The organism is Pandoraea sp. NPDC087047 (assembly GCF_044745225.1).
Lineage (GTDB): Bacteria > Pseudomonadota > Gammaproteobacteria > Burkholderiales > Burkholderiaceae > Pandoraea.
Genome location: NZ_JBIUZU010000001.1, coordinates 57,672 through 173,014 on the forward strand (window position 1 = coordinate 57,672; position 115,343 = coordinate 173,014).

Annotated in this window: 90 protein-coding genes (2 of these 90 cut by a window edge); 47 read left to right on the forward strand and 43 right to left on the reverse strand. The window is 64.1% G+C overall.

Going from position 1 to position 115,343, the window contains the following annotated elements; translation table 11 throughout:
* The 7 genes from fdhF to ACIPHM_RS00270 form a co-directional block, all read left to right on the forward strand.
* Nucleotides 1-1,160: the end of a formate dehydrogenase subunit alpha gene (gene fdhF, locus ACIPHM_RS00240; RefSeq protein ID WP_400324274.1), read on the forward strand. Its footprint begins 1,681 nt before the window's first position; only the last 1,160 of its 2,841 coding nucleotides appear in the window; its start codon lies off the left edge, out of view; its stop codon occupies nucleotides 1,158-1,160.
* Nucleotides 1,161-1,200: 40 nt separating this feature from the next.
* The gene (gene fdhD / locus ACIPHM_RS00245) at nucleotides 1,201-2,169 is read left to right on the forward strand and encodes a formate dehydrogenase accessory sulfurtransferase FdhD (protein WP_400323083.1); all 969 of its coding nucleotides are present in this window, start codon (nucleotides 1,201-1,203) and stop codon (nucleotides 2,167-2,169) included.
* A gap of 49 nt (nucleotides 2,170-2,218) precedes the next feature.
* On the forward strand, nucleotides 2,219-2,449 hold the full coding sequence (locus ACIPHM_RS00250) for a formate dehydrogenase subunit delta (protein WP_400323086.1): 231 nt from the start codon (nucleotides 2,219-2,221) through the stop codon (nucleotides 2,447-2,449).
* A 97-nt stretch (nucleotides 2,450-2,546) separates the two neighbouring features.
* Nucleotides 2,547-2,798 (forward strand): hypothetical protein, encoded by a 252-nt coding sequence (locus tag ACIPHM_RS00255; protein WP_400323089.1) that lies wholly within the window; start codon nucleotides 2,547-2,549, stop codon nucleotides 2,796-2,798.
* Nucleotides 2,799-2,981: 183 nt separating this feature from the next.
* A complete protein-coding gene (locus tag ACIPHM_RS00260; RefSeq protein ID WP_400323092.1) occupies nucleotides 2,982-3,350 on the forward strand; it encodes a hypothetical protein in 369 nt (122 codons plus the stop codon).
* 132 nt (nucleotides 3,351-3,482) lie between these two features.
* The gene (locus tag ACIPHM_RS00265) at nucleotides 3,483-4,244 is read left to right on the forward strand and encodes a phytanoyl-CoA dioxygenase family protein (RefSeq protein WP_400323095.1); all 762 of its coding nucleotides are present in this window, start codon (nucleotides 3,483-3,485) and stop codon (nucleotides 4,242-4,244) included.
* Between the two features lie 311 nt (nucleotides 4,245-4,555).
* On the forward strand, nucleotides 4,556-5,941 hold the full coding sequence (locus tag ACIPHM_RS00270) for a sodium-dependent transporter (RefSeq protein WP_400323098.1): 1,386 nt from the start codon (nucleotides 4,556-4,558) through the stop codon (nucleotides 5,939-5,941).
* 64 nt (nucleotides 5,942-6,005) lie between these two features.
* On the opposite strand, the gene gor is transcribed toward ACIPHM_RS00270, so the two are convergent.
* Together gor and ACIPHM_RS00280 are read right to left on the reverse strand one after the other, a co-directional pair.
* Nucleotides 6,006-7,367: a glutathione-disulfide reductase gene (gene gor / locus ACIPHM_RS00275; protein ID WP_400323101.1), complete on the reverse strand. Its 1,362-nt coding sequence runs from the start codon at nucleotides 7,365-7,367 to the stop codon at nucleotides 6,006-6,008.
* A 620-nt stretch (nucleotides 7,368-7,987) separates the two neighbouring features.
* On the reverse strand, nucleotides 7,988-8,263 hold the full coding sequence (locus ACIPHM_RS00280) for a CxxxxCH/CxxCH domain-containing protein (protein WP_400323104.1): 276 nt from the start codon (nucleotides 8,261-8,263) through the stop codon (nucleotides 7,988-7,990).
* Between ACIPHM_RS00280 and ACIPHM_RS00285 the strand changes: the two genes are divergently transcribed.
* The 11 genes from ACIPHM_RS00285 (at nucleotide 8,262) to ACIPHM_RS00335 (ending at nucleotide 21,450) form a co-directional block, all read left to right on the forward strand.
* Nucleotides 8,262-8,390: a hypothetical protein gene (locus tag ACIPHM_RS00285; RefSeq protein WP_400323107.1), complete on the forward strand. Its 129-nt coding sequence runs from the start codon at nucleotides 8,262-8,264 to the stop codon at nucleotides 8,388-8,390. The two genes, ACIPHM_RS00280 and ACIPHM_RS00285, sit on opposite strands and share 2 nt — an antisense overlap.
* Nucleotides 8,391-8,826: 436 nt before the next feature.
* Nucleotides 8,827-10,317, forward strand: coding sequence for a DASS family sodium-coupled anion symporter (locus ACIPHM_RS00290; RefSeq protein ID WP_400323110.1), 1,491 nt, complete (start codon nucleotides 8,827-8,829; stop codon nucleotides 10,315-10,317).
* A 27-nt stretch (nucleotides 10,318-10,344) separates the two neighbouring features.
* Nucleotides 10,345-11,397, forward strand: coding sequence for an Ldh family oxidoreductase (locus ACIPHM_RS00295; protein ID WP_400323113.1), 1,053 nt, complete (start codon nucleotides 10,345-10,347; stop codon nucleotides 11,395-11,397).
* A gap of 131 nt (nucleotides 11,398-11,528) precedes the next feature.
* Nucleotides 11,529-11,954: a F0F1 ATP synthase subunit epsilon gene (locus tag ACIPHM_RS00300; protein WP_400323116.1), complete on the forward strand. Its 426-nt coding sequence runs from the start codon at nucleotides 11,529-11,531 to the stop codon at nucleotides 11,952-11,954.
* 363 nt (nucleotides 11,955-12,317) lie between these two features.
* Nucleotides 12,318-13,118, forward strand: coding sequence for an enoyl-CoA hydratase/isomerase family protein (locus ACIPHM_RS00305; RefSeq protein ID WP_400323119.1), 801 nt, complete (start codon nucleotides 12,318-12,320; stop codon nucleotides 13,116-13,118).
* Between the two features lie 132 nt (nucleotides 13,119-13,250).
* Nucleotides 13,251-14,333 carry an ABC transporter substrate-binding protein gene (locus ACIPHM_RS00310; protein WP_400323122.1) on the forward strand — a complete coding sequence of 361 codons (1,083 nt, stop codon included), beginning with the start codon at nucleotides 13,251-13,253 and terminating at the stop codon, nucleotides 14,331-14,333.
* Nucleotides 14,334-14,384: 51 nt separating this feature from the next.
* The gene (locus ACIPHM_RS00315; RefSeq protein WP_400323125.1) at nucleotides 14,385-15,476 is read left to right on the forward strand and encodes an ABC transporter ATP-binding protein; all 1,092 of its coding nucleotides are present in this window, start codon (nucleotides 14,385-14,387) and stop codon (nucleotides 15,474-15,476) included.
* Nucleotides 15,477-15,547: 71 nt separating this feature from the next.
* Complete coding sequence (locus ACIPHM_RS00320) at nucleotides 15,548-17,299, forward strand: ABC transporter permease subunit (RefSeq protein ID WP_400323128.1); 1,752 nt, start codon at nucleotides 15,548-15,550, stop codon at nucleotides 17,297-17,299.
* A 17-nt stretch (nucleotides 17,300-17,316) separates the two neighbouring features.
* Nucleotides 17,317-18,972 carry an AMP-binding protein gene (locus ACIPHM_RS00325; protein WP_400323130.1) on the forward strand — a complete coding sequence of 552 codons (1,656 nt, stop codon included), beginning with the start codon at nucleotides 17,317-17,319 and terminating at the stop codon, nucleotides 18,970-18,972.
* Between the two features lie 102 nt (nucleotides 18,973-19,074).
* On the forward strand, nucleotides 19,075-19,923 hold the full coding sequence (locus ACIPHM_RS00330; protein WP_400323132.1) for an IclR family transcriptional regulator: 849 nt from the start codon (nucleotides 19,075-19,077) through the stop codon (nucleotides 19,921-19,923).
* Nucleotides 19,924-20,208: 285 nt separating this feature from the next.
* On the forward strand, nucleotides 20,209-21,450 hold the full coding sequence (locus ACIPHM_RS00335) for a GGDEF domain-containing protein (protein ID WP_400323135.1): 1,242 nt from the start codon (nucleotides 20,209-20,211) through the stop codon (nucleotides 21,448-21,450).
* 37 nt (nucleotides 21,451-21,487) lie between these two features.
* On the opposite strand, the gene ACIPHM_RS00340 is transcribed toward ACIPHM_RS00335, so the two are convergent.
* Both ACIPHM_RS00340 and ACIPHM_RS00345 read right to left on the reverse strand, forming a co-directional pair.
* On the reverse strand, nucleotides 21,488-22,273 hold the full coding sequence (locus ACIPHM_RS00340; RefSeq protein WP_400323137.1) for a hypothetical protein: 786 nt from the start codon (nucleotides 22,271-22,273) through the stop codon (nucleotides 21,488-21,490).
* A 357-nt stretch (nucleotides 22,274-22,630) separates the two neighbouring features.
* Nucleotides 22,631-25,258: an autotransporter outer membrane beta-barrel domain-containing protein gene (locus tag ACIPHM_RS00345; protein WP_400323138.1), complete on the reverse strand. Its 2,628-nt coding sequence runs from the start codon at nucleotides 25,256-25,258 to the stop codon at nucleotides 22,631-22,633.
* Between ACIPHM_RS00345 and ACIPHM_RS00350 the strand changes: the two genes are divergently transcribed.
* On the forward strand, nucleotides 25,257-25,463 hold the full coding sequence (locus tag ACIPHM_RS00350; RefSeq protein ID WP_400323141.1) for a hypothetical protein: 207 nt from the start codon (nucleotides 25,257-25,259) through the stop codon (nucleotides 25,461-25,463). The two genes, ACIPHM_RS00345 and ACIPHM_RS00350, sit on opposite strands and share 2 nt — an antisense overlap.
* A gap of 151 nt (nucleotides 25,464-25,614) precedes the next feature.
* The gene (locus ACIPHM_RS00355) at nucleotides 25,615-26,010 is read left to right on the forward strand and encodes a hypothetical protein (protein WP_400323143.1); all 396 of its coding nucleotides are present in this window, start codon (nucleotides 25,615-25,617) and stop codon (nucleotides 26,008-26,010) included.
* Nucleotides 26,011-26,068: 58 nt separating this feature from the next.
* On the opposite strand, the gene ACIPHM_RS00360 is transcribed toward ACIPHM_RS00355, so the two are convergent.
* Nucleotides 26,069-27,616 carry an MDR family MFS transporter gene (locus ACIPHM_RS00360; protein WP_400323145.1) on the reverse strand — a complete coding sequence of 516 codons (1,548 nt, stop codon included), beginning with the start codon at nucleotides 27,614-27,616 and terminating at the stop codon, nucleotides 26,069-26,071.
* 171 nt (nucleotides 27,617-27,787) lie between these two features.
* Nucleotides 27,788-28,279 carry a MarR family winged helix-turn-helix transcriptional regulator gene (locus tag ACIPHM_RS00365; protein WP_400323147.1) on the reverse strand — a complete coding sequence of 164 codons (492 nt, stop codon included), beginning with the start codon at nucleotides 28,277-28,279 and terminating at the stop codon, nucleotides 27,788-27,790.
* 401 nt (nucleotides 28,280-28,680) lie between these two features.
* Between ACIPHM_RS00365 and ACIPHM_RS00370 the strand changes: the two genes are divergently transcribed.
* The 8 genes from ACIPHM_RS00370 to ACIPHM_RS00405 all read left to right on the forward strand — a co-directional run bounded on the left by ACIPHM_RS00370 (nucleotide 28,681) and on the right by ACIPHM_RS00405 (nucleotide 43,943).
* Nucleotides 28,681-29,589, forward strand: a complete 909-nt coding sequence (locus tag ACIPHM_RS00370) for an N-acyl amino acid synthase FeeM domain-containing protein (protein WP_400323150.1) — start codon at nucleotides 28,681-28,683, stop codon at nucleotides 29,587-29,589.
* A 217-nt stretch (nucleotides 29,590-29,806) separates the two neighbouring features.
* The gene (locus tag ACIPHM_RS00375; protein WP_400323153.1) at nucleotides 29,807-32,824 is read left to right on the forward strand and encodes a putative bifunctional diguanylate cyclase/phosphodiesterase; all 3,018 of its coding nucleotides are present in this window, start codon (nucleotides 29,807-29,809) and stop codon (nucleotides 32,822-32,824) included.
* A gap of 486 nt (nucleotides 32,825-33,310) precedes the next feature.
* The gene (locus ACIPHM_RS00380; RefSeq protein WP_400323155.1) at nucleotides 33,311-34,333 is read left to right on the forward strand and encodes a hypothetical protein; all 1,023 of its coding nucleotides are present in this window, start codon (nucleotides 33,311-33,313) and stop codon (nucleotides 34,331-34,333) included.
* A 236-nt stretch (nucleotides 34,334-34,569) separates the two neighbouring features.
* Nucleotides 34,570-38,499 carry a DNA translocase FtsK gene (locus ACIPHM_RS00385; RefSeq protein WP_400323158.1) on the forward strand — a complete coding sequence of 1,310 codons (3,930 nt, stop codon included), beginning with the start codon at nucleotides 34,570-34,572 and terminating at the stop codon, nucleotides 38,497-38,499.
* A gap of 390 nt (nucleotides 38,500-38,889) precedes the next feature.
* Complete coding sequence (locus ACIPHM_RS00390) at nucleotides 38,890-40,104, forward strand: ABC transporter substrate-binding protein (protein ID WP_400323161.1); 1,215 nt, start codon at nucleotides 38,890-38,892, stop codon at nucleotides 40,102-40,104.
* A 219-nt stretch (nucleotides 40,105-40,323) separates the two neighbouring features.
* Entirely contained in the window at nucleotides 40,324-41,202 is an 879-nt protein-coding gene (locus ACIPHM_RS00395) for a branched-chain amino acid ABC transporter permease (protein ID WP_400323164.1), read from the forward strand.
* A gap of 2 nt (nucleotides 41,203-41,204) precedes the next feature.
* Complete coding sequence (locus ACIPHM_RS00400) at nucleotides 41,205-43,193, forward strand: ATP-binding cassette domain-containing protein (protein ID WP_400323167.1); 1,989 nt, start codon at nucleotides 41,205-41,207, stop codon at nucleotides 43,191-43,193.
* Between the two features lie 27 nt (nucleotides 43,194-43,220).
* A complete protein-coding gene (locus tag ACIPHM_RS00405; protein WP_400323170.1) occupies nucleotides 43,221-43,943 on the forward strand; it encodes an ABC transporter ATP-binding protein in 723 nt (240 codons plus the stop codon).
* 83 nt (nucleotides 43,944-44,026) lie between these two features.
* Here ACIPHM_RS00405 and ACIPHM_RS00410 read toward each other — a convergent pair whose 3' ends face one another.
* The 5 genes from ACIPHM_RS00410 to ACIPHM_RS00430 all read right to left on the reverse strand — a co-directional run bounded on the left by ACIPHM_RS00410 (nucleotide 44,027) and on the right by ACIPHM_RS00430 (nucleotide 53,808).
* Entirely contained in the window at nucleotides 44,027-48,892 is a 4,866-nt protein-coding gene (locus ACIPHM_RS00410; protein WP_400323173.1) for a hypothetical protein, read from the reverse strand.
* Between the two features lie 185 nt (nucleotides 48,893-49,077).
* Nucleotides 49,078-50,064: an MDR family oxidoreductase gene (locus ACIPHM_RS00415; RefSeq protein ID WP_400323175.1), complete on the reverse strand. Its 987-nt coding sequence runs from the start codon at nucleotides 50,062-50,064 to the stop codon at nucleotides 49,078-49,080.
* A gap of 72 nt (nucleotides 50,065-50,136) precedes the next feature.
* Complete coding sequence (locus tag ACIPHM_RS00420) at nucleotides 50,137-51,255, reverse strand: NAD(P)H-dependent flavin oxidoreductase (protein WP_400323178.1); 1,119 nt, start codon at nucleotides 51,253-51,255, stop codon at nucleotides 50,137-50,139.
* A 13-nt stretch (nucleotides 51,256-51,268) separates the two neighbouring features.
* A complete protein-coding gene (locus tag ACIPHM_RS00425) occupies nucleotides 51,269-52,402 on the reverse strand; it encodes an NAD(P)H-dependent flavin oxidoreductase (RefSeq protein WP_400323181.1) in 1,134 nt (377 codons plus the stop codon).
* A 188-nt stretch (nucleotides 52,403-52,590) separates the two neighbouring features.
* Nucleotides 52,591-53,808: a site-specific integrase gene (locus tag ACIPHM_RS00430; RefSeq protein WP_400323184.1), complete on the reverse strand. Its 1,218-nt coding sequence runs from the start codon at nucleotides 53,806-53,808 to the stop codon at nucleotides 52,591-52,593.
* A gap of 114 nt (nucleotides 53,809-53,922) precedes the next feature.
* Between ACIPHM_RS00430 and ACIPHM_RS00435 the strand changes: the two genes are divergently transcribed.
* The gene (locus ACIPHM_RS00435; protein ID WP_400323187.1) at nucleotides 53,923-54,972 is read left to right on the forward strand and encodes a DNA-binding protein; all 1,050 of its coding nucleotides are present in this window, start codon (nucleotides 53,923-53,925) and stop codon (nucleotides 54,970-54,972) included.
* Between the two features lie 46 nt (nucleotides 54,973-55,018).
* On the opposite strand, the gene ACIPHM_RS00440 is transcribed toward ACIPHM_RS00435, so the two are convergent.
* Nucleotides 55,019-56,611: an efflux transporter outer membrane subunit gene (locus tag ACIPHM_RS00440; protein ID WP_400323190.1), complete on the reverse strand. Its 1,593-nt coding sequence runs from the start codon at nucleotides 56,609-56,611 to the stop codon at nucleotides 55,019-55,021.
* A gap of 114 nt (nucleotides 56,612-56,725) precedes the next feature.
* Here ACIPHM_RS00440 and ACIPHM_RS00445 point away from each other — a divergent pair, with 114 nt between their 5' ends.
* From ACIPHM_RS00445 to ACIPHM_RS00455, 3 genes are all read left to right on the forward strand, one after another.
* Entirely contained in the window at nucleotides 56,726-57,877 is a 1,152-nt protein-coding gene (locus ACIPHM_RS00445; RefSeq protein ID WP_400323193.1) for an HlyD family secretion protein, read from the forward strand.
* 158 nt (nucleotides 57,878-58,035) lie between these two features.
* Entirely contained in the window at nucleotides 58,036-59,580 is a 1,545-nt protein-coding gene (locus tag ACIPHM_RS00450) for a DHA2 family efflux MFS transporter permease subunit (RefSeq protein ID WP_400324276.1), read from the forward strand.
* A 222-nt stretch (nucleotides 59,581-59,802) separates the two neighbouring features.
* The gene (locus tag ACIPHM_RS00455; protein ID WP_400323196.1) at nucleotides 59,803-60,336 is read left to right on the forward strand and encodes a winged helix-turn-helix transcriptional regulator; all 534 of its coding nucleotides are present in this window, start codon (nucleotides 59,803-59,805) and stop codon (nucleotides 60,334-60,336) included.
* A 36-nt stretch (nucleotides 60,337-60,372) separates the two neighbouring features.
* On the opposite strand, the gene ACIPHM_RS00460 is transcribed toward ACIPHM_RS00455, so the two are convergent.
* Entirely contained in the window at nucleotides 60,373-62,493 is a 2,121-nt protein-coding gene (locus tag ACIPHM_RS00460) for a putative bifunctional diguanylate cyclase/phosphodiesterase (protein WP_400323199.1), read from the reverse strand.
* A 29-nt stretch (nucleotides 62,494-62,522) separates the two neighbouring features.
* Nucleotides 62,523-62,648 carry a hypothetical protein gene (locus tag ACIPHM_RS00465; protein ID WP_400323202.1) on the reverse strand — a complete coding sequence of 42 codons (126 nt, stop codon included), beginning with the start codon at nucleotides 62,646-62,648 and terminating at the stop codon, nucleotides 62,523-62,525.
* A gap of 219 nt (nucleotides 62,649-62,867) precedes the next feature.
* On the opposite strand from ACIPHM_RS00465, the gene ACIPHM_RS00470 reads away from it, so the two are divergent.
* The 3 genes from ACIPHM_RS00470 to ACIPHM_RS00480 all read left to right on the forward strand — a co-directional run bounded on the left by ACIPHM_RS00470 (nucleotide 62,868) and on the right by ACIPHM_RS00480 (nucleotide 67,820).
* Complete coding sequence (locus ACIPHM_RS00470) at nucleotides 62,868-64,652, forward strand: mechanosensitive ion channel family protein (protein WP_400323205.1); 1,785 nt, start codon at nucleotides 62,868-62,870, stop codon at nucleotides 64,650-64,652.
* Nucleotides 64,642-66,168 (forward strand): DUF2252 domain-containing protein, encoded by a 1,527-nt coding sequence (locus ACIPHM_RS00475; RefSeq protein ID WP_400323208.1) that lies wholly within the window; start codon nucleotides 64,642-64,644, stop codon nucleotides 66,166-66,168. Before ACIPHM_RS00470 ends, ACIPHM_RS00475 begins: the two co-directional genes overlap by 11 nt.
* Nucleotides 66,169-66,257: 89 nt before the next feature.
* Entirely contained in the window at nucleotides 66,258-67,820 is a 1,563-nt protein-coding gene (locus tag ACIPHM_RS00480) for a diguanylate cyclase (protein WP_400323211.1), read from the forward strand.
* Nucleotides 67,821-67,954: 134 nt separating this feature from the next.
* Here ACIPHM_RS00480 and ACIPHM_RS00485 read toward each other — a convergent pair whose 3' ends face one another.
* Nucleotides 67,955-68,161, reverse strand: a complete 207-nt coding sequence (locus ACIPHM_RS00485; protein ID WP_400323213.1) for a hypothetical protein — start codon at nucleotides 68,159-68,161, stop codon at nucleotides 67,955-67,957.
* On the opposite strand from ACIPHM_RS00485, the gene ACIPHM_RS00490 reads away from it, so the two are divergent.
* The 6 genes from ACIPHM_RS00490 (at nucleotide 68,160) to ACIPHM_RS00515 (ending at nucleotide 72,710) form a co-directional block, all read left to right on the forward strand.
* Entirely contained in the window at nucleotides 68,160-69,152 is a 993-nt protein-coding gene (locus tag ACIPHM_RS00490; protein ID WP_400323216.1) for a BON domain-containing protein, read from the forward strand. The two genes, ACIPHM_RS00485 and ACIPHM_RS00490, sit on opposite strands and share 2 nt — an antisense overlap.
* A gap of 179 nt (nucleotides 69,153-69,331) precedes the next feature.
* Complete coding sequence (locus tag ACIPHM_RS00495; protein WP_400323219.1) at nucleotides 69,332-69,688, forward strand: BON domain-containing protein; 357 nt, start codon at nucleotides 69,332-69,334, stop codon at nucleotides 69,686-69,688.
* Nucleotides 69,689-69,842: 154 nt separating this feature from the next.
* A complete protein-coding gene (locus tag ACIPHM_RS00500; protein WP_400323222.1) occupies nucleotides 69,843-70,283 on the forward strand; it encodes a PRC-barrel domain-containing protein in 441 nt (146 codons plus the stop codon).
* Between the two features lie 327 nt (nucleotides 70,284-70,610).
* Nucleotides 70,611-70,766 carry a DUF3309 family protein gene (locus ACIPHM_RS00505; RefSeq protein WP_400323225.1) on the forward strand — a complete coding sequence of 52 codons (156 nt, stop codon included), beginning with the start codon at nucleotides 70,611-70,613 and terminating at the stop codon, nucleotides 70,764-70,766.
* A gap of 22 nt (nucleotides 70,767-70,788) precedes the next feature.
* Entirely contained in the window at nucleotides 70,789-71,028 is a 240-nt protein-coding gene (locus ACIPHM_RS00510; protein WP_400323228.1) for a ChaB family protein, read from the forward strand.
* A 467-nt stretch (nucleotides 71,029-71,495) separates the two neighbouring features.
* Nucleotides 71,496-72,710: an MFS transporter gene (locus ACIPHM_RS00515; RefSeq protein ID WP_400323231.1), complete on the forward strand. Its 1,215-nt coding sequence runs from the start codon at nucleotides 71,496-71,498 to the stop codon at nucleotides 72,708-72,710.
* Here ACIPHM_RS00515 and ACIPHM_RS00520 read toward each other — a convergent pair.
* The 7 genes from ACIPHM_RS00520 to ACIPHM_RS00550 all read right to left on the reverse strand — a co-directional run bounded on the left by ACIPHM_RS00520 (nucleotide 72,608) and on the right by ACIPHM_RS00550 (nucleotide 78,827).
* Nucleotides 72,608-74,038, reverse strand: a complete 1,431-nt coding sequence (locus tag ACIPHM_RS00520; RefSeq protein ID WP_400323234.1) for an MATE family efflux transporter — start codon at nucleotides 74,036-74,038, stop codon at nucleotides 72,608-72,610. The genes ACIPHM_RS00515 and ACIPHM_RS00520 overlap by 103 nt on opposite strands.
* A 252-nt stretch (nucleotides 74,039-74,290) precedes the next feature.
* Entirely contained in the window at nucleotides 74,291-74,908 is a 618-nt protein-coding gene (locus ACIPHM_RS00525) for a DUF2239 family protein (protein WP_400323237.1), read from the reverse strand.
* 114 nt (nucleotides 74,909-75,022) lie between these two features.
* Entirely contained in the window at nucleotides 75,023-76,318 is a 1,296-nt protein-coding gene (locus tag ACIPHM_RS00530) for a type II toxin-antitoxin system HipA family toxin (protein ID WP_400323240.1), read from the reverse strand.
* 49 nt (nucleotides 76,319-76,367) lie between these two features.
* Nucleotides 76,368-76,664 carry a helix-turn-helix transcriptional regulator gene (locus ACIPHM_RS00535; protein ID WP_400323243.1) on the reverse strand — a complete coding sequence of 99 codons (297 nt, stop codon included), beginning with the start codon at nucleotides 76,662-76,664 and terminating at the stop codon, nucleotides 76,368-76,370.
* A gap of 114 nt (nucleotides 76,665-76,778) precedes the next feature.
* The gene (gene arfB / locus ACIPHM_RS00540; RefSeq protein WP_400323246.1) at nucleotides 76,779-77,195 is read right to left on the reverse strand and encodes an alternative ribosome rescue aminoacyl-tRNA hydrolase ArfB; all 417 of its coding nucleotides are present in this window, start codon (nucleotides 77,193-77,195) and stop codon (nucleotides 76,779-76,781) included.
* Nucleotides 77,196-77,304: 109 nt separating this feature from the next.
* Nucleotides 77,305-77,490: a hypothetical protein gene (locus tag ACIPHM_RS00545; protein WP_400323249.1), complete on the reverse strand. Its 186-nt coding sequence runs from the start codon at nucleotides 77,488-77,490 to the stop codon at nucleotides 77,305-77,307.
* A gap of 533 nt (nucleotides 77,491-78,023) precedes the next feature.
* Nucleotides 78,024-78,827 (reverse strand): DUF2092 domain-containing protein, encoded by an 804-nt coding sequence (locus tag ACIPHM_RS00550; protein ID WP_400323252.1) that lies wholly within the window; start codon nucleotides 78,825-78,827, stop codon nucleotides 78,024-78,026.
* A 681-nt stretch (nucleotides 78,828-79,508) separates the two neighbouring features.
* Between ACIPHM_RS00550 and ACIPHM_RS00555 the strand changes: the two genes are divergently transcribed.
* Together ACIPHM_RS00555 and ACIPHM_RS00560 are read left to right on the forward strand one after the other, a co-directional pair.
* On the forward strand, nucleotides 79,509-80,129 hold the full coding sequence (locus ACIPHM_RS00555; protein WP_400323255.1) for a hypothetical protein: 621 nt from the start codon (nucleotides 79,509-79,511) through the stop codon (nucleotides 80,127-80,129).
* Nucleotides 80,130-80,257: 128 nt separating this feature from the next.
* Nucleotides 80,258-80,839 (forward strand): hypothetical protein, encoded by a 582-nt coding sequence (locus tag ACIPHM_RS00560; protein WP_400323258.1) that lies wholly within the window; start codon nucleotides 80,258-80,260, stop codon nucleotides 80,837-80,839.
* Here ACIPHM_RS00560 and ACIPHM_RS00565 read toward each other — a convergent pair.
* The 5 genes from ACIPHM_RS00565 to ACIPHM_RS00585 form a co-directional block, all read right to left on the reverse strand.
* Complete coding sequence (locus ACIPHM_RS00565; protein ID WP_400323261.1) at nucleotides 80,827-82,368, reverse strand: heavy metal sensor histidine kinase; 1,542 nt, start codon at nucleotides 82,366-82,368, stop codon at nucleotides 80,827-80,829. The two genes, ACIPHM_RS00560 and ACIPHM_RS00565, sit on opposite strands and share 13 nt — an antisense overlap.
* Before the next feature lie 46 nt (nucleotides 82,369-82,414).
* The gene (locus tag ACIPHM_RS00570) at nucleotides 82,415-83,089 is read right to left on the reverse strand and encodes a heavy metal response regulator transcription factor (RefSeq protein ID WP_039398512.1); all 675 of its coding nucleotides are present in this window, start codon (nucleotides 83,087-83,089) and stop codon (nucleotides 82,415-82,417) included.
* A gap of 9 nt (nucleotides 83,090-83,098) precedes the next feature.
* Nucleotides 83,099-84,574: an efflux transporter outer membrane subunit gene (locus ACIPHM_RS00575; RefSeq protein ID WP_400323266.1), complete on the reverse strand. Its 1,476-nt coding sequence runs from the start codon at nucleotides 84,572-84,574 to the stop codon at nucleotides 83,099-83,101.
* Nucleotides 84,571-85,851, reverse strand: coding sequence for an efflux RND transporter periplasmic adaptor subunit (locus ACIPHM_RS00580; RefSeq protein WP_400323269.1), 1,281 nt, complete (start codon nucleotides 85,849-85,851; stop codon nucleotides 84,571-84,573). Before ACIPHM_RS00580 ends, ACIPHM_RS00575 begins: the two co-directional genes overlap by 4 nt.
* Before the next feature lie 65 nt (nucleotides 85,852-85,916).
* Complete coding sequence (locus tag ACIPHM_RS00585) at nucleotides 85,917-89,126, reverse strand: efflux RND transporter permease subunit (protein ID WP_400323272.1); 3,210 nt, start codon at nucleotides 89,124-89,126, stop codon at nucleotides 85,917-85,919.
* A 355-nt stretch (nucleotides 89,127-89,481) separates the two neighbouring features.
* Here ACIPHM_RS00585 and ACIPHM_RS00590 point away from each other — a divergent pair, with 355 nt between their 5' ends.
* The 3 genes from ACIPHM_RS00590 (at nucleotide 89,482) to ACIPHM_RS00600 (ending at nucleotide 92,286) form a co-directional block, all read left to right on the forward strand.
* Nucleotides 89,482-90,600 (forward strand): Dyp-type peroxidase, encoded by a 1,119-nt coding sequence (locus ACIPHM_RS00590; protein WP_400323275.1) that lies wholly within the window; start codon nucleotides 89,482-89,484, stop codon nucleotides 90,598-90,600.
* On the forward strand, nucleotides 90,597-91,427 hold the full coding sequence (locus ACIPHM_RS00595) for a family 1 encapsulin nanocompartment shell protein (RefSeq protein WP_400323277.1): 831 nt from the start codon (nucleotides 90,597-90,599) through the stop codon (nucleotides 91,425-91,427). Before ACIPHM_RS00590 ends, ACIPHM_RS00595 begins: the two co-directional genes overlap by 4 nt.
* A gap of 259 nt (nucleotides 91,428-91,686) precedes the next feature.
* Nucleotides 91,687-92,286, forward strand: coding sequence for a hypothetical protein (locus ACIPHM_RS00600; protein ID WP_400323279.1), 600 nt, complete (start codon nucleotides 91,687-91,689; stop codon nucleotides 92,284-92,286).
* Between the two features lie 107 nt (nucleotides 92,287-92,393).
* Here ACIPHM_RS00600 and ACIPHM_RS00605 read toward each other — a convergent pair whose 3' ends face one another.
* The 7 genes from ACIPHM_RS00605 to pseC form a co-directional block, all read right to left on the reverse strand.
* Nucleotides 92,394-94,133, reverse strand: a complete 1,740-nt coding sequence (locus tag ACIPHM_RS00605) for a glycosyltransferase family 39 protein (RefSeq protein ID WP_400323281.1) — start codon at nucleotides 94,131-94,133, stop codon at nucleotides 92,394-92,396.
* Nucleotides 94,134-94,172: 39 nt separating this feature from the next.
* Nucleotides 94,173-95,546: a sensor histidine kinase gene (locus ACIPHM_RS00610; RefSeq protein ID WP_400323284.1), complete on the reverse strand. Its 1,374-nt coding sequence runs from the start codon at nucleotides 95,544-95,546 to the stop codon at nucleotides 94,173-94,175.
* Complete coding sequence (locus tag ACIPHM_RS00615; protein ID WP_400323286.1) at nucleotides 95,543-96,202, reverse strand: response regulator transcription factor; 660 nt, start codon at nucleotides 96,200-96,202, stop codon at nucleotides 95,543-95,545. The genes ACIPHM_RS00610 and ACIPHM_RS00615 overlap by 4 nt, the downstream gene beginning before the upstream one ends.
* 310 nt (nucleotides 96,203-96,512) lie before the next feature.
* On the reverse strand, nucleotides 96,513-98,801 hold the full coding sequence (gene metE, locus ACIPHM_RS00620) for a 5-methyltetrahydropteroyltriglutamate--homocysteine S-methyltransferase (protein WP_400323289.1): 2,289 nt from the start codon (nucleotides 98,799-98,801) through the stop codon (nucleotides 96,513-96,515).
* A 216-nt stretch (nucleotides 98,802-99,017) separates the two neighbouring features.
* Nucleotides 99,018-100,067, reverse strand: a complete 1,050-nt coding sequence (pseI, locus tag ACIPHM_RS00625; RefSeq protein WP_400323292.1) for a pseudaminic acid synthase — start codon at nucleotides 100,065-100,067, stop codon at nucleotides 99,018-99,020.
* A gap of 123 nt (nucleotides 100,068-100,190) precedes the next feature.
* Nucleotides 100,191-100,877 carry a pseudaminic acid cytidylyltransferase gene (gene pseF / locus ACIPHM_RS00630; RefSeq protein WP_400323294.1) on the reverse strand — a complete coding sequence of 229 codons (687 nt, stop codon included), beginning with the start codon at nucleotides 100,875-100,877 and terminating at the stop codon, nucleotides 100,191-100,193.
* Nucleotides 100,874-102,034 carry a UDP-4-amino-4,6-dideoxy-N-acetyl-beta-L-altrosamine transaminase gene (gene pseC / locus ACIPHM_RS00635; RefSeq protein ID WP_400323297.1) on the reverse strand — a complete coding sequence of 387 codons (1,161 nt, stop codon included), beginning with the start codon at nucleotides 102,032-102,034 and terminating at the stop codon, nucleotides 100,874-100,876. The genes pseF and pseC overlap by 4 nt, the downstream gene beginning before the upstream one ends.
* Before the next feature lie 404 nt (nucleotides 102,035-102,438).
* Here pseC and ACIPHM_RS00640 point away from each other — a divergent pair, with 404 nt between their 5' ends.
* Complete coding sequence (locus ACIPHM_RS00640; protein WP_400323299.1) at nucleotides 102,439-103,047, forward strand: molybdopterin-dependent oxidoreductase; 609 nt, start codon at nucleotides 102,439-102,441, stop codon at nucleotides 103,045-103,047.
* A gap of 18 nt (nucleotides 103,048-103,065) precedes the next feature.
* On the opposite strand, the gene ACIPHM_RS00645 is transcribed toward ACIPHM_RS00640, so the two are convergent.
* The 9 genes from ACIPHM_RS00645 to ACIPHM_RS00685 all read right to left on the reverse strand — a co-directional run.
* Entirely contained in the window at nucleotides 103,066-105,252 is a 2,187-nt protein-coding gene (locus ACIPHM_RS00645; RefSeq protein WP_400323301.1) for an esterase/lipase family protein, read from the reverse strand.
* Entirely contained in the window at nucleotides 105,249-106,202 is a 954-nt protein-coding gene (locus tag ACIPHM_RS00650) for a DUF4105 domain-containing protein (protein ID WP_400324278.1), read from the reverse strand. Before ACIPHM_RS00650 ends, ACIPHM_RS00645 begins: the two co-directional genes overlap by 4 nt.
* 209 nt (nucleotides 106,203-106,411) lie before the next feature.
* Complete coding sequence (locus ACIPHM_RS00655) at nucleotides 106,412-106,558, reverse strand: hypothetical protein (RefSeq protein WP_400323304.1); 147 nt, start codon at nucleotides 106,556-106,558, stop codon at nucleotides 106,412-106,414.
* 215 nt (nucleotides 106,559-106,773) lie between these two features.
* Entirely contained in the window at nucleotides 106,774-106,920 is a 147-nt protein-coding gene (locus ACIPHM_RS00660; protein ID WP_400323306.1) for an SDR family oxidoreductase, read from the reverse strand.
* A complete protein-coding gene (locus ACIPHM_RS00665; RefSeq protein ID WP_400323309.1) occupies nucleotides 106,908-107,150 on the reverse strand; it encodes an SDR family NAD(P)-dependent oxidoreductase in 243 nt (80 codons plus the stop codon). Before ACIPHM_RS00665 ends, ACIPHM_RS00660 begins: the two co-directional genes overlap by 13 nt.
* Nucleotides 107,147-108,046, reverse strand: a complete 900-nt coding sequence (locus ACIPHM_RS00670) for a GNAT family N-acetyltransferase (protein ID WP_400324280.1) — start codon at nucleotides 108,044-108,046, stop codon at nucleotides 107,147-107,149. The genes ACIPHM_RS00665 and ACIPHM_RS00670 overlap by 4 nt, the downstream gene beginning before the upstream one ends.
* 152 nt (nucleotides 108,047-108,198) lie before the next feature.
* Nucleotides 108,199-109,815, reverse strand: a complete 1,617-nt coding sequence (locus tag ACIPHM_RS00675; RefSeq protein ID WP_400323311.1) for an efflux transporter outer membrane subunit — start codon at nucleotides 109,813-109,815, stop codon at nucleotides 108,199-108,201.
* A gap of 2 nt (nucleotides 109,816-109,817) precedes the next feature.
* Complete coding sequence (locus ACIPHM_RS00680) at nucleotides 109,818-113,105, reverse strand: efflux RND transporter permease subunit (protein ID WP_400323314.1); 3,288 nt, start codon at nucleotides 113,103-113,105, stop codon at nucleotides 109,818-109,820.
* Nucleotides 113,102-115,343, reverse strand: the 3' portion of a protein-coding gene (locus tag ACIPHM_RS00685; protein ID WP_400323317.1) for an efflux RND transporter permease subunit. The gene runs 899 nt beyond the window's last position; only the last 2,242 of its 3,141 coding nucleotides appear in the window; the start codon falls outside the window, past its right edge; its stop codon occupies nucleotides 113,102-113,104. Before ACIPHM_RS00685 ends, ACIPHM_RS00680 begins: the two co-directional genes overlap by 4 nt.

A 115,343-nucleotide genomic window follows, 5' to 3' on the forward strand; every position in this document is an offset into this window, starting at 1 on the left:
TGAACCCGCTGCGCGGGCAGAACAACGTGCAGGGCTCGTGCGACATGGGGTCGTTCCCGCACGAATTGCCGGGCTACCGGCACGTTGCCGACACGCCGGTGCGCGAGGCGTTCGAAGCCGCTTGGGGCGTGACGTTGCAGGCGGAGCCGGGGCTGCGAATCCCGAACATGTTCGATGCCGCGATTCACGGCAGCTTCAAGGGGCTGTACTGTCAGGGCGAGGATATCGTGCAGTCCGACCCGAACACGCAGCATGTCGCCGCCGCAATGGAGGCGATGGAGTGCATCGTGGTGCAAGACATCTTCCTGAACGAGACCGCCAAATACGCCCATGTGCTGCTGCCGGGCACGACTTTTCTCGAAAAGGACGGCACGTTCACGAACGCAGAGCGGCGTATCTCGCGTGTGCGCCGTGTCATGGCGCCGCTGCCGGGCATGGCCGACTGGGAGGTGACGATTGCGCTCGCCAAACGGCTTGGCTACGACATGCCGTACACCCATCCGTCACAAATCATGGACGAGATCGCCCGGCTCACGCCGACGTTCAGCGGGGTCAGCTATGCGCGGCTGGACGAGGCGGGCAGCCTGCAATGGCCGTGCAACGACGACGCGCCGGATGGCACGCCGATCATGCACGTGGACGGGTTCGTGCGCGGCAAGGGGCGTTTCATCATCACGCGCTACGTACCGACCGACGAGAAAGTGACGCCGCGCTATCCGTTGCTGCTCACCACGGGCCGCATCCTCTCGCAATACAATGTCGGAGCGCAGACGCGCCGTACGCACAACGTCCACTGGCACGATGAAGACCGGCTTGAGATCCACCCGCACGATGCGCAGGAGCGGGGCATCAAGGATAACGACTGGGTCGGGATTCGCAGCCGGGCGGGCGAGACGGTGTTGCGCGCGGTGCTCAGCGAGCGCATGCAGCCGGGTGTGGTTTATACGACGTTCCATTTCCCGGAATCGGGGGCGAACGTCATCACGACCGACAACTCGGATTGGGCGACCAATTGCCCCGAGTACAAGGTGACGGCCGTGCAGGTGCTCCCGGTGGTGCAGCCCTCGGCATGGCAGTCCAGATATTCGACATTCAACCGCAGGCAGCTCGCGTTGCTCGATGCGGCCCGCAATCCTGCCGAGCCGGTCCCGGTGAAGTAGGGGCGCGAACCCTGGAATGAAGTGGAGTCAACGTTTGACAATGTCCAACCCTTTACGTGAGCGTGATTTGACGGAGGTTAGCGATCCGGGTAAGGCCGATGCCGTGGCGGGTGCCGGGAATGCCATGGCCGAGAGCGAGGCGGGCGAGCGTGACGTCATCGCCGGGCCCGTGTGCGACGTGGCGCCTGCCGCGCTCGATCCCGACAGCCTCTCGCCGCACGCGACGTTCGCCGTGCGGCGCTTCCGTCACGGCGCGTGGCGGCAGGCGGGCGACGAACTGGCCGAAGAAGTCCCCGTCGCGCTGGAGTTCAACGGCATCTCCCATGTGGTGATGCTGGCGACACCGGCCGATATCGAAGATTTTGCGCTGGGATTCGCGCTATCCGAAGGGATCCTGAACGACCGGCGCGAATGTTATGGCGTCGACGTCTCGGCCACGGCGCTGGGCGTTACCGCGCATCTGGAAGTGTCGTCGCGGGCGTTTGCCGGGCTCAAGGAGCGTCGCCGCAATCTCACGGGGCGCACCGGTTGCGGGCTGTGCGGTACGGAAAGTCTCGATCAGGTCTTGCGCCCGTTGCCTTCGGCGGGCGAGCCGTTGCGTGTAACGCACGCTGCGCTGGCGGCCGCCCACGCCGGGCTGGCGGCGCATCAACCGTTAAACGGCGTGACGGGCGCGGTGCATGGCGCCGCCTGGTGCTCACCGCAGGGCGAGATCCTCTGCTTGCGTGAGGACGTCGGCCGTCACAATGCGCTTGACAAGCTCATCGGCGCCCTGGCGCGCGACGCACAGCCGTTCGACCGTGGCTTCGTGCTCATGACGAGCCGCGCGAGCGTTGAAATCGTGCAAAAGGCTGCGCAGGTCGGCATTCCGATGGTCGCGGCCGTCTCGGCGGCGACGGCCCTGGCAGTGCGCACGGCCGCGGCGGCCGGCGTGGCGCTGGTCGGCTTCGTACGCGGCGAGCAATGCGTCATTTATACCGGCGGTGCGGCGCTAGACAATGGCGTCTGACCGCCTGTCATCAGGCCGGCGATCGTCAAGCAGGATCGGGAGACTTGGAATGGACGGCAACAACCTCGTGCGCATGGCCAATCGCATTGCGGATTTCTTCGAATCGTTGCCCGATCGCGAAGAAGCGTTGAATGAAGTCGCCACGCATTTGCACAAGTTCTGGGATCCGCGCATGCGCGCCCAGATTCTGGCACTTGCCGATACACCGGCCGCCGACGAGATGCACCCGCTGGTGTGCGAAGCGCTGGCACGGCACCGTGACCGTCTTATGCCCGCCTGAGGGCGGTCGCGCATCCATCCGACGCGAGGCTACGCAGCTCGCGGTATAGTAGGGGCACGGTCGCGCACCGGCGCGGCCTCCACTTGCGGAGGACTTGATGAGCGATACCCCCACGCGCAAGCCCGGCCCACGACGTCCTCAGAAGGAGGATGCAGAGGAACGCGACCTCGACGAAGCGCTTGAGGAGACGTTTCCGGCGAGCGATCCCGTGTCTATCGGCGTCGACAAGCCGAAACGTGTGCCTGCGTCGCGATCCGCCGAGGCGAAACGTCTCGACAAAGGGTTGGAGGAAACCTTCCCTGCTAGCGATCCGGTGTCCATCGATACCGGTAAGACGCCGAAGCCGTAGCGTTTGCAGCGCGATGCCTGAAGATTGCGCTCCGATGCTCTCATATTTCGTGCTGAGCCCCGTGCGGCGGGGCCGGTCGCTGAAAATAAATCCGCGGCCCGGCCTGGGTTTGCCGCCCGGCCGGGCCGAATTCATGGCAAAATGCCGCGCCTGACTCTCTCGGGCTGGGACTGTAGGAAATAAATGGCGGCAGGTACGGTAAAAAAAGTTCGACGCTACGCGCTGGAGACCATCGATGTGATGGGACAGAGCGGGCTTGGCGTCGTCGAGCGCCCTGATGGGCGTTTCGTCATGTATCCGGAATATTGGACGCAGACGCAGGCGCTCAGCCAGAAAATGCGCACCTTGTACCGTCGTAACTGTCAGCTCGAATACCAATTGGCGAAGCTCACGCGTGAGCTCGACCGTCTGCGCAGTGTGGTCGACACGCCGCGTCCTGCCGGGAATCCCCAAGCCTCGCTGCCGGGCACCGACGTACCGCAGCCCGAGACGAAGCGCGAGCGCCAGTCCGCCCCGGACCTGCCGCCGCGACGACGCAAACGCGCCGCCTGAGCGCCATCGCCGTGACGGCATCGTCTTCACCGTTCCGGCCTTGTCGTACCCATCCCCGATTCATCCGGTTGCCGCATTTACTTTAGTTAATTTCCCTCAACAGTCAGCTTTCTGCCAGCTTCGCCGACCATCATGGCGCTTACCGCATCGCAACTCGAAGCCTTCCGTAACGACGGTTATCTGATCCTTCCGCGCTATGTCGCGCAGGCCGACTGCGAGGCGATTTTGGCCGATGCGCAGCAGCAGCTGACCGCGGCGACGCAACCGCTCGAGTTCGAAGCCGATGTCGGCTACGAGGGGGCGCCGCAATCGCGTGACGCCGTGGGCGGTCAGACGGTTCGCCGTCTGCTCAAGGCTTACGACCGGGGCGAAGCGCTGCGACGTTGGGCCACGCGCCCGGATCTGGTCGAATCGCTCGCACAGATCTTCGGCGAGGATGTCGTGCTCACGCTGGCGCATCACAATTGCGTGATGACCAAGCATCCGCACTTCGGTACTGCCACCGGTTGGCACCGTGACATCCGTTACTGGTCGTTCCCGGAAAACTCACTGATTTCCGTCTGGCTGGCGCTGGGGCCCGAGACGCGCGAGAACGGCGCGCTTCGCTTTATTCCCGGCTCCCATCGCGAGCAACTCAAGCCGAATCAACTCGACTCGCTCGACTTCCTGCGCCCTGACGAGCCGGACAATCAACCGCTCGTCGCGCGAGGCAAGCAGGTGGAGCTGGCACCGGGCGATGTCGTGCTGTTCCACAGCGGGTTGTTCCACGCGGCGGGCCGAAACGAGGGCGAGACGACGAAGTTCTCCGTCGTGTTCGCCTATCGCGGCGAGAGCAATCCGCCCACACCGGGCTCGCGCTCTGCGTCGGCAGGCGAGGTCGCGCTCGGCCACTGAGCCGACATCGCCTACCCGTCACACACCGACATTCAGGTCACGCCGAATGCGGAAATCCCCGGCGTGCTCTACGAAAAGCCGCCGGTGCTTTTCATTTTGGGCCCTTTCCTAAAGCGGTACGCACCTCTTCCCGCGTAGACTCCTCTGCCACCCTTATGGTGTCGTGCGCTGGCACACACGAGCTGCATTGTCGCGACGGCGATCACGTGCTGCGCCAGTAATCTGCCTGACGCCATTCCATGAACAAGTGTCGTGTCGCTCGTGTGGATGTCATTCCGCGCTGGGCGCACGGCTGTTTCCGGAGGAGACACGTGTCCCATTTACCCATCAGTCCTGCTGCACCCGCTGCGCCTGCCGCACAGAGCACTTCCGAAGAGGCGAGTCGCGCGACCTGGGGCTCGCGGCTGGGTTTCGTTCTAGCCGCAGCAGGTTCTGCCGTTGGCCTGGGTGCGGTCTGGAAATTCCCGTACGTGGTAGGCCAGCATGGCGGCGGCGCTTTCCTCGCCGTGTATCTGGCCTGTGTCCTGACGCTGGGCGTCGCCCTGTTGCTTGCCGAGATGACCATCGGCCGATTGACAGGCCAATCGATCACCACGGCGTTGCGCATGCTGAGCGGACGTGGCTGGGCCTGGGTGGGGCGCGTCGCGACTTTTAACGCTTTCGCGATCCTGTCGTTCTATGTCGTTGTCGGAGGCTGGACGGTCGCGTATCTCCTGCGTGCGCTCACGGGCACGGTCCTGACCCACGACACGGCCACGCTGGTCAGCGAGTTCTCGGCGTTCACTGCGAATCCGGTGGCGTCACTCACGAGCATGGGCGCATTCCTCGGCCTCACGGCGCTCATCGTGGCCGCCGGGGTGCAGAAGGGGATCGAACGTGCCGGCAAGTGGCTCATGCCCGCCCTGTTTCTGCTGATGTTGATGCTGATTGCCCGGGCGCTCACGCTGCCTGGGGCGATGGCCGGTGTCGCCTGGTTCCTCACGCCGGACTTCTCGGTCATTTCCGGCGGCACGCTGCTCGAAGCGCTGGGACTGGCGTTCTTCTCGTTGTCGCTGGGCGCGGGCATGATCGTGGTCTACGGCTCCTATCTGCCCAAGGACGCGCGACTCGCAGGCTCCGCGGTCTGGGTCGCGACGCTCGCCACACTTGCGTGCTTCCTCGCGGGGCTGATGATTCTTCCCGCCGTCTTCGCCTTCGGCGTCGCACCCAACGCCGGTCCCGGTCTAACGTTCATCACCATGCCCGCGATCTTCGCGCAGATGCCGTTCGGTCACATCGTCGCCGTCGCGTTCTTCCTGCTGCTGCTTTTCGCCGCACTCACGTCGTCCGTCTCCCTGTTCGAGCCGGTCACGGCATTTCTCATCGACGAATACCAATGGCGTCGCAGCACGGCCGTGATCGCGGTACTCGTCGGCACGTTCCTCTTTGGCGCACCGGCTGCGCTGTCCTTCGGTGTCTGGTCCGATGTGCGGCTTTTCGACCGCACGATTTTCGACCTGATGGACTACGTGACTATCAACTTGCTGATGCCTGCGGGTGGGTTGTGCGTAGCCTTCTTCGTCGGCGCGCGCATCTGGCCCAAGGCGCGAGCCGTGCTGGAAGGTTCGCGCGCGCAATGGTTCGTGCCGTTGTGGCGAGTGCTGTTGCTGGTACTGACGCCGGTGGCCATCTTCGGCGTCTGGTACCACAGCCTCTGATGCATTGAACCCGCGCGCGGCAGACGAGGAACATTCCTGTCCGCGTGCGCGGGACGTAGTCACATCACGCGACCGGCGTTCGCATCGTCACCCATTCCTCGGCGGCCGTCGGATGCACGGCCAACGTACGATCGAAGTCGGCCTTCGTGGCCCCCATCGACAACGCCACGCCAAGCAGCTGCACCTGCTCCCCCGCGTGATCGCCCACCATATGCGCGCCGACGATCTTCTCGGTCGCACCGTCCACGAGCAGCTTCATCAATACCTTTTCCTGGCGGCCCGACAGCGTTGCCTTGAGCGGACGGAATGACGCCTTGAAAACCTTGAGCTGCGAATACTGAGCGCGTGCCTCGCTTTCGGTCAGTCCCACGACACCGATCTCCGGTGTGCTGAACACGGCCGTCGGAATCAGCTTGTGATCCACGCGCGTGGTGCGCTCACCGAACACGGTATCGGCGAAGGCCTGACCCTCTCGAATCGCCATCGGCGTGAGATTGACGCGGTCGGTGACGTCGCCGACCGCGAAGATCGACGGTACGTTGGTGCGGGAAAACTCGTCGACAATCACCGCGCCCTTGTCATTAAGGGTCACGCCGCTTGCCGCCAGCCCGAGGCCTTGCGTGTACGGCACGCGTCCCGCAGCGCTTAGCAGGACGTCGGCATCGTGCGCACTGCCGTCGGATAGCGTGATACGCAAGCGATCCTGCAACTTCTCCGCTCGCTCGACTGTGCGCTCAAGCGCAATCTCGATACCGCGCTCGCGATAGGCGGCTTCGAGCGACGTGCGGACTTCCTCGTCGAAGCCACGCAGCAGATGCGGGCCACGATGCACGAGCGTGACCTTCGAGCCCAGTCCCGCAAAGACACCCGCAAACTCCAGCGCGATGTAGCCTCCCCCGATAACCGTGATGCGCTCCGGCAGCGATTCCAGATGAAACACTTCGTTGGATGAAATGGCGTGCTCGCGGCCAACGAAATGCGGCTGATCTGCGGGACGCCCCCCCGTGGCGATCAGGATGTGGCGCGCAGTGATGCGCTCACCCGTGGCGGGCAGCACAACCGTATGAGGGCCTTCGACCACGGCGCGCGCGGAGATGAGTTCAGCCCCCGCGCGTTCGAGATTGGTGCGGTAGATGCCTTCGAGCCGGGCAATCTCGGCGTCCTTGCGGGCAATCAGCGTTTTCCAGTCGAACTTGGGGGAGGGCACTTGCCAGCCGAAGCCCGCGGCATCTTCGAACTCGTCGGCGAAGCGGCTGGCATAGACGAGCAGCTTTTTCGGCACACAACCGCGAATGACGCACGTGCCGCCGACCCGAAACTCTTCCGCGACTTTCACGCGGGCGCCATATTGGGCCGCCACGCGCGCAGCGCGCACACCGCCGGAACCGGCACCGATCACGAACAGATCCACATCGAACTGGGGCATTGCTGACTCCTTTATGTCATGCGGCGACGGCCATCGCTTCAGGCGTTGGGCGATTGTGCCAGAGACCCGGGCCGGATGTCGGCGTGCCCCCCGCGTTTTCGGAGATGTCCGAGCCCCGATTCGGACTGCTGCGCATGACGGCGGCGCCATCGGCGTCCATAAGGGGCATCGCCCGTCAATCCGGGTTTTCGCACGGTCGTGCGCTTTCATTGATCCATGTCAATGCGCCAGACGAAACGCAGAACGACAATCGGAGGCGTCGAAAGTCGATCACTGCTTCATCGGGGCGCGCGGACACTGGCCCGACACGGCCATGAGACGCGTATCGCCGATGATCGATCGCGGCGGCCGAATGTTTCTGAAATGAAACAATTTTCGGAAATTCTTCGTGCTTCTTGCGAATGATGGAATTGGAATTGCATAGGAATCAACAAGTTGTCTCGCGTGGCCCGAAAGTTGCTCTGCTTCATTCAAGACAGGCGGGATTGACCGCCGGCACGCGAGGATGTCATGACGAAGTCGCTTACCCGCCTTATGGGCGCCATGTCGGCGTTGGCGTTGTTGTGTTGCTTCTGGATGGCGGCATCGGCACATGCCGCTACGCCACCGGACGCCGCGAGTCATTCGGCGTCCCCGGTCATCACGAAGTCCACAACGGCCAACGCCAGACATGGCACTCGTGCGTCGCGGGCCGCACGCACCAAGCGTGCGGCCCAAGCGCCGGCCTTCGCGCCTCCGGGATCGCCGCCGCCGGCGCTCGTGGGTGCGGCTCCCTTGCCGTGGCACGACGTGTTCGAGCAGGCGGGCGCGTGGGCGTCGGACCCCATCATCGTCAGCGGCCGGACACTGAGCGACGCGCTCGGCAATGCCGGGTTGACGAGCGGGGCGGATGGCATGATCACCGGACCGCGCGCAGGACTGACGGGGCTGTATCAGACCGTCTGGCATCGTGCCCTGACCAATCCCGTACTGAGCACTCAACTCTTCGCGGGCTCCCCGGAATACTTCGGACTACATTTCTAAATCGTCCCGCATCGCTGTTCGGCAGACTTGCTTGCCGTTTTCGAGACCTCTGGAGTTCTCGAAGCGTCAGAAGCGTTCGCGTCACGCGAAACGTTCAAAGCAGCGCATGCCGAATTCACCGCAGCGTTGATCGCCTTCCGCTTCGGCATCCGGTCCGGCTGGCAATCTGGCATTCGGTTCGGTTTCCGATCTATTGCGTGTCCCCCGCAGGCGTGCGCCGTGCATCATGCATCGCATGCGGTCGTCGCTCGCGCCTCACCCTGCCCGCACACACCGCGTGCCCCTTGTCTTTCGGGCGCGCGGCGAGTGGTGCATGCCTTTGCCTCAAGCTTGCCTCGCCAAGATCAATGCGGTTAGGATTAACCCGCAGTTCAAGCGTGGCATTTCCTCAAGACATGCCGGCTGCCGGCATGCCATTCCGTTCTGGAGCCCCCTTATGAGCACGCCTGACGTCTCAGTGCAAAGTCCTCCCCAGAAGAAAGCGGTTCCCATCGGATTGATCGCCGGTGTGATCGTGATGATTGCCGTGCTCCTGATTCCCATGCCCGACGATCTGCCGGTTGCCGGACACCGCATGCTGGCGATTCTTGCCTTCGCCGTGGTCGTGTGGATTACCGAAGCCGTATCGTATGAAGCCAGCGCCATCATCATTACGTCGTTGATGGCGTTCCTCGTGGGCACGGCGCCCACGGTGCAAGATCCCAGTGTCGAGTACGGCACATCGCGCGCCATCAGCATGGCGCTCGCCGGTTTCTCGAACTCGGCGCTAGCGCTCGTGGCCGGCGCGTTGTTCATCGCCGCGGCCATGACCCTGACCGGGCTTGACCGGCGCATCGCGCTCGTAACGCTTTCGAAGATCGGCACCAGCACGCGTCGCGTGATGATCGGCGCCGTCGCCGTGACCATTCTTCTCTCGCTTGTCGTGCCCAGCGCCACGGCTCGCAGCGCGTGTGTGGTGCCCATCATGATGGGCGTGATTGCAGCGTTCCGTGTCGACAAGCGTTCGAATATTGCCGCCGGGGTCATGATCATCGTGGCGCAGGCGACCAGCATCTGGAACGTTGGTATTCAGACGGCCGCCGCGCAGAACCTGCTTACGGTGGGCTTCATGGACAAGATGCTCGGCGACCGCATTACGTGGGCCGAGTGGCTGATGGCCGGCGCCCCGTGGGCCATCATCATGTCGGTGATTCTCGTCGTGCTTGTGCTCAAGATGATGCCGCCCGAAGCCGACGCCATCGCCGGTGGCAAGGAAGCCGTGGAAGCGCAACTGCGCGAGATGGGCCCGATGACGAGTGCGCAGAAACGTCTGCTCGCCGTGTCGATCGGTCTGCTGCTGTTCTGGGCGACGGAAGGCAAGCTGCATCGTTTCGATACCACGTCGGTCACCTACGTCGGCCTCGTTGTGCTGATGCTGCCGCGCTTTGGCGTGATGACGTGGAAGGACGTGCAGTCGCGCATTCCCTGGGGCACGGTGATCGTATTCGGTGTGGGTATCAGTCTGGGCACCGCCTTGCTTACCACGCAGGCGGGGCAGTGGCTCGGCAATCACGTGGTCGCGGCGACCGGCCTCGATTCGCTGCCGACGTTGTGGGTCTTCGCGATTCTGGCGGCGTTCCTCATCCTCATTCACCTCGGTTTTGCCAGCGCCACCGCGCTCACCTCGGCCATGCTGCCGATTCTGATCGCGGTGCTGCAAACGCTGCCGGGCGACTTCAACCGGCTCGGCATGACCATGCTGCTCGGCTTTACCGTGAGCTTCGGTTTCATCCTGCCGATCAACGCGCCGCAGAACATGGTGTGTCTGGGCACCGATACCTTCACCGCGAAGCAGTTTGCGCGGGTGGGTATCGTCGTTACCCTCATCGGTTACGCCTTGCTGCTGCTCTTCGCCGCGACCTACTGGCGCTGGCTGGGCTGGCTGTAACCTGTGCCCGTCGAACAAGGAGTCTCAATGCGAATTCCCCTGAATGACGCCGTCGAGTTCGGCAAGCGCCTGTTGCTCGCGCAAGGTGTGCCGGACGATATCGCGTTCGACGTCGCCCAGCATCTGGTCGAGTCCGACCGCGTGGGCTATGCGAGCCACGGGCTCTCGATTCTGCCGACCTACCGCAAGGTGCTCGACGACGGGCAGGTCAATCCGAGCGGACGCCCGAGCGTGCTCACCGACCACGGCAATCTGCTGCTGTACGAAGGCAATCGCGGCTTCGGTCAGCACGTCGGTAAGTACGTGGTCGAGCATGCCATCGCCCGCGCGTTCGACAAGGGGGTGGCGATCCTCACGCTGCGCAACAGCCATCACCTGGGCCGTATGGGCCAGTACGGGGAGATGGCGGCGCATCAGGGGCTGGTGTTCATGGCGTTCACGAACGTGACGAACCGGCAGCCGATGGTCGCCCCGTTCGGGGGCAGCGAGCCGCGCCTGACGACCAACCCGCTATGCTTTGCCGGCCCGCTGCCGAACAATCGTCCGCCGCTGGTGGTCGACATGGCGACCAGCGCCATCGCGATCAACAAGGCGCGTGTGCTGGCGGCCGAAGGCAAGCAGGCGCCGCCGGGCTCGCTGATCGACGGCTACGGCAATCCGTCGACGGACCCGAACGCGCTTTTCGCCGAACCGTTCGGCGCGTTGCTACCATTTGGCGGTCACAAGGGCTACGCGTTGGGGATCGTGACGGAGCTGCTCGCCGGTGTGCTCTCGGGCGGCGGCACGATCCAGCCGGAGCACCCGCGCGCGGGCGTGGCGACGAACAATATGTTCGCCATCGTGCTCAATCCGCAGGTCGACTTTGCGGCGACGTGGCGCTCTCACGAGGTCGAAGCGTTCATCGACTATCTGACCTCATGCCCGCCGCAACCGGGCTTCGACCGGGTGCAGTACCCTGGCGAGTACGAGGCGGAGAACCGCAAGAAGCATCACGATCACGTCGATTTGACGGCGCCGATCTGGGAGTCGCTGCTGAAGATGGCGACCGAGCTTGGCGTGGCAACGCCGCGCACGTTGTGATCGATCAGTGGCCGACCGGGCGCGGCGGCGGCCGTGTCCGGGAATGAAGACCGCAAAACGAACATGGCGCGACGACAGCGCTGGGGCAGAATCAGGCGATGCACGTCGTGTCGTAGGGAGAAGTGAAACACATGGCATTACTCAAGGTGGACGTGGTCAGCACCGAGCGTTCGATTTATTCGGGCGAGGCGCGCTTCGTGGAAGTGCCCGGTTCCGCGGGCGAACTGGGGGTGTTGCCCGGCCATACGCCGTTGCTCACCGGCATGCGCCCGGGCACGGTGCGTATCGAAGCGGCGGACGGCGCCGAGACGTTCCTGTATATCGCCGGTGGCTTTGTGGAAATCCAGCCCGATCGCGTGACGGTCCTGGCCGACACCGCCATGCGTGCCGATAGCCTCGATCAGGCGCGCGCCGAGCGTGCGCGCGAGGCGGCTCAGGCACTGCTGGAGCAGCAAACCGGCGACATCGATTACGCCAAGGCGCAGGCGGAACTGGCCGAAGCCGTCGCGCAATTGCAAGCGATCCGGCGCATGCGCAAGCAGAAGGAAGCGCGCTGAGGCCATGACGTTATGACGTTATGGCGTGGTGACGCGGTAACACCATGAGGTCGTGACAACACCGATCGCGGTTCGTCAGCCTCCGTAGACGGGCAGTCCAATGGACTGCCCGTTTTTTTGCGCCTCGCTCCCCGTGCCGGTCACGAACCCTCGCGCATGACCGCGCCCATCCGGTGCAACCGCTTGAGGTAAACCCTGAAGCGATTCGACTTGCGCCATTTTTTTGAAATAACTATATTGCTTTCAAATAACAGTTATTGCACTGAGATAACTGTTTAGCGGGAAATGCGTTCGTCGCATTGCCGCCATCTCAACCCTCTCAATGCACGCGTGAGATCACGCGTCGGTGCCACTGGAGTTCACATGAGCGAGACAGCAAAGCAAGCGGAGCAGGAAGTTCTCTTCACGCAGGTCGGCAAGGTTGCCGTGATCACGTTGAATCGCCCGCAGGCGCTCAACGCCTGGACCATCGCCATGCGCGAGTCGATCATCGACGCGCTGCAGCGTTTCAACGCCGACGACAACGTGGCTGCCGTGATCATGACCGGTGCCGGGCGTGCTTTCTCGGCCGGGCAGGATCTGGCCGAAGCGAAGCATTTCGACGGCGACACCGCCATCGAATGGATCAAGGGCTGGGAGCATTACTACGACGTGATTCGCAGCCTGAAGAAGCCGCTCGTCATGGCGCTGAACGGCACGGCCGCCGGTTCGGCGTTTCAGGTGTCGTTGCTGGGCGATATTCGCGTCGGCCATCCGGGCGTGCGCATGGGGCAGCCGGAGATCAACGCCGGTATCGCGAGCACGACCGGCCCGTGGATCATGAATCACATGCTGGGCCTGTCGCGCACCATCGAGCTCACGCTCACCGGTCGTCTGATGGACGCCGACGAGAGCCATCGTCTGGGGCTGATCCATCACCTCGTGCCGGAAGAGAAGGTGTTCGACAAGGCACTGGAAATTGCCACGGAACTGGCCGAGAAGCCGCCGGTGGCGATGCGTCTGGACAAGCAGCGCTTCCGTGAAATGACTGAAGGCACGTTCCAGGACGCCATTGAGGCAGGCATGCGCATCCAGCGCGAGTCGTACGAATCGGGCGAGCCGGCCCGCATGATGGCAGCGTTCTTCGCCAAGCGCGCTGCGAAGGGCGAAGCGGCAAAGGCCTGAGCCGATCGATAAGGGTCGCCATCGAACGAAGTCCGGCCATGCGTCGCGGCATCTTCCATGAACTGCCGTGACGGATGGCCACCCACACAGGACATGCGCGCCGCGTCTGTCCATTGCACAGCGGAGTTTCCCATGTCTCACCCGCACGACCCGCAAAACCCGTCCCGACGCCGTCTCCTTCAAGTCGCCGGCGCCACCGCGCTAGCCGGCACCTTGCCGCTGGCCGCCTCGCGTACGGCGTATGGACAGGCAAAACAGTTGATCGTCTCCGATCCGGGCGGCCCGTACACCGCGGCTTATCGCCGTGCGTTCTACGACCCGTTCGAGAAGGCCACCGGCATCAAGGTGGTAAGCGTGGCGCGAGACTCGCAGCCGGTGGCGCAATTCGCCGCAATGGTGCAGACGAAGAACTTCGTGTGGGATGTGACGACGCTCACGCTCTCGGCCGACATTCCGTATCTGGAGTCGAAGGGGTTCCTTGAACCCGTGGGCATGAAGGTGAGCGACTTCCCCGGCATCATGCCCGAGGCCGTCACCGCCGACTGGCTGGGTGTCGACGTGTATTCGACCGTGCTTGCCTATCGCACCGACAAGTTTCAGAAAGAGGCGCCGCAGACATGGGCCGACTTCTGGGACGTGAAGCGCTTCCCGGGCCGTCGTTCGCTGCGCCGCAGTCCGCTCGACACGCTGGAGCAGGCGCTCATGGCCGACGGGGTTCCCATCGACAAGCTGTATCCGCTCGATCTCGATCGCGCCTTCAAGTCGCTCGACAAGATCAAGCCATACATCAACGTGTGGTGGACGTCCGGTGCGCAGGCCATGCAGGCGATCCAGAGTGGCGATGTCGACATGATGTCCACCTGGAACGGTCGCGCGCAGGCCGCCATCGACAACAAGGCGCCGGTGAAGATCGTCTGGAACCAGGGGCTGTATTCCATCGAAGGGTGGGGCATTCCGAAGGGCACGCCACGCGCCGAGTTTGCTCGGCAGTTCGTGCGCTTTTGCGGCGATCCGGGACGTCAGGCGCTCATCACGCAGGATCTGGCGTACGGCCCGACCAACCTCAAGGCGTTCGATGGCATTCCGAAAGCGCGCGCGCCGCTGTTGCCGACGGCGCCGGCCAACCTGAATGGCATGCGTCTGCCGAGCCCGCAGTGGTGGGCCGAGAACCGTACCAAGGCCACCGAGCGTTTCAACGCGTGGTTGTTGTCCTGACGTCGTAGGGCATCGCAGACATTTGAGCAGCGGAGCAGGATGAGCACGAATATGAGTACCAAACTGGAAACCATCGGTCTTGCCAAGACCTATCGCGAGACCCCCGCGCTTCTGCCGACCGATCTGCGCGTCGCGGCAGGGGAATTTCTCACGTTGCTCGGGCCGTCCGGTTCTGGCAAGACAACGCTGTTGCAGATGATCTCCGGGCTGGTCGAGCCCAGCGCTGGTCAACTGCTCATCGATGGGCGCGACGCCACGCACGACGCACCGGGCAAGCGCGGCATCGGGATGGTGTTCCAGAGCTATGCGCTGTTTCCGCACATGAGTGTCTGGGAAAACGTGGCGTATGGGCTGCGCATGCGCAAGCTGCCGCGTGCCGAACTGGCCCCGGCGGTCGACGCCGCGCTCGCGATGGTCAAGATGCAGGCGTTTGCGCAGCGTCTGCCCTCGGAGCTGTCGGGCGGTCAGCAGCAGCGCATTGCGCTTGCGCGCTGCTTCGCGTTCCGTCCCTCGATCATCCTGCTTGACGAGCCGCTCGGCGCGCTCGACAAGAAGCTGCGCGAGCATATGCAATTGGAAATCCGGCGCCTGCATCAGGAGTTGGGGGCAACGTTTATCTACGTGACGCACGATCAGGACGAGGCGCTCACGCTGTCCGACCGGATTTGTCTGATGAATCAGGCGCGCATCGAGCAGATCGGTACGCCCGCGCAGTTGTACGACCGTCCGGCCACGCGTTTCGCGGCGGACTTCCTCGGGCATTCCAATTTGCTCGACGGCGTGGTCGAGCGTCTGGCAGATGGCCGCGTCGCGTTGCGCGTGGGGGCGCGTCTGGTGCCCATCGGCCCGAGTGCCGACCTGCCTGCGGCGGGTGCGGCCAGCCTGCTCGTGCGCCCGGAGGCGGCGCGCCTGACCGCGCCGGAAGACGGTGCGCTGGCGGGCACCATTCGCGAAGTCGTCTTTCTGGGTTCCGACACCCGCGCCATCGTCTCGCTCGGGCAGCACGCCGAGCAAGCCGGGGAGGGCACCGGTGCCGGCAACGCGGACTTCACCGTGCGCTGTCCGCGTGAGCTGACGCCGCGCGTGGGCGAGCGCGTCGGGCTCGCGTGGGACCACGGTCGCGCGACGTTGCTCACGCGTTAAGCCCGCTTCCTTCGTCCGCTTCCTTCGCCCGCTTCCCCACGCCCGAGTCATCCGCTTCAGGAGTATTTGCCATGTGGCTTGTTCAACGCCTGCCCCAGGCGGGGCCCCGTATTGCCTGGCCGCGGCACGCAGCCCGGTGGTTACCGGCCTTGCCTGCGTTGCTGTTCCTCGCTGTGTTCTTCATCGTGCCGGTCGTCGAGATTCTGCAAGGCGGCCTTTACGACGCCGACGGCGTGCTGTCGGTCGCGCAGTTCGCGCGCATGACGCACTCGGCCGTCTATATCAAAGTCCTCGGCTCGACGTTCTGGATCGCCTTCCTGACAGCTGCGCTGTCTGTGTTGCTCGGCTATCCGGTGGCCTACCTGCTTGCCAGACTCCCGGCACGCTCGCGCGAACGCTGGTTGCTGTGGATCGTGCTGCCGTTCTGGACCAGCTACCTCGTCAAGACCTATGCGTGGATGCTGCTGCTCTCCAAGACCGGTTTGCTCACGACCGTCGCCACGCACCTCGGGCTGCTCGACAGCGCGGGCACGCTGGCGCCGTCGCTCACCGGCGTGCTGATCGGCATGGTGCACGCCATGCTGCCGCTGGCCGTCATGACCATGCTGCCGATCATGCGCGGCATCAACATGCAACTCGTGCAGGCGGCCCAGACGCTTGGCGCCGACCGCTCGACCGGGTTCTTCACGGTCTTTCTGCCGCTGTCCGGCCCCGGTGCGGCTGCGGCAGGGCTGCTGGTCTTCATCACGAGTCTGGGCTTCTTTATCGTGCCTGCGCTGCTCGGTTCGCCGCGTGAATCGATGGTCGCGCAGCTTGTCATCTCCTCGGTGCTGGAGCTCTTCGACCTGCGTTTCGCCGGTGCGCTCTCGACCGTGCTGCTGCTGTGCTCGATCGTTGTGTTCTTCGTGTACGACCGTGTCGTCGGCTTGTCCTCGCTGGCGGGCGAAGCGCCCGAGCGGCGTGCCGGGTCAGGCGGGCACATGCTGCCAGCCCTGATCGCCGTCGGACGCCTCGCCGGCACGTTCTCGCTGTCGCGAGGCCGTGAGCGGGCCGGGGGAAGTCTGGGGCTGAAGGCTTATACGTGGGCGGTCGTGCTGGCGCTGGTGCTGCCGATTGCGTTCGTCGTGCCGCTGGCCTTCACCAAGCAGTCGTTCGTATCGTTTCCGCCGGCGTTGTTCACAACGAAGTGGTTCGTCGCGTTCCTCGAATCCAGCGTGTGGCAGGCGGCGTTGTGGCGCTCGCTCGGCGTGGGCTTCGCTACCGCGATGCTCGCCCTGGTGCTCGGCTTCGGGGCGAGTCTGGCCCTCGTGCGACTGCCGTCGCGGTGGCGCAAGCCGCTGTTCGCCGTGTTCATCGCGCCGCTGATCGTGCCGCGCATCGTCGTCGCCGTCGGCTTGCTGTACCTGTTTGCGCGCTGGGAGTTGGCGGGCACCAATGCGGGCCTCGTCATCGGCCATACCGTGCTGGCGATTCCGTACGTCGTCGTCACCTTGTCTGCGAGCTTCAAGCGCTTCGACTGGCGGCTCGACGACGCGGCCAAGATGCTCGGTGCGTCCGCCTTCACGCGTATTCGCACCGTGCTGTTGCCGCTGCTCGCGGCAAGCCTCGGCTCGGCATTCCTGTTTGCCTTCATTGTGTCGTTCGATGACCTGACCATTGCCATCTTCGTGTCCGGTGGGATCAACACCACGCTGCCCAAGCAGATGTGGGACGACATCCAACTGGCCGTCACGCCGACGCTGGCCGCCGTCGCCACGTCGCTCGTCTTCCTGATGGTGTTCGTCGTGTGGCTGTCCTCCATCTTCAAACGCAAGAGCTACTGATATCTGTGGATTCTCGTATGTCCATGTCCAACGTTGCCCGAGTTGCGCCGGTGAATGCGCAGACGTTCTCCTCCTCGCAGGGGATCTCACATCCTTACACCCGGTATTTCCCCCATCGGGCCGAGGGCGACCGGCTCGATGTCGTACCGCTGTTGATGGCGGGGCTGTCTGATCTTGATGGCGCATCGGCCAAGCCGGTCGTCGTGTTCGAGGGGGAGGCCATCGACCGGACGCAGATGGCGGCGCGGGTAGGGGCCATGCAGGCGTGGTTCGCGGCGCAGGGGCTGGTGCCGGGCGACCGCGTGGCCGTCATGCTCGGGAACAGCGCGGCGCAGGTGGCGCTCATCTATGCGCTCATGCTCTCCGGGCTCGTGTGGGTGCCCGTCAATACCCGTTTGAAAGGCGATGGCATCGAGTACCTGCTCGGTCATGCCAAACCGAAGTTGTTGATCGCGGAGCCGCCGTTCGCACAAGTGCTCGACGCCGGTGTCGCGCTTGCGGCGGCGCAGCCGGGGCATCACGGCACGCGCGTCATGCGTCACTGGCTGAGCGATGTCATGACGCAAGCCGCCACGTACTCAGGCACCCGGCCAGCGGCCGCGGACGTTACGCCGGCGTGCGTGCTGTGCATCATCTACACCTCGGGCACGACGGGCGCGCCCAAGGGCGTGCTGTTCACGCATCGCATGATGCGCATTGCGAGCGAAGCGGCACTGCGCGTGGCCGATGCCGGTAACGGCGACCGGTTGTTCCTGTGGGAGCCGCTGTGCCATATCGGTGGTGCGCAAATGCTGCTCCTGCCGTTCCTGGCCAACCTCGAAATGCATGTCGTCGAACGATTCTCCGCGAGCCGCTTCTGGCAGCAGTGCGAGCAAGCGCAGGCGACACATCTGCACTATCTCGGCGGCATCCTGGACATCCTCATGCAACTGCCGAGAGACGTACAGCCCGCCGAGAACTCCTTGCGTGTGGCGTGGGGCGCGGGCGTGTCGGCGAGCGCGTGGCAGGCGACGCGTGAGCGCCTTGCGTGCACCTTGCGCGAATGCTACGGCATGACCGAGTGTTCCAGCTTTGCCACCCTCAACGATGCCGATCAGCCGGGCTCCATCGGCCACGCCTTGCCGTGGCTCACGCTGGAATTGCTCGATGACGGGGGGCAGCCGGTCGCGGACGGCGAGCCGGGGGAAATCGTCTTGTCGAGCGACGTCGATGGCGTGTTTCTGCCGGGCTATCTCGACAATCCCGAAGCGACGGCCAAGGCGTTGCGTGACGGCAAGCTATATACGGGGGACAGCGCGCGACGCGGTGCCGATGGCAGTCTCGTCTTCATCGGGCGGCGGACCGACAGTATGCGGGTGCGTGGCGAGAATGTATCGGCGTGGGAGATCGAGCGGGTGTTTGCGCGGCATCCGGCGATCGTGGCGTGCGCGGCGATTGGCGTGGCGAGTCAGATTGGCGAGCAGGACGTCATGCTGTACGTGCAGTTCCGGGAAGGGCAGGCGACCGGGTGGGAGGCGCTGGCGCAATGGGCGTCGGAGCGTCTCGCCAGCTACCAGCGGCCGCGCTACTATCGCGAGACGACGCATTTCGAGACCACGCCGTCGGAGCGAATCCGAAAGCACTTGCTGTCGAGGCAGACGGATGACGCCTGGGAGGCCAATGCAACCAAGTGAGGCGCACGTCGACTAAGAGGTGATTCAGGGGTTATCGCATAAAGATAGAACGTTATTTTCATGAGATAATCCCGTCAAATTCGCCCCAATACCCATCAGACCGTGGCCACCACCAAACCCCCTCGCAGCCGAGCCAAAGCCGCTGCCGCGACAGAGACGGCGTTCGCAGCGGCGCCATCCACCGAGTCCACCCTTTACGTCAACTCCGTCGAAAAAGCGATGAAAGTGCTCACGGCGTTCGACGGATCGAAGCGTCATCTCTCGCTCTCCGAGATCGCGGCGGCCACTGGATTCGACATCAGTGCGGCGCAGCGCTTTACCTTCACGCTCTCGGCGTTGGGTTACCTGCTCAAAGACCCGCAGAGCAAGAAGTACGAACTCTCGCCCAAGCTGCTTGACTTCACCTATCACTATCTCGTCTCGAACGAGCTGGTAAGCCGCGCCGCGCCGTATCTCCAGCAACTGGCGGCAGAAACGGAGGAGGCGACCAACCTCACCGTGCGACTCGACACCGACATCGTTTTCGTGCTGCGTATCGTGAGCCGCAGCGTATTCAATGCCAACGTGATCGTCGGCTCGCGCCTGCCCGCGTATTGCACGGCGCCGGGTCTGGCGATGCTCGCCACGCTGGACGAGGCCGAAATCGACGACATCCTCGCGCGCACCAACCTCGTTCAGTTCACCCCGGCGACCGTCTCGCAGCCGCGCAAGATCAAGGAACGGCTCGCCCGCATCCGCAAGCAAGGCTACTCGCACACCGAAGACGAATTCTTCATGGGCGATATCTCCACCGCGGCGGCCGTCGTCAATCAGGACGGCAGGGCGATCGGCGCCATCAACATCGCCGTGCCGCGCGTGCGCTGGAATGCCGAGCGCGACGAGCGACGTTTCGCCGATCTCGTCATCCAGACCGCGGGGGCGCTGTCGGCGCGGCGTCGACAGGAAATGTAAGGGAAGTTGAGGCAACCTTTACTGGCGGGCCTCGGCGCGCCTTGCCGTCCCAAAATGACGTGCTAAAATCCCGCCGCATGGGTATGGAGTACAAAAACCGATGGCCGGAACGGGGCGGCCAGACGGTGCGCCACATACGGCGCGCAAGCGACTGCCGGGTTTCCATTCCGCCATAACGAACCGCTGATTGTTCAGTCAGGTTTTCATCCCCCGTACTTCAAACTGCGCGTTGCGTCTCGGGTGGCTGTGTCCGCCCGCCTGCTGCGCGTACGGGGGACGCCAGTCATGGCTAATGGTTTGTCGCTACCGGCGTTAGACCTGCCGACGCTACAGTTCGTGACCTTTCTGTTGAGCATTGCGACAGGCATTCTGTTCATGCTCGATGCCTTGCGTCGCGACGAAGCGGAGTCTCCGCGCTGGTGGAGTCTCGCTTTCCTGCTCGCCACGTTTTCCCCCGTTCTCTATCTGCTCGCCGCCCGCAGCTCACAGCTCGCGGTGCTGTATCCGTTGGGTAATGCCGTCGCGACACTCGCCTTCGCCATGGTGTGGAGCGGCGCGCGACGCTTCTACGGCCGCAGCGTGCAATGGGTGGCTGTCTTCGGCGGCCCGGCCGTGCTGCTATGGGGGACGTGGCTTTTCGCCCGGCCGCTCGACTCGTGGAGCGGCGGCGTGTTGTTCTTCTCGTTGCTCGCGCTCTACAGCCTGATGGCGGCCAAGGAATTCTGGCAGGCGTCGGGGCTCAGACTGCCGAGCAGTATCGTGCTGGCGGTCGTTGCCGTCTTGCACGGCTCGTTTTACACCGCGCGCGCCGTGGCGTTGGTATGGCTCGGTCCGGCCGATGCCCAATTCCTCACCTGGTTCGGCCCACAGGTATCGACGACCGAGATGCTCGTGCTGATCGTTGTGGCGAGCTTCCTGATGGTCTCGCTGGGCAAAGAGCGCTCGGAAATCGCGCTGCACCGCGCCGCCACCCGCGACGGGCTGACCCAGGCATTCAATCGCCCCGAGTTCACTCGTCTCGCGCGCGAGCAACTGCGACGCCACAGTGCGGCACGCGCGCCGGTCGCGCTACTGTTGCTCGATCTCGATCACTTCAAGCGAATCAACGACACCTACGGCCATCCGTTCGGCGACACCGTACTGTTGCTATTTGCCCGCACGGCGTCGCAGCAACTGCGCGCGGACGATATCTTCGGACGCTATGGCGGTGAGGAGTTTGCCCTGTTCCTGCCGGGCGTGGGCGCTAGCGAAGCGCAGGTCATCGCCGAGCGTGTGCGAGACGCTTTCGAGCGCTCGGCCCGCATGGTGCAGGGTGAGACGGTGGCTGCCACGGTGAGCATTGGCATCGCCTGCGACGAGCGCTCGCGCGGTGAGTTGTCGTCGCTCGTGCAACGCGCGGATCGGGCGCTGTATCAGGCCAAGGCGGCCGGGCGCAATCGATGCATCCGCTACACCCCCGAGACGGCCATGCCTGCCGTCGATTCGCGCACCGACGTGCCATCGCTGTCGGCAGCGGCGGGCGGTTGATTGCCCGCCATCCGTGGCGCAGGGGCAGCCCGCCGGATCAGTGGCCGAACGTGAAGTTCAGGCCGGCAAAGATCTGCCACTTCGGGACGTTGCCCGAGTGCGCCACCGAATATTGAGGTTCGACGAACGCGTTGACGATCGTCTTGCCCATCTTCCATGCCTTGCCTCCACCGACCCCCACGGGAATGTAGTAATTGCCGTGCTGTAGATCGAACGTCCAGATCCCCGTGGAGCGCAGGTACCAGCCTTCAGGCAGGTTGTAGATGATGAATGGCTGACCCGTGAGGGTCTGCACCGTCGGACGATCCCCTTGTCCCGCAAACGAGTGTTGCCACTGGACCAGTGCGCCGAGCAGTCCCGATTTGCTCGCGTGCACGCCCACGGCGGCCAGACCCGCCTGCCATTTGCCCGTCCCCAGCGACTTGTCGGTCGCGCTCGGCATCGTCACCAGCGGCCCGACGCCGAACTCCATCGCCGCGCCCGGATTGAGCAAGAAGATATCGAACAGATTGATGTCGCCGAGTCCCGTCTTGTAGCCGCCGTTCGGGTCTGGCCGCGTGCTGATCGGCACGGTCGCGCGAAGAATCTGCGGCACCGGCACGATGCCGTTCGGCCCGAGCGGCACGGTCGGGCGCAAGAGGAAGTCATTGGTGTGCGTATGGGTGCCGAAAATCGATGGCGTGTAGTAGTTCTGCACATTGAACGATGCCGCCAGATTGAGCGGGTTATTGCTCTTGTTGGCGTCGTCTGCCGATGTCTGGGCGTGCGACGTCGCCGCAGCGGCGAGCAGGGAGGCAGCTATCAGATACGAACGCGAACCCATCGTTAAGCGACTGCAAATCGTCATTTCGGCCCCTTTATCGACGAAAACCTGGAAGCTTCGCTGCACCTCATTTCCTGCCGCTGACCGATCACACAAGGCGAGCCGCGCGCACAAGGAGGGAATGCGATAGAAACAGCGGCGATAGAGGCCGATTCTAGTTTTGACGATTGTCGAGAGCGAGCGATATTTCGTTGAATCGATGATTTGATTATTAAAATAATTTTGTATTGCTAAAAAATACTCGACGCAATCGTTGCGAGGCTGTGGGGCGCGGGAACGGGCTTGACGCGGCGTGAAAATCGGGTGGCATCGCGTGCGGCACTGTCGCGAGGCGAGCGCTGCCGACGACGCAACGAGTTACCAGCGCCAGCGCAGACCGAGCGTCGCTGAGACGCTCTGCTGGCGCGTGCTGTCGAGTTGCGTGAGATAGGCGAGGGTGGCGTACACGCTTGCCGTCTTGTTGAAGCGTCCTGCCACGCCGACGCCGAATTGTGCCGCAGTGGTGTTCGCGCTGGTCGAGATCGGCGTGGTGCCGGCAAAGATCACGCGTGCGTCGCTGCCGAATGTGTGCAGCAGATTGAACAGCAGGTACGGTCGTAGCAGGCCGCGATCCCCGTCGTAGTTAGCTTCCAGCCGCGCGCCAATCCGTGCGAGGGCCGTGTTCGTGCTGTCGAACGACACGGTCGAGACGTCATCGGTGAGATCGTTGAGCGACTGATGCTGCCAGATGATCTGGGCCTGCGGTTCCAGCGTCAGCATCGAAGTGAGGGGGATCGGCCAGCCGGTTTCGAGCGAGGCAGCGAGCGCCTTGCCGTGGGTGCTTCGGCGCATGCCGCTGATCGGGTTCGATTCGTATTGCAGGCTCGACGCGAGCACTACGAGATCGGTGTAGGCCTGACTGGGCATGACATGCGTCCAGTAGAGCCCCGCGCTGTAGATATCCAGACCCAGCGCGCCGGTATGTGTGTCCATCACGCCGAGCGCATTGCCTTGCGTGTCGCCCGAGGCGCGCGTCCACCCCGCCAGAAGCCCGACGTGATCGCTGTGTCCGCTGTCTCCGAGGCGCGCGAAGATGTCATGCCCGAGTTGTACGCCGCCGATATTGCCGTCGAATTGTGGCGATACGTCGCCCTTGGGCCGGAATTGTTCGGTCTGTCCCCAGACACGCGCCCATCCGCCGGTGAGCCAGCCGTTCTCCGTGAGCAGGCCCTGTTGCCCCTGACGCTCGTGGAACGTCCCCATCTGTGCGAAGCCCGCCACGCGGGCGATCTCCGGCATGAGGGAGTACACCGGCACTTCTACGCGGTAGATGGGCATCGGCGCCGAGCCGGCCGGCGCAGCTGGCGGGCTGCTTGCCAGGGCCGGCGTCGGTGCGAGCACGGTTTGCACCGTTTGACCGGTCGTCGGATCGACGGACGTAATCGTGGTCGTCACCGGGACGGTCGAGCGAAGGTACCAATTGTTCTGCGTGCCGGCTGTCGTGCCGCCTTGATACAGCAGGTAAGTGTACGCACCCGCGCTCACGGTGCGGCCGAGCGTGAAGGCGCCGGCCGCCGAGGTGGCGCCGCCGACGGCGTTGACCATCGGAATGCCGTTGCCTGTGGTGAGGCCGCCCAGCCCGCCCAAATTGTTCACGGCGATGGTCGTGTTGCCGCCGATATTGCCGCCGCTGACGGTGAGCGGGGCGACTTTGGAGGTGTCGTCGCCGAGCACGGTGTCGACGGCCAGCGTGCCGCTTTGTCCCGTGTAATTGCCCGCGACGGTGAGCGTGCCATTGCCGCTGCCGTCGCCCGGATGGACGATGCCCTGATTGATGAGGTTGCCCGTGAGCGTGCCTGTGCCGGCGAGGGTCGCGCCGGAGGAAACCAGCGATGTTGCGCCGCCCAGGCTGCTGTTCAGATTGAATACTCCGCTCTGGAATTTGGCGCTCGTGAAGTTGCCGCTGCCTGTCCACGTCCAGTTGTCGCCCTGCATGCCGAGCGTGCCGAAGTTCACGAACGGATTGCTCGCCGTGCCCGTGCCTTGCAGGATCAGGCGGCTGACGGCACTCGCGCCGCCATCTGCCGTGCCGATGATTTGCGAGCCGGTTTGCAAGGTGAGCGTGTTGGACTTCGCCGCCGCATTCATGGCGATGGCCGTGCCCACATCGCTCTCGATCAACCCGGCGTTGGTGATCGAAATCGTGCCGTTCACGGTGCGCACGGCAAAGCCTTGCCGGCTGATGATTTGCCCACCCGCCTGATTCATGATCGACGAAGTGAAGCCGGACGCCGTGTTCGAGACCACGGCGTCGCTATTGATCCCTCGCGCTTCGATGGAGCCGCTGTTGGTGAGGTTGTTGTTATTTCCCTGCATGAAAACGGTAAACGAGCGGTTCGATGCCGTGCCGCCCGTGGTGAGCAGGGTGCCCGAGTTCGTCACCGTACTCTGCCCGCCGACCACGCTGATCGCACGGCTGCCCGAGCCGTTCGCGGTGATCGTGCCGGTATTGGCGAAGGTGTTGTTCAGTCCGAGCCCGGACGCTTGTCCCCACGCGGCAGTCATGCCATAGGCGTCTGGGCCGCTGACTGTGATCGTGCCGTTATTGGTCAGCGAGCCATGATTACCGTTGATGGCCATGCCGTCATTGTTGGCGCCGGAGGCCGTAATGACCCCGGTCGACGTATTGACGAGGGTATTGCTGTCGTTCGCCCCCAGAATGGCGGCGCCACGCCCCGTTGGCGTTGTTCCAGAGATACTGACGGTGCCCGAATTGGTGATCGTGCTCGATGTGTTGACCGTTATCGTGGCGACATTTGCGCTCGCTCGTGCCGAGCTGACGGTGGCCCCTTGCTGGACATTGACCGTCACCCCTGTGCTCCCCGCCTGCGCTGCCACCACGCCACCGGTGCCTGTGCAGGTCACGTTCGTGCCGGTGGGCGGCGTGGCGTTGTCGCAAGCGGCCCGCGCCGCCTGGCCGATTGCGCACAGGGAAAAGGCGAGCATGAGCGATTTGATGGGCCGCGAACGCGGTAAGACTGCGGCGAACTCAACTGCATGGGGCGAAATTGTCATATCGCGCTCCTGCGGGGGGCAAATTTCAAATTTGTCTAATGCATTTGAATCAGTTCAATCGAGTGTTTTAATAATTGGAGGAAATATCGGCGTTATATTTCGTTATATTTGTAATAATTTGTTAATGCGAAATTGATTCCGAAGTGTTTTTCGTCCGCTTTCCAGCTTTTTCCTTTGCCATCTTTAATCGGGATGTCGTTTGGTCGGGCCGGGGATCCAGCCATGGCAGGGATTTTGGGGCTCAGGTAAAGTGTGGTTTTCTTGCCGAATCCGCCAATTAACGCCCCGTGCCACCGACTATTCGCAATTCCCTTCTCTGGATTTTCGACGCCTTCGATCGCGACGAAACTTATTGGCACAAGCGAATGTTCGGTGCAGACGTTGCCTATGTGAATGCGCGCCAATGTCTTGCGGTCATCGATCGGAATGCCCCTTGGAACGGGCTGCTGGTTTGCACCTCGCATGAGCACCACGCGTCGCTCATGGCAGAGATGCCGGCGTTGCACCCGCATCCCGTGCTCGGAAAATGGCTTTACATTCCGCAGTCGGAGATCGAGTTCGAAGCCGTAGCCGAGCACGTCACGAGGCTGGTGCTCGCCGCGGATCCGCGCATCGGCATTGAGCCAAAGCCCCGCAAGCCGCGCAAGGCCGGGCACAAGCGCACGCGCAAGTTGCCGGAATAGAGAGACGAAAGCCAAAGGCGCGCGCGAGGGGACTCCCTCGCGGCATAGGAGGTCGGCGTCAGTCGGCCGCGATGTGGACCATTTCGTCCTTGTCTTGCGGCGCGCCGGGTGAGGTCTTCTTCATCCGGATGAACAGCAGTAACGGCATGACGACGACGGTGAGCAGCATCATCAGCCGGAAGTCGTCCAGATACGCGATCATCGCAGCCTGACGCGTCACTTCGGCATTGAGCGCTGCCATGGCCGCCGCGCCGTACGTCTGCACGTAAGCCTCGACGCCCTGTGTGAACGGCGTGATGCGCTCGGAGAGCACGGCGTGATTGACCTGTGTGTTCTGCGTGAGGAGCGTCTGCACGACCGAGATGCCGATACTGCTGCCGATGTTGCGCGACAGGCTGTAGATCGCAGCGCCGTCGGCGCGCAATTGGCCGGGAAGTGTCGCGAACGTAACCGTCGTGAGCGGCACGAACACGAAGCCCAGCCCGAAGCCCTGGATGACCCCCGGCCAGACAATATCCGAAGGACTCAGCGTCAGCGTGTACCCGGCCATCAGATAAAGCGAATAAGCGGTCAGCGCGAAGCCGAAACCGAGCAGATAGCGCACGTCGACTTTGCCGACCAGCCGCCCGACGATCAGCATGGCGGCCATCGTGCCCGCGCCGGAGGGCGCCGTCACCAGTCCGGTCAGAATGGCGGGGTAGCCGAACAGGCTTTGCAGCATGGGCGGGAGCAGGGCGCGGGTGGCGTAAAGAATGATGCCGACCACGAAGATATAGACGACGCCGGTATTGAAGTTCCGGTCGCGCAGCAACGCGCGATTGAAGAACGAGTTTTCGCCGGCCGTCCATGTATGAACGATGAAATACGCGAAGCAGACGATGGCGCCCAGCATCTCCAGCCAGATTTCCGTGGAGTTCAGCCAATCCTGTTGTTCGCCCCGGTCGAGCAGGAGTTGCAGCAGGCCGATGGCCAGACTCAGTGTGACGAAGCCCAGCGCGTCGAATTTGCCGGCTTTCTGTTCCTGCGGCTCTCGCAGATAGGCGGCAATTCCGAGGAAGGCGATCAGCCCGATGGGCAGGTTGATGTAAAAGACCCAGCGCCAGTTGTAGCTATCGGTGAGCCAGCCGCCGAGCGACGGGCCGAGAATCGGGCCGACCATCACGCCCATGCCGAACACCGCCATGGCCGAGCCGTGCTTGTGCGGCGGGTTGATGTCGAGCATGGTCGCCTGCGAGAGCGGCACGAGCGCCGCGCCGCAAATGCCCTGGAACAGACGCGCCGCCACGATTTCCGTGAGCGACTGCGCCATGCCGCACAAGGCAGACGCGATGGTGAAGCCCGCGACCGACCACAGGAAGACGCGGCGGCGCCCGAAGCGTGCGCAGAGCGTGCCGGTGAGCGGCGTGGCGATGGCGGCCGCCACGATATAGGACGTCAGCACCCAGGTAATCGAGTCCTGCGAGGCGGACAAACTGCCCTGCATGTGGGGCAGGGCTACGTTGGCGATGGTGCTGTCGAGTGTCTGCAACACCGTCGCCAACATGACGGACACGCTCACGAGCGCCCGGTGCTTGCCGGGTTCGTCAGCCTTTTGGGGGGATGCCACGGTCGTTCCTCTGGTAGATCGTCGTTTTTATCGTTCTCGACGTTGTGATGCGGTGCGAGGTCATGATCTCGCCCGCTTTCCTGCTTTGTCTCCTGCACCTGCGACTCGCCAGCGGCTGTCCACCGGTGCGAGTCCACTCAATTCAGGTCGTCATTCGCGTCGTCATTCGCGTTATTCCTCCGGGCCGGCCTCCTCGGTACGGCGCACGGGCGCCGGGCATTCGGCTTCGGCGCGTGTCAGATTCGTCAACACCTTGCCCAACAGTCGCGAGAGTTCGGCGCGCTCGGCGGGCGTGAGATCGGCCAGGGCTTCGCGCTCGGTGACGTTGGCAAACGCGACGATGGTGTCGATCTTCGCTTCCGAGGCATCCGTCAGATAAAGCAGGTGGGCGCGCTTGTCGTGCGGATCGCGCTCACGGCGCACCAGCCCCTTTTCACGAAGACGATCCAGCAAGCGCACGAGCGCCATCGGTGTGAGCTCCATGCGCTCGGCCAGCTCGGCCTGCGTCTGTACGCCGTAACGATGCAACATCACCAGCACACGGCATTGCGCGCGCGTCAGATCAAAGTTGCCGCGGGCGCGCCGGTCGAACAGACGCGAATGGACTCGCGCAACGTCGTGCACCAGCGTGCCGAACCGGGAAGACCAATCGATTTTCGGCATGTCGTCGCCAACGCTGGCGATGCGGGCGGCGAAACCGTGCCCCGCAGCGCACCAGCATCGAAAATTAGTAAACACGTTTATCATTTTGCCAGAGTCTCTCTTCGGACGGCAACTGTCGCAAATAGGTGACAACGACACAGGTATGCAAAAGGCCGGGGGAGGCAGACGCCGGACAGGCGCGGGGATCCGGCCGTTTCGTACGGCACGACGAGGGTTCCCGGGCCGTTGGCATGCCTTATCGTCCAAAAGGCCGTCAGTTGCCGCCGAAAAACTGAAAAACCTAACGAAAATAAGCACTTGACACTTCGCCTCGGCGGGTCAAGAAAGAGATTGTGCGATGCATCGACGCCATTGCCGATGCACGGCACCCGCCCTTTCATTGACCTTAAGGAGTGTCAATCATGTTTGACCTTGCACAAGCCTCGGACGTCCTCTCCATCACCAATGCAGACCGGTCGACCGGCAACCTCCGTCCGGTGTTGTCACCCGTCGCCTCTTCTGCATCGAGTGCGCAGGGGTGCGCCGCCCCCGACGGCGGTGCGCTGCGCGAAGAGCGTCTGCCTTTCATCGTCACCATTGCAAGCGACGAGTCCGCCTTGCGCGATGCGGTGGCCATGCGTCAGGCCGCCTATGGCCGTCATCTGCCCGATCTTGCGGCGACATTGAGCGAGCCGGAATCGAGCGATCGGGAGCCGGGGGCGATTGTGCTCATGGCGCGTGCGCGTCTGGACGGTGCGGTGCTCGGCACGATGCGCATTCAGACCAATCGCTATCACGCGCTGCATCTCGAGGACTCTGCGCCGTTGCCCGACTGGCTGAGCAGCGCGGCCCTCGCGGAGGCGACGCGTCTGGGCGTGGTGGCTGGCCCGGTCGGGCGCGTGGTGAAGACGGCACTCTTCAAGGCGTTTTACCAGTACTGCCTGCTGAGCGGCATCGACTGGATGGTGATCACGGCGCGTCCGCCGCTGCATCGGCAATACGAGGCGCTGATGTTCGCCGATGTCTTCCCGTCGCAAGGTCTGATTCCGATGGCGCACGTCGGCGGCATTGGCCATCGAGTGCTGGCACTCGACGTGGCGCAGGCGCGCACGCGCTGGCAGTCGGCCGGGCATCCGTTGTTTGCCTACATGTGTCTCACGCATCATCCCGACTTACGCCTCGGCGTGCCTGGCGAGGGTGATGCAGGCAACAACGGGTTCGATGCACAGACGGTGCCGGGCGAAGCCAGTGTTGGCGCGCATTTGCGGGATTTATCTTTTGGTGCCGACGAGGTACGATGCGGAGCAGCAGGCTACAGCCTGGCGGTGTAATGCCGATAGTCGAAATAACGTTATCCCGTCGTGTGCAGCATGGGCTTTTTGCGGCGGCGGCGGTAACGCGTAGTACGGGCGAGAGACTCCTGCCCGTGGCGGCCGGAACACCGGTCGCGCGGGACAGGGCCGGCCCGGCCGGCAAGGCGAGCGTCGATGCGCGCCTTGCCGGGATTCCACACGGGGGCGACCAACGAGATAAGGGCACAAGAGTCATATGGCGGGGGAACTCGGCAACGAGCATGACGATCATGGCCGCAATACGAACGATTTCGCCGACGAGTGGAGCGAGCTCGCCGGTCCGCGGCGCCGTTGGCGCGTGACCGCGCGACTCGACGAACTCTTTCGCACCATCTCCCTGTACGCCGTGCCCGCAGCCATCATGCTGCTCTCGGGCATTGTGCTGTTCTTTCAGGAGAGTCAGTACGCCGTGCGCGGCGCCGAGCCAGTGAGCTTTCAGGCGTTGGGCGATCTGCCCAGCACGTTCAATCCGCCGATGGCGCAGGGCGCACTGGAACACACGCCATCCGTCGAGCAATTCAGTACGCACCTGTCCGAATCGCCGGTGTGGTTCCGTTTCTCCGTACCGCCGGTGGGCGGGGATCAGCGCACCTTCATCGAATTCCCCTCGCGTCACGCCCAGACACTTGCCTGCTGGCGCAATCCCGACACCCCGGCCATCGGTCGCGCGGACCGGAGCGCCGTGAGTGGGGCACTGCGGGTGTCCAAGGCGGGCTTCGCTATCGATCTCGGGCATCTCGTCGAGCCGGTGACGCTGCTGTGTCAGGGGACGTTCTCGGGGCCCGCGCATCTGTCGCTTGTTGCCTGGCCGGCCTCCGAGCTGCGTGTTTCCGAGAAAGAATTCCATCGCAGCAATGGCTTGCTCGAAGGCGGTCTGCTGACGCTCTCGGCGTTCGTGCTGGTCACCGCCATCATCAACAAGGAATGGCTCTATGTGCTGTTCGCCGCGTGGCTGATCGGCAATCTGCGGCTCGCGGCGAACTCGCTCGGTGCGGACACGCAATGGCTTGAGCGCGCCATTCCGACGGACTGGGACGCGCTGGTGCGCAAGGCGACATTCGCCATTTACTACGTGCTGACTTATTCGTTGTTCACGCAGTTGTTCAAGCGGGAGCTGCGTCTGATCGGCATGCGCTGGATGGTGATGGTGCTGCAATGGGCCGGGGTCGTGCTCTGCTGCGCGGCGATTGCGTTGCCGTACGCGCATTTCATCCCGGTATTGTGGGTCGTGGCGGCGTTGGGTATCGCGATCGTGCTGGTGCTGCTCGCTCGCATTCTTGTCGTGACGCGCTCGCGGGTTGCCATCTGGTACAGCGCGTCGCTGGCCATCGTGCTGTTCGCGACGTTTTCCGAAGTGATCGCCGCGGCGTTCAATGCGCGCGCGCTGTCCTCCGCGTTGAACAGCGTGACGGCGGCGCTCTTCTCCAGTCTCATGGCCGCGCTGGCCATCGCGGAGCAGATGCGCATGGAGCATCAGGGCAAGCTCGAAGCGCAGACCGAGTTGCGCAATGCCTATGACGTGACGCCTGTCGGTCTGTTCACGTTGAACGATCAGGGGGTGTTCATCCGCGGCAATGCTGCGTTGCACACCATGCTGGGCATTCCCAGTACCGAGGGCCGGACGTTCCGCTGGGATCAGTTTTTCGGCCAGAGCACGTGGCGCATGCTGCTCGACGTCGCTCAGCACAGCGACGAGTCGGAGCTGGAAATTCTCTCGCTCCCGCGCGACGACGGCCGCACCAGCCGCTATCTCGTGAAGGCGATTTTCTCCGATGGCCGCATCGAAGGCTCGTTGCAGGACATCACCGAGCGCGCCCGCACCATGGAGCAACTGCGCTATCTCGCGGAGAACGACCCGCTCACGGGCGTTTCGAATCGGCGCGGCATCGAGAAGTCGCTTGGCGAGGCCATCCGCACGCTCTCGGATGCGCGTCCGGCGGCGCTGGCTTATCTGGATCTGGACCGCTTCAAACTCGTCAACGACCTGTTCGGACATGCCGCGGGCGACGAGGTGCTGCGTCAGGCCTGCGACCGCATGCGCGCGCGTTTGTCGGCGGAGCAGAGCGTTGGGCGCACCGGCGGAGACGAATTCATCGTGGTGTTTCGCGACGCCACCATCAAGGAAGCCGCTGCCGTGGCGCGGCGGCTGGTGGATGCCATTGCCGGAGAGCCGTATCAGATCGGAGAGCGGGCGTTCCAGGTGCGGGCGTCGGCCGGGGTGATCGAGCTGACGACCGACATGCGGGTGCCCGATGCCATTTCGTCGGCCGACCGGGCCTGTCGCGAAGCCAAGAAGAGCCGTCGCGAGCTGGTCGTCTACGAACGCGGGGCAGCGGCGTTCCGCGAGCGGCTGGCAGAACTGCGGCTCATCGACGCGCTCGACGCCGGTCTCACGCCCAATACGCTGTTCCTGGAAATGCAGCCGATCATGGAGATGGCGTCGCCCAACGAGTCGCTGAACTTCGAAGTGCTGCTGCGCATGCGCGATTCCGACGGCAATATCGTGCCCGCCTCGCGCATCATCAGTGCGGCGGAAGAGAACGGCTCCATCGGCATGATCGACAAATGGGTGCTCACGAATACGCTCACGTGGATCGACGCGCATCGCGAGCGTCTCTCGAAAACGCGCTTCGTGTGCGTGAATCTCTCAGGGGCGTCGCTCAACGACGAGCATTTCGTGCGCGATATCTTCGCGACGCTCGCCGCCCATGAGCGCTCCGTCGGCCTGCTGTGCATCGAGATCACGGAAACCGTGGCGCTTCACGATCTGGACAACACCCGCCGCTTCGTCGACCGGGTCCATCAGTTGGGCGGACGCATTGCGCTTGACGACTTCGGCGCGGGCTTCAGCTCGTTTTCCTATCTGAAGGATCTGGCCGTCGATGCCATCAAGATCGATGGGGCATTCGTCAAGAGCATGGCCGCGCATCCTGCCAATCTCGCGATCGTCGAGGCCATCGTGGCATTGGCGAAGAACCTCGGCATTCGCAGCGTGGCGGAGTGGGTGGAAGACGCCGCGACGCTCGAAGCGCTCTCGGAGCTCGGCGTCGACTATGTGCAGGGCTTCCTGATCGCCCGCCCGCAGACACCCGAAGCCATTCTTGCCGCCGATTCGGCCGCCAGCTTCGTGCGCGACCCGCAACTCTCCACGTTGCTTCACGAGTTGGGACAATCCTTTTATCCGCGCCCGAGCGGACGAAGCGTACTGCACTGATCTTGATCCATTCGCCGGGGCGTGGGCGGAATTCGTCGATGCTCCGGAGTGCACGCTCGGATGACGCATTAATGAGTGATTTCAACGCTGCATTGTCTCCATTTGGCGCAATGCTCTATTTCTCACCAGATTTCGTTTTGGCCCCTGTTTCGCTGTGCGTAATATCGCCGAAACCCGCATGAACAGGGGATTCCGATGGCAAAAAATCGGGCTTTTGACGGCCTTCGGAGGTAACTCGGCGTAAGAATTCCAGTTGGAATAAATCTTGTCCGGGACAAAGTCCGAGTGGCAGAATTTGTGCATTGACGTGATGGAGCCAGGCCTCCATGCACCGGTGGATCGTTCCGCATGCAAGGGGAAGCGCGGAGTTCGATGCGAATCACAGGTGCTCGGCGAACGACTGACACGCGATTTGTAACGGGGTTAGGACCGCACATCCATGAGATGTGGGCGGCGCAACCGTAATACCTAACCAAAACAACGACAATGATTTCGACAATCCTCAAACTCGTCTACCGTCACAGCCATACGGCAAAGTGGCGGCACAACGAAAGGCTGTGGCCGCACGCGCGCATCGAGCGCGACGCCATGGGGGCTATCGAGCGCTTCACGTGGCGCGGTCGTCATGTGCCTCTCGCGCGCCGCGCCGAGTTGCAGCGCCTGCGACGCCTGCCTTGTCACATCATCGCCAGCGGCCCGTCGGTCGCCGATATCGATTACGACGCGCTGCCGATGCATCACGTCATGGGCGTGAACGGAGCGATCGCGCTGGTCGACCGCGCGCCGATCAAGTTCAATTACTACTGCATTCTCGATGCCGGCTTCGTGCGCCAGCGTCCCGATCTGGCGCGCCGTATCGTGTCGCGCGATCTGGTGCTGTTCGTCACCCCGGTGGTGCTCGCGCGCTTGCTGGAGATGTTTCCGTCCTCCGCATTCGGCTGCCGGTTCTATCTCGTCGACGACATCTTCAAGCGCGGCCTCGAAGCGGCTCGCACCCCCGAAGCCTTGCGCGCCGATCCGCAGATCTCGGCCAGCGCGGCGTTCTTCGGCGAAAAGAGTCATCTCGGTTTCAGCTTCGATATCGACAACGGATTCTTCCATGGCGGCACGGTGGCGTATTTCGCGCTACAGGTGGCGACGTGGCTGGGCTTCACCGAAATGTATATGCACGGTCTGGATCTGCGCGACGCTTCGCAGACGCCGCGCTTTTACGAAACGATGCAGACTCGCGTGCAGACGCGTCTGGATGTCGAGTTTGCCAATCTGATCGAACCGTCGTTCCGTCAGGCGGCGGATGTCTTGCGCGCGCGCGGCGTGCGTGTGGAGAACCTGTCGCGCATCAGCGCACTGAGCGAAGACGTCTTCCCGAAGGTCGACTGGCGCTCGCTGCGCCGCCGCAATCTGAGTCTGGTGGTGCCCGACGAGGCCACACCGGTGGCGGCTGTCGAGCGTCGCGTGGAAGAGGCGACGCCGACGCTGCGCCCGACCGGGACGCACGGTCAGGCATAACGGGTGGCATGCTCGCCGGCATGGGCACACACGAGTGCGCAAAAGACCATGCCGCGGGGCCGCCGTGCCGTGGTCTACCTGCTACAATCGCTCTCCGGGTTTTCCTGATGCAATGAGCGATTATGGGGTTTGGCTGGTTCGGACTGTCGACGTTTTGGTTGCTGGCATTGTGCTGGCCTGGCGTACGGGGTCTGCTTGGCGGTGAGATAAGAATCTTCGGCCCCGGCACACTCCGTATGCTGCTTGGCGTTCCGCTCACGATGGTGTCGAGCGCCACGCTGGCCGCCCTCACGGGGGGCGACGGCAATACCGCTGGCGGCAGCGTCGGCCAATCCCTGTCTCATGGCTTGCACGTCGCGCTGGGTAACTCGCTCGCGATGGGCGTTGCAGGCTTCGTCCTCCTCTTTTCCCTCCCGTTAGTCTTCGGCACCACCTGGTGGGGCATGCTCTCGCGCGGCAAATCTGCCCACGACGAAGACGACGCACCGTCATACGAGCCGCGTGAATCGCGCGGCTTCGACACCAGCGCGCGCGAACCGGTGCGCGGCCGCTCGCACGTGTCGTTCGAGACGAGCGAGCGTGGCGAGCGCGGTGGCTTCACGCCGACGCTGGGGCAGGGTCATCACAATGTTGGCAGTCTGAGCGAAGAGCCGGTGCCGCGCCGTCGCGGCCTCGCGGCACAACCGCCATGGAAATTGTCCGACGAGGAGCGCGCGCGTCTGGACGCCATGCAGCCGCCGCCTTTGGCCACGCGCGGTGCACCGCGCACCGAGCCGTCGTTTGGCGGTGGTGTCGGCGTGCGAGCGGCAGGGAAGGGGACGTCGGCCGGGCGTGGTGGTGTCGCCGCTGTTGTTGCTGGCGCTGGTGCCGCGGCATCCGTGGGGGCTGCTGGCAGCGCTGCGGCGGGGACGCGTCCGGTGTTGCCGCGGGGCGCCTACGCCGCCGGACCAAGTCGCGGCGATACGCTGCGGATGACGGAATTCGTGCGCGCCGAGCCGGGCATGGGGCCGAGAGAGCCGCGTGCCGTTGCGCCTGTGACCTCTCGCCCGGCATCGCCTGTTGCGAGTGCGCCGGTGGTTTCGAACGCATCGGTGGTATCGGGCGCATCGGGCACCTCGAGCGCAGCAGTGTCCGGCGCGCCTGCCGATCCGCTTCACTCCACGTCGATACCCGGTGCGACAGGGTATCGACGTCCCGTTGGCATGGCCCCCGCGCATCTGCGTGGCACGGTCGTGCATAGTCCGTTTCGCAAGCCACAGTTGGGACTGGAAGATATTCCGCCACGCGGCGCACCGCCTGTTGCGCCGCGTCCGCCGGTGCCGGGTGTGCACGCCGTGCCCCATGGGGCTGACGATGCTCCGGCCCCGGCGGCTTCAGCGACTGCGGTGGCCCCGATGTCTCCGGCACCTGCCGTCGCGAGCGCAGCCCCCGTGCAGCCAGTTGCATCGGTGGCCATGGCACGTCCTGCCGCCACACCCGTGATGCGGGGGGCGGCGTCATGGTCTGCCGCCGACGCTGCCACACCGCTTTCCTCCGACATCTCCGCGTTTTCGCCGATCGACTGGTCGGTCAACGACGTCCCGGACATTCCTGAAGAGGTTGTCCCGGCGGGGTCCACGCCGGAGATGCTGGCGCAACTGGAAGCTGCACGCGCGGCGGAGCAGGCACGTCTTGACGCGATGGCCGCGCTACGCAGTGAGGCCGAAGCTCTGCTGCGTGATCTGCGTCAATGGACGAACCCCGAGTCGACCGACGGCACCGCTGCACCCGCATCGATGCAAACGTCCTCGGCAATGGCCATTGATGCTCCACAAACGGTATCCGCACATCACGAACACGTTGCAGCGGCAGCCGAGCCTGCTGCCATGACACCCCAACTCGACGCACCCACCCTCGTTTCCGGAGCGATCGATGGGTCGCCGACGGTGCCACCGATTACCTCGTCGACCTTGCCGCCGACTGTGTCGCCGATAGCGACGCCCGTGGCTTCGCCAGTGGTGTGCCCGGATGCGGCTTTCGCGGCCCCCGTTGCGCCGGTCTCGCCGGTGCCGACATCGAGACCTCAATTGGCCGCCCCGAATTCGCCGAATCCCCCGTTTCGTCCGTTCGTTTTTGCGGATGTGCTGGCGAGCGTCGAAGTCCGTGAAGGACCGATTGAGGCGCCCGCTGCGCCGTTGGCTGCATCGCCGGTGGAATCGTTTGAGCCACCGGTTTCCGAACCGGTGAAGACAACGGTCAACGCCGCGGCAGAAGCGCTGGCGCAAGCGTCCGCAGACGACGCGCTCGGCCCTGTCGATGCTCTTGACGTTCTCGACGAGCCGCCCCCGTTTGATGTCGCTAAAGTCGATGAAGTCGCTGACGTCCTCGACATCCCTGATGTTCACACGACGCATCCCGCGCATGCCGAGATCGAACCCTCGTCCAAGCCGCATTACGTCTTGCGGGCGGATGGCACATGGGCGCGTGCCGACGGCGCACCGTTCACGTCGGACGATCATGCGACGATCACACGCGACACGCCGCAGCACGTAACGCCTGCCGCTGTGCCCGCGATTCCATCGTTTGCGGCGGCTGCACCCACGTCGTTCCTCGGCACGTCGGCCCCCTCAGCCCAAACTGCCCTGCGCGCCGCGAGCTTCTCGCCAGACACCCCTTACGAACTGCCGCCGCCGCGCGTCGTGATCGATTACGACTTGCCGCCGGTCGAGTTGCTCTCGCCTGCCACGTCGCAGGACATCGCCAACGTCGTCTCTGACGAAGCGCTGGCCGCCGTGAGTCAGTTGATCGAGCAGCGTCTGGCTGAATTCAAGGTGCCGGTCACGGTCGTGGGCGCATCGGCGGGACCGGTGATTACGCGTTTCGAAGTCGAACCGGCGGTGGGCGTGCGCGGCGCGCAAGTCGTCGGCCTCATGAAGGATCTGGCGCGCGCGCTGGGCGTGACGTCGATCCGTGTGGTCGAGACGATCCCCGGCAAGACGTGCATGGGGCTGGAGTTGCCCAATGCGCAGCGTCAGATGATCCGTCTTTCGGAGATTCTGACGGCGCCCGTGTTCGACGCGCATCGCTCGCACCTCGCGCTGGCCATGGGCAAGGACATCACCGGCGAGCCCGTCGTCGCCGACCTGGCGCGTGCGCCGCACTTGCTGGTTGCGGGCACGACCGGTTCGGGCAAATCGGTGGCGGTCAACGCCATGATCCTGTCGCTGCTCTACAAGGCGACGCCGGACGACGTACGGCTCATCATGATCGACCCGAAGATGCTGGAGTTGTCCGTGTACGGCGGTATTCCGCATCTGCTGGCTCCCGTCGTTACCGACATGAAGCAGGCCGCTCACGCGCTGAACTGGTGTGTGGGCGAGATGGAAAAGCGTTACCGGCTGATGTCGGCGCTCGGCGTGCGCAATCTCGCCGGGTACAACGAAAAGATCGACGCCGCGCGCGAGGCGGGCGAGAAGGTGAGCAATCCGTTCTCGTTGACGCCCGATGCACCGGAGCCGCTGGACCGTCTGCCGTTCATCGTTGTCGTCATCGACGAGTTGGCCGATCTGATGATGGTGGCGGGCAAGAAGATCGAAGAACTGATCGCTCGTCTGGCGCAAAAGGCGCGTGCTGCCGGTATCCACCTGATTCTCGCGACGCAGCGTCCTTCGGTCGATGTCATCACCGGTCTCATCAAGGCGAACATTCCGACGCGCGTGGCGTTTCAGGTGTCGTCGAAAATCGATTCCCGCACGATCCTCGATCAGATGGGCGCGGAATCGCTGCTGGGGCAGGGCGATATGCTGTTCCTGCCGCCGGGCACGGGCTATCCGCAACGGGTTCACGGCGCGTTCGTTGCCGACGACGAGGTGCATCGCGTGGTGCAGCACTGGCAGCAGTACGGCGAACCGGACTACGACGAAGCGATTCTCGCGGGCGATCCGGGCGACGCAGCCGCGGCCGATCTCTTTGGCGAATCGACCGGCGACGCGGAAGCCGATCCGCTTTACGACGAGGCGGCCGCTTTCGTGCTGAATTCGCGCCGCGCGTCGATTTCCGCGGTCCAGCGGCAATTGCGCATCGGCTACAACCGCGCGGCGCGTCTCATCGAGCAGATGGAAGCCGCCGGACTTGTCAGCCCGATGGGGCGAAACGGCACGCGCGAAGTGATCGCCCCAGGCGAATAATCGCCTTCGCTTACAACTGCCTTACGACCCGTCATGCGGGTCGAATTCTTTGGCACTCCGTGCCGTTCTCCTGACACGCGCCGGACATGGGCGCGTGCCGTAAAACTCCTTGGAAACCCGCGCCAATTGGCGATATCGGGGCGTAAACCCGCGTCCCCGTAGGGGTATTCCCGCCTTTGCGGGCGAAACTCAGCGATCACATAATCGGCGCGCTAGGTTGGTCGTTCGACGCGTGCTTGACGGTATCGCCCTGACACGAATTACAAGGACCGGGGCGGTGCGACGGGGGGACATCCCGTGACTCGCGCATCCACGGCAGGGCCTGCGACACCAGGAAATCGCAGCAAAAAAAGCGTCATACCGAAACGCATCGTACCGAAGGAGACCCTTATGCAATTCCGATTCAAGCTCATGGCTGGCGCCGTCGCGTTTGCCCTGTCTGCCTCGATGGCCATCGCGGCCGATCCGATCAAGATCGGCGTGTCCGGTCCGTTCACCGGCGGTTCGTCGTCGATGGGTGTTTCCATGCGCGACGGCGTGCGTCTGGCCGCAGCGGAAATCAACAAGACGGGCGGTGTGCTCGGCCGTCAGATCGTGCTTGTGGAGCGCGACGAAGAAGCCAAGAACGAGCGCGGTGTGCAGGTGGCGCAGGAACTGATCAACAAGGAGAAGGTGGTCGCGACCGTCGGCTACATCAACACCGGCGTGGCGCTCGCCTCGCAGCGTTTCTATCAGGACGCCAAAATTCCGGTGTTCAACAACGTGGCGACCGGCACGGTGATTACCGACCAGTTCAAGCCGCCCCAGTACCCGGACAACTACGTCTTCCGCAACGCGGCCAAGGACAGCATTCAGGCGCCGATGATCGTGGAAGAAGCCATTACGCGTCGCGGCTTCAAGAAGCCGGCGATTCTCGCCGATTCGACCAACTACGGTCAGCTCGGTCGTGAAGATCTGGAAAAGGCACTCAAGGCCAAGGGCATCACGCCGGTGGCCGTCGAGAAGTTCAACATCAAGGACGTCGACATGACGGCCCAGTTGCTCAAGGCCAAGCAGGCGGGCGCCGACGTGATCCTCACGTACGGTATCGGCCCGGAACTGGCGCAGATTGCCAACGGCATGGGCAAGCTCGGCTGGAAGCTGCCGATCGTGGGTAGCTGGACGCTCGCGATGGCGAACTACATCGACAACTCGGGCGCGAACGGCGAAGGCGCGCGCATGCCGCAGACGTTCATTCAGGAACCCAACACGCCCAAGCGCAAGGCCTTTATCGACGCCTATCTGGCCATGTTCAAGCCGAAGAACAACCGCATAGACTCGGCGGTCTCGGCAGCGCAGGGCTACGACTCGATCTACCTGCTGGCGGCGGCCATCAAGCAGGCCGGCAGCACGGACGGCCCGAAGGTGCGCGCCGCACTGGAAGACCTGAAGACGCCGGTCGAAGGCGTGGTCACGACCTACGATCGACCGTTCACGCATGACGATCACGACGCCATCACCGCTAACATCCCGGTGTTCGGCGAAGTGAAGGGCGGTCGCGTTGTGTATGCCTACGACACCGATCTGAAGGCCGGCAGCAAGGTTCGCGAAAAGACGATCAAGTAAGCCGCATATCCTCCCAGCGCTGCACTTTGCAGCCATGACGGGTGAACGACGGCGCGCGCCGCCCGTGCCCCGGGCCCCTGGCAACGGGGCGTCCGGGTGCGGTGCGCGCGCTGTCTTCGCACCCACGCCCGCCGCCGGCACTCGGGACCGGCGCGCGGCACAAGCCTCGAATGCCTCCCGTGCATCGCTCGTAGGCTCGCACTCGCGAGAGAGGACCGCATGACCATCCTGATTCAACTCATCTACAGCGGTATCGCGCTGGGGATGATTTACGCCGTGATCGCCTTCGGTTACCAACTGACGTTCGCGACGTCCGGCACCCTGAACTTTGGCCAGGGCGAAGCGCTGATGCTCGGCGCGCTGGTCGGCCTGACGCTGGTCGACACCCTCGGTCTGAATTACTGGCTGATGATCCCCATCGTCTGCCTGTTCGGCCTTGTACAAGGCGCGTTCGTGGAGCGCATTGGCGTGAAGCCCGCTTTACGGATCAAGTCGGAGTTCGGTTGGATCATGTCCACCATTGCGCTGGGCATCATCTTCCGGAACGTTGCGGAAAACGTCTGGGGACGCGACGATCTCAAATTTCCGTCGCCGCTGCCGGAGTCGCCCATCAGTCTGCTCGGGGCGAATGTGCTGCCGATGGAGCTGCTGGTTGTCGTGGGCGCATTGCTCATGATGGCTGCCGTCGAGTTCTTCAACCGTCGCTCGATCTACGGCAAAGCCGTGGTGGCCACCGCCAACGACCGCGACGCCGCCGGTCTCATGGGCATCAACACCAGCCTCGTGATTACGTTCTCGTACGCGCTGTCGTCGATGGCTGCCGCGTTCGCGGGCGTGCTCGTCGCACCGCTCACGCTCACCGGTGCCACGATGGGTGCGGTGCTCGGGCTCAAGGCCTTCGCCGTGGCGATCATCGGCGGCCTCTCGAGCGGCATGGGCGTGCTCGTGGGCGGCGTGATCCTCGGAGTGGCCGAGACGACCACCGCGTTCTACATTTCGACCGGCTACAAAGACGTGCCCGGTCTCGTGCTGCTGCTGCTTGTGCTGGCCGTGAAGCCGGCGGGCCTGTTCGGCAAGACCGCCATCAAGAAGGTGTAACCATGACCGCACAGACCTCCAATGCACGCGGGGCCGGCGATCTCGGCGGCCTGCGCGTGACGACCAAGCTCGCCGCCATTTTTGGCATCGTCGCGCTGTTCGGCTTCCCTGTCGCCGTCACCAATCCGTATTACATCCACATGATCGAGACGATCATGATCTACGCGATCCTGCTCTTCGGGCTGGACATCGTCGTGGGTTATACGGGGCAGGTGTCGCTCGGCCACGCGGGCCTGTTTGGCATCGGCGCTTATGTCGCGGGTGTGTTTTTCGCCAAGCTCGGGCTCTCGCTCTGGCTCGCGCTGCCGGCCGCGATCCTGGTCACGGCGGCGTTCGGTGCCGTGCTCGCGTTGCCCGCGCTGCGCGTGATCGGCCCGTATCTGGCCATGGTGACGCTGGCGTTCGGCACCATCATCCAGATTCTCATCAACGAGATGGACTTCCTGACGTCGGGGCCGCTGGGCATCAAGCTCACGAAGCCGGTCATCGGCGGGCATCCGATCGACGAAGTCGAGTACTACTGGATCGTCGCCGTATTGCTGCTCGTGAGCATGCTCGTGGCGCACCGCATTCTGAAGTCGCACCTCGGGCGGGCCTTCGAGGCGCTGCGCGACTCGCCGGTGGCGTCGGACTGCATGGGCGTATCGGTGTATCGCTACAAGGTGTATGCGTTCGTGATCAGCGCGGGTTTCGCCGGGCTCGCGGGCAGCCTGTACGCGTATTCGGAGCAGTACATCTCGCCGAACACGTACAACTTCGAGCTCACGATCATGTTCCTGCTGGCCGTCATCATGGGCGGACGCAAGACACGCAGCGGCTCGTTGCTGGGCGCGGCGATCATCGTGTTGCTGCCGCAGTTGCTCGACGACATCAGCATCTTCCGCGTTGTCGCGTCGGCGATTGCCGTCGTGACGACGATCGTGGCGGTGTTCGCCATTGCGCGCGGGCGCACCTCGCTGGCCAAGGCGGTGGTGCCGGTGGTCGGTACGATTGCGCTCGCGGGCGTGACCTGGTGGCGAGACAGCATCACGGATTGGCGTCTGACCATCTTCGGGCTGATGATCCTGTTCGTCGTGTACTACTTGCCTGACGGCATCATCGGGTTCCTGCGCACGCGCATCCTGCATCGCCGCCGCACGCTCACCGTCTCGGCAACGCAGGTCGACGAGTCGGTGACCAGCAGCGGCGATCCGGTGCTCACGGCCGCCGCAAGCGGGCCGGACGAATTGCTCAAGGTGCGTCAGTTGCTGATGCAGTTCGACGGCCTGAAGGCGCTCAATCAAGTGGACCTGAGCGTCAAACGCGGCACGATTCACGGACTGATCGGACCGAACGGCTCGGGCAAGAGCACGATGATGAACGTGCTCACGGGCATCTACGTGCCCACGGCGGGCAGCATCGAGTTCGCCGGGCAATCGCTGGCCGGACGGACGTCGTCGGATATTGCGCTCTCGGGCGTGGCGCGTACGTTCCAGAACGTGCAGCTCTTCGGTGAAATGACGGCGCTGGAAAACGTGCTCGTTGGCCTGCATCACACGTTCGGCTCGACGCTGGTCGACGTCTCGCTACGGCTGCCGCGCTACCGTCGAGAGGAAGACGGCGCCCGTGCCCGCGCCATGCGACTGCTTGAGTTCGTGGGGCTGGCCCCGCTGGCCGACGAGGAGGCTCGCAATCTGCCGTACGGCAAGCAACGCCTGCTCGAAATCGCCCGGGCGCTGGCGCTCGACCCGCGTCTGCTGTTGCTCGACGAGCCTGCCGCCGGCCTGACCGCGCCCGATATTCGCGAACTGCTCGCCATCATTCGCAAGATTCGCGATCACGGCATCACGGTCATTCTGATCGAGCACCACATGGACGTGGTGATGAGCACTTGCCAGACGGTATCGGTGCTCGACTTCGGACAGAAGATCGCCGAGGGGCTGCCTGCGCAGATTCAGGCCGACGAGAAGGTGATCGAGGCGTATCTGGGCGGCGCATCGACCGCGCACTGACAGCCACGACGGATAAACGGAACCACTATGCTTTCCATTCGTAATCTGCAAGCCGGTTACGGCAAAGTGCAGGTGCTGCACGGCATCGATATCGACGTGCCGAGCGGCCAGGTCGTGACACTCATCGGTTCGAACGGTGCAGGCAAGACGACCACCATGCGTGCCGTTTCCGGCATGATCAAGCCGTCCTCGGGCGAAATCACGCTTGGCGACAAGCGTATCGACGGGCTCGACTCGCATCGCATCGCCAAGCTGGGCCTCGCGCATTCGCCGGAAGGACGGCGCGTGTTCGCCACCATGTCGGTGACCGACAACCTGCGCCTGGGCGCGTTTCCCCGCCTGACGGGGAGCCGTCCGCGAGGCGACGTAACCGCCGACCTGGAGCGCGCGATGGATCTGTTCCCGCGCCTCAAGGAGCGACGCAATCAGTTGGCGGGCACGCTCTCGGGCGGCGAGCAGCAGATGCTCGCGATGGCCCGTGCGGTCATGCTGCGCCCGGACATCGTGCTGCTCGACGAGCCGTCGATGGGGCTGGCGCCGATTCTGGTCGACGAAGTCTTTCGCATCATCAGCAATCTGAAGGCCGAAGGGGTGACGATGCTGCTCGTGGAGCAGTTTGCCGCCGCAGCGCTGGCCGTCGCCGACTATGGCTACGTGTTGGAGAACGGCAGCATCTCGGTGCACGGTCCCGCAGAAAGTCTGCGCAACGACGACAAGGTGCGTGCGGCCTATCTGGGTGGCAGTCACTGAGATCGTTCCGGCGGCTGGTCCGAACGGAGTAACAAAGGGGAACCCCCTGGTTCCCCTTTGTCCATCAGGCAACGTCACATCCCTCACTTCGAGAGCGTTGCGCCTCCCTTTCTTACCGTGTCCCCGCTCTCCACCAGATAATCTCGGGCTTTGCCCATGAGGCTGCCTCGGAACACAAGCCCCATTCGTTCGTCCGGCGTCCCCCTGACGAAGAATTCATTGCTGCCCGGCACGTCCGATTTGTAAATCGCGTAGTTTCCAGGCATTTTCGACGTGTCGAACTTGAAATACCTCGCGACGCCATTCTCCCGGTACTGTTCGAACCGGAAATTGGTGGGGAAAATGGATTTTGAAATGTCGTGAAGCGTATTCCCATTTGGCGGGACTGGCGTCATGAATGCTCCCATGGGCTTGATCGGCGTGTGCCAATCGATGACCGAGTAATTCAGCACGTTATCGCTGCGCATTTGAGAGAAATTACGCTCGCTTGTGTAGTGGTATAAGAACGGCGGCCACTGGTCGCGCGGTACGGCTCTCATTCGAGCCAGTGCTGCCGGCATGCCCGGTTCCGGCGCGCGCGCACTTGCGGACGAGCCCGGTGTCGACTGTGCTGGCCGTGGCTCAATATGCGACGGCGATCCGGGCGCGTGAGAAGGTCTCGCCGTGGATGTCGATGCGGGTGTCGGCGCAGACATCTCACGAACCGCCTGAACGCCACTTTCGTGGTACTTCTTTTGCGCGGGCGTCAGCGTTCCCTCATTCGCTGCCTTGACGATTTTGTCGATCGCGCCGTCGGTTTGCCCGTAGGTTTTCAGTTGTGTGCGGTATGTCGCCAGTTGCGGCTCACTCCAGCCTACGGGCTGATCGGCACCCCTGAATTGCTTGGCGCCGGATGCGCCGCTATCCACTGCGCCGTCGTGACGCCTTTTTCCGCCGCCGCGGCCACCTCCTGGCAGGGGCAACCACTGGCCGTTCGGCGTTCGTTCGATCTGATATTGGTTGCCGATGGACGTCGGGTGCTTGATATATCGCTCGCCATTGCTAAAGGTCGATTCGTAGTGCTTCCCGTCCATGCCGACATACTGCTTACCGGCAAGATCCCACACCCCGTTACCGCGAGGCGACATCTGAGCGATTTCCGCTGGCGAGAGCGTTGCCTCGAAACCCGCCAGGTTGGGTTTTCTGCGCAGATCACCGGCCACCTCGATATAACGTCCGCCGATCGCCGCGCCGGTAGTGGGGGAGATTTGGGCAAATTCAGGCTTGTCAGGCGTACCCACGTTCCGAACCGGCACATTGTCCACACCTTCCAGTGTGCGCAGCATGTCCCCGGCGTGTGCGGGCTTCCAGGTGCGAGGGTCGGCGGCGCCCAATAATCTGCCGGCATCTGCCAGCACCTCCGTTGTTCCGCGCAGGTGCCGGAACCCTTCCGTGATGAATGATTTGGTGCCCTTGGCCATCTGGATCCCGGTCTTCGCAAGATCGGGGAGCACGAGGGCTTCACTAGCGATGCCCGGACCATACTTTCTCAGCGTGCTGGAAAGCGTTTGTTGCGCCGCTTTCCAACTGCCATTTGCGGCGAGCATTCCAGCACGCGCGCCGCCATTGAGTACCCGGCCGATCGGTAGTCCAAGCGTCGCAATGTCCAGAAACAGACCGGCACCTCCCATGATCCGCTCTGAAAGCTTGTCCGATTGCAAATCTTTGACCGAGCCATAAAAGGGGATGAATCCGGTCAGTGTGTCGACAAGCGCCAGCCGCGAGGAAATCTCGGCTTCTCGCGCAGACTGCCCCTTGGCTACCTGAAGGAATTCCTCCTGATTCGCCAGAAAAATCTTGTCGCCAACCGTATTGGTTATGCTATTGGCCCGAGCGGTGCGCCACGGATCGTCGTTGCGCGCTGATCCAGTATCGTCGCGCGCGGGGTATTGACCGATATTGCGCAATACCGCACGCGACCTCGGTTCCGGCCCGGGGGCGCTGCCTTTTGAATACGCATCCCAGTCCACGTTCGTAGTGTAGGAGTCCGGTGGCAGCGGGGTGGTCTCGGCCGTTAGCTGAGGCAATGTATTGCGAAAACTCGGCGGTCCCGAAGCCGAGGCCGGGGCATGTCGGATGATCTCGGAATCCGCATATACCCAGGTGTCGGTCGATGCGCGTCTGATATGGCCGGCTTCAGGGAATATCTCGTACGAGAATTTTTCGGTCTCATTTTTCTTCGCCTCTAGGATGAATCCGTGGGTCCCCAATTTTCCCGGTGTGCGATTTCGGGTGTTGTAAGGTTCGGATACAGAGAAGAGCTTAACCTCCCAAGCGTCGATGGCCTGTCGATCCTGGAGAGGGATCGTCTCCAACAGGTTTTCAACAATCGCCTGATAGGCCTGCTTGTTTTTCAACAGTTCGGCATCGTATTTTTCCTGGAACGCCTTGCTGATGTCCGGAAGGCCTTGAATCTCGCCTGACGACTTGTTATTGAAAGGTGTCCAGCCGGAATTTGCATCTCGCATCTGGACGCCAAAATCGAATGTTTTGATCTCGCCGGACATATACAGATCGCGCGGCGACGTGGTGACATATTCGACACGCCGGCTTCCGCCATTCCTGCCAGTGGTCATTTGGCGGCGATATCGCAATTCCATTTCGGGGTCGATGCCGGCGGCCTTGAGTTCGGCATCTGCCATGGCGACGCGGGTCGGCAGGGGGCGGTTTAGCGTTTCATAGCTTTGCACCAGTTGTTTGACTGCCGACTCGTATCGTGACGTGGCGGTGTTCAACTCCTCCTGGCTCAATGTCTTGCCGTCCGGGTTTGCGGTCGTCATGCCGCGGGCGAGTGCCCATTCGCGCACGGGGCCAAGTTTCAACAGATCGAGTGCGTCTTTGGCACGCTGGGCGTTCTGCCTCTCCAACTCGGTGGTTGCTTGCTCCGTTTGTCGGGTGACGACCGCGGAAGCCTGATCGGGAAGATCGACGACGTCGCCGAACGTCATGTTTCGCACCGCGTCAGGATTCAGATGTCGTGCGACGTTGATGCCCTGCGCAAACTTCACCCAGGAAATGGACGTCTTGTAGCGCATGCCCGGCGGGATGTCGAGCACCGCGAATTCGCCCGGCAGATTCTGCCGGTAGGCTCGGGCGCTGAGGATGGCCGAGTTCTGCGAGCCGGCCAGCCCCTCTTTCAGCAGATGACGTTCGAAGTCGGCAGTAATTTCCGAATAGAACTTGCCTCCGTTATCAGGCTGGTCGAATTGATAGCCCAATGTGTGCTCGCTGTTCCCCGATGTTTCGGCAGCAGCTTCCAACTGGAGCGCAATCGCTTTGTGAAGCAGCTTGGACTGCAATTCGGCCGGGACAACCTCGTTGTCCTTTGCGCCGACCCAGCCCAGCTTGTCGAGCAAGCGTTTGGTAAAACGCGATGCTTCTGCGCTGCTCAACGCCTGGTGAAGAAAATGACCGGGGGTCTTGCGTAACGCGGTCTCATCGTTGTGGGCAATGACTTCCGTGCCCAGTTCATCAAGCAGGGAAGATTCTTTGCCGTCAAGATACGCACGGGTTTCGTGAAGAATGGTGGCCTGATCGTCGGGGGTCACCAGACTGTCGAGATCGATGGCGTTACGGCTGGCCCCCAACAGATATTGCGTTTGCACTTCTTTGAGCCGGTCTGCGACTGCCTGTCGGCCGTGTCCGGTTGAGCGGTCGAGGGCCGTAACGCCATAATATTTGAGCGCTTGGTTGCTCTCGACGACGCCTCTCAAGTAGATCTCTCCGCCCACGCTCCGTACGCGTTCGCGCAGGGATTTGATGTTTTCCTCGTTCGGTGCGGGCGTGGAGGACGAATCGTTCGGGTAGGAATGGATTGCGTTTTTTCTGGACCCGCTGGCATCGAAATAATCTGCGTGAATCAGCAAGGCGTCGTTTTTATCTACCGTCGCGAATACCGAATTGTGCTCAATGCCGCCAGATATCCCGCTTTGCGCGAGAAACTGGTCTGACTGGATGAGCGTCTTGAGCGACGCCCGGCCGGCCGCCATCTCCTGACCCAGAGGCGACCATTTGTTGGGCGCGATATATCGGTGACCCGAGTATTCTTCTTTTACCCGCTCGCCAAGATTGCCGAAATCTGCCCGGATACCCCATTGCGCTTGCGATTCGGCTTCCGGGAGCGCTGCCGATAGCGCGTGAACGGCTTCCGTTGTCAACTCCCGCTCAAAGGGCGTTGTCGGATTGCTGGGTTCGACACCGTAAAAAGCGAGCAGGTCTCGGACCGACGCCTCGGCCGATTGTCCGGCCACAAAACTTGCGTGCCCTCCGGCTTCGCGGGCTGCGCAAAAGGCGGTTTGAATGGGGTCGGTCGAGCTCTCCGAGACCGTGTCTTCGTGTAGCGTCACGTAGGTTCCGTTGGACGTTGTGGTCGAGCGGGCTTCCAGTTTGCCGCGTCCGTCGCTACCGACCGTTGCCCTCAGGTCTTGCGCGTCGACCTTGAGCATGGCGGCCATATCAGCAATACGGGCGTCTTTCGAAAGCGCCTCCAGCCGATCGAATGCCCTCAAATAGGAAGAGGCAAATCCTGTGCCCTCGCGACTGCCGGAAAGCGTTATCGGCAGGGTGGGCGTATGGATGTCTGCGGGCGTATTGAATACGGACTTGATGAGGTCGAGATGGCTTTTGAATTCAGCCTTCTTCGTGAAATCGAGTGTCGTACCGCCAGATTTATTCTCGTTGTGGACGCGCGAATTTTTCATGTTGCGCGATGCGCGGATTTGCTGACCCAGCAGGTCAAGCGTCGCAGCGGCCGACTGCAGTGAGCGTGATGCAGCGTGGCTGTCTGATTGGGGCAATGGCTCGGGCGATTGCGCTTCTGGCGCCAATTCGGGGGTCGTGCGCGTCGGTTCTTGGTTTGGGGCCTGCGCAGGCAAGATAGGTGCACCAACCGTGTTGGTTCGTACGTCCATGAGTTTCTCCGTCGAAGATAGAATCAGGTCGTTTAGACCCTATCGATTCTCTGACGCCACATCCATCTGACCAGTCAGATCTGGCGGAAATTTGGGAGAAGGCGTTGCGGACGCGGATTTCTGGATGAAAACGACAACGGGCAGCCTGCAGGGCTGCCCGTTGTCGTTTTTTGGGGGGGAAAGCGTTAGCGATTCACGTCGACGACTACGCGACCGTGGATCTCGCCGTTGACGATGCGCTGGCCCACACCAATGGCGTTCGACAGGCCAACGTCATGCGAAATGCCGCCGAGCTTTTGCGGTTCGAGATCGCGCGCGAGCCGTTGCCACGCTTCTTCACGCAATTCGCGCGGGGCCATCACGCTATCAATGCCATGCAACGTGACGCCTCGCAGAATGAAGGGCGCCATGTTTGCCGGGAAGTCCATGCCTTGCGCGAGGCCGCAGGCCGTTGCCACACCGCCGTATCGCAATTGTGCGATGGCATTGACCAGCGTGTGTGAGCCGACCGAATCGACCACGGCCGCCCAGCGTTCCTTTTGCAGCGGCTTGCCCGGTTCCGACAACAGGGTGCGATCGATTACTTCGGCCGCGCCGAGCACTTGCAGATATTCCGCTTCGCGCAGCTTGCCCGTCGAGGCAACGACGCGATAGCCCAGCGAACTGAGCAGCGAGATGGCCACCGAGCCCACGCCGCCGGAGGCTCCCGTCACCAGCACATCGCCGTGATGCGGCAGAACGCCACTACGCTCGAGCGCCATGACGCTGAGCATGGCCGTGTAGCCGGCCGTACCGATGATCATGGCGTCGCGTGGCGAGAAGCGCTCGGGCAGTCGCACCAGCCAGTCGCCGCGCAGGCGGGCCTTTTGCGCGAGACATCCCCAGTGCGTTTCGCCCACGCCGTAGCCGTTGAGCACGACACGATCGCCTTGGCGCCACGCGGGGTGTGACGACTCGAGCACGGTGCCCGCGCCGTCGATACCGGCCACCATCGGCCACGTGCGCACGACAGGGGCCTTGCCGGTGATGGCGAGGCCGTCCTTGTAATTGATGGTGGAGTAATCGACGGCGACAAGCACGTCGCCGTCGGCGGGCAGTGCATCGTCTTGAAGTTCGGTCACTGCTGCGTGCGTGGTGCCGTCGGACTGCGTCAGCAAGATTGCATTGAACATGCCTTGAACTCTCCGAGAGGGATGGCTTACGTACCGGGCGTTTCCCGAAGGCGCGGGGTGCTTCGCTGTCGGTCAGCGCTGCAACGCGCCTGCGGCAGCGATGGTATCGCGAGTTTCCTGCGTCAGGATGCTGACCAGTTGCGCGGCCGGAAGTGCGCGCGCAAGCGGTGCGCCCTGGCCGGCCCATTGTGCCGCGTAGCCGCTTTCCTGCTGTGCCTTTGCTGCCGCATTCAACGATTTTCCGGCGTCATAGGTGATGGGGTAATCAGGAATGGCGGGGCGTCCGGGGGCTTGCTCCAGCGCCCAGAAGCGATTCGCGAGCCCGCGCGCCGGGCGTCCCGAGATGGCGCGAATCAGTGCCGTGCGTGGCGGTTGCCCGCCGAGCAGCGCGTCGCGGTAGGCGGCATCGGCACCCGACTCCGGGCACGTCACGAAAGCCGTGCCCATCTGTGCTGCTTGTGCGCCGAGCGCCAGAACCGCCGCCACACCGGCGCCGTCCATGATGCCGCCTGCGGCGATGACCGGCAGCGACGTGCGCGTCGCCAGCCGTCGCACCAGCGCAAAGGTGCCGAGTTGTTCGTCCTCGCTCGGCTGACGGTCGCCTTCGTCGTTGAACCGTCCGCGATGGCCGCCGGCTTCCCAGCCTTGCGCCACGATGGCGTCGATGCCGGCCGTTTCGATGGCATCGGCTTCCGCCTCATTTGTGGCCGACGCGAACAAGGTGATGCCCGCAGCCTTCAGCGCATCAATCCACGCTTGCGACGGCAGTCCGAAATGGAAACTGGCGACTGCCGGGCGTTCCTCGAGAAACATTTCATACATCGCCACGTCTTCGACGAAACTCAGATAGATCTCACGTAAAGCGGCGGGCGGCGTTGCGTCGTAGCGGGCGAATTCCGCCGAGAGATAGTCGAGCCACGCCGCTTCGCGTGTGGCGTCCGAGCGTGCCGGCAGGTGCGTGAAGACATTCACATTGAACGCACGCGAGGTCAGCGCGCGCGTCTGGCGAATGACGTCGCGCGCGGCGACGGCGTCCATATTGCCGACGGCGAGCGAGCCGAGCCCGCCCGCGTTGGACACTGCCGCGACCAGCGCCGGCGTCGACGCCACGGCCATCGGCGCCTGAATGATCGGCGTCGACATGCCGAGGCGCTGGGTGATTTTCACTGTCGGGCGCAAAGTCGATGTCATGGGCAGGCTCCGCTCAGAACGTGGCGGCCAGCTCGCGCAGCGCGTCGAACGTGTCGTGCAGTTCCGCGCGCAGCACGCCTACCAGTTCGGCGGCGGGCATCGCGCGCGCGAGCGGCGCGGCCTGACCGGCCCACTGTGCGGCGTAATCGCTGTTGCCCTTGGCCTTGGCCGCGGCATTGAGCGCTTTGCCCGCGTCGTACGTCACCGGATAAGCGGGCAGGTCGGGGCGCTCGGCGGTTTGTTCGATGGCGTACAGCCGATTGACGAAGCCGCGTGCGGGGCGTCCCGAGATGGCGCGGATGAGGGCGGTGCGCGGCGGGTTCGGGCGGGTGAGGCGTTCGCGGTAGGCCGCATCTGCCGACGATTCCGGGCACGCGACGAAGGCGGTGCCGAGTTGCGCCGCCTGCGCGCCAAGTGCGAGCACCGCGGCGATGCCGGCGCCGTCCATGATGCCGCCCGCGGCAATCACCGGCACCGACGTGTGCGTGACGATCAGGCGCACGAGCGCGAGCGTGCCGAGTTGTTCGTCATCGGTGGGCACGCGGTCGCCCAGATCTTCGAAGCGTCCGCGGTGGCCGCCGGCCTCGTAACCTTGCGCGACGATGGCGTCGACCCCCGCCGCTTCAACTGCCTTGGCTTCCGTCAGATTCGTGGCCGAAGCGAACAAGGTGATGCCCGCGGCGTGCAATGCGTCGATCTTGTCCTGCGACGGCAGCCCGAAATGGAAGCTGACTACGGCCGGGCGCTCCTCCAGCAGCATCGCGTACATCGCGTCGTCGGCCACGAAGCTCTTGTAGATCTCGCTAAGCGTGGCAGGCGGTGCCGCGTCGAAGCGCGCGAATTCGGGCGCGAGATAGGCGAGCCAGGCGGCATCGCGCGCGGCGTCGAGCTTGGCGGGGGCGTGGCAGAACAGGTTGACGTTGAAGGGCTTGCGCGTGAGCGCGCGCGTCTCGTGAATGGCCTGACGGGCGGCTTCGGCGCTGACTGCCGCCACGCCGATCGAGCCGAGCCCGCCTGCGTTGGAGACGGCAGCCGCGAGCGCCGGGGTGGACGTGCCCGCCATCGGTGCCTGCACGATCGGCGTGAGCAGGCCAAGTCGTTCGATGAGTGCGCGATTGCGGAATTGGGAGGCAGTAGAGCTAGACATGACGATCTGCACCTTTGAGTGTTCGGTGGGGGGAACAGCAGCAGTCACAGCAGGCGATATGTTCAGTGGGTTCAGTGCGTTCACTATGGCATACGCCCATTGCGGCAAAAGATACCACTTAAATACATCTTTGCGCCAGCTACCCCCGGAACTGACAGGGGAATCTCGTCATGCGCGCCGGGGGGGCGTCAGGCGCGGTTGCCGCTGGCGTTCACGTTGTCGTTTGCCTCGTTCGCTTCCGTCCTCTCAAGGGTTCGGCCCGTTTCCTCCGTCCCCATCAGATCGGCCGCCCGAGAGCGCTGCATGTCCGCGCGACGGAAGTAGCCGATGACGGTAGCCACGCTGGTGTGCCCGGTCATTGTCATTGTCTCGGCGAGCGGCACTTGTTGAAGGGCCGCCTCGGTCACGAAGCCGGCGCGTAGCGAGTGCGCGGAGAAGTCGCCGTCCAGACCCGCAAGGGCACACCGGTCGCGCACGATGTCGCGCACCGCAGCTTCGGAGAGCGCTTCACCGACATGGCCGCCGCGCCGCACGCGACGAAAAATCGGGCCTTCCTCGATGCCGGACGCGGCGAGCCAGTCCGTGAGCGCTGCCGCCGCCGCGCCAGTGACCGGTTTTTCGTTCTCGGGCAGGTCGGCCCCCTGCTGGTTCGTTTTCGACCACGTGAGCGCGTAGACATAGTGGTCCGGCCCGGTGCGTCGCACGCTCTCGCACGTTGCGCGAACGACTTCGGAGCGTCGTCGGCCGCCACTGGCCCAGGCAAAGAGCAGCAGTGCGCGGTCGCGCTTGCCTCGCAACGAGTCGTCGCAGGTCGCGAGCAATGCGCGTAACGGCTCGCGTGTGAGGGCGTCTTTTTTGGCCGTACGAACACCGCGTTTGGCATAGGCGCGACGCGTCTTGGCGAGTAGTTCTCGCACGGCAGGTTCTGCGCACGGGTTCGGCAAGTCGCGCGATGTGTGCCATTTGGCGATGACGCTGATCCGGTGGAGCAGTGTGGCCAGTGCGGGCGGGCCGCAACGCGCCTTGAGTCCCTGCGTGACGAGTGCCGCATCGAGCGCATCCGGCATTTCCGTGGTCAGGCCGTGTTTGCCTTGACGCTGCGCATGATCGACGACGAATTGCACGATGACCGCGGGCGGCAAGGGAGCGACAAGCGCTTCGCCGTAACGCAAGCGATACCAACCCATCCAGTAGCGCATGGCCGATTGATAACTCTGACGCGTATTCGCCGAATCGCCTTCGCGGGCAAGGGCCTGCGCCGCTTCGCGGGCATCGGCGTGGAGCGCAGCGGGATTGAGCGGCGCGGGCAGTGCGAAAGGCGGCACGGTGGCCGAGCGCTTTGCGACGGCCCCCGCGCCGAATTCAGGCGACGAATTGCCCCGAGAGATGATTTTTCTACCAGACATATGATTTAATATGTAATATGTAATAAATATAACGTATTCAATAAATAACTCACGATAATCTTCCATTATCGTGAGTTATTTGGCAATGCTGTCGATTCCAGGGAGTGCTTCGCGATGACTGCGTCTCAAACACCGAAATCCGCCACGTTCGCGCCGTCGCCCCGGCCGGGTGGTCGGGGCATTTCCGAGCATGACGTCTGGACAGCGGCCGATGCGCTGTTGATGGCGGGGCAGCGGCCGACCATCGAGCGCATTCGTCAGCAGTTGGGGCGGGGCTCCCCGAACACGGTAAGTCCCTATCTGGATGGGTGGTTCGCCGGGCTCGGGGCGCGTTTGCAGGGGGCGGGCGATGGCGTCGCCGGAGTGCCGGCGGGCGTGACGATGCCCGAGTCGGTAGCGCGAGCGGCGTTGGACCTGTGGGCGCTCGCGATTCATGAAGGCCGCGCCGCATTGGCGGACGAAGCCGCTGCGCAGCGCGCGTTACTCGACGCGCGCGAGGCAGAACTGGCCACAGATCGCGAGGCGTTGGAGCAGGCGCGGGCGGTGTTGCACGAGCGGATTGCGTCGGCGGAGACGGCCGCCGCGGATGCGCGTCAGGCGCGCGAGGAGGCGCAGGCGCAGGCACGCCGGGCCGAGGCGTTGCTGATCGATGCGCAGGCGGATGCGGTCGCCTCGCGGCAATCGCTCCTCGCTGCCCGTGACGCCACGCAGGCGCTGCAAGACGCCCATGCGTCGCACCGTGCCGATTGGGACGCCGAGCGCGCGAAGCTGGTTGAGCGTGCCGATGCTAACGAGCGTCGACTGATGCTGGAGCTCGATGCGGCACGCGAGTCGATCAAGTCTTTGCAGCAGGAGCGCAAGCAGATGCAGCGTCAGTTGCAGGAAACCGAGGCGAGCCTCGGGGCCATGACCGAAGCGCAGCATGAAATGCGTTCGGCCAAGGCGTTGCAGGACGTTGTCATTGCGCGATTGCGTGAGCAGGTCAGCGCGCAGGAGGCGTTGGCTTCCACCTATCAGTCGATGCTGGCGGCGCCTCCGGCTGCCGGTGCGGGGCGTGGCATGACGGCGGGAATGTCTCCCGGAATGTCGCCGGGATTCAAGCGTCGCGCCAGCAATGCCGCAGCGCCGACGGCGTCAGTCCTTCGGCGGGCGCGACGGCCGTGAGTTCTCGGGGCCGGGCGGCTCGGCTCCCGTCGTCACATCCTTTGGATCACTTCGTTTGCGGTTGGGTTTGGGTTTGCGTCTGTGCCAGCGTCGGCGTCTCGGACCCCCATCCGCCGCCTAGCGCACGGAATGTCGCGACCGCGGCGCGGGCGTTGTCCGTCTGGGCGCGGGCGTCGGCATCGCGCACCGTCAATAGCTGGCGGTCGGCGTCGAGCACTTCGTACAAACTGACTGTGCCTCCGGTGTAGGCGTCCTGGGCGCTGTCGCGTGCGCGCGTTTGTGCGTCCACGGCGTTCGCGAGATCCTTGCGCTGCTGCTCCAGCTCGACAAGCGTGACGATCGCGTTTTCCACATCTTCAGTCGCATGCAGCACGGCCAGACGGTACTCCGCCAGCGCCTGCGCGTTGGCGCCCCGGGCTTGCGCGACTTCGGCGTCGATGCGTCCGAAATCGAACAAGCGCCAACGCAGGCCCAGCGCGGCCAGCGGCTGGAACGTCGCGACACTCGGTACGCGAGCGCCCGCGAGTGTGTCAAAGCCCAGCACGCCCGAGAGCGACAGCTTGGGGTAATACTCCGCCAGCGACGCGCCGATGTGTTCGTTCGACGCCGCGAGTTTGCGCTCGGCAGCGATGACGTCCGGGCGGCGGCGCAGCAAATCGGCCGGTGCGCTCGCGTCGCCGATGGCGGGGATCGTTAGCGCCCGGGCCTTCATATCGTCGTCCTGCGTGCTCGCGCTCATGCGTCGTGCGTACGTGCCGGGCGCGGCGCCCATCAATACATCCAGCCGATTCAGTTGCGTCTCGCGTTCGATGCGCAGGGGCGGCAGCGTGGTGCGCGCCTGAGCGAGTAGCGCTTCGGCCTGTGCCAGTTCGCGTGCCGTCGCCAATCCGTCTTTCAGGCGCAGACGCACGATGTCCATCAGCCGGGCATCCGTCTCGATCTGATCTTGTGCGATGGCCAACCGCCGTTGCGCCGCCCGCACGCGAAAATAGGCATCGGCGGCTTCGGCCACGATGCTCACACGCACGCCGTCGCGCTGGGCTTGCGCCGCCTGCGCCAACGCCCCGGCGGCCTGCGCCGAGCGTTGCAATCCGCCAAACAAATCCAGCTCCCAGCTCGCGCCTGCGCCAATGTCGTAAATCGTCATGTTGCGGTTGTAGCCGGGGACATTGCGGGCCACGACGCCCAAGGGGCCGTCCAGCGACTGGTGCTCGCGCGTCACGCTGCCGTTCAGCGTGAGCGATGGCAGCCGTTGCGCACCTGCCTCGCGTGCTTGCGCCCGGGCTTGCGCCACGCGGGCCATCGCTGCCTGCAAATCGAGGTTCTGCGCGAGCGCCTGCTCGACGATGCCCGTCAGCACGGGGTCGTGAAAACTCGTCCACCACGTGTCCAGTGGCAAGGTTTTGTCAGCCGCCGTGGCACCTGTCTCATGGCTCGCGTCGCGCTGCGACAACAGGGCGCCGCCTTGAAAATGCGCGGGCAGGCTGGCCTTCGGCGCGACGTAATCGGGGCCCACGGCGCAGCCCGCCAGGGCGCCGACGGATAACGCGAGCAAGACATTGCGCAGCGTCACGGGAGTTGCGCCGGGAAGGCGCGGCATCGACGGAGTCGATGTAATCGTCGGCAGGGGTGCGGTCATGGGATTCAATCAGTTGCTTGCATGATGATAGTTGCAACTCTATACTCACTTTCATTATGAAAGCAACAAATCGTTGCACATCTTGTCACCCCTAGAGCGAAGAAGGATCGACCCATGACATCCCCGAGCACTCCCGCCCAGAACGCCAGCCAGCCGGGCGGCCCCTTCGAGAAGCGCCCGCTTGTGCGCCGCCTTGCCGTGCGCGGCATGCTCGCCGTCGCGGTGATTGCCGCGTTGGGCTACGGGACTTACTGGTGGACGACGGCGCGCTACCTCGAGTCGACGGACGATGCCTATGTGGGCGGCGACGTGACCGTGCTCGGCCCGAAAGTGCCGGGCTACATCGCGCAGGTATTGGTGACGGATAACCAGGCCGTGCACGCCGGCGACGTGCTCGTGCGTCTGGACGACCGGGATTACCGCGCGGCGCTGGCGAAAGCGGAGGGCGAGGTGGCCGCGCAACAAGCGCTGCTCGCGAATCTCGATGCGACGGCCCGATTGCAGACGGCGGTGATTGCGCAGGCCCGGGCGAGCGTGGTGGCCGTGACGGCCGATGCTCGCCGCGCTCATGACGATCAGGTGCGTTATCAGGATCTGGTCGCCAAATCAGCGGTATCCGTGCAAAGCGCGCAAAAGGCGGACGCCGATTACAAGCAGATCGCGGCGAATCGCGAGCGTGCCGAAGCGGCCGCGGTGGCGGCCGAGCGTCAACTGGACGTCATCGCCACGCAGAAGCAGCAGGCGCAGGCCGGGTTGGCGCAGGCCGTCGCGCAGCGCGACATCGCCAGACTCAATCTCGAAGACACGGTCTTGCGCGCCCCGGTGGACGGCACCGTCGGCAATCGTCGTGCGCGCACGGGGGCTTATGCGCAGGCGGGCACGCAACTCCTCGCCGTCGTGCCCGCCCACGGTCTGTGGGTCGACGCGAATTTCAAGGAAGGGCAGCTTGCGCGGCTGCGTCCCGGCATGCCGGTGAAGATCGAAGCAGACGTGCTGCCGGGCCGCGTGTTCCATGGCCGTGTCGCGAGCCTCGCGCCGGCGACGGGCGCACAGTTCAGCGTGCTGCCGCCGGAAAATGCGACGGGCAACTTCACCAAGATCGTCCAGCGCGTGCCGGTGCGGGTGCAACTCGACGATGGGGATGGTCGTCTGGGCACGTTGCGCCCTGGGTTGTCGGTCACGGCCGAAGTGGATGCGCGCGGTGCCGGTGGCAGCGGTCGTGACAAGACGCTCGCCCCGGCCGCCGCCAAGGTGGCAGCACGATGAGCGCCGCGCAAACCGGAGGGGCATTGCCGTTGCCTGCCGGCGATGGCGGTAGCACCGGGAATGCTGGAAACGATGGCGTTAAACCGGCGCGGTCGGCGAACGACGAACGTCCCCGAATCGCGACGCCGACGTCCGGCGGTGGATTCTCGGCCGACGCCATGTCCACGCCGGCCAAGGTCATTGCGTTCGCGACGATGGTTGTCGGCATGTTCATCGCGCTGCTCGATATCCAGATCGTGTCGGCGTCGCTCAGGGACATTGGCGGCGGGTTGTCGGCCGGAGCGGACGAAACGGCGTGGGTGCAAACGAGCTACCTGATCGCCGAAATCATCGTGATTCCGCTCTCGGGCTGGCTGTCGCGGGTGATGTCGACGCGCTGGATCTTCGCGGCATCGGCGGCGGGCTTCACGCTGGCGAGTCTGCTGTGCGGTGCGGCGTGGAACATCCAGAGCATGATCGCGTTCCGTGCGTTGCAAGGCTTCCTCGGCGGCTCGATGATTCCGCTGGTGTTCACCACGGCGTTCGCTTTTTTCAGCGGGCCGCAGCGGGTGGTGGCGGCCGCGGTGATTGGCGGCTTGTCGTCGCTGGCGCCCACGCTCGGGCCGACCATTGGCGGCTGGATTACGGACAACTATTCGTGGCACTGGTTGTTTTTCATCAACATCGTGCCGGGCATTTTCGTGACGATCACCGTGCCGCTGATGGTTCGCATCGACCGTCCGGACTTTTCATTGCTGCGCGGGGCCGACTATCTCGGCATGGTGTTGATGGCCGTGAGCCTCGGGTGCCTCGAATACACGCTGGAGGAGGGGCCGCGCTGGGACTGGTTCGGCGACGACACCATTCGCGCGACGGCCTGGCTCGCCGGGCTTTGCGGCGTTGCGTTCGTCTGGCGCAGTCTGGTGTTCGCACAGCCGATTGTGGATTTGCGGGCCCTCAAGCAGCGTAACTTCGCGTTGGGTTGTTTCTTCTCTTTCGCCACCGGGATCGGAATTTTCGCGACGATCTATCTCACGCCGCTGTTCCTCGGGCGAGTGCGCGGGTTTTCGGCGTTCGAAATCGGGATGGCGGTGTTTTCGACGGGCATCTTCCAGTTGCTGTCGATTCCCTTCTATACGATGCTGGCCAACCGGGTCGATCTGCGTTTGCTGATGATGGTCGGCATTGGCGGGTTTGCCTTGTCGATGTGGCAGTTCGCGCCGATTACGCACGACTGGGGCACGGCACAACTGATGCTGCCGCAGGCGTTACGCGGTGCGGCGCAACAGTTCGCAGTGGCACCTATCGTCACGCTGACTTTGGGGAGTCTGCCACCGGCACGACTGCGGCTGGCCTCCGGTCTCTTCAATCTGATGCGAAATCTTGGCGGCGCGATCGGCATTGCTGTTTGCACCACGGTGCTCAACGACCGGACGAATTTGCATTTCTTCCGGCTGGCCGAGCATATGGGCGAGGGCAATCCGGCAGTCGGTCAGTGGCTGGCAGGGGTGGGGGCGCGGATGAGTGCGTCGGGGCTCGATGCCATCGATGCGCAGACGGCGGCGCTACATCAGCTCTGGCTGTTGACACTGCGCGAGGCACAGACCATGACGTTCGGCGACATCTATGGTGGGCTGGGGCTGATCTTTCTGTGCGTCACGCTGATGGTGCCGCTCATGCGCCGGGTTGCACCGCCCAAAGCACCGAGCGCGGACGCGCATTGACGCGTCGGCACGAGAATTCACTTCAAACAATCTGGTTCATGAAAGGCGGATAAGCTGTTGATTCTTATTGAAGCAATGAATTGAGTTCGGATCGCATGCGCGAGAAATGACATTGTCAGGACACTGGCCGGCTTGCCCGCCGGTGTCGACACGCTTATGCTCGCTTGCATGGTAATAGGCAGGGCCTGTCGTCCCTGAAGTCCCTGAACGCGAGGCATCCTGATGCAACGAAAGACATTCCGCGATATGCAATGCCCCATCGCCCGCAGCCTTGAGCGGGTGGGCGAATGGTGGAGCATTCTGATTCTGCGCGAGGCCGGCTACGGCACTACGCGCTTCGACGATTTTCAGCGTCGCCTGGATATCGCGCCGAACATGCTGACCCGGCGTCTGAATGCGCTGGTCGAAGAAGGTTTGTTGGCGCGACGCCAGTATTGCGAGCGTCCGCCGCGCTTCGAATACGTGCTCACCGATGCCGGGCGCGATTTCCGTCCGGTGCTCTGGGCACTGTTGGCGTGGGGCAACCGGCATTTCGCGCCGGAGGGGATCGCGGCCCAACTGGTCGATCAGGAGACGGGCAAGGTGGTCGAGCCGGTGGTGGTCGATGCTGTGACCGGGGTGCGTCTGGACCCGAAGCGTCACGTGCCCACGGCCGGGCCGGTGGCCAACGAGAGCATGCGGGCGCGCCTTGCCCGGGCGGCGGAGTTTGCTGCCGGGCAGTCGTCGACGGATGCCGACGAGGCCGAGGCGCAATAACCGATAGTCGGACCATTCAGCGCGTCTGGGCCACACTCAGGCCATCACAGGCGCGTCCGGGACACCCGGGCGGGCGGCGAGCAGGCGGGCGAAGGCGTCGCCCGTGAGGGGCTTGCCCAGCAGGAAACCTTGCAGCTCGTCGCAATCGAGCGTCTTGAGCGCCTCGCGCTGAGACGCCGTCTCGACACCTTCGGCCACCACATCCATATCGAGCGAGTGCGCCAGCGCGATGATGGCGGAGACGACGGCGCTGCCTTCGCGTCCGCACGTATCCAGACCATTGGTGAAGAACCGGTCCATCTTCAGTTGCTTGACGCGAAAGCGCTGCAAGTACGCCAGACTCGAATACCCGGTGCCGAAATCGTCGATGGCCACTTCGAAGCCGTAGTCCTGAAATGCGCGGATCACGTCGATCGTGTGCTGGGCGTCGAACATCGCCACCGTCTCGGTGATCTCGAACATCAGCCGTGTGCAGGCAATGCCGGCATCGCGCACGATCTCCACGATATTCTCGACCAGCATCGACTGCGCCATCTGGCGCGGTGATAGGTTGATCGCGACCTTGACCGGCGGCAGGCCGGCGGCGTCCCATTCCCGGATGTGCTGGCAGGTCGCGCGGACCACCCAATAACCGATCTGCACGATCTGTCCGGTGCGCTCGGCCACGGGGATGAAGTCGGCCGGTTGCAACTCACCGAAGGTCGGATGTGTCAGGCGCAGCAACGCTTCGGCACCCGCCAGCGCTTCGGTGTCGCCCCGGTACTTTGGCTGGAAGTGCAACGAGAAGTACTGCTCGCTCTCGGCGTCGTGCAGTGCCTGCTGGATCTCCCAGGTGCGTTGCGCTGCGGCGTTCATGCGCGGCTCGAAGTAGCGGAAGATACCGCGTCCGGCGCGTTTGGCTTCGTACATGGCCGTATCCGCATGCTTGAGCAACAGGTCGATGCTGTCGCCATCATCCGGGAAGAGCGCCACGCCGATGCTGGGCATCACGTGCAGCGACTGGTTGCCGACCTTCAGGCCGTCACGCATGTCGTCGAGCAGACGTTGGGCCACACGGCCCGCCACTTCCGGCGAGGACAGCGAGCCGAGCAACACCACGAACTCGTCGCCACCCAGCCGGGCGACCACATCGTCGCCATTCACGTTTTTGCGCAGCCGTTTGGCGAAGGCGCGCAGGACATCGTCGCCCACGTTGTGGCCGAGCGAATCGTTGATGGTCTTGAACCCGTCCAGATCCATGAACAGCACCGCGAAACGGCGCTGGTCGCGGCGCGAGTTGATGAGCATGCGTGCGGCGGCGTCATGCAGCGCCCGCCGGTTGGGCAGATCGGTCAGCGCATCGTATGTCGCCATGCGGGCGATCTGGGTGTTCAGTTGCAGGACGGAATTGGCGAGGAAACTGGTGCGCGCATCCAGACGGGAGACGAGCAGGGTGGTGACAAGAATCAGGAAGGTGAACAGGCTGACGGTCGTTACCAGCCACGGCGAGCTAACGCCGCTGGCCGCACCGCACACGGCCCCCGCGGCGAAGGTCGCGGCGGACATCCCCGTGTAATGCATTGCCGTGATGGCGAGCCCCATGACGAGCGCGGCGCCCACGCGCTTGGCCATCACGTAGCGCAGACTGCCGTCGCGCAACGTCCGGGCGATCCACAGCGCCGCCGTGGCTGCCGCGATCGCAATGGCAATCGACATGGCGAAGAGCACCGGATCGTACGCGATGGCCGGGTCCATTTTCATGGCAGCCATGCCGCAATAGTGCATGGCGGCAATGCCCAGGCCGAGTGTCACGCCTGCGCAGCCCAGCCGCCAGCGGGTAAAGCGCTCGCTGGCGATGAGCCAGAGCGCCGCCCAGGAGATGAGGATGGCAATGCCGAGCGAGGCCGCGGTGATGGCCGGGTCGTAGCCTAGCGCCAGGGTGGTTTTCGATGCCAGTGGGGTCCACGAGGGCGACAGCGACAGGGCGAGCATGCCGATGAAGTGCATCGACCAGATACCGATACCCATGGCGGTCGCGCCCACGGCGAGCCACGTGTGGCGCATGCCACGGTGAGTCATGAGATAGATGCGACCCGATAGATCGAGTGCGGTGAACGACGCGAGTACTGCAACTGCGAGCGATAGCGCAACGAGCCAACCACTGTACGAACTGGACATATGAAAACCGACCGAAAAGTCCCGCTTAACTAGTTATCGGCATGGGGGGCCGATAGTTGAGGGTTGCGCTGGAATACTTCCGAGAGCCAGGGAATCGGCGGATGTCCGCGCATGCCCGCGCCCGTTGCGCCGATGCTCGACAGTGCCGATGCCATAGTGAATAATCCGTCCATACCCGCCCCCGGGCCGACGTCTTCGGCAATAACCGCAAGTGGCGTCGTGCATGCAATGTGCCGGTGGCAACCCGTCGGGGCTACGAAATCTGCGCACGAGCAGGGGCGAAATACAGCAGCCCTCGATTTTGCCTGATTTCCGTAGGATTTCCTCCTAATGAGTGCAATCTTGGTGGCCAACTTGCCCGCAGGAGCCGTGATATGCGCATTCGCATGGGGCTGTTGCAAGTGCTGGTGGTGTGTGGGATGGCCGCGGCGCCGGTGTTTCCGGCGATTTCGGCAAACCCTGCGGTGCCGTCTGCGTCAGGGGCGGCGAGTTCGATAGCGAGTTCGACAGATAACGACGGCGAGTCCGGTCAGGCTGTCCGGTCCGCGCCGGGCGCTCAAGTGTCGGCCGACAATCCGCAGGACGGCGTTGAGCTGCGCTTCATGGATCGTCCCGTCGTGACGTTTCGCGGTACCCTCGGCGGCGCCACGCCCGAGGTGCGGGCGGCGAGAGCCCGGGCGGTGCTCGACAGTCTGTCCGGCTCGGCCTTCGAATCGCCCGTCGACGTATTGCGCGCTTCGCTCGGGGGCATCTCCGGCGTGGCGTTCCGCGTTCAGGACCGCATTCTGTTCGCCATGACGGCCGACGATCTGGCGCAGGGCGATCCGCGAACGCTCGATGCTGCCGTCGCCGACGTTCAGCAAAACCTTCAGATCGCCTTCGCCGCGCGCCGTGACCAGCTTCACTTGCCGACGATCCTGCGGGGCGTCGCCCTCAGTGCGTTCGGTGCCGTGATACTTGCAGTGCTCGTGATCGGCGTTGGCCGCACGCGCACGCGTCTGGAGACGCGATTGCAGACCGCGTTCGAGAAGCGTGTCCTGCAACGCACGGCCCGCACCTTCGACTGGACCGGGTCGGCCGTCCATCTCGTGCATCAGGTCGTTCAGATCGGCGCCGTGTGTCTGGCGCTGGCCTTCGCCTATCTCTATCTGATCTTCGTGCTGATGCAGTTCCCGGCCAGTCAGCCGATGGCCGGGCGCTTGTCGAACTTCCTCTGGTCGCTGGTCGACCGTTTCGGAATCGGCGTGGCCGGTGCGATCCCCGGGGTGCTGACGGTGGTCGTCATTTTCCTGCTGACGCGCGCGCTCCAGAGTCTTGTCAATAACGTGTTCGACGCCGTGCAGAGCGGGCGCCTCGCGATTCCCGGCATGCACCCGGAGACCGCAGGGGCCACACGGCGTGTGGTGTCCGTGGTGGTCTGGGGGCTGGCGTTGACCTTTGCTTATCCCTATATGCCGGGGGCGCAGAGCGATGTCTTCAAAGGCTTGTCGGTCCTGCTGGGCCTGATGGTCACGCTGGGCTCGAGCGGCATCGTCAATCAGTTGATGAGTGGGATGGTCGTGATCTACAGCCGCTCGATGAAGAAGGGCGATCTGGTGTCGATCGGCGACGCGACAGGCGTGGTGGTCGGTGTCGATGCGCTTTCCGTGAAGCTCGTGAATCTGGCGCAGGAAGCGTTGACGATCCCGAACGCGGTCGTGGTGGCCTCGACCGTGCGCAATTTCACGGCGCAGGGTCGCGGGCGCGCCGTGGCCATCAGCACGACACTGACCATCGGCTACGACACGCCGTGGCGGCAGGTGCACGCCATGTTGATCGAGGCGGCATCCCAGACCCCGCAGGTGGCCGCCCAGCCGGCCCCGTACGTCCTGCAACGCGCGCTGTCGGACTTCTACGTCGAATATGAGGTCTTCGCGACATTGCGCGATTGTTCCACGCGCTTCGCCGCGATCTCGGCGCTGCACGAAAACGTTCAGGACGTCTTCAATCGCTACGGTGTACAGATCATGTCGCCGCACTTCGAAGAACAGCCCCATTCGCCGCTCACGATCCGGCCGGAACACTGGTATCCGGCGCCGGCGCGCCCCCCGGCTGACGGCCATGCATCGCCCCCCGCGGCCTCCGCATCACAAGAACAAGGAGCAGGTCATGCCCGCTAAGTCGTTGACGCCAAAGGCAAGTCTCGCGCAAGCCGCGGTTTCCGCAACGCCTTCCTCAAAGCCTGCCGCCGCCCCGTCGGAGACATCGCCCCCGCCGCCCGCCCCCGGGCCGGTCGTGCCATTCGAGACGCGCCTCGCGGTGGGACGCCAATTACGTGATAAGACGCCGCGCGGCAGCCATTCGCATCTCGGCAACACCGACCGGGATATCGTGGCGCTGCTGCGCACAAGTAGCGAAGGGCGCGTGACGGCGCTCGTTCCGCTGCGCTATGGACGCATGCTCGCGTCGCCCTTCGCGTTTTACCGCGGAAGCGCAATCGTCCAGGCGCACGATCTGGCGGGCACGCCGAACAGCGGGCTCACCATGCAGATCTGCGGCGACTGCCATCTGGCCAACTTCGGCGGTTTCGCCACGCCCGAGCGCGCGTTGATCTTCGATCTGAATGATTTCGACGAGACGGCGCCCGGACCGTGGGAGTGGGATCTGAAGCGTTTGTGCGCGAGTCTGGTGCTCTCGGCCCGGCAATTCGGTTTCGGCGACACCCTTGGGGTGGAGATGGTGCGCACGGCCGTGGATACCTATGCGCGTCGGCTCAACGAGTACGCGCATATGCCGACCATCGATCTCTGGCACGAGCAGATCACCTTCGAGCGCATGCTGGAGATGGCCGGGACCGATCGTGTGCGCGAGGGCGTCAAGCGGGGCATCGCCCGCGCGATCGGACGCACTCACGAAAACGTGTTGCCGAAGTTCGCCCAGCACGTCGGCGATCACTGGCAGATTCGCGACACGCCGCCCACCGTCTTCCATGTGCATGGGGCCACGACATTGTTCGGTCCGGAAGACGACTGGCTCGGCCTGGGCGACTGGCGCACGCTGTTCGAGCCTGTCTACAAAAGCTACGTCAATTCCTTGCCGCCCGATCGTGCCCGCATGCTGGAGAGTTATACGCAGCAGGATCTGGCGTTCAAGGTGGTGGGGGTGGGCAGCGTGGGCACGCGGTGTTTGGTGCTGCTCATGATGGATGCCCACGAGCAACCGCTCTTCCTGCAATTCAAGGAGGCGTCGAAATCGGTCGTCTCGCGCTTTTTCAAGAATGTGACGCCCAGGCAGGAGGGGCGCCGCGTCGTCGAAGGGCAGCGGCTGATGCAGGCCGCCTCCGACGCCTTTCTCGGCTGGGCTTCCGGCCCGTTCGGTCGCTATATCTATGGACGTCAGTTGCGCGACATGAAGGTCTCGGCGCAGTTCGAGCTGTTCCGTGCCGACGGCTTCCGGGAGTATGCGGCCCTGTGCGGCTGGGTGCTCGCCAGGGCGCACGCCAAAGCGGGCGGACGTGCGGCCGAAATGGTCGGATATATCGGCAAGGGCATGCGTCTGGGCGAGGCGCTGATTCATTACTCGACGGACTACGCCGACCAGGTCGAACGTGACTACGAAGTCTTTCGCAAGGCCTGTCGCGACGGGCGGCTCGAGGCCCGCACCGATGCCGACATGGCGGCCGACTTCGCGGCGTGATGCATGTCGAGCGTGCATGGCGTGAGGGGAAGGGCGTTCGTCGTGCAGGGCCGGTGAGCGAGGAGAGCATTCAAGGAGAACGTTGAGGAATGCCGATGCAACGGTGGCGGGCACGCCTCGCAGTGACGGTGAGCGCAGCCGCGCGCTGGGCGGTGCGCACGCCGACGCTGATTGTCTGGAGCGGCGTCGGGATCTCGCTGTTGGTCATGGCGGTGGCCGTGGCGTTGCTCTACGAGGGTCGGCTGCTGGTGCTCGCCCGCGCGGCGGACAACCAGCGCAACATCGCCGAGGTGCTGGAGCGCGATCTGGATCTCAACTTCCAGTTGTACGAGGCATCGCTCGACGCAGTCGTGACGCTGCTCGTACGTCCCGACGTGGAGGCCATGGCACCCGCGTTGCGCCGCGAACTGATCTTCGAGCGATCGGGGGCGTCGCACTACATCGGCTCGCTGGTGGTGCTCGACGCCGACGGCAACGTCGTCATCGATGCACAGAGCGACGTGCCGCGTCCGTTCAATTTCTCGGATCGGGACTACTTCACGGTCCATCGCAACAATCCGCACGCTGGGCTCTTCGTAAGCGGCTTCATCCATTCGCGTCTTCGTGGTGGCGCACCGACGATAGTGCTGAGCCGGCGTATCACGCGTGGCGACGGCTCGTTTGGCGGTGTGGTGTCGCTGGCGGTCGATACGGCGTACTTCCGGCAACTGTTCAATCACATCGAGGTAGGGCGCGACGGCGTGATCCTTCTGCTCGGCAAGGACGGTGCGATTCTCATGCGCAAGCCTTACGACGCCTCCGTAATCGGCCTCACGCTCGCGCAGACTGGCCGCTATGAAGCGCTGCCGGAAGGACGTGACGACCGGCGCATCTATCCCATGCGCTTTCTCGGGCGCGACAGCCTGATGTCGCGACGATTTCTGAGCAGCGTGCCGTTGACGCTCATCGTTGTGATGTCCAGCGAAGAGATTCTCGCGCCGTGGCACAAGCGTGTGGTCGAATTCGGTGGGCTATTCCTGTTGTTGAACGCCGGATTTGTCCTCACCTCGATCCTGCTGGCTGCCCAGTTGCGGCGGCGCTTGCGGGCCGAGCGGGAGCTACGGCTGCTCGCTCGTACCGACGGTCTGACGGGGCTCTCGAATCGCCGTTCGCTCGACAAGACGCTCGCCAGCGAGTGGCGGCGCACGCGTCGCGTGGGACATTCGATGGCGGTGGTCTTCATCGATATCGACTGGTTCAAGCGCTACAACGACACCCATGGACATCAAGCGGGCGACGCCGCACTCGCTGCGGTGGCCGGCGCCATCGGGGCGGCGCTGCAACGACCGTCCGACGCTGCGGGACGCTACGGTGGCGAAGAGTTCATCGCCGTGCTCCCGGATACGGATGCGCTGGGAGCACAAAGGGTTGCCGAGGGCATCCGGTTGGCCGTCGACCGGTTGAACCTCGTGCACGCGGCGAGCGATTTCGCCCACGTGACAGTGAGCATCGGCGTGGCATGCCGCAAGCCGCGCGGGCGCGAGACGGTCGACGCCCTGGTCAAGGCAGCGGACGATGCGCTCTACCGCGCCAAGGCCACTGGCCGTAATCGCGTCGTCATGGCGGCGGCCGACGATGCCGTGGCGCCAGCGCCCGCCGCTGAGCGCGCTTGATGGGCGTTCTGGGCGTTCTGAGCGTCTCGATCAAACTCAAGACGTAGGATCTTTCCGATAGTGTGCGAGTGACGGGTGCCACCGCCCGTGTCTTCGCTCGGGCTTCGCGTCGTTTTTCCTCCTCCTTCATTACTTCAGGAAATTGCATTAAGCAATTGATTTATAGTCATATTTTCTTCGAGAAATTCCGTCTTTCGATGGCTGCGTGCGTTTTGCCAGCGTCCGCCTACACGTCTTTCAGATTCCGCCGATTCGCTGAATGAAACCTGCTCTCTACAATCGATTTCAACAAGTCCGGTGACGGTTTCGACAGCACGGACGGCAGTCAATGAGTTTGTCATGGCGAAGCGCACCCCCCCGTCGCCAACATCGCCCTCGAAACGCGGGGCGGCTGACGAAGGAACGCAGTATGAACGGCAGGCGTTGACGCACGAAGACGGTGACGCCGAGACGAACGGGGCGTACCCCGGTGCGCCGGATGCCCCGGACGGGGCCGAGCCGCATGAGGCCAGACAGTCGGTCGCTCGTGACGCACAGACGGCACACGCGAAAAAACAGTCCGATCCGGCTTGGCTTGGCGCATCGACGCCCAAGCGCGGAAAGGCTGAAGCGGACGACAAGGGGGCATCGGGTGGTCATAGCTACGCCCCCGAGATTGCCCACGGTGAAGACAGCGGTTATGGGCCAGCGGACGCTGCGCCGGGCGCACACCCGAGGTTCGGTCGGGAGAGTGCTTACGGGCCGCATGACGACTATGCAGGGACCGGTCGGGACGCCGGTGGCGCGCAGCCGACAGTGACGAGTCCGTCGCAGACGAGTGACGTCGATTGGCCGGAGGGCACGGTCGGCGCGCAACCCGAGGTTCGTGACCGAACGAATGAAACGGATGAGCGAGGCGTAGCCGGACAGGCAACAGGGAGTCGGGGCCGTAGTGGTGGCAGTGCAGAGCGAGGGCGCGCGAGCCCTGGCGTGGACAGCAAGCCGCGTGAGACGGCAACTGGTTCAGTTCACACCCGCTCGCGTCGCCCGGCGCCTGCCGATATCGCCATTCACGACGAGATTCGCAAGGTGTTGTCGGCGGCCCGCGATCTCGATGTGTCTCACGTCGAAGTAACGGTGACGTCCGGGCTGGTGCTGCTGACCGGCTATGTGCCGCAGCGATGGATGCAGCACGTGGTGCAAACGGAAGTCGGGCATATCGCCGGGGTGACCGGCGTCGACAACCAGCTCCATGAGCGTCGCAGCAAGGCGATGAGCCGGCCGGGCGAAAGCCAGGAGGGCACAAGATTTGATGCAGGCGACGTGTCACGCTCGCCGCATGGAACCGCGTAGTACGGGGTCCGGGATTCAGCGAGGACGCCGGTGACAACGCAAGACCGGGCATCTCCGGGCGAGGGGATGTATCACCTAAGACTCGGTCGTCGTATGGGTGCCGCACGGTGAACGTGCAGGAGGTGACGCCCCGTGGCAGCAATGCCGGTGATGCGACGACTTATTTCGGGAGGTCAACAATGAAGCACGCTAATTTGCTCAAACTCATCATGGCCGGCGCACTGGCTACCACGGGTATCGCGGCGCACGCCCTCGATCAGGGCGGCATCATCAAGATTGCCGATAACGCCAGCGGCGCCATGAGCGACACCGGTCGCAAGATCGATGACTCTGCGCTGACCGCAAAGGTCAAGGCCGAGTTGCTCGCCAAGAAGGACGTGCCATCCACCAAGGTGCACGTGACGACGCGTCACGGTGTGGTCCATCTGACGGGCTCGGTGCCGCAGCCGGCACAGAAGACCCTCGTCGTGGACACGGTCAAGGGTGTTGATGGCGTCGTCGACGTCAAGGACGACATCAAGGTAATGGCTCAGTAATCGCTTAAGTGTCGCTAGGTGCTGCCCAGGTACCACACCGGCACCGCCTAAGCACTGCTCGAGTCATCACAACAGGCCGCGAACGAATCCGTACTCGCGCCATGTCGAAGGCGCGCCACCCGCGCCTCGACTTCACTGGACGAAGGAGATAGTCATGACCATGCAATCCGGCCGGGGCCAGACGCCCCAAACAGGTCAATCAGGTGCCCGCATCGTCGGTGCAGCTCACAAACTGCCTGATGGTCCGGGACCGTCGGTGATGGCAGCCGATACGCTCGATGCCGAAGACGTCGTGAACACCGCAGGCGAGAGCCTCGGCAAAGTCAAGCACATCATGCTCGACGTGCAGCGCGGCACGGTGGCCTACGCCGTGTTGTCTTTCGGCGGTTTTCTCGGCATGGGCGACAAACTGTTCGCCATTCCGTGGCATGCCTTGCAGCTCGACGTCGAGAACAAGCGCTTCATTCTCAACATCGACAAGGAAGCCCTCAAGAAGGCGCCGGGCTTCGACAAGGATCATTGGCCGAGTATGGCCGATATGCATTGGGCCGAGAAGGTGCATACGTATTACACCGTCGACCCGTATTGGCATTGAGCCGCACGAGAACTTGCTCATGCCGAGCTCAATCGAAATCTGCCGGCTGACGCAGGCTCCCCGCCTGTATGCCCATCTGCCTGAGCCTTTCGACCCGGGCAAGCCGCCGGGGACACCGCCGCCGCAGTCGCCGCCTAATGAGGACGACCCGACGCCGATGCCCCCGCCCGACCGACCGCTGGACCCGCCGGTGGAGGAGCCTCCGAACCGGCCCCCCGGCAAATATGTCGCCTTGGTGCGACGTGGTCCGCGGATGATCGGTAGCAGCGGTAGGTAGCGGCGGTGGGGACGAATTAGTCATGGTCGGATCGGCAAGGGAGGAGAGTTATGCTTGGCACCATCTTGTTGATTGTTTTGATTCTGTTGTTGGTCGGTGCGCTACCTGCGTGGCCGCATAGCCGGGGATGGGGCTATTACCCATCCGGCGGTATCGGGCTGGTCGTACTGATTGTGGTGTTGCTCGTCGTGATGGGGCATATCTGACCCCGCACAAGGAGAATCCGTCATGCCGTATCGACAGACCCACGAATTGCCGGCGAGTGTGAAAGACCATCTGCCGGCGCACGCTCAGAAGATTTATCTCGAGGCATTCAATTCCGCCTGGGATGAATACAAGGCGCCGGGCGAGCGGCGCGGGCACGAATCGCGTGAGGAGACGGCACACAAAGTCGCCTGGAGTGCCGTGAAGAAAACGTACGAAAAGGATGAGCAGTCCGGTCAGTGGCATTCGAAAAAGCATCACTGATGCAGTGAACCCATTGATCGACAGTTCCGGTGAGTGGCGCTCACGCTTGTGCAACCACAGGCAAGAACACGCGAAGCGCCGCTTACCGCTGACCCCCAATACGATTGCATCCGGTTCCCGCGACCGGAGTGCAACCGTAGGTTGCCGGCCCACCCACTGGGCCGGTTTTTTTTGCGGTGTGCCACTGTGTGCGGATCCATTGCACGGGAGCCGTCGAGGTTCGGCGTGACGCTATATTGCAGTGCGGGGTTAGATTCCCAAAACGGTGCGATTCGCCCGTCAATGTGACGTTTTGATGATGCTGCGTTGCGGGGGTGGGCCTGCATGGTTTGTCGTGTTCACGTAAAATCGCGTTCTTTGAACGAGTTGTCTGCGCCTGCTAACGTGGCGTAGCACCCGATGCCGTTTCCCTTGTCGCTACCGACAACCATCGCCAGTGTCGCACTGGCTGTCATGATCGAATCCCAATGAGTGCCCCCCAAATCCTCCCCGCCGAGGCGACTGAAGCATTGCCGCCGTCGTCCATTCCCGTCTGGCTGTCGTTCGTGGCGTTGGCCATGGGCGGCTTCGGCATCGGTACCGGCGAGTTCGTCATCATGGGCCTGCTGCCGGACGTCGCCAAAGGCCTGGACATCTCGATTCCGCAAGCCGGCCATGCGATCAGCACCTACGCGCTGGGTGTCGTGATCGGGGCGCCGTTGCTTGCCGTGCTCGGTGTGCGTTTGCCGCGCCGTGCGTTTCTGATTGCGCTCATGGCGATGTTTGCCGTCGGCAACTTCGCCAGCGCGCTCGCGCCCGGCTACCTCTCCCTGATCGTGCTGCGATTCCTGAGCGGACTGCCGCACGGGACGTACTTCGGGGTGGCGGCGCTCGTGGGGGCGTCGCTTGTGCCGCCGCATCGTCGCGTGCATGCGGTCGGGCAAATCATGCTCGGGTTGACGCTCGCTACGCTGTTCGGCGTGCCCCTCGCCGCCGGGCTCGGTCAGTGGCTCGGTTGGCGTGCGGCGTTTGTGCTCGTCGGCATCATTGGTGCGTTGACCGCCGTGCTGGTCTGGCGCTGGGTGCCGGATGCCCCCGCACCGCATGGCGCCAGCCCGCTGCGCGAACTTAGCGCGCTGCGTAATTCGCAGGTGTGGCTCACGCTCGGTATCGGTGCGATCGGCTTCGGCGGCATGTTCGCCGTGTTCAGCTACATCAAGCCCACGCTCATGCAAGTCGCTGGCGTGCCGGAAGCGTGGGTGCCGTTCTATCTGGCGCTCTTCGGCGTCGGCATGGTCGGCGGCACGATCATCGGGCCGCGTCTCGTAGCCGCCGCGACGCTCATGCGTGCCATCGGCGGCACACTGATCTGGTCGGCGCTGCTGCTGGTGGCGTTCACGTTCACGTCGTCGAATCCGTGGCTGGCCGGGGTCAATGTGTTGGCCATCGGCACGATCATCATCATTGGCCCGGCATTGCAGATTCGTCTGATGGATGTGGCGGGCGAGGCGCAGACCCTTGCGGCGGCGCTCAACCATTCCGCGTTCAATATGGCCAACGCCGCCGGCGCATGGCTCGGCGGCGTGGCGATCAGTGCGGGTTATGGCTGGACGTCGACCGGCTGGGTGGGTGCCTTGCTCTCCTGCGCCGGCATGGTGGTTTTCGTCTGGGCACGTCGCGACGCGCGCCGGAAAGCCCGGTAACACAGCCCCTGCATCGCCAGCATGGCGACGAACGCGAGCGGATACGCCCACCAGATCCCGGTGATGCCGGCGATCCGCTCGAAGACCCAGGCGGCGGGCACCTCAATGCCCAGCAGTCCGATCATGCCGAGCAGCATCGGCACCCACACCTTGCCGCTGGCGCGCATGGCGCCGGTCATGATCGCTGTCGTGCCCATCACGAGCACACTCCAGGCGACGATATAGAGCAGTTGCGTCGCCAGCGACAGCACGTCGGGGTCGGTCAGGAACCCGCTCAGGATCGTGGGTGCCACCAGATAGATCACGACGATCAGACTCCCGGTCAGTCCCAGATGGCACAGCAGTCCGGCGCGCACGATGGCGCTGATACGTTCGCTGCGTCCAGCGCCGATGGCGTGGGCACACAGGATCGATGCGGTAATGCCCAATGTCATCACGGGAAGCTGCAACCAGCTCATCACTTGCGTGACGGCCCCATACGCCACGGTCGCGTTCGCCCCGTGGCGATTGACCATTGTGAGCAGCGCCATTTCGGCGATGGCCATTGTCAACATCTGAATCGCGCTCGGCACGCCGATTCGAAGGATGCCGCGCGCCAGCGCCGGATGCCACCGCAGCGCATGCCAAAGGTCCCGATCGGGGGCGAGCGGATGGCCCTTGCGTCGCCAGTACACGGCCGTCCAGATCAGGGCGACGGTGAACGCGAGCATCGTCGATGCGACCGCGCTTGCCACGCCCAGCGCCGGGAACGGCCCCCAGCCGAAGATGAATGCCGGCGTGAGGGCCAGCGAGAGCAATGTCGCGATGAGCAGGGTAAAGAGCGGTGAGACGGCATCGCCCGTGCCGCGACTCATCGATGTCGTGAGCCACAGCAGGAAGACGACGGGCATGCCGACGAGCATCCAGCGGGCGTACAGTGTGGCGGCGTCGAGAATGCGCTCCGGCGTGCCGAGCGCGCGCATGAGCGGCGTTGCGAACGCGCCACCGAGGACGCTGATGAGCACGCCCGCGCCGAACATCATCACAAGCGCCGTGCCCGCAATGTGCCGCACGCGGACCCGATCCTTCGCCCCCCAGGCCTGCCCGATCATCACCGTGGCACCGGCCGACAAGCCGATCACGATCGCCAGCAGAAAGAAGAAGACGGGAAAGAACGCCGAGACGGCCGCGATGGCGTCGGTGCCGATCAGATGGCCGAGGTAGATCCCGTCGACCGTGCCCGCGATGGACTGGAGCGCGTTGGTGAGCATCATGGGCACGGCGATCAGAAGCCATGTTTTCCACAGTGGCCTGGGTGGCGACGGTGGGGCGGAAGTTTGTTGCGTCATGGTCGATATTCCTTGGTTGAGACCTGAACGTTGGTGGGCGATGCGCCGTTGCAAAAGCAACAGGCAAAGCGGGGCCTATCCGGTGCGGCGGTTCGCCCGGGGAGTCGTGAAATCAGGAATTTGGCGAGACGGGGCGCGGCTGCGCCTCGCTCAGGGGGCTTGATGGGACTCGGGTGGCTGGGGGGCGGGCTTAAGCAGCCCTACTAGTTAAGGGCGACGCGATGCGACACCCCCCTGTCACTCGGTATGCCCTTACGTCGCGGCGTCGGCCAGATCGTCCGTGGACGTGAGCCGCATCAAATGCGTGCGCACGTTTTCCGGCCAGTCGGCGATGCGCGCTTCCAGCGCGTTGAAGTCTTGCGCGAAGAGCGAGCGCGACGCCTCTTCAAACTGCGGCAGGTCACCCGCCATCGTCGACATGAAGCTATAGGCACGCTCCTGTGCGCGGCGCAGCAGGTCGCGCTCGAGGTTCGCGCGACGGGCTTCGTCGACGAGCTTGCGCAGGACGACGGACGCACCGCCGCGCTGTGAGGCGAGCCAGTCCCAATGGCGCGGGAGCAGGGTGACTTCGCGCGCGACGACACCCAGCTTGGGGCGGCCACGGCCTTTGGGGGTGTCGTTGGACGCTTCGGCTTCGGGCGTTACCGCCGGTGCCGATACCGGGGCCGGATAGCGCGCACGGATGTCGGCGGCTGTCCCGCGTACGTCGACATCGCGGGTGTCGCCCGTCAGGTTGTCGAAGATGATGACCGACGCATTCGGGTCGGTGAGCATCGCTTGTTGAAAGGCGATGGCGGCGTCGGCAAGCGAGCCGGACGCAATGCGACGCTTGTCGCGAAAGACGGTATATCCGAGGGATTGAGCAGGCACGGCAGACTCCGGTAGCGATAGCGTAAGGTCGATGCCGGCAAATATTATCCGGGTATTATTAGAATTGCAATATCACCCGGATAATATTTTGTTGCCTGATGCCCACAGGGGGATTCAAGCGGTCAGGGCCACGCCGCCGTTCAGACGCTCGAGTACGGTGCCCCTTACGGCACCGGGGGCGTCGTCGAGGAGAGCGGGCCAGTGGGCTTGCGCGTCGCGTACCGTCTCGCGGGCAATGGTCATCAGACGGCTCACGCGCAGCAGGCCGGCCCCCTTGAGGAGGGCTTCAAGGGCGTTCCAGTCGAAGGCGCGCAATGTCTTGTCGATGGCGCGGTTCACGCCGTAGTGCGAGGGCGGCACGTCATGGAAAAAGGCGGCGACGCACACCGGGTCGTAGACCGGCGCCAACTGCGGTGTCTGCGCGTCGGGATAAATGAGGGCCCAGTTCTTGAGATGCGCGTCCGTGTTGCCGAGCAGGATGAAGGCGATCAGACGCCGCATGAACTCGCGCACGTCGCGCACCGGTGCTCCGGAGAGCTGATCGAGCACTCGCAACATCGTGGTGTAGTCGACGTCGAGGCCGCGCCCGTACTTGCTGCGCGGCGGGTACTGCAGCACCTGCGCGAACTCCTCCATATGCACGCGCCGCCCGTCCGGAAGACGGTCGAAGCGCGGGACCGCGAGAATGTGCTCGAACGGCACCTGCTCGGGCAGCTCGGCATCGCGCCGCGAGATGATCTCGGCCTTCGCGCAATCCAGCCCGAGCGCCTCGCACAGCCGGTAGCCCGTGAATTCGTTCTCGACGAGATCGGGGTGGCGCGTCGTCGGCAACTTGAGAATGACCGAGCCTGCACGTCCCTGACGCTTCACGACGTAGCGACGCCCGTCGCGCACGGCGGAGAATTTCGTTACCACGCCGGGCAGCGACGCGGCATCTTCCACGGGCGTGTCGACAAAGCCAGGTTCGACCATTTCGAGCCCCAGCGCCGTATGCCAGCGATGCACGACGTCCGGCACGCCTTCGCGCGCGGGCACGGGTTCGACTTCGAGCGCCCCCATCAGGTCGTGACCGGCGGCGGCGAGCAGCTCGAACTCGTCGTCGGGATTGCAATGGCGCTCGGCGGCGAGACGCTCGCGGTTATGGCCTTCGGGCAGCAGATTCTCGAAGTAGACGGGCCAGCGCCCGTCGGTGCGCACGAGGCGGACGTCCTGCGGCGACGAGAGAATTGCACGTGTCGCCGCCTCGTTGGCCCCGCGATAGGCGAGCGAGAGCACGGGCCGGCGGGCATCCGCAATGTAGTCCTCGTCGAACGACATGCGCAGGATGTCGCCGTACTGCGACAGATAGCCGATGGCGCGGCGCGTCCCGTCGGGTTGGTGGAGATAGGTACGCAGGTACTTGATGTTCATGGCGGGGATTCCATTCGGATGTCGGCGTGTCGGAACGTCGACGTGGCGGTCAGCCGCCCAGCGTCTGGACGATGGATGGCGGGGCGGACACGCCGCTCGGTTGCGCGAGATATTTGCCGCCGGAGCGCAGGAAGGCTTCGACTTCCTGTCGCAGCTCGGCCGGCACGAACATGGGTTCGAGGCCGAGGGCGCGCGCCATCTCGAGCAGGGTCGACATGCGCGGGTCGAACGCGCCGGACTCCATTTTTTGTACGGTCATGCGGGAAAGTCCGGCCCGCTCGGCCAGTTCGGCCTGCGTCAATCCGGCGTCCTTGCGTGCCGCGATTAGCGGTTCCATTAAGCTCATAGCAATGTGCTTTTATCGGAAAATGATGCTTTATATTAGCATTTTCTCACGCACATTTCGTGGATGAGCTAATTGAAATTAGCTTTCACTTGTCGATGCTAATAATTATTAGCATCAATCGTCGCGACCAGAATGAATCTTGCCGCGCGACGCCTTGACACGAGACCGGACCTGCTTGGCGTCCCGGCGGCGTACCTGGCTGCCGAGCGTCGGGCGTGTCGGCACGCGGCGTCGAGGCACGACGGCTGCGGCATCGACCAACGCTTGCAGCCGCGCTAACGCGTCTGCGCGATTGAGTTCCTGCGAGCGATGCTGTTGCGCCTTGATGATGATCACGCCGTCTTGAGTAATGCGGTGATCGAGCCGGGAGAGCAGGCGTGACTTGACCTCGTCGGGGAGCGACGAGCGCATGACGTCGAAGCGCAGATGGATGGCGCTGGAGACTTTGTTGACGTTCTGGCCGCCCGCGCCTTGCGCGCGCATGGCGGTGAGTTCGACGTCTTCGGGAGCGATGAGAATGCGACGGTTCATGGGCGCAAGGATAACGTTCTCGCCGTGTCACCCACAAGCGTGCATGAAAGCCTGCTCAACATCGGCACCGGATTGAACGTCCGGCGCCGACGTTGAGAAGGCAGGCGTGTCAGTGCGGTGCCGTCACCACAACGAACTGAACCGTAGGGCCGGAATAGACCGGCTGATACCACGTCGAACCGCAGTGCTGGTAGGCGACGTTGTTGACCACGGTGCTCACGCAACTGGGCGGCAGCGAGGCGACGGTCGAGCCGATGATCGCTGCCGACACCCCGATGGTGACTGCCGCAGCCACAGGGTCATACCATCCACCGCCCCAATACGGCGGCGGGGGTGGCGGCGGGGGTGGCGGCGGAGGGGGAGGCGGTGGCGGATGCGGCCCCGGTCCGGGCGGTGGTCCGGGCGGTGGTCCGGGCGGCGGCCCGGGCGGATGTGGCCCCGGCCCCGGCCCCGGGCCGGGACCCGGAGGGGGAGGAGGCGGATGAGGCCCAGGACCAGGACCAGGGTTCGGGTGAGGTCCGGGGCCGGGTTGTGGTCCGGGACCCGGCGGCGGCCCACCCGCATGTGGCTGGCCACCTGACGGCCCACCGGCATTGGCGTGCGCCGGGGCCCCGCCACTCGCGGCGCCACCTCGCGGCGCGCCCCCACCCTGGAACCCGCCGCCCCGGCCATGCAGGCTGGTGCGAGCGCCACCCCGGAAGCCGAATCCGTGGCTGGCCGTCGATGTCAGCGCGAGCACGGCTGCGACGGCCACACAGGTGGCGCGGGCCAGCGTCGTGACGACCGCTCGCGGTTGTGCGCGCGTCGAGGCGTGAGAGGTCGTTCGCATCATCGCTGACCTCCCGTGGCAGGCGTGCCTTCGGTCGCGGCGGACGGTGGGCGCATCTCGATGCGTTGCGCCCCCGCCGGTGCCTGATACGTGAAAGTGCCTGCGGCGAATGTGGGATTCACATTCCAGCGGTAATTCACCGAATGCCGCGGGCGCGACGGCTGGGACGTATCCGTAATCGCGAATCGGCACGGCAGCGGGCGCGATCCGGCGCTGATCCACAGTTCCCAATCGACGTCAGGTTGTTGATACGCGTAGTGGTTGCACCATTCGCCACCCACGCGATCGAGCCCGATAAACAGTGCCGAGCGTAATTGCGAGGCATCGTCGGCGTCCATTCCCCAATAGAAAAGATCTGCCAATGGCATGCCGACCTGGTACTTCTCGTCGATATCGCGAATCAGCGCATCGATGGTCGGCGGCGCACTCACCTGGCTGTAATAGCGTTTGCCTTGCGATTGCTCGTAAAGCGTGAAGGTTTTTCCGTCGTAGACGAAGCCGCGATTGCGCGCCTGTCCCGTGACCACGGCGCGAACTTTATTCGGGCGCAGAACGGACAGTTCGGTGTGATGCAGGAACCCGACGTTCTGCCCGGTGCTCAAGACGGCGTCAGTCACCGTATCGGCATCGACCTGAAAACGTTCCAACGAACGTAAATACCGGCTCATTTTCGTCAAGGCATCGACCGCGTCCTGCTGCATTTCCGGCATGGCCTGCGCCGGCGTAGTGCTGTCCGACGCCGGGGCCTGCGCCAACGCCGGGGTGGCAGCGAGCAGGGCGCCTGCCAGCGCGGCGAGCATCATCCGGCGGGGCGGGCGGCGTCGGGGGGGATTTGAGGAGGGTGAAGGCTGGAAAGGCACTGTGTGACCTCATTCGACTAATGGAATTGAACGGGACGACAACAACGTGCAGACGCGACGCCAAGTGGCGCGCAGGCATCGTTTTCAGGCGAAGCCGGGCGTGCAATTCGGCCCCGATTTCCGTGACTTTTTACGTGAAAGGACACCGCCGAAAAGCAATGTCGTTGCGACACCTGGCGGCGCAAGTGGATTCAGAATAGTGATTCGGATTGCAAACTGTCAAGCATGGTTGGCATCATCCAAATGGATTAGGAAATACTTGAATACCTATGGGATTTTTGTAACAAGGTGTATCTGATTCGATACGGATGGCGAATTTATTATCACTGGCATCGAAGAAAAACATTGATTTTCGTCAAGTCGCGATATTTTGACGCCGCGCAAACAGAGGGTTTCAAGGGTTTTTCGGAATCCGCTGCGTAATTTTAATTACGCAAATAATTTTTGATGTTTGGTATGTAATCCATAATAATGTTGCGGCTTCGAATTATTTTGTTACTATCCGATGGAAACATTCGGGGTTTTACACGGAATGAAAATCCCCTTGTGTTTTTGTTCGGATAATTAATTAATTTGCGATACGCGGCGTTGGAATCGCATCCATAGATAACAAAAGGACGCACCATGAAGCTCACGAAAGCCATGATTCTGGCTGGTCTGTTGTCGTTGGGAACGGTGGTTCATGCACAAGACGCGACACGTCCGGCGCCGATCGTCGCCGGCGGCGTTGTCGAGTACCGCACGACGTTGCTCGGCATCGACCTCAAGAAACGCACCATTCAGGTCGCCGACGACCACGGCAAGCCGGTGACCTTTCTCGTCGGCCCAGATGTGAAGAACTTCGAGAACATGCGCAAGGGCGACAAGATCATCGTGGCGTATGAGCGCTCGGTGGCCATTTCCGTCGCGCCGGGCGACGGTATTCGCAGCCGGGTCGTGACCGAAGGCGCCGATCGCGCCGTGCCGGGTGAAAAGCCCGCGGCGGATGCGGCACGCAATCTGAAGGTTGTTGCCACGGTGCAGCGCATCGATCGCAAGTCGAATGTCGTAACGCTGCGTGGCCCGCAACGCACGGTCGACGTGAACGTCGAGGATCCGAAGCTCCTGGAGGGGGTGAAGGTCGGCGATTCCGTCACGGTGAACTACACCGAGGCGATCGCGGTGGCCGTCACGCCGGATCCGTCTGCCAACAACCGGAACAAGAAGTGGGTCCCGCCGACGCCGGCGCCGGCGCCCAAGCCCTGATGTCATGTGTGACGCTGCTCGCGCGTGCCGTGCGGGCAGCCGCTTTGACCGTCTCGCCGCCGGTGTTGCCTGCGATGGCCCATCGGCGTGCGACACCCCCCTGATACGGCAAGCACCCGGAGATCGCCATGGCACGGTCCGCCTTGAAGTTCGACGATGCAACCTACGCTGCCTTGCTCGGTGCCGCACGTGATGCGGACGCAGCCCACCCCCACCACAATCCTGCTTTTCTCGACGCGTTCTTGTCGGATGCGTGGAAAGCTGCGCGCCGGATCTATGGCGCACAGACCTATTTGCGCTTCATGGCGGAAGCGGGCGTGACACGCCGCCCCAGCGCCGGTACGGTGCAGAAGGCCATCGTGCGCGCCCGGGCGATCTATGACACCCCCGCGATTCCGGCCTTCGGTGCGATGCCCGTCGTCGGCCAGTCCGTCTGGGCACAGCAACTCGAGCAGAATCTGGCGCGCGCCATGACCCTGCTCGACGCCATGCCCGAGAGCCACGGTACGGCGAACGATGGCGTGACGGACGTGGCAGACGCCATACGTCGCGTGCAACATCTTGAACGTGAAAATCTGGAGCTACGTGCTCGGCTAGCGCAAATGTCGGTAGCGGCGGCCTATGCCCGCGAGGCGCTGGGCGAGACGCTCACGGTTTTTGCGCCCCACGCCATGCAGCACGCGGGCAACGTCGGTCGTCAGGGCGTCTGACGCGAGGGGGAGGACGGCGAGGCAGGGGAGGCGGCACCGTCAGCCGCGTTGCACGGGGCGAAATCCCGGCCGTCACCGCCGGAATGCGCGATGACATTTGTTCCGGCTATCCCGGCTATCCCGGCTATTCCCGCAGCATCGACCAATGGACCCGGCTCCCGTCCCGTGGACACCGAGAAGCCGAACGCATTGAAGCCGTCCACGCTACGCGCCCACACTGTCCCGCCGTGCATTTCTGCAATCGCCTTGACGATTGCCAGCCCCAGACCGTGATTTTCGCGGCTGTTGGTGCGCGAGGCTTCCGCGCGGTAGAAACGGTCGAACAAATGCCGCAGCACGTCGGGCGGAATGTGATCGCCGGGGTTGACGACCTCGATGCGCACCTGACGTGCGTCGTCGTCTCTGGGCGAGATGCGAACGTCGATGTTTGCGTCTGGCGCGCAGTGCTCGATGGCGTTCATTACCAGATTGGCCAGCGCGCGCCCGAATAGCGCCTTGTTGACGTGGGCAAAGGCGCTCCCGTGCAGACGGGCGGTGACCTGCGCTTCCTCCAGCGGAATCTCCAGAAACTCCAGCGTATGCGCCGCTTCGCTCGCGAGCGACACGGCCGTGAGCCCCGTTGCGCGCTCGCCCTGATCTGCGCGCGAGAGGAACAGCATGTCGTTGATGATCGTGCGCATGCGCCCCAACTCTTCCAGATTCGATTGCAGCAGCACGCGCAGCTCCTCGACCGGGCGCTCGCGCGTGAGCGCCACTTCCGTCTGCCCGATGAGGATGGTCACTGGTGTGCGCAATTCGTGCGCAACGTCGGCATTGAACGACTCCAGCCGTTCGTAGGCGCTGTCGAGGCGGGCCAGCGCGCCATTGAACGAATGCGCCAGATCGTCGAGTTCGACGGGCAGCGAGCGGGTCACAAGCCGTTGCGAACGATTATCCGGACGAATCTCGGACGCTTCACGCGTGAGTCGGGTGAGCGGTGACAGGCCGAGCCGTGTCACCGAATAACTGAGCAGCAGCACGCCCAGCGCACCCAGTCCGGAGAGTGCGGCGAGACTCAGGCCAAAGGCGCGCAACGTCTGTTCGTTCGGGGAGTAGCTGGCAGAGACTTGCAGGGCGACGGCCGGGCGCGAGCCGTACGGCGGCAGGATCTCGCGCGTGGTCAGCATGTCGTCGCCACCGCTGTCGGGGCTCAGACGCACATAGCCGTTGGACAGTCGCTTGACGAACATGCCGCTCACCGGCGTGCCGAAGGTATACCGCGGGTCGTCGCTCGTGACGGCGTAGTTCGTGGTGCCGTCGCGTGGCGTCATGTCGCTCAGCTTCTCGCGCACCATCTGCCATTTCTCGGGCGTGCCACCGTGATAGACGATGATGTGAGCAATCTGCGCGCGGTCGTCGAGCGACTCGCGCAAGTGCCGCTCCAGTTGCACTCGCAACACCAGATACAGCGCCGCGCCCACGAGGGCGAACACCGACAGCGCCACGACGGCGAACATGGCGGCAAGGCGGCGGGAGATCGAGTGCTTCACGGTCACGTTTCCGGCGAAGAGGCGCATGACGAGACGTGGCGGGGGCTTACGCCTCGCGAACCTCCAGTACGTAGCCCATGCCGCGCACGGTGTGCAGCAGCTTGGTGGTGAACGGCCCGTCGAGCTTGGCGCGCAGCCGCTTGATGGCCGTTTCCACCACGTTCGTATGGCTGTCGAAATTGACATCCCAGACCAGTTCGGTGATGGCCGTCTTGGACAGGATGTCGCCCTGACGGCGCGCGAGCACCGACAGCAACTGGAATTCCTTGGCGGTGAGGTCGAGCCGATGGCCGTCGCGCGTGGCCCGGCGGCCAATCAGGTCGACGAACAGGTCGCCGACCGAAATCAGCGTCGACTCCTGCACCCGCGTGCGGCGGGCGAGCGCGTGCAGGCGCTCGACCAGTTCGATGAACGAGAAGGGCTTGGTCAGATAGTCGTCGGCCCCTTCGCGCAGGCCGCGTACGCGGTCGTTCACATGATCGCGGGCCGTGAGCATGATGACCGGCGTCGATTTGCGCTCGCGCAGGGAGCCGAGCACGGCAAAGCCGTCGCGTTTGGGCAGCATGACATCCAGCACGATCACGTCGTAGTCGAACTCCAGCGCCAGATGCGTGCCTTCCTCGCCATCGAGCGCAACGTCGACCACCCAGCCTTGCTCGGTCAGGCCCGAGCGCAGATAGTCCACTACCTTTTGTTCGTCTTCAACGATCAGCACTTTCATGTCGTCACCTCATCTTTGCGCATTATACGAGTCGGACGACGTCTCCGAGGGTTGCCATCCGCCGCCCAGCGCCTTGACCAGCGCGACCGACAGAACGAGTTGCTGGCCACGGATCTGCACGTCCTGACGCTCGCTCGCGAGCGCCGCCTGCTGCGCGTTAATTACGCTCAGATAGGCCGTCAGGCCGCCCGAATAACGGTCGTTGGCCAGACTCAGCAGGCGCTCGGCGTCGACCACGGCCGCATGCGATTCGCGTGCAGCGGCGTCGAGCACCGACAAGCCAGTGACGCCGTCCTGCACTTGCTGGAACGCTGTGAGCACGGTCTGGCGGTAGTTGGCTTCGACACCGCGGTAACCCGCGCTGGCGTAGTCGACACCGGCCTGACGCCGTCCGCCGTCGAAGATCGCTTGCGAGGCCAGGGTGCCCAGCGTCCACAGCAGGCTCGGCGCCGAGAGCAGATTGGCGAACTCCGTGCTCTGCCAGCCGATGCCGGGGTTGAGCGTCAGGCTGGGGAAGAACGCTGCCTTCGCCACGCCGATCTGCGCATTCGCGGCGGCCATGCTGCGCTCGGCCGATGCGACATCGGGACGCCGTTGCAGGATGTCGCTCGGCACCCCGAGCGGGATCGGCGGCAGCGTCGCCGGCAGCGTGCCGGCGGCCACGGAGAAGGCCGGGGCAGGCACGCCGACGAGCGCGGCAATCGCATGCTCGTACTGGTCGCGCTGCTGATGCAGCAGGCGCGCCTGTACGCGCGTGATGTCGAGTTGCGACTGCTGCTGGAGAACGTCCAGCCCCGACACCGCGCCAAGATCGTGCTGTGCGCTCACGTAATCCAGCGCCTTTTGCTGCAACGTGACCGACTGGTCGAGCACCGTGATTTCGGCGTCGAGCGCGCGCAACTGGAAGTAGGCGGTGGCGAGTTGCGTGGTGAGTACCAGCCGCGCATTGGCCAGGTCGTCGGCGGCTTGTTCCGCGGACGCCTGCGCGCCTTCGACCTGACGGCGGATGCGGCCGAAAAGGTCGGTGTCGTAACTCACGCCCAACCCCAGTTGTACGTTGTTTTGTACGGTCGACATGCTGGCCGACGAGTAACTCGTGACCGGCCGATTCGCCGAAATACGCTGACGGGCGAGTCCGAAGGACGCATCGACTTCCGGCAGACGCTGGGCGGAAATGCCGGAGAGCGTTGCCTGCGCCTGATCGTAGTGGGCGACGGCCGCGGCGAGGGTCTGGTTCTGTGCGAGCGCCTGCGTCTCGAGCGCGTCGAGCGCCGGTTCGTTGAACGCCTTCCACCAGTCCGGCTGCAACGGCGCGTGCGACGGCTGCGCCAGACGCCAGTAACTGTCCGTCTTCCAGTCCGGCGGTGCCGAGACATCGGGACGGCGGTAGTCCGGTCCGACGGCGCAAGCCCCGAGCAGCGCGCTCAGCGTGGTGACGGCGAGCAGCGTCGCGCCCAGCCGGACGCCGCGCACGGGCGCGCTCACGATTGGGCTCCTTGCGGCTTGGCGGTCGAGGCGTCCGAAGTCCCCGACGCACCAGACTTTGCCCCAGGCGCCGCCTTGGTCGCGAGCGCCTTGGCCTGAACGTGGTCGCCGTCGTCGATGGAGTCGCTCGGGTTGACGATAACGCGGTCGGTCGGCGATACCCCGTCGGCCAGTTCCAGCGACTGCCCGAGATCCTGCGCGATCACGATCTTGTGCAGATGCACCACGCCGTGATCGTCGACGACTGCGACGCGCGGGCCTTCGGCACGGAACAGCAACGCGTTGGCGGGCACGCTCAGGTGCGGCTGCACGGCGCTCGGCAATGCCAACTGCACGTACGCGCCGGGGCGCAGCTTTCCGTCGGGATTCGGCAGCGCTGCCTCGATTTGCAGCGAGCGCGTGGCCACGTCGATGGCGCCCGAGACGTGCGTGATCTTGCCTTGAAAGTGCTGGCCCGGGAGTTCCGCTTGCGTCACCACGACCGGCTGACCGACGGCCACGCCCTGGGCATACGCCTGGGGAACCTGAACATAGACGCGAAGCGGGTCCGTCTGCGCCAGCGAGAACATGGCCTGACTGTTGCCGCTGCCCGCGGCGATGAGATCGCCGACGTCGACATTGCGCTGGGTGATCACGCCATCGAACGGCGCGACGATCCGCTTGAACGACTCCAGTTGCTGGAGCCGTTTAACGTTGGCATCGGCCGCCGCGAGATTGGCGATGCCCTGCGTGTAGGTGCTCTGGCGCTCGTCGAGCTCCTGCTGGGAGACGGCGTCACGCTGGCGCAATTGCTGCCAACGATCGAGCGACGATTTCGCGAGGCCCAGGCTTGCGCTGATCTGATTGCGCTGCGCGACGGCCTGTGCAAGCTCCTGATCGATTTCCGGCGTGTCGAGGTCGGCAAGCAGTTGGCCTTGTTTCACGCGCGCGCCGATGTCGACGTAGCGGTGCAGCAGATAGCCCGTCGCCCGGGCGTAGATGGGCGACTCCACCGCACCGCGCAAGGTGGCCGGTAACAGCGTCTCGCTGGCTTCGGTCGCCTGCGGCGTCACGACGCTCACGTACTGTTTCGCGTTCTCGGCCGTCACGTCGGCGACTTCGCGGCGTTGCAGCGCATTGGAGAGGGTCGTGCGCGCCGCCCCCGCCACCAGCAGCACGGCCACGACAATGAGCACGATCCGGGCGCGCCGGAATTCGCCGCGACGCGGCGGCAACTGCCGGCCGTCGGCAGGATCGTGCTCGGGAATTGCCAGTTCGGCGTGATGTTTCTCGGTCATGTCGTTCAACCCGTCAAAACTTGGTATCTGGTAGGTGATGTGCCGGTCGCGGGGCTCTGGGCACGTTAGGTGGCGCTGTTATCGCCGTCACCTTGCGATGCCGCCGATACGCCGGTATTCCCCGCTCGGCGGGCCTTGCGGCGCGCGAGTCGCGTGTGGACACCAGCGAAGACCAACGGCACGAAAAAGAGCGTGGAGACCGTGGCGAACATCAGCCCGCCGATCACGGCGCGGCCCAGCGGCGCATTCTGTTCGGCGCCTTCGCCCAGACCGAGCGCCATCGGGACCATGCCGATGATCATCGCCAACGCGGTCATCAGCACCGGCCGGATCCGGCTCGCGCCGGCTTCGAGCGCGGCCTTGAGCGGCGTCATGCCCACTTCCATGCGCTGCCGGGCGAAGGCCACCACGAGAATACTGTTCGCCGTGGCGACCCCCATCGTCATGATGGCCCCCGTGAGCGCGGGCACCGAGAGGCGCGTGCCCGAGAGGAAGAGCATCCAGACGATCCCCGCCAGTGCGGCGGGCAGGGCGCTCACGATGATGAGCGGATCGACCCATGACTGGAAATTCACCACGATGAGCAGGTAGACGAGCACGATCGCCATGGCCACGCCGATACCCAAACCGAGATACGAGCTTTGCATCGTGCCGACCTGACCGCGCACCACGATCTGACTGCCACGCGGCAGATCCTTGCGCGCCTGCACGACGAGCTTGTCGATATCGCTCGCCACGCTGCCCAGATCCCGTCCCTCCACACTCACGAAGATGTCGATCACCGGACGGATGTTGTAGTGGCTCACGACCGCGAAGCGTTGCGTCGGCTCGACCTTCACGAAGTTGGCGAGCAACTGCGGCTGGCCATTGTTGGCGGTACCCGCCACCGGCAGGCGCAGCAGATCGTCGATGGAGCTGATGCGGTACTGCGGCGACTGCACCGAGAGGCTGTATTCCACGCCGTTCTGCTCGTTGAACCAGAAGCCGGGCGACGTCTGCGAGCTACCCGAGAGCGAAATCAGCACGTTCTGCGCGACGGCGTTGGCATTCAGGTTCAACTGCTGCAAGCGCGTGCGGTCCATGTTCAGGTGCAGCGTCGGTGAGTTCACGCGTTGCTGGATGTGCGTGTCGACCGTGCCCGGCACTTGCCGCACTTGCTTGAGCAGCTTGGTCGCGGCGTCGAAATTCGCCAGTTGCTGATTGCCGCTGATCTGAATGTCGATGGCGGCGGGCAGGCCGAAGTTGAGAATCTGCGTGACGATGTCGGCTGGCTGAAAGAAGAACTCCACGCCGGGGAAGCGCTGCGGCAGCACGGCGCGCAGCTTGTCGATGTAACCCGCGCTCGGGTGATGGTCCGGCGAGAGGGCGATCTGGATCTCGCCGTCGAGCGTGCCGATCGTCCCCGCGTTGCTGTACGAGAGGTTGATGCCGCTGTAGGGCAAGCCGAGGTTGTCGAGAATCGTTTCGAGCTCCTTGGCGGGCACGACCTCGCGCACGACCTTTTCGACTTCGTCGGCCAGACGCGCCGTTTCCTCGATGCGCGTGCCTGTGGGCGCGCGCATGTGCATGCGAATGTCACCCGCGTCGACCGTGGGGAAGAAGTCCGCGCCCAGCGCGAATACCAGGCCCATCGACAGCACGCAGAACGCCAGGAAGCCGCTGGCGAAGGCGCGCCGATGCACGAGCAGGGTGGAGAGCACCACGATATACGCGGCGCGCATGCGCTCGAAGCCGGCGTCGAAGCGCAGATAGATGCGGCGGAACGCGCCCGGTCTTGCGTTCGGATCGGTCGGGTGCGCGTGGCCCATGAGCAGCATGGCGAGCGTGGGCACCAGCGTGCGCGAGAGCACGTACGACGCGAGCATGGCGAATACCACGGCTTCGGCCAGCGGCACGAAGAGATAGCGCGCCACGCCCGTCAGGAAGAACATCGGCACGAACACGATACAGATACACAGCGTCGAGACGAGCGCGGGCACGGCGATTTCGCCCGCCCCGTCGAGAATCGCCCGATGCAGCGGCGTACCCATGTGAAGATGCCGCTCGATGTTCTCGATGGTCACGGTCGCATCGTCGACCAGAATCCCCACGGCGAGCGCCAGCCCGCCCAGCGTCATGATGTTGATCGTCTGCCCGAGCGCATGGAGCGCGAGCAGCGACGACAGGATCGAGAGCGGAATCGAGATGGCGATGATGCAGGTGCTGCGCCAGTTGCCGAGGAACAGCAGGATCATGGCCGCCGTGAGCGCGGCGGCGATCAGCGCTTCGTGAATCACGCCCTGGACGGCGGCTTTCACGAAGACGGACTGGTCGAACAGCGCCGAGATATGCAGGTCGGCCGGCAACGCGGCGCGCGCCTCGGGCAGCAGTGCCTTGAGCGAGTCGACGACGGAGAGCGTGGAGGCGTCGCCCGTCTTCATGATCGACATGAGCACGCCGCGCTGGCCGTTCTGACGCACGATGTTGGTCTGCGGCGAGAAGCCGGTGCGCACGTGCGCGACCTCACGCAGGTAAGTCGTGGCGCCGCCCACGGTGCGCACGGGAATGTTGTTCAGCCCCTCGACCGTTGGCGGCGAGCCGTTCATGTCGACGGTGTACTCGCGCGGGCCGATCTTCGCCGTACCGGTGGGCAGGATCAGGTTCTGGGCGTTGACGGCCGCGACCACATCCTGCGCCGTCAGGCCTTTGGCGAGCAGGGCGCGCGTGTCGATGTCCACCGAGATCAGTCGCGTCTTGCCGCCGTACGGATAGGGCACGGCCGCGCCGGGAATCGTGACGAGCTGGGGGCGCAGGAAGTTGAGCGCCGTGTCGTTGAGCGCAGGCTCCGACAGGCTTGGACTGGACAGACCCAACTGCATCACCGGGATCGACGAGGCCGAATAGCTAATGACAAGCGGTGGCGTGGCCCCCTGCGGCATCTGTTTGACCTGCGCCTGCTCCACGGCCACGACCTGCGCGATCGCCGTCTGAATATTGGCGTTCGGTTGCAGGAAGATCTTGATGATGCCGATGCCTGGCAACGATTGCGACTCGATGTGCTCGATGTTGTTGACGGTGGTCGTCAACCCGCGTTCGTTGCCCGAGATCATCCGGTCGGCAATGTCCTGTGCGGACAGGCCGTTATACGTCCAGATGATGCTGATGACAGGGATATTGATTTCCGGCAGCACGTCCACGGGCGTGCGCATGAGCGCGAGCGGCGTGGCGAGCAGGATCAGAATGGCCATCACGATGAATGTGTAGGGCCGTTTGAGCGCAACGTTGACAATCCACATGGTTCAGACGCGCTCGGGCGCAGTCGCAGGCGTACGGACAAGGGCCGTGCGGCGCGCACACAAAGCCTCGTCACCGCTACCGGAAGGAACGACGCCATGGTAGTGGCGCACCCCCAACGCCAAAATGGCGCGAATATGGCGAAATTGACATAATTGGCGCACCCGACCGGAAACCCGCGCCGGATAAGGCCCGCCCCGTCGACATGTCGATGGGAGTGGCATATTACGGTGTGTTGCGTTATAAAGTTGACATACCAAAAATCGCCGCCCGATAGCCTACGGTCTGCCGCTGGTCATTTCGACCTGGGGACCTTCGCTGCTGGCGTCGAGAACTTCAGTGCCACGCAGGAAAGCAATGACCGAACGTCCGACGTCTCCCCCCGAACCTCAGCCCGTCTCCGGCACCGTTACCCGCAGCGCTATCTTCCTCGTCGCCACCATTCGCGACGACGAGGCCGCGCACGCGAGCGTGCGAGGCTGGTGCGCCGATGTCGCCGCCTATGTCCGCTCGGTCGGCAAGCGCGTGCCATCCGGCAACTTGTCATGTGTGGTCGGCTTCAGCGATAACGTCTGGGGCCGCCTGTTCGGCGATCCGCGCCCAGCCGAACTTCACCCGTTCCGCGAATTCGGCGCAGGCAAGCGTCACGCGCCGGCCACTCCCGGTGATCTGTTGCTGCACATTCGTGCCGAGCAAATGGATCTGTGCTTCGATCTCGCCACACTGCTGCTCAACAAGCTGGGCGACGCCGTGAGCGTTGTGGACGAAGTGCACGGCTTCCGCTATTTCGATATGCGCGCCATGATCGGCTTCGTCGATGGCACTGAGAACCCGGAAGGCCAGGAAGCGCTGGAATTCACGGTGATGGGTGACGAAGACCCCGAATTCGCCGGCGGCAGCTACGTGCTCGTGCAGAAGTATCTGCACGACATGACCGGCTGGAACGCACTGCCGGTCGAAGCGCAGGAGCGCATCATCGGCCGCACCAAGCTCTCCGACGTCGAACTCGACGACGGCGTGAAGCCGAGCTGGTCGCACAGCGCGCTGACCACGCTGGAAGAAGACGGCAAGGAAATCAAGATTCTGCGCGACAACATGCCGTTCGGACGCCCCGGTTCGGCCGAGTTCGGCACCTACTTCATCGGCTACGCCCGCTCGCCCGCGCCCATCGAGCAGATGCTCGAGAACATGTTCGTGGGCCGTCCGCCCGGCAACTACGACCGTCTGCTCGACTTCAGCAACGCCGTGACCGGCGGGCTGTTCTTCGTGCCGTCGGCGCCGTTGCTCGAAGCGCTCGCCGAGCGCGAAGCGCCGGTGACGGCTGCGGGCGCGCAGGTCGTCAAAACCTTGATCGACGTGCCGCCGACGGCAACGCCCGTTGTCGATGTCACGCTCACGTCGCTTAACCAATCGAGCGCCGCTGCGGCGGAGGGCTCGCTGCAAATCGGATCGCTCAAAGGAGTTTCTCAGGCATGAATAACCTGCATCGCGAACTGGCCCCCATTTCGAGCGCCGCGTGGGCGCAGATCGAAGAAGAGGTGGCCCGCACGTTCAAGCGTACTGTTGCCGGCCGTCGCGTGGTCGACGTGAAGGGGCCGGGCGGTCTGGCCCTCGCGGGCGTTGGCACAGGCCATCAGAAGGCCATCGATGCGCCGTTCGACGGCGTGGGCGCGCGTCAGCGCGAAGTGCTGCCGCTCGTGGCGCTGCGTGTGCCGTTCGAGCTCTCGCGCGAAGCGATCGACGATGTCGAGCGTGGCGCGAACGACTCGGACTGGCAACCGGCGAAGGACGCCGCCATCAAGCTGGCGTACGCCGAAGATCGTGCGATTTTCGACGGCTACGAAGCCGCGCGCATCACGGGCGTGCGCGAGGGCACGTCGAATCCGGTGCTGCCGCTGCCGGACAACATCGCGGACTATCCGACGGTAATCGCCAAGGCGCTCGAACAACTGCGTCTGGAAGGGGTCGACGGCCCATACAGCGTGCTGCTGGGCGCCGATGCCTATACGGCAGTGGCCGAAGCGAACGATCAGGGCTATCCGATTCTGGAGCACATCGGTCACATTGTGAGCGGCGAGATCATCTGGGCACCGGCCATCGACGGCGGCTGTATCGTGTCCACGCGCGGCGGTGACTTCGAGATGCACATCGGTCAGGACGTCTCCATCGGCTACCTCGATCACACGGCGACCACCGTTCGCCTGTATCTGGAGGAGACCTTCACGTTCCTGATGCTCACGGCCGAGGCGAGTGTTTCGGTTGGCAATGCCAAGCCTCTTGGCGGCAAGAAAAAGTCGAAGTAAATCGTCTAAGATATTGACGGAAAAGACAAATGGCTGGTGGCGAGATATCGCTTCCAGCCGTTTTTTCATGGGGTACTCGAAGTTGCAATGGAACGCTCCGGCGCCTTTCGCGGGTCGCCAATGCGTTCGTTGTTCGCGCCAAACTTGCGCGATCCCGCGCAGCGAGCGCGGGACAACTCGTCAGAATCGGTTTCGCTGCTCGCGCCCGGCGCGCGAGGTTTTCTCAAGCAGCGGCTTGCCCATTCGGACCGTACGAACCATGAAACTCACTTCCGGCTTATCCAACCTCTTTTCGAAGTCCAGCAGCAGCGACGCGAAGCGCGACACCGAGGCCCCTGAGACCCCCCCCTCCCGCGCGACCCTGAACGCGCCGCCGAGCAACATGCCGCCGTCGCGCCAGTCCAGGAGCCACGGATCGTCGGGCAATGTCGCGCCGCGCAAGGCACACGCGCTGACCATCTCGCAGGCCACGACCCATCCGTTGCGCCCGGAGCAGCAAGTCACTCACGAGCTTCAGGTCGGCGCAGACAAGCGTGTGTATCAGAACGGTCGACGCTTCTCCACCGGACAGTGGGAGGAGAGCCGCTACGTGATGGGGGCGGATGGAAAGATGTACGCGGACCGGCCTGACCGGCAAAACGGTGCGTTTCCCGACAATCACACGTCGTTCCTGGCCGGACAGCAGCCGGCAGCGGCGGCCGGTGAGATCACGGCCCACAACGGCGTCATCGAAAGCCTGAACGACCTCAGCGGGCACTACGCCCCGACGTCCAGGCACACGCAACAGATGCTCAACGAGCTTCACGAGCGGGGCGTCGACACGTCCAGCATTCAGACGTCGTCGTGGAGCGGCAGCTAACGCGCTTGATACGTCTGAGCGCGTAAGCGGTGTCTACCGCTCCCCAGGGCCGGATCGATTTCCGCAACTTGGGGAGCGTGCTTTTCCGAGGATGAACCGGTGGGCGGTCAGTTGGCCGCCGGCGCGGATGCGGGAGCCGGTGCGGGGGCATCGGCCGCCATCGGCTTCTCGATGATCACGCGACGCGAGTCCCGGGCGATGACCTTCATCGGCAGGTTGAGCGTTTCCAGCACCGTAAACTTCTCCGGATCGACCAGCGCGAGCGCCTTGGGATCGGCCATCCACACGTCGACGAACTTCTCGAGTGTCGGCACCCAGCTATCCGGCGCTTGCGAGATACCGAATTCCAGTTCGTCCTGCACTGCGACCATGATCATCGGTTGACGCAGGTAATACGGCATCGTGTGGTCGAGCGTGCCGACCGAGTAGAACGGCGTGTCCGGCCCCAGTCGGTCCATCTCGGCGCGCACGGCCGGTACCAGATCGATGCCCGAACTGCTGCGCCCGAACGCCTCATGGCCGGAGCCGCCGATCATCGTGAAAAGCAGCCACGTGCTCGCAAACGCGATGAGCGCCTGACGGGCGCTGCGCAGGCTCAGCCAGCGCGTGACGCCCATACCGATCAGCCCGACGAAGCTCGCCGCGTACAGGTAATACGAGAACGTGCGATAGGCCTCGACCGGGTTGCGGCTATCCGAGTGATGCGAGAGGAATACCAGACAGGTGACGATCGTCGCGACGAACAGCACCACCGACACGATGAGATGCTTGCGCAGCGATTCGCGGGTCATCACGGCGAGTCCCAGGCCGATCAGCATGGCGATGGCCGGCACGATCGGCAGCACGTACGAAATGAGCTTCGAGTGGGAGGCCGAGAAGAAGCAGAAGATGAAGACGGCCCAGACCGTGATCATCAACACCGGACGGAAACCGTTCGCCTGACGCGGCACGGCGCGCGATGCCTTGAAGGCGCTCGCAAGCGTCGACAGCCACGGCAGGAAACCGACGACCAGCACCGGCACGAAGTACCAGAGGGCGCCCGGACGATGGTGGTCCGGTTTCAGGAATCGGTTGAAGTGCTCGTTGATGAAGAAGAAGTCGAAGAACGACGGGTTACGCGCCATGACGGCGGCGAACCAGGGCACCGTCACCGCGAGCATCACGATCAGCCCGCTCGCGATATACAGGCGCTTCCACAAGGCCCAGTCGCGCGAAATCAGGGTGTAGATCACGAGCACGGCACCCGGCAAGACCACGCCGATCAGCCCCTTGCTCAGGATGGACAGCCCCATGGCTGCCCAGCACAGCCACATCCAGTTGCGGGTTTGCGTGTCGGTCAGGCCCGGGCGTTGCGCGAGCAGCAGCGAGCACAGCACCAGCGTCATCATGAACGAGACGCCCATGTCGAGCACGTTGAAGTGACCGAGCAGGCTCCACAGCGGGGCGCTGGCCAACGCCAGGGCGGCGAAGAAGCCCGCGCGGGCGCTGAATACGCGACGACCGGTGTAACCCACGAGCAGCACGCCGCCGAAGCCGGTGAGGGCTGTCCACAGGCGTGCCTGCCAGTCGCCCAGGCCGAAGATCATGAACGTCAGCGCGTTCATCCACGTCTGCAAGGGAGGCTTCTCGAAGTACAGATAGCCGTTGTAACGCGGCGTGACCCAGTCGCCCGTCGCCAGCATTTCACGCGCCATTTCAGCGTAGCGGCCTTCGTCGCTGGGAATCAGGTGACGCAGGTTCAGTACGCCGAACCAGACCAGCGCGAACATGGCGAGCAGCCACAGCAAGGCAGTGGGGGAAATCGGCCAGGGGTCTAACCCGGCGTCACGTTGAGGACGTGTGGACATGAATGCGAGGCTTCCGGTCTTGATGCGTTAGGTGAAGAGTCAGACGTTGGGGGGACGCGAAACGTCGGCGTTCGCATCTGGATTGGGGAGCGTGACGCGCACATGCAGGCCGCGCGGTGTCGCCGTGCTGGCGTCTTTGAGTGTGACGTGACCGCCGAGGCGCTCGACGATGGCTTGCACGATGGCCAGCCCCAGTCCCGTGCCTTCGCCGCCATGCTCGCGCGATTCGCGGTGATCGGTGGCGCGGTAGAACGCATCGAACACCCGCTCGCGCTTGTCGGCATCGATGCCCGGGCCCGAGTCGATCACGTCGATGGCCACTTCGCTCCCGGTGGCCGACAGGCGGACCGAGACCGTGCCGCCCGCGGGCGTATAGCGCACGGCATTGCCGACAATATTACTCAGCAGCGTGACAATGTCGCGCTTGGATCCCGTGACACGCAGTTGCGAGCGGCCGGGCGTGCTCGACGAGGCGTCCACCAGATCGAGCACGATCTGCTTGCGGTCGGCCAATACGAACACGTCTTCGAGCGCCTCGTGCACGGCGGGCAGCAGTGTGAGCGGTGTCGCCGCGACACTCGGCGCGCTCTGCGCTCTCGCGAGCGTCAGCAATTGTTCGATCAGCGTGCGCGTGCGGTGCAGGCCGCTCTTGAGCTTGGTCAGGCGGTGGCGCGTTTCGGTGTCGAGCGCCGCGGGCGCGAGCGCGCGGTCGAGGTTTTCGGACTGGATCACGAGTGCCGTGACGGGCGAACGCAGTTCGTGCGCGGCGTCGGCCACGAAGCGGCGTTGTTCGTCGAGCGCTTTGTTCAGGCGGGACAGCAGACGGTTGATCGACACGATGAACGGCTCGATCTCCGTTGGCGCGCCTTGCGTATCGAGGCCGCGCAGGTCGGTGTCACGCCGCTTGTCGACTTCGTCGGCCAGATGCTGCACGGGCCGCCATGCGCGGCGCACCGTCCAGACAATCGCCGCGATGAGCAGCGGCACGAACACCACGAAGGGCAGTGCGGTGCGCAGACCGCTGTTACGCGCAATCTCGTTGCGGCCCTCCGTGGGCTGCGCAACGACAATGCGCAGATCGGGCCCAATGGTGCGCACGAAGGCGCGCCAGGTGTGCTCGCCGGTGTTGACCGTGTGAAAGCCGTCGGACAGCGTTACCGGAAAGGTGCCCCCGAGACGCTGCACGGTGAGACGGTAGTCGTGATCCTGAATGGGCAGGCCGTGCATGGCGCTATCGGCACCGGCCAGATTGCGTGTGTCGACGAGCGCGGCGAGTTGCAGAAGCTGATCGTCCTGAAACCGGTAAGCCTCACGAAAAGCGGCCCAGTAGGAGACGAAACCCGCGATGATCGCCAGCCCCAGCGCACAGGCCGAGAGCGTGACCACCAGTCGCGACTGCAAGGAACGCATCATGCCTTGGCCACCAGCCAGCCGGCGCCACGGATATTGCGGATGACGTCCGCGCCGAGCTTTTTGCGGATCGAATGGATCAGGAAGTCGATCATGTTGCTCTCGATCTCCTCGCCCCAGCCGTAAAGGCGATGTTCCAGCGCGTCGCGCGAGAGAATGGTGCCGGGGCGCAGCATCAACGCATGCAGTAGCGCGTATTCGCGTGCCGAGAGTACGCAGTTGTTCTCGCCGTAGGTCGCCTGATGCGTGGCCGGGTCGAGCGCAAGGGCGCCGTTGGTCAGCACTGGCACGGCTACACCCGCGTGACGCCGGATCACGGCGCGCATGCGGGCGAGCAATTCGCCCACTTCGAAGGGCTTCACGACAAAGTCGTCGGCCCCCAGATCGAGTCCCTGAATGATGTCCTCTGCGCCGTCGCGGGCCGTCACGACAATGATCGGGGTGCGTCCGCCGGCGCCGCGATGGACGCGCAGCACATCCCAGCCGTCGCGCCCGGGCAGGCCGAGATCGAGCAGCATGAGGTCGTAGGCGTGCGAGGCGAGTGCGGCCAGTGCGGCATCGCCGTCCCGGCACCAGTCGGCCGCGTACGAGGCGTCCTTGAGCGCCTGCATCATCGCCTCACCGATCATCGAGTCGTCTTCTACGAGCAATATCCGCATGGTTTTCCGTACGCATTCCGGCGTGGTTGTCGCAACTCACGCCTAATCCTTGCCAGTCACGCAGGACGGCACGGGCGCACGATAGCGCGCGAAACTTAGGAGAAACTTAGCACGCGCGGACGTACGCCCGCGCGACTATGCCATGCAAACCCATAGTCAATCAATGACTTAGCGGGGTTTTTCATGTGATGCCGTTGCTAAGCGGTATTCGTCGCGGCCCAATGCAAACAGGCCGGCAAGTGCCGGCCCGTTCATTTGAGGCATTTTCATGTGGCGCGGATCTGGTACGAATCCGCACGACGGCAGGGACTTACTGTGCGCGCAGGGTCTTCGCGGCGGCCACCATGTTCTGCAGGGCCGGAATGACTTCTGCCCACTGACGCGTTTTCAGGCCGCAGTCCGGGTTGACCCACAGGCGTTGTGCCGGAATGCGCTCGGCAGCCTTCTGCATGAGCGACACCATGTGCGCTTGCGTCGGGATGTTGGGCGAGTGGATGTCGTACACCCCCGGTCCGATATCGTTCGGGTACTGGAACGAGTCGAACGCGTCGAGCAGTTCCATATCCGAGCGCGAGGTCTCGATGGTGATCACGTCGGCATCCATGTCGGCGATGGCCGCGATGATGTCGTTGAACTCCGAATAGCACATGTGCGTGTGGATCTGCGTGTCGTCCTGCACGCCGTTCGCGGTGATGCGGAACGCCTCGACGGCCCAATCCAGGTACGTCTGCCATTGGGCGCGGCGCAGCGGCAGCCCTTCGCGCAGGGCGGCTTCGTCGATCTGGATCACGCGCACACCGGCTCGCTCCAGATCCAGCACTTCTTCGCGAATCGCGAGCGCCAACTGGAAGCATGACACCGAGCGCGGCTGATCGTCGCGCACGAACGACCAGTTGAGGATCGTGACCGGTCCGGTCAGCATGCCCTTCATCGGCTTGCTGGTGAGCGACTGGGCGTACTTGATCCACTCGACGGTCATGGCCTTCGGACGGCTGATGTCGCCGAACATGATCGGCGGCTTGACGCAGCGCGAACCGTACGACTGCACCCAGCCGAACTGGCTGAACGCGTAGCCTTCGAGCTGCTCGCCGAAGTACTCGACCATGTCGTTACGCTCGGCTTCGCCGTGCACCAGCACGTCCAGCCCCAGCGCTTCCTGTTCACGCACGCTGCGCTCGATTTCCTTTTGCATCGCGGCAACGTAACCGGCGTTGTCCAGTTCGCCTGCCTTGAACTGGCTGCGGGCGTTACGGATTTCAGCCGTCTGCGGGAACGAACCGATCGTGGTGGTCGGGTAGAGCGGCAGGTTCAGCTTGGCAGCCTGCTTCGGTGCGCGTTCGGCGTATGGGTGCTGACGGCGCCCCAGTGCGGCTTCGATCTTGCCGAGCGCGGCCTTGACGGCCGGGTTGTGCACGCGCGGCGACGCACGGCGGCTGGCGATGGCAGCGGCGTTGGCGGCCAGTTCGGCAGCCACGGCGTGACGGCCTTCGTTGATGGCGCGGGCCACCACGCTGATTTCTGCCAGCTTCTGCTTGGCGAAGGCGAGCCACGATTTGATTTCGGCGTCGAGCTTTTGCTCGCTGTCGAGGTCGACCGGCACATGCAGCAGCGAGCACGATGGGGCGATCCACAGACGCTCGCCCAGTGATTTGGCGATCGGCTCCAGCCATTCCAGCACGGCGGCGAGGTCCGACTTCCAGATGTTGCGGCCGTTGACCACACCCAGGGAGACGACCTTGTCGGCCGGCAGGGCGGCGATGACCCTGGCGACTTCGCTCCTGGCGTTCACGGCGTCGATATGCAGACCGTCGATCGGCAGGCGGCACGCCAGCGGCAGGTTGTCTTGCAGTTCGCCGAAGTACGTGGCGAGCAAACGCTTGACCGGCGCGGCGGCGAGCGCGGCGTAGGCCGTCTCGAACGCCTTGCGCCATTGCGCGTCCAGTTCGGTGACGAGGATCGGCTCGTCGATCTGCACCCACTCCACGCCTTGCGCGGCGAGCGTTTCGAGCAGCTTCACGTAGACCGGCAGCAGGCGCGGCAGCAGGGCCAGCTTGTCGCTGTCGTCCTTGGACTTGCCGAGCCACAGGTATGTGACAGGGCCGACGATGACCGGCTTGGCTTTCACGCCGGCGGCGCGGGCTTCGGCGAGTTGCTCGACCAGACGCGATGCGTCGAGCGTGAATTCCGTGGCGCACGCGAATTCGGGGACGATGTAGTGGTAGTTGGTATCGAACCACTTGGTCATCTCGCCGGCGGCGACACCGCCGCAGCAGCCGGCGTGCGCTTCGGCGCTTTGGGCCGAACGGCCACGGGCGATGCGGAAGTAGTTGTCGAGCACGTCGCCATGGAAGCCTTGCACGCGTTTGGGCAGGTTGCCCAGCGTGAAGCTCATGTCGAGCACTTGATCGTAGAACGCGAAATCGCCGACCGGCGCGAGATCCAGGGCGGCCTGGTCCTGCCAGTGACGCAGACGCAGCGAGGCGCCGAGCGCCTTGAGTTCGTCGCGCGACGATTGCCCCTTCCAGTACGCTTCCTGACCGAACTTCAGTTCACGCTTCGCGCCGACGCGCGGAAATCCCAGGTTATGTGTCTTTGCCATGTTCTCTATTGACGCTTGCCGCCCGATGAATGAAACAGTGGCATCGATCATAGAGACTTCAGTTCATGAATGAAAATGGTCTTATTTGTGCTTTACGTTAATTTTATTCATGAAGAGTGGGGGAAAGGCCTACCCCGGGGGGCGAGGCTTGCTCGAAAGCCAGTCCCCCAATGGCCTGACGCCGCGTGTTGCCGACCGCGGCCGTCCTCATAGCGTTTATTTCAGATTCGAACGGACTACCGGGGTGTTCATCGCCACATCGTGCACCAGCGTCTTGCCGATGACGAAATCCAGGTATTTGGGCGCCATGCCGAAGCCGGGCCGCACACTTCGCACGGCGTCCGCCGTAATTACCTCGCCGGCTTTGAGGTCCTTTACGAAATACAGCGAGCGGCGGAACTTGGCGTTGCCCTGTTCGCTGGATTTGCGACCGTAATCCACCTGTCCCAGCGCTGCCCACGCTGTTTTGCTGTCGCGGCACAGCCCAGCCAGCTCTGCCGGCTCCAGCGAGAAACTGTCATCCGGTCCGCCGCCGTTGCGGTCCAGAGTGAAGTGTTTTTCGATGATCGCGGCGCCCATGGCAACGCTGGCAATCGCCGTGGTGTTGTCTAGCGTGTGGTCGGACAGGCCGGTAATCAGGCCGAACCGCTCGATCATGTCGGGAATGGTGCGCAGGTTATAGTCTTGCGCCGGGGCGGGGTAGCCGCTGACGCAGTGGAGGATGGCGAGCTCTTTGCAGCCGCCGGCACGCGCGGCGTCGACAGCCTCCTGAATTTCTTCGGCATCGGCCATGCCGGTCGAGATGATCATCGGCTTGCCGGTGCTGGCGACGTACTTGATCAGGGGCAGGTCGACGGCCTCGAACGACGCGATCTTGTAAGCCGGGGCGTCGAGGTCTTCGAGCAGGTCGACGGCGGTGTTGTCGAACGGGGAACTGAAGATGGTGATGCCGAGCTTGCGTGCGTGCTCGAACAGGGGCTTGTGCCAGTCCCAGGGGGTGTGTGCCGATTCGTACAGGTCGTAGAGCGTTGTGCCCGCCCAGAGACCGTCGGTGATCTGGAAGTCGGGCAGATCGGACTTGAGCGTGATGGTATCGGGACGGTAGGTCTGAAGCTTCACCGCATCCGCGCCGGCATGCTTCGCACTCTCGATGATGCGCAGCGCCGTCTCGAGTTGACCGTTATGGTTTGCCGACAATTCCGCAATGATGTAGGGCGCAAAGCCGTCGCCGATCTCCCGGCCGGCAATCTTCATGCGTTTGCTCATTGAACTTCTCCAGTATGAATTCGTGTTTCGCCGCGCCGCGCGACGATTGCCGGAAAGCCGTCGGACGAACGCATGCGAATGCTCCCTGGCTGGCGGCTTGTCGGGTGGATGCTGCGCCGGCCGTTACGGCTGCATGGCTTTGAACAGCCATTCGGCGCGCTCCCAATCTTGCGGCGTGTCGATATCCTGCACGCGATGACGGGGCAGCGGCACGGGGGCGGCATCGTGCGAGAACAGCGGCTTGGCGCTCAGCCATGCGCCGGCGCGGCCCCAGTAAAACTGGCCGGCATCGTGGAAGGCCTCTTCCAGATCCTGCGAGCGCGTGGTGAAGTGTTCGGGGTGGAACATTTCCACCCGCTGCCCGGCGGTCACGCGAATGGCGCGTTGAATCGGAAAGGCGTAGCTCGTGACGGAGAACGCGTAATCGGCACCGCTTTGCTGCAACACGTCGAAACCCCGTCGCAGGTCTTCTGGTTGGACGAAAGGCGCCGTGGCGTACAGGCAGCAGGCGAACTCGACCGCACCGGCGTTCCGGTTCATCCAGTCGATGGCGTGCGCGATGACCGGGATGGTGCCGGCGTGATCGTCCGACAACTCGGCGGGGCGCATGAACGGAACTTCGGCGCCCTGCGTGCGGGCGAGCTCGGCGATCTCGTCATCGTCGGTCGACACGATGACGCGATCGAAACAGCCCGAAGCGCGCGCCGCCTCGATGGACCACGCGATCATCGGTTTGCCGCAGAAGGACTTGATGTTCTTGCGCGGGATGCGCTTGCTGCCACCGCGTGCGGGGATCACCGCCAGTTTCATACGCCCATGGCCTCGCGAAGGCTCGCGACCACGTAATCCTGCTCGTCGTCAGTGAGCACCGGGTGCATGGGGATGCTGATGGCTTCGCGGTAATACTGCTCGGCCTGCGGGTAATCGCCCTGCTTGAAGCCCATTTTCTGATAGTACGGTTGCGTGTGCACCGGGATGTAGTGCAGGTTGACCATGATGTCCTTGGCGCGCAGCGCTTCAAAGACTTGCCGGTGGCTAACCTTGATGTTCTCGAGCTGTAGCCGAATCACATACAAATGGTAGGCCGAGTAGCTGTCCGGGTGTTGCCACGGCAGGGTCACGGGCAGATCGGCCATCAGTTCGTTGTAGCGGGCTGCGATCTGGTGTCTCTTGAGCACGTAATCCGTCAGACGTGTGATCTGGCTCACGCCCAGCGCGGCCTGCAGGTCGGTCATGCGGTAGTTGTAGCCAAGAGCGACCTGCTGGTAATACCACGGGCCGTCCATGGGCTGGGTCAGCAACTCGGGGTCGCGCGTGATGCCGTGGCTGCGAAACAGGCCCAGGCGGGTGGCGAGTTCGTCGTTATTGGTAAGCGCCATGCCACCTTCTGCGGTGGTGATGATCTTGACCGGATGGAAGCTGAAGACGGTGATGTCGCTATACCGGCCATTGCCGATCGGCTCGCCCTTGTACTTGCCGCCGATCGCGTGCGAAGCGTCTTCGATGATCTTGAAGCCGTACTTCTGGCTCAGCGCATGGATGGCCGCCATGTCGCAGGGCTGGCCGGTCAGATGCACGGGCACGACGACCTTGGGCAGCTTGCCTGCCTTTTCGGCTTCGATAAGCTTCTGCGCCAACTGCTTCGGGCAGAGGTTGTACGTGTGCGGATCGATGTCCACGAAATCGACTTGTGCGCCGCAGTACAGCGCGCAGTTGGCCGACGCCACAAACGTGTTGGGCGACGTCCAGAGCCAGTCTCCGGGGCCGACCCCAAGGGCCATGCAGGCAATGTGCAGGGCGGAGGTGGCGCTGTTCACGGCAATGGCGTGTTTGGCGCCGGTGTGTGCCATGACGCCTTGCTCGAACTGGGGGATGTTCGGGCCCTGAGTGAGGTTAAGCGAGTGCAGCACATTGACGACGGCGTCGACGTCGGCTTGGGTAATGTCTTGTTGACCGTACCGGATCATGAATTTTCCTAATTAGAGTTCAGGCTCGTAAGGCAAACGCTTGAGGATTTGCATCACCCGGAAATACGTCTCTTCCTGCCGTTTGCGTGAGGACTTGTCATCAGATGGACGATTTGCTGTGTGGCGTGTTGAGTTTTAGATGTTTTAAGCACACTACCACCATGTCGCATCGTCACCTTCGGCAAGCTGTGGTCGCTGGGTGTGGCGGAAGTCGAGTTCCGTCAGAATCTGCGCATTTTATCAGGTCTGTGCGCCGCATCAATCTGGCGTTGACGCGATGACCACGGTCTTTCGGGCCACCACAGTTGGCGTATTGGCGCGCTTCGGTGGTACGCTCGTGCGACCTCGCGGGACGGGTGCAATGTCTGGCCTGCGCAGGCCCCCCGTTTGCCTTCGCCGTCGCCATGAAAAAACGTGAATTCCTTGCCGGTGCCGTGGCACTGAGCGCATCGGTGCCCGTGTTTGCCAAGCCGGCAAGTTCGGCGGTTTCGACATCTGCCGCTGCCCCCACTTCGACCCCGCTCGTCACGATCAGCGGTGCCGTCCGGCACCACAACCGCGGTCCGGTCGATCCGGCGCTCGACCTGCTTTTTCACAAGCAACTGGTGCAATTCGACGCCGCCTACGCGCTCGACTTCGCCATGCTGACCCGCATGCCGGCGCGGACCATTCGTCCGACGCTCGAGTACGACGCCAAGCCGCACACGCTGCGCGGCCCGCATCTGGCCGACGTGCTCGCGCACGCGGGCGTGCCGGCCAATCCGTTGACGCAAGTATTGTTGCGGGCCATCGACGGGTATGTTGTCGCCACCACGCTGGGCCAGTTGCAGGCGTATCGGTTCCTGTTGGCAACGCATCTGGACGACAAGCCGCTCCCGCTCGGCGGTCTCGGGCCGTTGTGGGCGGTCTACGATCCCGCGCAGATTCCGGCGCTGGCGGGCAAACCGCTCAAAGCGCAGTTCACCCTTTGCCCGTGGGGCATTTATCACATTCAGATCAACGCGGTTTCCTGAGCCGGTGGCGCAGGGGCTTCAGCGAGACGTCGGGCGTCCGGGCGGAACAGGCTGAGCAGGCTGGCCCGGCACGGGCGCGAGCGGCGGCGGAACGATAGGCTGATACGGACCCAGACGCCCCGGAAGTTTGGTCGGATCGAGCTCGTCGACATCCTCGTGCAGGATTCGGCGGATCTCCAGAATCGCCTGCGGTGTCTCCTGCACGCTATGGCCGGAGACGATCACGCGCTCGGACTGCGCCCCCTCAAGGTGGGCGCTCTTATAGGACACCACGCCGTCGCTCGTCTCCTCCAGCGGTCCCGTGGCGCTGCGGCGCGCGATGATCGAGTGATATTGGACGGTCGGCGAGATCTTCAATCCGGCAGCCGCGACCACATAAGGATCGTTGTCGCGCAGTTGATCCACGCTATTGGGGACGTAGCGCGTCTTGCCCTCGGAGGGATCGTCGTCGGTGCCGGTGGCGTAGTGCAGCACGTCGTCGATGCCCGAGAGCAACGTGACGGGCAGCCGGATGAGGTTGGAGACCCAGCGCCCCAGCCGATTGTTCGCAAACGATGTGCCCCGATGCGGCGCGGCAATAAAGATCGCCCGCTCGAACTGCGGCACCGGCTTGAAGTGGAACAGCGGATCGAACCGGTCGCGGGCCCGGTCGATCTGACCCGCATCGAGGTGATAGTCGTTCTGGAAGGCGGACCATAGCTCGTCGTCGGCACTCGAGACCATCAGCCGGGCGATCACACCGCCCATGCTGTGGCCGATGATGACCGCGTCGTGCGACGCGGCCGACAATCCGTCCGGATCGAAATGCCGAAGCGTCGTTTCGAAGGCCTTGCGAATCGCCATCGCGTTCACGAGAATCGGCGCATTCGTCGGGTAATACACCTGCCAGACCTGAAAATGCTCGCGCAGCGTCGCGTCGCCCTGAATCTCGTTGGCGAGGTTCACCCACGCCTCCGGACTGCTGGCCAGCCCGTGCAACATCAGAATGACGCGGCGGCCCGGATCGAACGGCTGCATCAGGTAGATGTGGGGGCGCACGATGCCTCGGTCGCGTCCGAACAGCGAGCGCAGCGATTGCTCGGCAAAGCCGGAGCGCGCGAGCCACAAACCGTAACCGGCGGTGAAGTTGGCGGCCAGCGGCACGGACTGGCCGTTGATCTCGACCGATGTCTGACGGTACGGGTCGTAGACGACCAGCGTGGCGATGTGCGTTGTCAGCACCTCTTCGAGCGAGGTGCCATCGAAACGTAACAACAGGGTGAGCGACGGCGAGGGCATTTCGCTGAACACCGGCCCCGCGTTGGGGTCTGTGGCGCGATGGAAGTCGCGCGAGGCGCGACTCTCGCGCGCGCTGCGGGCGCTCGCGGAACCGCTGCGCCCGGCGTCCGCTGCGGCCTCGTCGTTACCGGGCTCCGGGCTGGACGCCGCATCGCCACGAGGGGCGGGGCTGCGGCTGACGGCGGACAGGGCGTCGGCAGCCGATTTTTCGTCGAGCACGGCGACCAGCTCTGCACCGAAACCGTCACGTCGATAAGGACTGCGCAGCCCGGCGAACGACAGCGTGGAGGCCGGCAGCACTTCGCGCGGCTGCGTGCGGTTGTTGGCGAAACGCACGCTGCTGGCGTCAACGGGCAGTGTCCACCCGGCGATCTTGTTGCTGCCGGTTTGCTGTGTGCGCCGGAACAGGGCGACAGAGAAGTTCTGAACCGCGTAGTTGTAATAGTCCCGGACCTGTGTCTGCCGGTCTTCGAAGGCCCGTTCGCTCGATGGCCGGTTGCTGTAGAACAGGTAGGCGTATGCGTAGCGCGCGGAACGCAGCCACAGATCGAACTGCGCGTCGTTCCATTGCCTCTCGCCGGTGGGCGTTTGCGCGATGGCGAGCTGCATCGACATCTCGGCCATGGCGGCCAGACGCCGGTCGACGTCGATTTCCCTGGCGCGGCCGAGCGCGTCGATACAGTCCAGCGACGGTTTGGCGCAAGTCGTTTCATCAAGACCCGCCACGCGGATCGTTTCCTCGGTCGAGGCGCTGAGCTTGCCCGTAGACAGAATGTCGCCGCGCTTCATGGCGATGTACTGCTCCGGGCCGAGCGAGCGCACCTCCACCATCGCGCAGCCCGACAGGGCCGCCAACGCTGTGACGGCGACCAGCAAGCCTGTGCGTCGCAGCCGGTGCATCGTGCGTATCGTGGAAGGCGACGTCATGGCGTGACCTTCGGATCGTCGCCCGGTACGCCCTGGCGGATCAGTGTCGAGAACGCTGGCGAGTCGCCTGCGGCCAGCGCGCGCGCCACGAAATTGCCGCGCTCGTACAACTGCGCGTAGGTGAAGCCGGGCGTCAGTCCGCCCTGATCGTAGGCGTATTCGGCGAAATAGCCGGAGAGCAGCAGACGATAGTCGAGGGGCAGCCCCGGCGCGATGATGCGCGCGATCTCGAAGACGATGGTCGTGCAATTGCTCGTGACCGTGTTGTACCAGGCGGGTTCGCTGTGCAGCTCGCGAGCGCGTTCGAGGTAGCCGAGGAACACCTCACGCAGTTGTTTGGGGGGAATGTTCAGGCGATAGAGGTAGGTCGTCTCGCCGCGTACATTGCTGCGAACGCGCAGGATATCGCGCTCGTCGGCGGCGACCAGCGTGGCTTCGAAGTCCTTGAAGAAGCCGCCAACGGCCGAAAACTTCTGTCCCTGCTTCTTGCGAATCTCGATGGAGAACACTACGCGCTTGCCGTCCGAGAAGCCGAACGACACCAGCGTGTGCGCGATGGCCGGTCCCATCCAGTAGGACAGGACGAGATCGGCGCTCACGAGTTTGTCGAGGTCGTATTCACGGGTCTCCCAGCGCGGAGTGAAGTCGGTCTCGGTGCGCCATTCGAAGTTGCGCACGTTGCGCAGCGTGACGCGCGAGCCGTCGATCTCCGGGGCGAGCAACTGAGCGACGTCCGCCGCCCAGGCCCGGTCGTTGGACGGCTTGATCGTTTGCCACCAGCCCACGAGCAGGACCATCGCGATCAGAAATCCTAGCGGCCAGCCGCTGAGCGAGGCGCCTGCGCGCACGCGCAGCAGCGCAACGATGGCCGCCGCCCCGAGCAGCACCCACAGCGCGACGACCAGGTAGCGGACGCCCGCCGGCCCCGGGCAGCGATAGGCGAGGGCCATGGCCCCCCAGGCGCTGGCGCCGAGCACGAGCAAGGCGAGGAGCGCGTGCAGCACGTAGACGTGCCAGGCGATGTAGTGGCTGGCGAGCGCGTCGCCAGCATGGGATTGCAGTTGCACCATGTTTCGCAGAGTTCGATCCGGGGCGGCCGTCACACAATGACGCAATGACACGACGGCACAACGACACCGGCCGCCCGCAGGCGACCGGTCTATTGCACTGCCAAGCGCTCGGTCCGGCCCGCGCGGCGCGCCGCCCATTTTTCCAGTTCAGCGCCGAAGAATACCAGCAGACCGGCACCCGCGACGTCGAGCCACTCGCGCGCGTTCGCTGGCGCGGCGCCGAACGTATTTTGCATGAATGGCGGTAGGGGGAGAACCTCTGAAGTCACGGGTTGATGGCGTGGTGCGCGGCTTGAGGAGACGCGGGTGTGCAAATCGACGCCATGGCTGCGCGCGTGCCGCGGCAAATCGATCGACCTTCACCATTGCTGTGCGCCGCCGAAAGCAGCCGGTCAGAAGTGATGACAGGGCAGGCGTGCGGCGGTGAGGGAGCGCGCGCTCGTCGCGGTTCTCATCCTGCGAGAAACCCGCCATCCGCCACCAGCACATGCCCGACGACATAGCCGGACGCCGCCGATAGCAGCCAGACGACCGCTTCTGCGACTTCCTCGGGATGGCCCATGCGGCGCAAGGGCAGGCCGGCGGCTACGCTGCGCATATCGGCGATGCCCGAAGTTCGATGTCGTTGGCCAGCGCCTGCCCGCGATCCTGCCGTCGCCCGGTCACGACTACGGCACGCGCGCCTTCGGCGGCCATGCGCAGCGCTGTCGCCCGGCCGATGCCGCTCGTCGCGCCCGTGACGAAGCAGACCCGGTCCTTGAGGCGTCCGGCAGGGGGGGACAACGGGGCCGGTCCGGCGAGTTCGGTCAGCGAGGGGGTGGGGTTCATGGTCGTGGTCTCACGAAGCGTTGTTCAAGCACTTTCTTGCCCCATTGGTCACCGGGGCGTTCCTCGGCCAGCGTGAAGCCGCGCGCCTCATAGAGACGTCTGGCCGCGTGCAGGCCCGAAAAGGTCCAGAGATGTGTCTGTGCGAAGCCTTGTGCGTCGACGAACGCCAGCGCGGTGTCGAGCAGCCGCTTGCCTGCGCCGCCGCCTCGCAGTTCGTCGTCGACGATGAACCAGCGGAGATGGGCGATATCGGTGCCGTCTGCGCTTAGATCCTCGCCGTCGATGGCGATCGAGCCGACGATCCGCTCACCTTGCCGGGCCGTCCAGATGGTGTTGCGCGGATGGGCCAGCCGGTCGCAGAACTCGGCAAGCCCCCCGGCCACGACGGATTCGAAGCGCTGACCGAATCCGGACGCCCGAGCGTAGTAGCGCGCGTGCATGTCCGTGACGCGCGCGATGAGTCCGGTCTGATAGCCCGCAACGATCTCGATTGGCTGCGCCTCGCAAGGAGGGGCTGCCGGACCGCCCAATGCATTGGTATAGAGACGCAACCCGTTGAGCACCGTGCGATCCTCGCCGGGCTTCAGGCGGGCGAGGGCGTCGATGACCTGCGTGCGGGCGAACGCATGAATGGCCGACACCCGGCGCTCGCCGGCGGTGGTGAGCGATAGACGCTTCACTCGGGCGTCGCTCTCGCCCGGCGTCTCGCTCACGTCGCCCGAGTCGATCAGCTTGCGCAGCATGCGGCTCACGCTGGACTTCTCCAGGCGCAACTGCAGGCCGAGCTCACGCGCCGTCATTCCCCCCTTTTCGATTTCGATCAGCGCGTGAACCACCGAGGGCGACAGCGGCGTACCCGCGAAGTCGCCGCCCATGAAGCCAAGCTCACGCACCATCTGTCGAGATACGGCGCGAATGGCTTCGACCAGAGACGGATCGTCGGTCACGGCAAGTCACTCCTCTTGAGAATGGTTGTAGATTACAACCAAAAAGTTGCAAACGACAACTTTTATTCAAAGAAGAGATGGCGTATGCCGGGAGGTTTGCCTCACATGGCGGGGGACTGGCTTGTCGTGGCGGCCGGCGAGGCAGGCGTCGTGCCGCCGGGCGCGCTGTCAGTCGCCGTCTTGCCGGAGGCTGCGCTCGTTGCACTTCCTACGCTGTCGTTCTCCGAGAGAGTGACGTCCGACCAGCCGCCCCCGAGATCGCTGATGAGCGACGTGGCGGCGAGCAGCCGCGATTCCTGGACGTTCAGTGCGTTCTGCTGCGTACTGAGTTGCGTTGTCTGCGCCGTGACGACCGTGGTGTAGTCCACGGTGCCCGCCTGGTACTCGTTCATGGCGATGCGGGCACCGTCGGTCGAGTCGCGCACGGCCGCTTCCAGCGTCTGCGCCTGTTGTTCGAGAATGCGCAGCGACGCCAAATCGTTCTCCACGCCCTGCAACGCAGTAAGTACCGTGCCGCGGTAATTCGCCACGGCCGCATCGTACGCCGCGCGCGCGGCGTCGACCTTGGCGCTGCGTGCGCCGCCGTCGAAAATCGTTTCCGTCGCGCTCGCGCCGAGCGACCAGACGTAATTGGCGATCTTGAACAGACCGGCCACGGGCGCGGCCGAGAAGCCGTCCGAGAGCGATAGCGTGATGTTCGGATAATACGCAGCGACCGCTACGCCGATGGCGGCGTTCTGGGCCGCCATCTGCCGCTCGGCCACGGCGATGTCCGGGCGTCGCTGAAGCAACGTCGACGGCAGACCGATCGGCACGTCGGGCAATGCGGGCAGCGCTGCGCTGTGCGCGATCGTCAGCGATTCCGGATTGCGTCCGACGAGTACGGCGATCGCATGCGCGTACTGCGCGCGAGAAACGCCCAGCGCGATCAGACTGGCGCGAGCGTTCTCCAATTGCGTGCGAGCGGTAATGACGTCGGAGGGCGGTACGGTCCCGGCCCGATCCTGGTCGCCGACCACGCGCAGATATTCCGTATAGGCATTGACCGTCTGTGTGAGGAGATCGATGTTGGCATCGGTGATGCGCAGGTCGATCACGGCATTGGCCAGGGCGATCTGCTCTGACAGCGTCGCGTTTGCGAGCGTTGCCTGACTGGCCTGCGCGGTGTCGCTGCTTTGCTCGATGGAGCGCCGCACCTGCCCCCAGATGTCGGGCGCCCAACTGGCCGTTCCCTCGACCGAGGCCGAACTCCCGACGTTCGCCCCGTTGCCGGCCGTAAACGCCGCAGCACTGTTCGCGCCACCGCTGCCGGCCCGCGAGCGGCTCGCCGAGCCATCGACGCCGAGGGTCGGGAACAAGCCCGCGCGCGCCTGACGAACTTCGGCCAGCGCCTGCTGGTAGTTGGCGTAGTTTTGGCGCACGGTCTGGTTCGAGACTTGCACCTGAGGCTCCAACTCGTCGAGCAACGGGTCGTGGAATGCCTTCCACCATTCTCCCTTGGGGCCTTCGGCATCGGGGCGCGCCTGCGTCCAGCCGTCGAGTTCGGTGAAGTGCGTCGGCATATCGACAGCCGGGCGCTGGTAGTCGGGGCCGACGGCGCATCCGCCGAGCAGAGCGAGACTGACGGCACAGGCGAGCGTGAGCTTGGTCATGGGAGAGGGGGCGCGCAGCGGTGCTCGCGGCGGCGATGTCCGGAATGTCTTGATGAGCAGTGTCATGATCAAACCTCCGTGCCGGGGTCGCGATGCCAGGGCAGACGGGTGGACCAGCGGGCGAGCCGGGCACGCAGGCGGTCCAGATACAAGTAAATGACGGGCGTCGTATAGAGCGTGAAAACCTGACTCAGCAGCAGGCCCCCCATGACCGTCACCCCCAGCGGCTGGCGCAGCGACGCGCCCTGGCCCAGAGCGATGGCCAGCGGCACGGCACCGAGCACGGCGGCGAACGTTGTCATCATGATCGGGCGCAGACGAACCACTGCCGCTTCATGGATCGCCTGCTTGGCGGGCATGTTCTGATTGCGCTGCAAGTGAATGGCGACGTCGACCATCATGATCCCGTTCTTCTTGACGATGCCGATGAGCAGGATCATCCCGATCAGCGCAATGACGGAGAACGGCGTGCCGAAGATGAGCAGGGCGAGCGTGGCGCCAATGCCCGCCGACGGCAGCGTAGAAAGAATCGTGAGCGGGTGGATCGTGTTCTCGTAGAGTACGCCCAGCACGATGTACACGACGCCCAGCGCCGCAAGAATCAGCAGCGGCACGGTGCCCATCGACTGCGAGAAGGCCTGTGCCGCCCCGGCGAACGCGCCGTGAATCGATGCGGGCATGCCGATGGCCTGGGAGGCCTCGTCGATGGTGGTCTGGGCCTGACTCAGCGAGCCGCCCGCCGGCAGATTGAACGAGATCGTGGCCGCGACCATGCCGCCCTGGTGATTGACCTGCGTGGCCGTGTGCCGTGCCGAGAAACTCGCCAGTGCCGTGAGCGGCACCATCGTTTCCGACGCCGTGCTGTCCGCACTCCCGCTTGAATTGCCGCCCCGGCTGTTGGAAATGGCATTGTTCTGCTGATTGGCCACAGCGTCGGCGTTGAGCGCATTGGTGCCGGACGCTACCGTCTTCACGCTCGTGCCGCTCACGGTCTTGCTCGACATCTGCGTCTGCCCCGTGCCGCTCGCGTTGCCCGCCGCCGTGCTCAGATAGATCTGGTCGAGCGAGTTCGGGTACTGCCAGTATTGCGGCGCGACTTCCATGACGACGAAATACTGATTGAGCGGGTTGTAGATGGTGGAGACGGTGCGCTGGCCGAAGGCGTCGTACAGCACGTTGTCGATCTGGTTCGGTTGCAGATTGAACCGGGCTGCCGTCGAGCGATGCATGTCCACATACATCTGCAAGCCGTTCTGCTGGAGATCGGTATTCACGTCGAGCACGCTCTGGCGATGCTTGCCCAGTTCCGTGACGAGCTTCGGCACCCATTTGTAGAGCGCCTGCGCGTCGTCGCTGGTCAGCGTGTACTGGTATTCGGCGGCCGATTGACGTCCGCCAATGCGCAAGTCCTGTTGCGCCTGAAGGAAGAGCCGCGCGCCCGCCACCGCATTGAGCTTGGGGCGCAACCGGTTCACGACCGCGTCGGCCGACAGATGGCGCTGCGCAAGCGGCTTGAGCTGGACGAAGACGGTGGCCGAGTTGAGCGAGCGTCCGCCGGTAAAGCCTGCGACGGATGCCACGGCCGGATCGGTCTGGACGATGGTCTGCAACTGCTCCAGCTTCTGACGCATGGCCGGGAACGAGATACTTTGGTCCGCCATGATCTGACCGATCAGGATACCCGTGTCCTGCTCCGGAAAGAAGGTCGCCGGCAGGAGCCGGAACAGGAAGATATTGCCGAGAAGCAGGGCCAGCATGACCAGGCCGACGAGCCCCGCGTGATCGAGCACGGATGTGAGCGAGCGCGAGTAGGCGTCGCGGAACCGATCGAACTGACGGCCGACCCATTGCGACCAGCGCGCCTCGGAGGTCGCCGACTCGCGCGTGAGCACGTAGGCGCACAGCGTGGGCGTGACCGTGAGCGAGATCACCATCGAAATCAGGATGGCAATCGAGAGCGTGACGGCGAACTCGTGGAACAGCAACCCGACGATGCCCGGCATGAGGAGAATCGGCAGGAAAACGGCAATGAGCGACAGGCTCATCGACAGCACGGTGAAGCCAACTTCGCCCGCCCCCTGCAAGGCCGCCTCCCTGGGCGGCACGCCGAGCTCCAGATGGCGCACGATGTTTTCCATGACGACCACCGCATCGTCCACCACGAAGCCGGTGCCGATGGTCAGCGCCATCAGCGAGAGATTGTCGAGACTGTAGCCGAGCAGGTACATCGGCCCGAAGGTGCCGATGATCGAGAGCGGCAGCACCACGGCCGGGATCAGGGTGGAGTTCGCCGAGCGCAGGAACACGAACACGACGCCGATGACCAGCAGCACCGCGAGCACCAGCGTGCGCTCGGTATCGCTCAGCGAGGCTTCGACCGACACGGAGCGGTCCAGCGCTACATTGACCTTGATGTCGTGCGGCAGCGTTGCCTCGACGAGCGGCAGAATCTTGCGGATCTGCGTCACCGTCTTGACCACATTGCTGCCCGGCGAGGGGTAGACGATAACCAGCACGGCGGGTTTGTTGTTGAACAACCCGGCATTGCGGATGTTCTCGTTGCTGTCGCGCACCAGCGCCACATCGTGCAGCAGCACGGGGGCGCCGTTACGGTAGGCAACGATCAGATCCTTGTAGCCGTCGGCTTTGCCGATCTGATCGTTGGAAGTGACCTCGAAGCGTTGATCGCCCTGATCCAGATGGCCCTTGGCGCTGTTGGCGTTGGCCGCGGAGATGGCGGCGCGCACGTCTTCCAGCCCGATGCCGTAGCTATTGAGCTTGCCGGGCTCCAGTTCGACGCGCACCGACGGCAGGGCGCCGCCGCCCACCGTGATCTGCCCGACGCCGTCGACCTGCGAGAGTTGCTGGAGAATGATCGAATCGGCCGAATCGTAGAGTTGCGCGGTGGTGAGCGTGGCTGAGGTCAGCGCAATCACCATCACCGGCGTATCGGCCGGGTTGAACTTGCGGTAGCTCGGGTTGCTGCGCAGGGTGCTCGGCAGATCGGCACGGGCGGCCTGAATGGCGGCTTCGACGTCGCGCGCCGCCCCCTCGATGTCACGATTGAGGCCGAACACCACCGGGATCGATACCGAGCCGACTGTGCTGGTCGAGGTCAATTCGGTGACGTCGGCAATCACGCCGAGACGGCGCTCGAGCGGCTCGGCGACCGTTGCGGCCATGATCTCCGGGCTGGCCCCCGCCATGCTGGCTTGCACCGCGATCACCGGGAACGAGACGTTGGGCAACGGTGCGACGGGCAGCCGCATATAGGCGAGCAGGCCCGAAATCAGCACCGCGATGGCCAGCAGGGTGGTCGCAACGGGCCGCCTGATGAAGAGGGCCGAGAGGTTCACGGCGCGTCTCCCGGCGGCGGTTCGCCCCGGCCTTTGGCCCGGCGCTCACGTCGTGCCGCGCGATAATCGCGCACGCGCTCGGCGAGCCGGTCGAAATAGAGATAGATGACCGGGGTCGTGAACAGCGTGAGCAGTTGGCTCAGCGTTAGCCCGCCAATGATCGCCAGCCCCAGCGGACGCCGCAATTCGGACCCCGTGCCCGAGCCGAGCAACATTGGCAGGGCGCCGAGCATGGCCGCGAGCGTCGTCATCAGAATTGGCCGGAAGCGCAGCAGCGACGCCTCGAAGATCGCCTCGCGCGGGGGCTTGTGCTGCGAGCGCTCGGCGTCCAGCGCGAAGTCGACCATCATGATGGCGTTCTTCTTGACGATACCGATGAGCAGCACGATGCCGATGATGCCGATCACGTCGAGATCGCTGCCCGTCATCATCAGCGCCAGCAACGCGCCGATGCCCGCCGAGGGGAGCGTCGAGAGAATGGTGACGGGGTGGATGAAGCTCTCGTAGAGCACGCCCAGCACGATATAGACGGCGACCAGTGCGGCCACGAGCAGGTAGACCTCGCTGGAGAGCGAGTCCTCGAAGGCCTGCGCCGCCCCCTGGAACGACGACGCGATCGAGGGCGGCAGGTGCACCGCTTGCTCGGCGTTGCGGATTTCCTTCACGGCGCTGGACAGCGAGGCGTCCGGCGCGAGGTTGAACGACACCGTGACGGCCGGGAACTGCTGCAAATGGCTGATCGCCAGCGGCGTGCTCACGACCTTGAGCGTGGCAATGGCGGAGAGCGGCACCTGACCGCTCGCGCTCGTCTGGCTCGGCAGGTAGATCGTGCCGAGCGACTGGATCGTGTTCAGCGATTCGGGCTTCGCCACCAAAATGACACGGTACTGGGCCGATTGCTCGAAGATCGTCGACACGATGCGCTGACCGAGGGCGTCGTACAGCGCGTTGTCGATGGTCGCCGGCGTGATGCCGTAGCGCGCGGCGAGTTGGCGGTTCACTTGCACCTGAATCGACAGGCCGCTGGTGTCCAGATCGCTCGCCACGTCGGTAATCGACGAAATCTGCTTCATGCGCGCGATCAGCGGCGGCACGTACTGCGCGAGCGTCGCCTGATCGGGGCCGCGAAGCACGAACTTGTACTGGTTCGGCGAGACGGTGGTGTCGAGCGTCAGATCCTGCGCGGGCTGCACGTAGAGTTTGATGCCGGGCACTTTCGCCGTGGCTTGCTGGATGCGACGGCCGATCTCGAGGGCGGTCTCCGAGCGGTCGTCGCGCGCCTTGAGATTGATGAGGAACCGGCCGTTGTTGAGCGTGGTGTTGATGCCGTCGATGCCGACATAAGAGGTGATCGACGTGACGTCGGGGTCTTGCAGCACGACATCTGCCAGCGCGGCCTGACGTTGGACCATCGCCGAGTACGACACGGAGTTGTCCGCCACCGTAATGCCTTGCAGCACCCCTACGTCCTGCACCGGGAAGAGGCCTTTCGGAATCACCACGTACAGCACGATGGTCAGCACCACCGTCGCCACGGCCACCATCAGGGTGAGGAACTGGTGGTCCAGCACCCACTTCAGGCCACGCTCGTATGCGGCGAGCGTCTTGTCGAAAAGGCGTTCGCTGAAGCGCTCGAACCGGCTCGGATGCCGTGCTTCCTGCGCCCGGAGGATACGGGCGCACAGCATCGGCACCACCGTGAGCGAGACGATGGCCGATATCACGATCGTGACGGCGAGCGTGACGGCGAACTCCCCGAACAGGCGTCCGATCACGCCGCCCATGAAGAGCAGGGGAATGAGCACGGCGATCAGCGAGATCGTGAGCGACATGATCGTGAAGCCAATCTGCCCGGCCCCTGCGAGTGCCGCTTCGAGCGGTGGCATGCCCGCTTCGAGATAGCGCACCACGTTCTCGATCATGACAATGGAGTCGTCCACCACGAAGCCCGTGGCGATAATGAGCGCCATGAGCGAGAGGTTGTCGATCGAGTAGCCCAACTCGTACATCACGGCGAGCGTGGCGATCAGCGAGACCGGCACGGAGATGCTCGGGATGATGGTGGCGGGTACGTTGCGCAGGAAGACGAAGATGACAGCGACCACGAGCACCACGGCGAGCACGAGTTCGAACGAGGCGTCGCTCACCGAGGCGCGGATCTCGCCGGTGGTGTCGGACACCACGCTGACCTTCATGCCGGCGGGCAGGGTCGCTTCGAGCTGCGGCAGCGCGCGTTTG

Excerpts from the sequence above, each read along its gene's own strand:
- ACIPHM_RS00530 (WP_400323240.1), bottom strand. The coding sequence starts at position 76,318 with ATGAACATCAAGTACCTGCGTACCTATCTCCACCAACCCGACGGGACG.
- ACIPHM_RS00580 (WP_400323269.1), bottom strand. The coding sequence starts at position 85,851 with ATGACCGAGAAACATCACGCCGAACTGGCAATTCCCGAGCACGATCCT.
- ACIPHM_RS00640 (WP_400323299.1), top strand. The coding sequence starts at position 102,439 with ATGAAAAAACGTGAATTCCTTGCCGGTGCCGTGGCACTGAGCGCATCG.
- ACIPHM_RS00465 (WP_400323202.1), bottom strand. The coding sequence starts at position 62,648 with ATGGCATCGGCACTGTCGAGCATCGGCGCAACGGGCGCGGGCATGCGC.
- ACIPHM_RS00555 (WP_400323255.1), top strand. The coding sequence starts at position 79,509 with ATGAAGCTCACGAAAGCCATGATTCTGGCTGGTCTGTTGTCGTTGGGA.
- ACIPHM_RS00430 (WP_400323184.1), bottom strand. The coding sequence starts at position 53,808 with ATGTCTGGTAGAAAAATCATCTCTCGGGGCAATTCGTCGCCTGAATTC.
- ACIPHM_RS00290 (WP_400323110.1), top strand. The coding sequence starts at position 8,827 with ATGAGCACGCCTGACGTCTCAGTGCAAAGTCCTCCCCAGAAGAAAGCG.
- ACIPHM_RS00310 (WP_400323122.1), top strand. The coding sequence starts at position 13,251 with ATGTCTCACCCGCACGACCCGCAAAACCCGTCCCGACGCCGTCTCCTT.
- ACIPHM_RS00315 (WP_400323125.1), top strand. The coding sequence starts at position 14,385 with ATGAGTACCAAACTGGAAACCATCGGTCTTGCCAAGACCTATCGCGAG.
- ACIPHM_RS00255 (WP_400323089.1), top strand. The coding sequence starts at position 2,547 with ATGAGCGATACCCCCACGCGCAAGCCCGGCCCACGACGTCCTCAGAAG.
- ACIPHM_RS00520 (WP_400323234.1), bottom strand. The coding sequence starts at position 74,038 with ATGACGCAACAAACTTCCGCCCCACCGTCGCCACCCAGGCCACTGTGG.
- ACIPHM_RS00610 (WP_400323284.1), bottom strand. The coding sequence starts at position 95,546 with ATGATGCGTTCCTTGCAGTCGCGACTGGTGGTCACGCTCTCGGCCTGT.
- ACIPHM_RS00375 (WP_400323153.1), top strand. The coding sequence starts at position 29,807 with ATGGCGGGGGAACTCGGCAACGAGCATGACGATCATGGCCGCAATACG.
- ACIPHM_RS00605 (WP_400323281.1), bottom strand. The coding sequence starts at position 94,133 with ATGTCCACACGTCCTCAACGTGACGCCGGGTTAGACCCCTGGCCGATT.
- ACIPHM_RS00345 (WP_400323138.1), bottom strand. The coding sequence starts at position 25,258 with ATGCTCGCCTTTTCCCTGTGCGCAATCGGCCAGGCGGCGCGGGCCGCT.
- ACIPHM_RS00535 (WP_400323243.1), bottom strand. The coding sequence starts at position 76,664 with ATGAGCTTAATGGAACCGCTAATCGCGGCACGCAAGGACGCCGGATTG.
- ACIPHM_RS00660 (WP_400323306.1), bottom strand. The coding sequence starts at position 106,920 with ATGCGCAGCGTAGCCGCCGGCCTGCCCTTGCGCCGCATGGGCCATCCC.
- ACIPHM_RS00510 (WP_400323228.1), top strand. The coding sequence starts at position 70,789 with ATGCCGTATCGACAGACCCACGAATTGCCGGCGAGTGTGAAAGACCAT.
- pseC (WP_400323297.1), bottom strand. The coding sequence starts at position 102,034 with ATGATCCGGTACGGTCAACAAGACATTACCCAAGCCGACGTCGACGCC.
- ACIPHM_RS00550 (WP_400323252.1), bottom strand. The coding sequence starts at position 78,827 with ATGATGCTCGCCGCGCTGGCAGGCGCCCTGCTCGCTGCCACCCCGGCG.
- ACIPHM_RS00460 (WP_400323199.1), bottom strand. The coding sequence starts at position 62,493 with ATGTCCAGTTCGTACAGTGGTTGGCTCGTTGCGCTATCGCTCGCAGTT.
- ACIPHM_RS00600 (WP_400323279.1), top strand. The coding sequence starts at position 91,687 with ATGAAACTCACTTCCGGCTTATCCAACCTCTTTTCGAAGTCCAGCAGC.
- gor (WP_400323101.1), bottom strand. The coding sequence starts at position 7,367 with ATGCCCCAGTTCGATGTGGATCTGTTCGTGATCGGTGCCGGTTCCGGC.
- ACIPHM_RS00385 (WP_400323158.1), top strand. The coding sequence starts at position 34,570 with ATGCTGCTTGGCGTTCCGCTCACGATGGTGTCGAGCGCCACGCTGGCC.
- ACIPHM_RS00655 (WP_400323304.1), bottom strand. The coding sequence starts at position 106,558 with ATGCAAAATACGTTCGGCGCCGCGCCAGCGAACGCGCGCGAGTGGCTC.
- ACIPHM_RS00650 (WP_400324278.1), bottom strand. The coding sequence starts at position 106,202 with ATGGCCCTCGCCTATCGCTGCCCGGGGCCGGCGGGCGTCCGCTACCTG.
- ACIPHM_RS00350 (WP_400323141.1), top strand. The coding sequence starts at position 25,257 with ATGAGCGATTTGATGGGCCGCGAACGCGGTAAGACTGCGGCGAACTCA.
- ACIPHM_RS00420 (WP_400323178.1), bottom strand. The coding sequence starts at position 51,255 with ATGACATCGACTTTGCGCCCGACAGTGAAAATCACCCAGCGCCTCGGC.
- ACIPHM_RS00470 (WP_400323205.1), top strand. The coding sequence starts at position 62,868 with ATGCGCATTCGCATGGGGCTGTTGCAAGTGCTGGTGGTGTGTGGGATG.
- ACIPHM_RS00585 (WP_400323272.1), bottom strand. The coding sequence starts at position 89,126 with ATGTGGATTGTCAACGTTGCGCTCAAACGGCCCTACACATTCATCGTG.
- ACIPHM_RS00285 (WP_400323107.1), top strand. The coding sequence starts at position 8,262 with ATGATCACCGGACCGCGCGCAGGACTGACGGGGCTGTATCAGACCGTC.
- ACIPHM_RS00335 (WP_400323135.1), top strand. The coding sequence starts at position 20,209 with ATGGCTAATGGTTTGTCGCTACCGGCGTTAGACCTGCCGACGCTACAG.
- ACIPHM_RS00250 (WP_400323086.1), top strand. The coding sequence starts at position 2,219 with ATGGACGGCAACAACCTCGTGCGCATGGCCAATCGCATTGCGGATTTC.
- ACIPHM_RS00400 (WP_400323167.1), top strand. The coding sequence starts at position 41,205 with ATGACCGCACAGACCTCCAATGCACGCGGGGCCGGCGATCTCGGCGGC.
- pseF (WP_400323294.1), bottom strand. The coding sequence starts at position 100,877 with ATGAAACTGGCGGTGATCCCCGCACGCGGTGGCAGCAAGCGCATCCCG.
- ACIPHM_RS00485 (WP_400323213.1), bottom strand. The coding sequence starts at position 68,161 with ATGACAAACTCATTGACTGCCGTCCGTGCTGTCGAAACCGTCACCGGA.
- ACIPHM_RS00260 (WP_400323092.1), top strand. The coding sequence starts at position 2,982 with ATGGCGGCAGGTACGGTAAAAAAAGTTCGACGCTACGCGCTGGAGACC.
- ACIPHM_RS00265 (WP_400323095.1), top strand. The coding sequence starts at position 3,483 with ATGGCGCTTACCGCATCGCAACTCGAAGCCTTCCGTAACGACGGTTAT.
- ACIPHM_RS00590 (WP_400323275.1), top strand. The coding sequence starts at position 89,482 with ATGACCGAACGTCCGACGTCTCCCCCCGAACCTCAGCCCGTCTCCGGC.
- ACIPHM_RS00395 (WP_400323164.1), top strand. The coding sequence starts at position 40,324 with ATGACCATCCTGATTCAACTCATCTACAGCGGTATCGCGCTGGGGATG.
- ACIPHM_RS00495 (WP_400323219.1), top strand. The coding sequence starts at position 69,332 with ATGAAGCACGCTAATTTGCTCAAACTCATCATGGCCGGCGCACTGGCT.
- arfB (WP_400323246.1), bottom strand. The coding sequence starts at position 77,195 with ATGAACCGTCGCATTCTCATCGCTCCCGAAGACGTCGAACTCACCGCC.
- ACIPHM_RS00435 (WP_400323187.1), top strand. The coding sequence starts at position 53,923 with ATGACTGCGTCTCAAACACCGAAATCCGCCACGTTCGCGCCGTCGCCC.
- ACIPHM_RS00515 (WP_400323231.1), top strand. The coding sequence starts at position 71,496 with ATGAGTGCCCCCCAAATCCTCCCCGCCGAGGCGACTGAAGCATTGCCG.
- pseI (WP_400323292.1), bottom strand. The coding sequence starts at position 100,067 with ATGAGCAAACGCATGAAGATTGCCGGCCGGGAGATCGGCGACGGCTTT.
- ACIPHM_RS00380 (WP_400323155.1), top strand. The coding sequence starts at position 33,311 with ATGATTTCGACAATCCTCAAACTCGTCTACCGTCACAGCCATACGGCA.
- ACIPHM_RS00295 (WP_400323113.1), top strand. The coding sequence starts at position 10,345 with ATGCGAATTCCCCTGAATGACGCCGTCGAGTTCGGCAAGCGCCTGTTG.
- metE (WP_400323289.1), bottom strand. The coding sequence starts at position 98,801 with ATGGCAAAGACACATAACCTGGGATTTCCGCGCGTCGGCGCGAAGCGT.
- ACIPHM_RS00595 (WP_400323277.1), top strand. The coding sequence starts at position 90,597 with ATGAATAACCTGCATCGCGAACTGGCCCCCATTTCGAGCGCCGCGTGG.
- ACIPHM_RS00320 (WP_400323128.1), top strand. The coding sequence starts at position 15,548 with ATGTGGCTTGTTCAACGCCTGCCCCAGGCGGGGCCCCGTATTGCCTGG.
- ACIPHM_RS00475 (WP_400323208.1), top strand. The coding sequence starts at position 64,642 with ATGCCCGCTAAGTCGTTGACGCCAAAGGCAAGTCTCGCGCAAGCCGCG.
- ACIPHM_RS00415 (WP_400323175.1), bottom strand. The coding sequence starts at position 50,064 with ATGTTCAATGCAATCTTGCTGACGCAGTCCGACGGCACCACGCACGCA.
- ACIPHM_RS00370 (WP_400323150.1), top strand. The coding sequence starts at position 28,681 with ATGTTTGACCTTGCACAAGCCTCGGACGTCCTCTCCATCACCAATGCA.
- ACIPHM_RS00560 (WP_400323258.1), top strand. The coding sequence starts at position 80,258 with ATGGCACGGTCCGCCTTGAAGTTCGACGATGCAACCTACGCTGCCTTG.
- ACIPHM_RS00570 (WP_039398512.1), bottom strand. The coding sequence starts at position 83,089 with ATGAAAGTGCTGATCGTTGAAGACGAACAAAAGGTAGTGGACTATCTG.
- ACIPHM_RS00615 (WP_400323286.1), bottom strand. The coding sequence starts at position 96,202 with ATGCGGATATTGCTCGTAGAAGACGACTCGATGATCGGTGAGGCGATG.
- ACIPHM_RS00505 (WP_400323225.1), top strand. The coding sequence starts at position 70,611 with ATGCTTGGCACCATCTTGTTGATTGTTTTGATTCTGTTGTTGGTCGGT.
- ACIPHM_RS00440 (WP_400323190.1), bottom strand. The coding sequence starts at position 56,611 with ATGACCGCACCCCTGCCGACGATTACATCGACTCCGTCGATGCCGCGC.
- ACIPHM_RS00410 (WP_400323173.1), bottom strand. The coding sequence starts at position 48,892 with ATGGACGTACGAACCAACACGGTTGGTGCACCTATCTTGCCTGCGCAG.
- ACIPHM_RS00665 (WP_400323309.1), bottom strand. The coding sequence starts at position 107,150 with ATGAACCCCACCCCCTCGCTGACCGAACTCGCCGGACCGGCCCCGTTG.
- ACIPHM_RS00670 (WP_400324280.1), bottom strand. The coding sequence starts at position 108,046 with ATGGTGCGTGAGCTTGGCTTCATGGGCGGCGACTTCGCGGGTACGCCG.
- ACIPHM_RS00340 (WP_400323137.1), bottom strand. The coding sequence starts at position 22,273 with ATGGGTTCGCGTTCGTATCTGATAGCTGCCTCCCTGCTCGCCGCTGCG.
- ACIPHM_RS00425 (WP_400323181.1), bottom strand. The coding sequence starts at position 52,402 with ATGTCTAGCTCTACTGCCTCCCAATTCCGCAATCGCGCACTCATCGAA.
- ACIPHM_RS00325 (WP_400323130.1), top strand. The coding sequence starts at position 17,317 with ATGTCCATGTCCAACGTTGCCCGAGTTGCGCCGGTGAATGCGCAGACG.
- ACIPHM_RS00675 (WP_400323311.1), bottom strand. The coding sequence starts at position 109,815 with ATGACACTGCTCATCAAGACATTCCGGACATCGCCGCCGCGAGCACCG.
- ACIPHM_RS00280 (WP_400323104.1), bottom strand. The coding sequence starts at position 8,263 with ATGCCATCCGCCCCGCTCGTCAACCCGGCATTGCCGAGCGCGTCGCTC.
- ACIPHM_RS00390 (WP_400323161.1), top strand. The coding sequence starts at position 38,890 with ATGCAATTCCGATTCAAGCTCATGGCTGGCGCCGTCGCGTTTGCCCTG.
- ACIPHM_RS00300 (WP_400323116.1), top strand. The coding sequence starts at position 11,529 with ATGGCATTACTCAAGGTGGACGTGGTCAGCACCGAGCGTTCGATTTAT.
- ACIPHM_RS00500 (WP_400323222.1), top strand. The coding sequence starts at position 69,843 with ATGACCATGCAATCCGGCCGGGGCCAGACGCCCCAAACAGGTCAATCA.
- ACIPHM_RS00490 (WP_400323216.1), top strand. The coding sequence starts at position 68,160 with ATGGCGAAGCGCACCCCCCCGTCGCCAACATCGCCCTCGAAACGCGGG.
- ACIPHM_RS00455 (WP_400323196.1), top strand. The coding sequence starts at position 59,803 with ATGCAACGAAAGACATTCCGCGATATGCAATGCCCCATCGCCCGCAGC.
- ACIPHM_RS00450 (WP_400324276.1), top strand. The coding sequence starts at position 58,036 with ATGTCCACGCCGGCCAAGGTCATTGCGTTCGCGACGATGGTTGTCGGC.
- ACIPHM_RS00305 (WP_400323119.1), top strand. The coding sequence starts at position 12,318 with ATGAGCGAGACAGCAAAGCAAGCGGAGCAGGAAGTTCTCTTCACGCAG.
- ACIPHM_RS00645 (WP_400323301.1), bottom strand. The coding sequence starts at position 105,252 with ATGACGTCGCCTTCCACGATACGCACGATGCACCGGCTGCGACGCACA.
- fdhD (WP_400323083.1), top strand. The coding sequence starts at position 1,201 with ATGTCCAACCCTTTACGTGAGCGTGATTTGACGGAGGTTAGCGATCCG.
- ACIPHM_RS00365 (WP_400323147.1), bottom strand. The coding sequence starts at position 28,279 with ATGCCGAAAATCGATTGGTCTTCCCGGTTCGGCACGCTGGTGCACGAC.
- ACIPHM_RS00445 (WP_400323193.1), top strand. The coding sequence starts at position 56,726 with ATGACATCCCCGAGCACTCCCGCCCAGAACGCCAGCCAGCCGGGCGGC.
- ACIPHM_RS00405 (WP_400323170.1), top strand. The coding sequence starts at position 43,221 with ATGCTTTCCATTCGTAATCTGCAAGCCGGTTACGGCAAAGTGCAGGTG.
- ACIPHM_RS00480 (WP_400323211.1), top strand. The coding sequence starts at position 66,258 with ATGCCGATGCAACGGTGGCGGGCACGCCTCGCAGTGACGGTGAGCGCA.